Here is a 115,343-nt window from a genome sequence, read left to right as displayed (position 1 = left end):
GAGATCATCATTGCCCGCACCAACCGCTCGATGTGGAGCGTCGCGTCCAACTGCGCCCTGGCAATCCTGTCCAGCGGGCTGTCCACCTTGGAAGCGATCTATGCCGGGCTTCCCGTCATCTCCATGCACCGGCTGAACGATCCCTCCCGCGAGGTGGTGACCGACTATGATCATCTGTGCCTGGACGGTGGCCGGTTCGACAATGACAGCCATCTTGGCTTGAAGAAGATCGTTGAAGACCTGTTCGACGATCGCCAGCAATTGCTGCGCATGCGGACCCGGCAACAAGGGCTGTTTGACGGGCGTGGGGCTGAACGGGTCCTCGACGTTATCCTGGAGCATGCCCATGCGGCCGTGACGGAGAGCGCATGGACCGCGTAGGAGCCATCATCCTGGCACGGATGGACTCCCGGCGGCTGCCGGGCAAGGCACTCGCCCGCATCGGGAATCGATCCTTGCTATGGCATGTGGCTTGCCGGCTGCCCCGCCCGCTGTTCGATGCGCCGCCGGTCCTCGCTACGACGAACCGGGCCGTAGACGATCCGTTGGCGGCGGAGGCGGCAGCATTGGGCTTGACGGTGTTTCGTGGCGCGGCGGAGGATGTCGCCGGCCGCCTCCTGGCCGCGGCCGATGCCCAGAGGCTGGACGGGATCCTCCGGGTCAACGGCGATTCCCCGTTTCTGGACGCCGGCCTGATCCACCGGGCGATGGGGATCTTTCGCCAGGGCCGCGCCGCCTGCGTCACCAACCTGCGGCCGCGCCGCCATCCCTACGGCGTAAGCGTCGAGTTGTTTCGGCCAGCAGCCCTTCGCGTCTGCCTGGCGCGCAGCCTGAATCCGACCGACCGCGAACATGTCACGACCTGTCTCTACGCGCATCTGGACGCGACCGACCTGCATGCTCTGGACGGCGCGGACCAGAACCTCGGGCGCGACGACTGGCGGGTACGCCTGACGGTGGACGAACCGGCGGACCTGGATGCCCTGCGCTGCTTCGCCCTCAGTTGCTCCGTTCCATGGGATCGGGTCACTTATAGGCAGGCGGTCGCGAGCGGTCTGTTCCGCCTGCTTCCCGACGATTGGCCAGTCAGCGGTTTGCCCGGAGCGGCGCCGTCGCCCGCGCTGCCTCAGACACTTCGAACGCCCGCACAGCCCGACGGCAAGGTTCAATGATCACCCTATTCAACATCCGCCCCCGCGCCCTGAACGTTGGCAACGACATCATTGCCCTTGGCCTGCGCGCCTTCGTGAAAGAGGCGTTCGGCGACATGGTGAACCTGATCTCGCTGCCGGCGACCGCCAAGTACGAGGCGCACGCCAAGGCCGGGCTCGACGCGGCGACCATCTACGAGATCAACCAGTACGGGCACGGCGTCATCGTGGGCGGCGGAAACCTCTACGAGAATGGCGAGCTGCAGTTCGATCAGAACGCACTGGCGGCCCTAGACGCGCCGCTGATGCTGTTCAGCCTGTCCATGGGGCGCATCTATGGACGCCTCGACCGGCTGGTGCGCCGGACCAACGCCATGCCGGACGACCGGGTCCGCGCGCTCAACGAAAAGGCTCTGGTCAGTTTCGCCCGGTGCGGCGCCACCCACGATTACCTGAAGGGGCTGGGCATCACCAAGGCGGCGCTGGGGGGCTGCCCGACCCTGTTCCTGGACGAGCTGGCCGATCGCCTGCCGGATATCCCCGAACCCAGCCGCGGCCAGGTTCTGCTGTCCATCCGCAATCCCGCGCTGATGAGCATCCCCTTGGACGCCCGCTCCCGCGTACGGGAAGACATCTGCGCGATCGTCGATCTGCTCGTGGCGCGGGGCTGGGGTCAACCCCGGCTGCTCTGCCATGACTACCGGGACATCGAGTTCGCTGCGTCGTTCAACGGCCTTGAGTTCATCTATGCAGACGACGCCGCCACTTTCCTGACCTTGCTTCGGTCGGCCCGACTTAACGTCACCTACCGGCTGCATTCCGCGCTGCCCTGCTTTGCCTTCGGCACACCGTGCGTGAAGATCTCCTACGATGAGCGCGCGCTCAGCTTGATGGAGACGGCGGGCTACGGCGACTGGAACATCGACATGGTGAAGACACCCCATGTTGCCTCCGCCGTCGCCGACCGACTGGACCGTTTGAGTGCGTTGCCTGCCATTCGCGCGGCGGCGCAGCCCCGGTGGGCCGCCTTGCGCGGTTCGATGCGCGCCGGCTTCGCCGATTTTGCCGCAGCCGTGCATACCTACCGGGACCATGGAGAAGGAAGCGTTCCGTTCCATGCCCCTCGGTCCTGAGCACATGGCGGCGCAGGATGCCAGCCCACGGCCCGAAGGCCGGAGACTGGCGTTTCGGGGAACTCTCCCAGGACAGGAACGAATCCGCTCCGCTATAGTGAGGCTACGGTGACTGGCAATTCCAAGGATACGGGCATGACCTCTGCCGTTCACATTGTTGCCGAGGCGGGCACCACCCACGAAGGCGACGTTGACACGGCCTTGCGGTTGATCGCGGCAGCGCAGGGCGCCGGCGCGGATTCGGTGAAATTCCAGTTCATCGATCCTGCCGGCCTCTATCTAACCCGGCTGCGCCAAGACGGCGCCCTGGTGGACAACCCGGTGGTGGCGGCTCGGGAGGCACAGCGCCTTTCCAGGGACGAATGGCACAGGGTCGCCGCGTACGCAGCCGAGCAAGGCATTCCGTTCTCCGCCTCCGTGTTCGACGTGGCGTATCTGCGCTTCCTGGAGACGCTGAACCCGCCCTACATCAAGATCGCGTCCACCGACACCAACAATCATGCACTGATCGAAGCCGCGTGTGCCGGTGGCCGGACAATCCTGCTGTCCACAGGGATGTCTGCGCTGGGAGAGATCGAGGCGGCGGTCGAGGTCGTCACTCGGGCCAGGGGAGAGGTGGTGCTGATGCACTGCGTGTCGGCGTACCCCTGCCCGGCGGAGATCGCCAACGTCGGTTTCGTCGGCGTGCTGAAAGCGGCGTTCGGCGTGCCGGTCGGTTTCTCCGATCACACGGAAAGTTCGGTGGCCGCGGTCGCTGCGGTGGCGTTGGGAGCAACCTGGATCGAAAAGCACATGACCCTGGACCGTGCGGCCAAGGGGTTCGATCACGCCTACGCCATGGAACCGGCGATGTTGGCGGCCTACATCGGCGACATCCGCGCGGCCGAGGCGGCGCTCGCCCCCCGGCACCCAAAGGTGGGGCCGCAGGAGAACGCAGTAAGGACGCGGGCGCGCCGGTCCTTGTGGGCTGCTCGCGACCTGCCTGTCGGTCATGTCCTGAGCGCGGAGGACATCCTGGTGGTCCGGCCGGCCGGTCCCCTGGCCCCATCGGACCTTCCGCATGTCTTGGGGCGGCGGCTGGCGCGGCCTGTGATGGAGTCGACCGCCGTCCGGTTCGAGGATTTGGAATGAACCCCTACGGTCCCCTTCTTCCGGGTGGCGGGCACGGGGCACGCTTCGACCCGGCTCCCTTCGCCACCCCTGGGGCATTATCCGAAGGGCTGGCGCCCTGCGGGTCTCAGCCAGCCGGCCCCGCGGTTTTGGCGATGGTCGAGCGTGTGGCCGAAAGCTACCGCGCCATGAAGCGCGACCAAGCCGGTCTTCCATCAGCTTGGCTGCCGGCCGGCGAGTGGGCGATCGCGCTCAGAAGTCGGACAGACCTGTACGACGCCTTGTCCGAGGGCCGGATCGAGCCTGCCGCCGACATCCTCAGCGGGTTCTGGCGCAATGAACTGGCGCCCATAGTCAAGGAATACGCCACCCACGCGGCCCTGGCCGCCGGCGACGACGAGGCCGCGCGCCGCTTCCTGCACAACGTGGTCCGCAATTGGCTGATCTGGCGCGCCCTGACCAATGCCCCGACAGCCGCCCTGGCCACCCCGCCGGTGGGCAATCCCTGGGGCTGCATGATCGAGGGCACGGTGGTGGCGCCTAAGGCCTCGCGCTACCATTTAATGGCCCGCGAACTTGCTGGAATGGTCGGGTCACTCTCCACCCCGGTCGTCGCCGAAATCGGCGGCGGCTATGGTGGGCTGGCGGAGTTCTTCCTGCGCGATCAGCCCCATGGTGTGTGGCTGGACTACGACCTGCCGGAAACGGCGGTCATCGCGGCGTTCTTCCATCTGGGCAGCCGCGGCGGCGACCGGGTGGACCTGTACGGCGAGGGACCGGCGCCCACCCGGCGCGACATGTTGCGCCCCGGTCACACATACATCATGCCAAACTACGCCATACGCGACCTGGCGCCATTATCGGTCGATGCGGCGGTCAATATGTTCAGCCTGTCGGAGGTGGGGCGGGAGCCGCTGGCCGCCTATCTCGAGCGCATCGAAACCATCACCGCCGGCTGGTTCGTCCATCACAACATGGATAGGCCGGGCGTCGTTCAGCATGGCCATGAACGCATTCCGGCATCCACCTTTCGTCTGGATCCGCGTGCGCTGCCCCTGGTGGCCACCGGCTTTGATCCGTTCCACGGCCCGGACGGCGACTATCGCTGGTTCATCCATCGCCGGTCCGAACGCCCATGAACATGCGCGAAGCCGATATCCGCCCGCAGCAGTTCGACGATCTGCGTATGGAGGCGCGCGCGCGGGATGTGGAGTGGCTGCGGTCGCGCCACGCTACGTTCGCTGCCGCCAACTGCCCGGCCTGCCAAGGCCGGGCCGACCGCGCCGCCTACGAGAAACTGGGATTCCGCTGGGACCGTTGCGGCGTCTGCGCGACCGCGTTCATGAATCCGCGGCCCTCGCCCGAAACTCTCGCCGAATTCTACGCGCGGTCCGAATTGTACCGGGTCTGGAACGACGTCATTTTTCCAGCCACCCGGGATGTGCGGCGAACGCGCATCTTCCGGCCACGGATGGACCGGCTGCTGGACCTGTGCGCCCGTCATGGCCTCGCCGGCGGTTGCTTGGTGGAGGTCGGCGCCGCCCACGGAATCCTCTGCGAGGAAGCGGGCCGTACCGGGCGTTTTTCCCGGGTGATCGCGATCGAGCCATCCGCGGTCCAAGCACAGACCTGTCGCGACCTCGGGATCGAGACACTCGAAGCGCCGGTAGAGTCGGTATGCGGCCTCGACGGCGTGGCGGACGTCGTAGCCGCCTTCGAGGTTGTGGAGCATCTGTCGGATCCTGCCGCCGCGGTCCGAGCCATGACCCGGCTTTTAAAGCCGGGCGGGCTGCTCATGCTGAGTACGCCAAACGTCGATGGTTTCGAGATTGCCACCTTGGAATCTGCGTCGGACTCCGTCTATCCCGAGCATGTGACCCTGTTCAGCCCCACTGGCATGCGGCGGATGGTGGAAGACGCGGGGCTGGCCCTGGTGGAATTGTCGACCCCCGGCCAGTTGGACGCCGACATCGTGCGGGGAAAGGCAATGTCCGGAGTCCTCGACCTGTCCACCCAGCCCTTCCTGCACCGGGTGCTGGTCGAACGGTGGGAGGAGCTTGGCGGCCCCTTCCAATCCTTCCTGGCCGCGTCCGGCCAATCATCGCACATGTGGTGCGCGGCGCGGCGCGTGGTGTGAGGAGCAGTACGGCATGCGCGTCGCGGTGATCGATTACGGCATCGGAAATGTCCAGTCGGTGCTGAACGCTTGCCGGCGACTGACGGCGACGGCCGAGCGGGTGACCGACGGGGTGGCCCTCATGGCATTTGCCCCCGACCGCATCATCTTGCCCGGTGTCGGTGCCATCGGAACGGCTTTGCAACGCCTGCGTGAGGCCGGTCTCGACACTGCTCTGGCCGACCGGGTGCTGGGAGGCGGCACCCCGTTCCTGGGCATCTGCGTAGGCATGCAGATGCTGGCGGACGCCTGCGAGGAGTTCGGCAGCCACCAGGGCTTGGGCTGGATCCCAGGCCGGGTTGTGCGGTTGGGTGCCGGCAACCCGACCCTTCGGGTTCCGCATGTGGGCTGGAACACGGTGCGAGCCTCTCACTCGGACGACCCGCTGTTCGGCCCGTTGGACGGGCGGGACTTCTACTTCGTCCATTCCTACGCCATGGACTGCCCCGCCGATTTCGTTGCCGCTACCACGAAGTATGGCGGGCCGTTCGTGTCGGCCGTGCGGCGCGGCGCCATCCTGGGCGTCCAATTCCATCCGGAGAAAAGCACGGCCGCAGGAGCCGATCTGCTGGCCCGCTTCCTGGAGGACGGGTGATGCACAAGCGGCGGCTGATCGCGGTGCTGTACCTGAAGGACGGCTGGATGGTACGCAGCGAGGACTTCGCGATCCACAATTTCATCGGCGACCCCGTGGCCCACGTGGAGCGGATGGCGCAGTGGGACGTTGACGAGTTGGTCGTTCTGGACATTGGGGAGGAGGCATCGCGCTTTGACCACCACCGCCTGGACTACCGTTACGCGCCGGTGACCACGGTGCTAGACTTTATCAACCGCGTCGGGGGACAGTGCTGCATGCCGCTGACCTTCGGCGGCCGAATCCGCACGCTGCAAGATGTCGCGCTGCGCATCCAGAACGGGGCGGACAAGGTGACCCTGAACACCGCCCTCGATCAATCGCCCGACCTGGTGACGGATGCGGCCCGCGCCTTCGGATCGCAGGCGGTGGTGGCGAGCATCGACTACCGGATACTGGAGCGCAAGGCGCGGGTCTTCACCGGGGGAGGCGTCCAATACACCGGTCATGATGCGGTCGCCTGGGCTCGACGGGCCCAGGATCTGGGCGCGGGCGAGATCCTGCTAAACGCTATGGACCGGGACGGCATGGCCGGCGGCTTCGACCTCGACACCATCGCCGCCGTCGCGGACGCCGTTTCCATTCCTGTTATCGCCTGCGGCGGTGCTGGGCGCAACGACCATTTCCTGGCCGTGCTCAGCCAAACCCCGGCCATGGCCGTGGCGGCCGGCAACATCTTCCACTTCAAGGAAAACGCTTATCCCGCGGCCAAGGCTTTCCTGCGCAGCCAACTGGAGGATATCCGATGACCCAAGAGGGCATTCCCTGTCCGACGGAACCGCCGGCGCTTCGATGGTGCACGCACTGCGTCTATCCCGCAAGCTCCGCTCTTCCTATGGCATTCGACCGGAACGGCGTCTGCTCGGGATGCCGGGTGCACCGACTGCGCAGCCAACTGGATTGGGACGCTCGGCTGCAGGAACTTCTGGACTTGGTGGAACCCTATCGCCGACCGTCCGGCTACGAATGTGTGATCGGCGTGTCGGGTGGCAAGGATAGCTATTTCCAGACCCATTTCGTCACCGAGAAGCTGGGCTTGCGACCACTTCTGGTGACCTACAACGGCAACAACTATCTGGAAACCGGCTGGCGCAACCTGATGCGCATGAAAGAGGTCTTCAAGACCGACCATCTTGTCGTAAGCCCCTCCGTAGACATGCTGATCCGCATGAACAGGTTGGGCTTCCGCAAGACGGGGGACATGAACTGGCACGCTCATGCGGGCATCCAGACTCTTCCCATGAAGATCGCCACCCGGATGGGCATCAAGCTAGTGTTTTATGGCGAGCACGGCTGGACACTCGTCGGCGGTATGTTGTCGGTGAACGACTATCCCGAGTTCACGGCCCGTTGGCGTAAAGACATGGCATTGCGCGGGTTCGACTGGCACGACTTCGTGAACGACGAAGAGGACCCCGTTGAGGAGGGGGAGCTTGAGTGCTTCAAGTACCCGTCCGACGAGGAGATCGTGGCCAATGGCACGCGCGGTATCTACATCGGCAACTATGACCGCTGGGATGCCAACGCTCACTCCAAGCTGGTGACCGAGCGCTATGGCTGGCAACCCTCCCCTGTCGCGTTCGACCGCACCTACCGCACCATGTCCAACCTGGATGACCGATACGAGAACGGTGCACATGACTTCATGAAATACATCAAGTTCGGTTATGGCCGCGGCACAGACCACGCCTGCAAGGACATCCGCGACGGCTACATGAGCCGTGAGCAGGGAATCGCCATGGTTCGCAAGTACGATCAGGTCCGCCCCTCGGATCTCGATTTCTGGCTGGACTATGTGGGGCGGACGGAGGAATGGTTCGATGGGATCGCTGATCGCTTTCGCAGCCCGCGGGTATGGGGCCGGAAGGCTGACGGTCAATGGATCAAGCGCAACATCTGGGAGTCGGCGGTGTGCCCGGTGCCTGAATGAGATCCGAGGGGCCGTTTGCCGCCGGAGTGTTTAAGGCTTTATTGGCAGGTGTCGCATAGTCTTGTGCGCACGGCAGCGCGCGACAACCATCCTCATGATGCGGCTGCGTAATCGCAGGCGGTGAAATGGCACGTGTTCTGGTCACAGGAGGGGCAGGCTACATCGGTTCCCATGCGTGCAAGCAGCTGGCGCGCCGCGGGCACGAACCCGTTGTTTTCGACAATCTCAGCCGTGGCCGGCGCGAGTTGGTAAGATGGGGACCGCTGGAGATCGGAGATGTCTCGGACGCCACTGCGCTAGACCGGGTGTTCCAGCGGTATCGGCCGGACTGCGTGATGCACTTCGCGGCTCTCGCATATGTCGGCGAGTCGATGAGCAATCCTGGCCCCTATTACCACGTCAACGTTACAGGCAGCCTCACGCTGCTCGACGCAATGCGCCGGCACGGCGTGAACATGCTGGTGTTCTCCAGCACCTGCGCGACGTATGGCATTCCGGATGTCGTGCCGCTGACCGAAAGCCATCCTCAACGCCCCATCACCCCCTACGGCGCCAGCAAATTGATGGTCGAGCACGTTCTGACCGACTATAGCCGAGCCTACGGCATCGCCTCGGTCGCGTTGCGCTACTTCAACGCCGCGGGGGCCGATCCCGATGGAGAGATTGGAGAGTTGCACGATCCCGAAACACACGCCATTCCGCTTCTGCTCATGGCGGTGGATGGCCGGATTCCATGTTTCGATGTCTACGGCACGGATTTTCCAACGCCGGACGGCAGTGCGGTCCGGGACTACATCCATGTTTGCGATCTTGCCGACGCCCATGTCCGTGCGCTCGACTATCTCCGCGACGGTGGCCGGAGCGTCGCGCTCAACCTCGGGACGGAACGCGGAACGTCCGTCCTGCAGTTGCTGGAGGTCGTGGAGCAGGTGACCGGCCGCGCTGTTCCCCACCGGCTGCTGCCGCGACGGCCCGGCGATCCGGCGATCCTCGTGGCCGACGCGGCCATGGCGCGGAAGACGCTGGGTTGGGCACCGACGGTCACCGACATCGCCGATACAGTCACGACCGCCTATGCTTGGATGCGCCAACGGTCCCCAGCCATGACCGAAGGGGCGGTCAAGACCACCCCTTGCGCCCTTCATGCAGGCGGCGTGTCCCGATAACGGCCGATCTCCTGATAGAGAGCGCCGTCGCCACGCGGCGCAAGTCCCAGATAGTCCAACTCCCAGGCGTGGCTGTTCTTGGACAGACGCACCGCAGTTCCGTGCACAGAATCCAGGAAGGGGACCAGCCGGTCCAGGCAGGCTGCACGCCATGCCTGCAGGTCCCGTGGCGCGCACAGATAAGCCTTGCCACCGCCGCACAGGAACAACCTTATGTCGTGCGGCTGGTCGCGCAAGTGGTCGAATACCGCATGGGTTACGCAGACGGTATCTGGATTGAAGAAATCGTCCACGCTGATGACGCCGCCATCGGTCATCAGCGGAATGCATAGATCAAGGTCGCTGCGCACGGCGTCATAAGAATGCTCGCCGTCGATGTGCAGGAAGCGGCAGCTGCTCCTGTATGCGTCCGCCAGCCCCTGCCGGCGAACGTGACGGGAACAGGCAGCCAGGAGTTCGATACGGGCTGTCCCGCTGCAGCCGGCGGCGGCGATATTGGCCAGCACCCCATCCCGGTCCAGGTCCCGGTCGATGCCACAAAAACGTTCGCCCGCCCGCAGATTCAGGCAGATGGCAGCGGCGCCTGTGCCGCGGAACACCCCGATCTCCAGTCCGTTGCCGGCAATGCCCTGCTCCGCCTGGGTGCGGAAAATGAAATCCCAGACGCCATAGGAGGTGATTGACATGCCCCCATGGGCCGGAGTCAGCGACAGGATGACATCGCGCCGGTCCACCATGTTCCCGCCGGGCCGCCGTTCGGGTTGAGGTCGGCTCGGCTTTACCGTGGCCGACGCATGGAGTTCGGCGTACAGGGTGGCGTAGCGTTCGGCTTGGCGCTCCAGGGTGCACTCGCGCTTTACGAAGTCCCGGGCGGCATGCCCCCGGAGTTCCAGTTGTCGGCGATCGGACACCGTGTCCGCCAGGGCGCGGGCCAGATCTCCCGCCTTGTCTCCGGTCGCGAGAAACCCGCGCTCGGTCCCGCCCACCAGATCGATGAGACCGCCAATCGGAAACCCTAGCACCGGGGTGCCGCAGGCCAGGGCCTCCAACGCGGTGTTGGGGTAGTTGTCCTGTCGGCTGGGCACCACCAGCAGATCCGCCATGCTGTAGTACATCGCCATCTCGTCGTCGTTCGTCACGGCGCCTGCTTCGACCACCCGCACCCCAGCCGAATGGGAGACCCTTCCCTGGCCGACCAAAACCAGGACACAGCCGTCGGGACATGCAACCGCACGAAGCGCCTCTTGCAGCATATCCAACCCCTTGCGGGAATCGGTCAGGTCATGGGCGACGAACAGGAGCACGAGGGCGTCGCGCCCAATCCCCAGCCGGTCGCGCAGGGCACCGGCATTGCGCGGACGGAACCGATCGGTGTCGAGGCCATAGGGGATGACATGCACCGGGCGGTCCTGGAACAGGGCGCTGCGCCGCACCTGATCGGCGAGCCAGCGGCTGGGGGTCACCACATGCAGTGGCCCCGGGAAGAACCCCAAGGCCGCGCGCTTGCGGGCCAGCACATGGGCCGACAGATCGTCGCGATCTCCGGACTCCAAAACGGGGCAGCATCCGCAGCGATTTGTAAACCCCACGCAGTCCCCGGTGTAGTGGCAACCTCCGGTTAGGACATGCTGGTCGTGCAGCGTCCAGACCAGAGGCACGTCCGCCGGACGGGCTGCCAGGAAATGGCTCCAATCCACAAGACCGCGGGTCCAGTGAAGGTTGATGACATCGGCGGGCATCAATCGCCGTTCCAACAACTCGGCACGGGCCGCACGTTCGGAATGGAACGCTGGAAAAGGCCGTGTGAGAGCTGGGTATGCGGCCTCCTCAGCGCGTATCGCCGCTTCACGCTCCTGCCAGTCTGCGATCTCCGCCGGTGTCTCCGGACGGACGACGACGACATCGGGGTGTGGATCGTCTTGTCGCGACACATACAACTTTCGATCGATCCCGATGCGCCCCAACCCTTGAAATAGCCGGTACGCCGCGCGGGCTGCTCCGCCATTGGTATCGAAGGTGTTCAGCAACGCTACTCGCATACCGGACCACGCCATTCCATTCCTTGAAGCCAAAGAATAGCTGACCTGCTCGATGTCCCGCCATGGCTATCCTTCGGCGAACCGGAGTTGGGACAGTCGCCCGGAGAAGCTCGGCGCGCGTCCACGGGCGATCGACGGTCCAGACCCCAGGAAATCAGGCTGGTCCCCGGCGCCGGCTCAAGCCATGATCTGGCTTGCGATCCCGCCGGAAGCCTGTTGCGCGATGACTGACCAGAACGATCAACCCGGCGCCACATCCGATCCGAGAACCGGCCGCACCGTCGTCGATACCGAGCGGCGATCCGTGACCGGATCCCGCCTCGCCCTGCTCCAGCCCGGGAACACTCCGGCCCCTCCGGAACTGGCGCAGTTGAACCGGTTCAATCGGGTCAGCCAGGACGAGGTGGAGCGCATCCGGCTTTGAGAGCGGCGTCGCTTCCGGTTGTTGTGGATCGGCGCACAAGCTCGGTCAGCCTCTGACGCTGCCGACATCGCAATTACGCGATCACCGGCCCCCCATAACGGGCAACAGCCTGATCGGCGGACACAAGCGTCATCCCCTCGATCTGCGCCTGCGCCACCAAGACGCGATCAAACGGATCGTCATGATGGCGCGGTAAGCCGCCCGCGGTGACGCCATGGGCAGCTGTGAGATCGAGCATCTCGATACCCATCTCCGTCAGCAGGGCGTCCAGCCGCTCGAGAGGAAACGGAAGCCGACCCAGGGCACGCTTGATCGAAATCTCCCAAACGCTGATGGCGCTGAGGAAAACCTCGTTGTCGGGGTTGACCACCGCGGCAGCGGCAGCGGTAGACAGGCGTTCGGGCTGGCTGGTCATCCAGACGAAGATGTGGGTGTCGATCAGCAGTCTCACGGCTCTTCACCTCTGAAGGCCCGCGCCATGCTTTCGGGCAGCGGGGCGTCGAAATCGTCGCCCAGCACCACCTCGCCCTTCAGCAGGCCGAGCGGCCGGGGCGTCGTCCGACGACGCAGCGGAACCAGACGGGCCATCGGCCGGCCAGCCTTCGCGATGACGATCTCTTCGCCGGCGGCGGCGCGATCCACCAACTGCGAAAGGTTGGTCTTGGCGTCATAGAGATTGACAGAGTCCATGACACATCTCCTTGGTTAAGATTGACCAACTGTAAAGCGTGTTGCAGAGATTGGTCAATCTTGACCAACTTCAGAGCGGGTGTGGAGTCGGAGTTCACGACCCAGCGCTGCGGCCGCCACGATCAGGTCAGCTTGGACGAGGTCGAGCGTATCCGGCAGATCCGGGGATGCTGGCCGGACTGGTCCAAGACTGACACAGCGACCCCTCCAAGCGGTGCGGTCGGCATGGTTCGCCGCAGGCTACTTTGAGTGGGCACTGCCTTGTACCCAACCTTAAGTTGGATAATAATCCAACTTAGCGCAGATTTTCTGGGATAAGTTGTCTCATGATCCCACTCAGCCTCATGACTCCTGGGGATGTGGCGCGGAGCGTGGCCGCGCGGGCTCGTGCTCGCCGGGTCGCCCTTGGGCTCACTCAGCAGGAGGTCGCCGACCGCAGCGGGGTCAACATCTGGACGCTGCGGCGGTTCGAGGCCAGCGGCAAGCTGGCGTTCGATGCGCTGATCCGCGTCGCCGTCGTGCTCGACGCAATCGAGGCGTTCGGCATGCTGTTCCCGGAACCGGAGTTCCGCAGCCTCGATGAGGTGATCGACCACCCGAAGCGCCAGCGGGGCAAGCGCCGGACGGTGGCCAAATGAAGCATGACAGCGTTCTGGCGGTGTCGCTGCGCTGGGGCGAGGGGAACGAGGAACCTGTCGGCCGCCTCGCCAGTCGTGACGGGAAAACCTATGTCCAGTTCGACGATGCTTTCCTCGCCTCCGGCCGGGTGCTGTCCTGGTTTCTGCGAACCCCGCGCCCAGGCGTTCTGCAAGGGCCGGACGCGCCGTTCTCCGGCCTCCACGGCGTGTTCGACGACAGCCTGCCCGATGGGTGGGGGCGGCTGTTGATCCATCGCCGGGCGGCCGCCAGCGAGATCAATCCCCTGTCGCTGACTCCGCTCGACATGCTAGCCTACATGGGGGAATGGGCGATGGGGGCCCTGGTCTATCGGCCGGAGACCGAGGAATCCGTGGATACCGGCGCTATCGATCTCGACCGGATCGCTGCGCAGAGCCGCCAAGTGCTCACAGGGGCGCCCGAGGCGCTCTTCCCCACCTTGCTGCGGGTGGGCGGCTCCCCCGGCGGCGCCCGGCCGAAGGCGGTGGTTTGCCGCGACGATCAGAGCGGCGCCCTGATCCATGGCGCCCTGGTGGCACCGGAGGGCTGGTCGCATTGGCTGGTGAAGTTCCGCCGCAAGGACGATCCGGCGGACATCGGTCCGATCGAGCAGGCCTATGCCGGGATGGCGCGCGCCGCCGGTTTGGCCCTTCAATGGAAGCGGGCTGGAGCGGAACATCACCCATCGGCCGGACGCCTGGCTGCGGCGGTTGTAAAACTCCGCTCTCCGGACTGGGGTTGACGATCGGCTGGCTGAAGCAGTGTCCAAAGCGCGGCCGAGCCCCGATTCCCGGCCTTTTGCCCTCTTTGTCCTACCCCACGATCTTCCACGATCCGTCGGGCTGGCGGCAGGCGGTGCCGAAGGCCTGTTCGGTGCGGCCGCCGACGACGATGGTCTGCTGGAACTCGCGGCAGTAGGAGCCGGAGCCGTCATAGCCGTCGCGCACCGGGACGATGACGCCCTGGTTGCCGGACTGCGGGTTGTTCCAGCTGATCCGCTGGCCGATGGGGGCGCTGTAGGCTTGGGTCGCGGCGCGGTCGGCATAGGCTTGGTCGGCACGGTCAAGCGAGGCGCCGAGTTCCCGCCCGGCGAAGGCGCCCAGCAGCGTGCCGATGCCAACCGCCACCAGCTTGCCCGAGCCGCCGCCGAAGCGCGAGCCGATCAGGCCGCCGGCAACGGCGCCGCCGACGGTGCCGAACCCTTCCTTGCTGCCCATCGAACCGGTCTGGCAGCCGGCCAACGTGGTGGACAGCGCAAGCAGCGCAACGGCTGCGATCCGGGGGAAACGGGTGTGGGCACGCATCGGAGGCTCTCTTCTTTTCCGAGGGTTGTCCTCCGTTTATAGCGCAAGCGGCGCCGTTTGTGCAGCCGCCCTCGCCCGGTAATAGGCGAGGCTCACCGGAATCGGCGATCTGACCTCTGGCCCCCGCAGATGGCCTTCCCTGCCGTTCCATTCCTTGAAGAAGGATGCCGTCCTCTCGTGTCCATTGCTTTTTTCCCTCGTTGGTTACGGCACCGGTCTCGGCGCTGTCGGTTCCACTTCCGACGATCCCTCCCTGCGGGTGCCGGGCTTGCAGCGCCGGTCGCTGGGAATTTGAGGGGAAGGGACCGGGGATGGAAAGCTCGCCCCCACCATCAGTCCGCAAGAGCCTGACCGGATGCCGCATCCTTTTCGGAAAAGCCGCCTACGGCCAGACCGAGGAACACGAGGACGGCCTTGCCCATCCACGCCAGATGGGCAAGTTCGAGCACGCCGACACGCTGCCCGATCTTGGTGCGCGGGACCGTCATGAACTTGTCCGCCATGATGCGGGAGGGCTGGGTCAGGCCGTTGCTGGCGGTCGGCTGCACCAGCCGGCGGAACAGCGGCACGTCGGTCGGATCGGTCGTGAAGGGGCAGACGGTGACCGAGGCGGTGCCGGAAAAGCGGTCGTCCTGCAGGATGACGACCGGCCGCGGCTTTCCCGCATAGTCGGCCCCGTCGGCCACCGTCCAGATCTCGCCCCGCTTCATTCCTCGTCATCCAGCGATCCCCAGCCCGCGGCATCGACGAAGCCCTGGTCGTCGGCCTCCTGCGGGCTGCGGGCGACGGCCAGGGACTGGCGCCGGGCTTCGGCGACGAAGGCCGGGCTGCGGACGTCGGGGACCCAAATCTGCACCGGACGCAGCCCCTGTGCCCGAAGCCGCGCGCGGTGCGCCTTCACCTTTTCGCGCGAGGTCTGGCGGATTGCGGGCATGGCGGCCTCCTGTCGTCAGTTACATGTAACCTGGCTCCTTTCGCCCACACCGTCAACGGCGATGCTGGCTCGGCGCCACCTCCGCTCCACAGCTCCACGCCACTTCTGACCGAGAACGGAACCTTGGCGGTGCGCAAGCTCCTGGCTTCAGCCATGGGGACAGCGCCGCCTTCGCCGAAGGCGAAATGTGTTCACCAATCGTTCCAAGCGGAGTACGCTGCACTCATGCGCGCCGCCACCCCCTCCTTCATCGCCGAGTTCCCGCTGCGCACCAACGCGGCGGATGAGCGCGTTCTGGAGGTGCGCTTGGAGGCGGCGCGGCATATCTACAACGCCTGCCTGGATGAGACGCTGAAGCGCCTTGCCCTTATGCGCCAGTCCAAGGACTGGCAGGCCGCCCGCGCCATGCTCAAAGGAAAGCAGCGCACGGCGTTGTTCAAGGCGACCGTGCTGCGTTTCGGCTTCTTCCCCGCATCGATCCAGAAGCACGCCGAGGCTTGCCGGGACGCTTGCTGGATCGGCCAGCACCTCGGCAGCCACGACACGCAGACCACGTCCTTGCGCGCCTTCAAGGCGGTGCAGATGCACGCCTTTGGCAAGCGGGGGCGCCCCCGCTTCAAGGGCAAGAACCGCCTGCACTCGGTCGAGGGCAAGGGCGACGCGGTGATCCGCCTGCGCTGGCAGGACGAAATACCCGTCGTGCTGTGGGACGGCCTCGTCCTGCCGCTCCTGCGCGATCCGCGCGACCGCGACGGTTGGCAGGAGCAGGCGTTGTCGTGCCGGACCAAGTACGTCCGCGTCCTGCGACGGAGCGTGCGCGGCAAGACGCGCTGGTACGCCCAACTGGTGCAGGAGGGATTGGTGCCGCGCAAGGAGCGCCTTCCGGTCGGCGCAGGCATCATCGGCCTGGACCTCGGGCCAAGCACCCTCGCCGCCGTGTCGGACACGGATGCCACGCTGGAGCCGTTCTGCCCAGGCGTGGCCGACATGGACCGGGCGATCCGCCGTCTCCAGCGCGCCATGGACCGGTCCCGCCGCGCCACCAACCCCGACGCCTTCAATGCGGACGGCACGTACCGCCGGGGTGCGCGCATCGCAGTGCGCTCGCGCCGCTACCGCGTCCTGGCGGCCAAGAAGGCTGAGGTGGAACGGTGTCTGGCAGCGGAGCGCAAGCGTGCCCACGGCGAACTCGCCAACCGGGTGCTGGCGCAGGGGAACACCATCAAGACGGAGAAGGTGAGTTACCGGAGTTTCCAGAGGAATTTCGGCCGGAGCGTGAAGCGTCGCGCGCCGTCCCTGTTCGTCTCGACGCTGAAGCGCAAGGCTGCGAGTGCCGGTGCTTTGGTGGTCGAGTTTGCAACGCGGACGACGAGACTGTCGCAGGTCAGCCACGACACGGGCGAGTGCGTGAAGAAGCCGCTGTCGCAGCGGTGGCATGTGTTCGCCGATGGCAGCCGGGTGCAGCGCGATCTGTATTCGGCGTGGCTGGCGCGCTTTGTCGAACGGGACAGGCTCGACGCATCCCAATGCGCGTTGCATTGGGCGGCTGCGGAACCGCTGCTGAAACGGGCGGCGTCGGGCTTCAACCAATCTGCGAGCGGGGCGGGCTTCGCCCGTCCCCACGTCCGCCCTGGCAACAGGGGTGGCGTCGGAGCGGATCGTCCGTTGCAGGGGGATGGCCGCCGGACCGAGGCTGCGGATGCTGTAGCGCAAGCGAGAGCCGCAGAGAGGTCCGGCGTAGGCACCTCCAGAACCCCCTGGCTTTAGCCATGGGGAGGTTCAGCCTGCTGCCGGTGACCACCACCGTGTCGGTGCCGGTGGTCTGGCGGGCGTCGGGCTTCGCCACCGTCTACGCCCCCTTCCCCGCGCGGCTGGAGGAGACGCTGGTCGCCCGCGGCCAGAGCGTGGTGGAGGGCGAGCCGCTGTTCCGCCTGACCGCCCCCGACCTGGAGGGCAAGCTGCGCCAGACGGAGCTGCGCATCGACTGGATGCAGGAACAGATCGCCCGCCTGACCACCAGCCGCGAGCAACTCGACCGCGTGCGGGCGATGGAGGAGGATCTGGCCGCCGCCCTGGCCGAGCGGCAGGGGCTTCTCGACAGCCGCGAGCGGCTGGTGGTGCGCTCCCCCCTGTCCGGCACCGTGCGCGACATGGAGGATGCCCTGACCCCCGGCCGCTGGATCGGGCCGAAACTGCCGCTGGCGATGGTGGTGGCGCCGGGCAGCGGCGAACTGGTCGGCTATGTCGGCGAGGGCGATTTCGACCGGCTGAGCCCGGGTGCCGGGGCGGAGTTCCATCCGGACGACCCTCTCGCTCCCCGGCGGGCGGCCAGGGTGCGCGCGGTCGACCCTGTCGCCGTGTCGGTGCTCGACGTGCCGGCGCTCGCCTCGGTCAATGGCGGCCCGGTGGCGGTGGAGGGACAGGCGGGCCCCCAGCCGGGCCAGCCGCATGGCGGTGCCGGCCGCAGCGCGCTCGCCCCGGTGGAGGCGGTCTACCGCATCACCCTGGACGTCGAGCCGGCAAACATCGGGCCGAACGCCGCTGGTGCCGTACAGGAGAATCCGGAGCGCGTGACCCGCGGCATCGTCCGCGTGGCGGGCGAGGCACGCAGCATCGCCGAGCGTTTCTGGCGCATCGCCGCGTCGGTGCTGATCCGCGAGACGGGGTTCTGAAATCCTCTCGTCTCAAGTCCTCCGGATGGCTGCGGCGTTGATCTATGAAGTCCATCCTCATAGATTGCCCGGGGCTCTCAGCGACGGATCAGCAAAGACATGGCTCTTCAGAAATTTGACATCGTTGCTGCAAATGGAATGAAGTTCTTTTTGCAGCTCGACCCGCAGGATATGGCGCAGCGTGATGTCATTGCCCATTTTCTTAGCGGACAAATGTACGAGCATGAAACGTCTTTGCTGTTCCTGAAAGCTTTGCGCCCTGGCGATACGGCCGTCGATGTCGGTGGAAATGCGGGCTATTTCACGATGCTTGCCGCGACCCTGGTGGGGGCGCAAGGGCGCGTGGTGACTGCCGAAGCCAACCCCGGCCTTGCCAAGCTGATCCGCGACAGCGCCGCGCTGAACGATATTTCGCATCTTTCCGTGGAAAATGTGGCGATCAGCGACCGCAATGGACAGATCGTCTTCGGATCGAACGGATCCAATGACAGCAATGGCGGCGTCGTTCCCGAGAAGACCCCGGGAGAAGCGCTGGAAAGCAACGACACCATCACGCAGTTCGTCGCGCGCGCCGAAACGCTCGACAGCCTGGCAAGCCGCAGCGGCCTTGAGGGCATCCGCCTGCTGAAGATCGACACCGAAGGACATGAACTGAACGTCCTGAAGGGTGCCGAAGGCCTTCTTCGCGGGAAGAGGATCGACTTCATCGCCGCGGAACTGAACCTCCCCGGACTGGCAAGGAACCGCACGACCCAGCACGAACTGCGCCGGTTCATGCTGGATCACGGCTATCACATGTTCCTGCTCGACCATAACGGAGCCCTGCCCCGCCTCGTGCCGATCGGAACCGAGGTCAGGCAGACCTACACCTGCAACGTCCTGTTCTCCCGCATCGAGATGCTGGCAGAGGTTTGGGACAGCGTCGCGAACGAACCCGCCGCCGTCCATATCGCTCAACGCCAGAGCAAGCCATGACGTCTGGATCACGGTTGGCGGGCGACCCCGCCCCCTAACCCACCCCCACCGCCAGCAGCCCGTCATTCGCCATGGCGAAGCCGGCCGGTTGCGGGCGGACGTAGCCGATCGGGTTGGGCCGCGGCTCGTTGCGGCCATGCTGGATGAAATGGAGCAGCGCCTGCTGCTGGTCGCTGCCGAAGGCGGCGCTCAGGTCCGGGTTGGCCATCAGATAGGCGAGCGCGTTGAACCGGGTCGGGCGCCCGTCCGCCTGTCCGGTGGATTGGTAATGGGCGGTGGCGGCCGCAGTGTCGGTGCCGAAGGTTGCTGCCAGATCCGGGTTGGCGGCCAGATAGCTCAGCGCGTCGAAGCCGGCGGCGTCGCGCCGCGGCGTGTTGCCGTAGAGCACGACATAGAGCTTCACCTGCTGCTCGCTGCCCGAGAAGACGCTCAGCAGGTCCGGGTTGGCCAATAGATGGTCGTGAGCGTTGAAACTGGTGGCCCGGTTCTCCAGCCGTCCGTAGCGGATGTAATGCTCCTGCGCCCGCACGGGGTCGTTGCCGATGGAGGCGGCAAGGTCGCGGTTCGCCGCCAGATAGGAGAGAGCATCGAAGCTGGTGGCCCGGTTCTCCCGCCGGCCGCTGGACAGGTAGTGGCCGGCCGCCCGGGCGGTGTCGGTGCCGAAGGCGGCGGCAAGGTCGGGATTGGCGGCCAGATAGGCCAGCGGGTCGAAGGTGATGCCGCGCCCCTCGATCCGGCCGGAGGTGACGTAATGGCGGGCCGCCGCCGCCGGGTCCAGCCCGAAGGCCGCCGCCAGATCCGGGTTTGACACCAGATAGCCATAGCCGTCGAAGCGGGTGCTGCGCCCCTCCCGCTGGCCGCTGGACAGGTAATGGCGGGTGGCGGCCGTGGTGTCGGTGCCGAAGACGGCGGCCAGATCGGGGTTGGCGGCCAGATAGGCCAGCGGTTCGAAGTTTCCGGCCGACCGGCCTTCCCGCCGGCCCAGCGCCAGATAATGCCGGCTCGCCGCCGCAGGATCGGTGCCGAAGGCCGCCGCCAGATCCGGGTTGGCGGCGAGGTAAGAAAGAGGGTCGAAGGACCGGGTCGCCCGCCCCTCCGTCAGGCCGAAGCGCAGGTAATGCTCGTGCGCCGCCGTCGCGTCGGTGCCGAAGGCGGCAGCCAGGTCGGGGTTGGAGGCGAGATAGGCCAGCGGGTCGAAGCCGGCCATCGTCTCGGCCAGCGGGCTCACCCGCAAGGTCACGGTCTGCCCGCTGACCGCACCCTGGCTGTCGGTGACGGTGTAGGCGAAGAAGCCCGGCGATGCCGCGGTGCCGATCGGCGCCTGATAGGTCAGGCCGGCCAGATCGGCGGTGCCGAGGGTCATCCCGGCGGTGACGGCGGTGCCGTTGGCCTGCCGGAGCGTGCCGGCGGCGGGCAGCCGGGCCAGCGTCACCGTCATGCCGTCGCCTTCGTCGGGATCGCTCGGCGGGTCGATGCCGAGCGCGATGACCGGCCCGCCTTCCAGGGCGCTCACGGTCTTGTCGGTTTGCACGGTCGGCGGCCGGTTGGCCGGGCGCGAGGCGATGGTGAAGCCGATCCAGCGGCTCCACGCCACGCCGTTGTAGACACGCACCGACAGCTCGTCGAGGCTGGTCAGGGGGGAGGCGACGAAGGTGACGCCGGCGAAGGCCGCCGCGGTCAGCGAAACCACGGCGCCGGCACCTTGAGCCGTCCCGCCGACCATGATGGCGCCGGCGCCGTTGGTGTTGTCGACCAGTTCATACTGGGTGACGAGGCCGCCGGCCGGATCGGCCGCCGTGATCAGGCTGGCGAGGGTGATCGAGGAGCCGATGGAAACCCGGCCGGCCCGGGCGGTGACCGCCGGGGGCATCAGGCTGATGCGGGTGTCGGCGAACAGGGCGTATTCGACGTCGGTCAGCGTGTCGGTGCCCTCGCCGCCGCCAGCGATGGTGGCGCCGTCCGAGGTGACGGTGACGGTGTAGGAGGAGCGGCTGCCGTTGTAGACCGCGGTGTCGGTGCCGCCGCCGCCCTGCAGCGTATCGTCGCCCGCCCCGCCGGTCAGCGTATCGTCGCCGGCTCCGCCGGTCAGCAGGTTGTTGGCGGTGTTGCCGATCAGGATGTCGCTGCCGCTGCCGCCGATGGCGGTCTCGATGGTGACGCCGGCGGCGATCGCCACATTGTCGACCGCCCGCCCGCCCGAGCCGTTGGGACCGATGGAGCTGAAGGCGCCGGGCGTCAGGTCGATGGTGACGGCCGACGCCTGCCCGCTGGCGTCGATCGTGTCGGTGCCGCCGGCATCCCAGATGGCTTGGGCGACCGCGATGGTGTTGCTGGCGAAGGCATAGCGGTCGTCGCCGATGCGGGTGTTGGTGTTGGCGCCGTACAGGTACTGGACCGCCGCGATGTCGTACAGCGCCGGTCCCGTCGCTAGCCCGTTCAGGCCCAGGCTGGGGTGCCGGTTGTAGGACATGATCGTGTAGCGGTAATTGTCCTCGGCCGTGGACAGGTAGGGCGGCTCGCCCCCGCCGCCGGTGGCGTTGTAGTTGCCGGGGTGCTTCAGCCCGATGGCGTGCCCGATCTCGTGCAGGATGGTCAGGTAGCCGTAGCTGCCCTGCGTCGGGCTGGCGTTGGCCGTGCTGCTGTTGGACAGATAGATGTCGCCGCCGCCGTTATAGAGCGACCCGGTCGGATAATAGGCGTAGGCGGCGCTGGAGCTTTGCCGGTTGGTGCCGATGCGGATCGACCCGCCCTGCCCGCCGTTGGCGCTGTCGGAGGTCTCGACGAAGAAGATGTTGGCGACGGCGTTCCAGGCGGCGAAAGCCTGGCGCACCGCGTCGCGCTGCGTGCCGGACAGCGGCGCGAAGCCGGTCCTGTCCGATGTGGAGGCGTAGGACGGCGCCAGCTCCATGAAGCTGTAGCTGACCGTCGCCCCGCTGCCGACGGCACCACTGCCCCAGCGCGGCGTCCCCGTCGCCAGCAGGGTCGAGACGGTGGCCGTGAGGGTGCCCTGCGGCAGCAGGCCGCCTTGCGGGTCCAGCCCTGCGGCAATGGGGGCGGCACTCCAGCCGGCGCCGTTGCACAGCAGGCAGAGACAGGCGGGCACTGGGTCAACCGGGGTGCCGGCCGGGGCGTCGGACAGGTCGGGAATGGTGGTCGTCATGGCCGGGAGCGGATCCGCGCCGCGAATCTGCGGCTTCGCCACTCTACAACCTTTCATTCCCCAATCGAAAGGGGAGGGGAACCCGGACCTTTTTTCTCACCGCCGGCTTTGGAGCCGGGCTTCGGAGGCGGCCGGGTCGGTCATTCCCGGCCCGTCATCCCTTCATCCTGAGATGGATTTTGGAGACCGGGAAATAGCGTCTGTGGACATAGATGGCCTGATCCGGCCTCAGGATGCCTTTCCACTCGCCGTAGATGTCAATGTCCTCGGGTTCGATGCCATAGCGCTTGACCAGGACGGAATAGATGCTCTGATCATGGCGATGGTTCTTGTGGTCGCCGAAAATCGCGCTCTTGATGCAGGCATAGAGGAACCCCTCGTCCACATAGCGCTGGAACCGTCCGTTGGGTTTGTAGCCCTGGATTCCCGCGCATATCTGGTTGGCGTTCTTTTCCTCTTCGGACGCCCCCATGATCCTGAAGCAGAGATCGTGCGTCCAGGTCTTGTTCTTGTGCGAATCGCCGACGACGAAGATGTGGTTCTTTTCGATCTTCTCGTAGATGTCCTTGATGTCCCTCACCAGCATCGCGCCGGAATCGAGATAGAAGATGTTGTCTCCGTAGGACGCCGCATCCTTGATGACGAAGGTCTTCCAGGCATACTGCTTGGGAGTGAGGAACTCGGGATAAATGTCGGACAGCCAGGCCGGGAATTCCACGACCTGCACCTTGTGGCACTTGTTCAGCAAGTCGACCTGGTCGCCCGAAAGACCGAGATTGTAGACGAGGATCCTGTCGATGGTGGAATCGCTCGTCGCATGGGCCGTGCTGATCAGAAGAAGACAGGATTCGTAATAGGCGGAGTTACAGCACGTAACAAGGACGTTCGACATCTTCGGCACTGCCCCGATCCAAGAATTCTGCCTGTAAAAAGCCGGGCGACACTATCAGAAGCCTTCCGGCGTCAGCAACCCCGCTCACCTCTTCTGCGCGGCCAGTTCCTCGAACACCGCCTCGATGCGGTCGACGGACCGGGCGACCGTGAAGTCGCGGGCGCGGTCGCGGCCGGACAGCGCCATGCGCAGCCAGGCGGCGCGGTCTGCAACCAGACTGCGCAGGCGGTCGGCGAGCGCCTGGTGGTCCTCCGCCGGGAACAGCAGGCCATCGACGCCGTCGCGCAGCACCTCGCCGCTGCCGCCGGTGCCGCTGCCGACCACGGTCAGGCCGGCGGCCATCGCCTCCACCTGCGAGATGCCGAAGGGCTCCTGGAAGACGCTGGGGAAGACCAGCACGTTGCAGCGGGCGAACAGGCCGGACAGGCCGCGGCGGTCGAGGAAGCCGGTGAAGCGAACCTTGCCGGCCATGCCCTGGCGCTCCACGAAGTCGCGGCAGCGGGCGGCGAGGTCGGCGTCCGGCGCCTCCCCGGCGAAGGTGCAGTCGAAATCGATGCCCTCGCGGTGCAGGATCCCCAGCGCGTTCACCAGCGTCTGCGGCCCCTTGTAGTTGACGAACAGGCTGGCGAAGGCGATGCGCAGCCGGTCGGTCGCGGGCATCACCGCACGGTGGAAGTAATCGACCCGCGCGCCTGGATGGATCACCGTGGCGGGCAGGCCATAGCCGCCGGCGGCCAGCCGTTCCGCCACCCAGCCGCTGGCCGGCCCGGCGCGGTAGAGGGGGGAGCGGGGTGCCGTCTCCGGCGCGTAGCTGGGATGCTGGTTGCCCAGGCAATGCAGCACCGGCACGCCCATCTGCCGGGTCAGCGGGTCGAGGAACTCGGTCGCCAGCATGTCGAGGTTGCCGACCAGACAGGCGTCGGCGCGGAAGTCGCGGGCGGTCTCCAGCACGCGGTGGATGTTGGCGCGGATCAGCGCGGCGCAGCGGGCCGGATCGTCGTGGATGAAGGCGCGCCCGTCCTTCCAGTAGCCGTAGAGGGTCAGCGAACGGTCGACATGCGCCTCAATGTCCTCGGTGCCGGCCATGCCCGGCCGGATCAGCTCCGGCACGTCGGCGGTCAGCACCTTCACCGCATGACCGCGGCGGATCAGTTCGGCCGAAAACTCCCACAGCTTGCGGCCATAGCCACCGAATTCCTGCGGCGGGAACAGGTTGGTGACCACCAGGATGCGGCGCGCCCTCCCGGTCGAGGGGGCGGCCGCCTGTCGGAACAGGCTGCGGTAGCGCTCCAGCCCCGGATGGCCGCCGGCCGCGGTGGCGAGCGCGCCGGCGTCCAAATCCGGAGCGGGATCCGCCGTTCCGGCAAGACCGGCGGCGCGCCGGGCCTCGCCGAGATAGATGGATGCCTCCAGCGGACGTCCTGCCGCCGCGCACAGACGGGCCAGCCCGGCGAGCGCGTCCGGCTGCTGGCGGTCCAGCCCGACGGCGCGCAGCAGGAATTGCTCCGCCAGAGCGTTCTCGCCGCAGCGGGCGGCCAGCCGGGCGACGCCGACCGTCTGGTCGGCAGTCCGCAGCATCGGCTCCAGCGCTGCGAGACGGGCCTGCCGCAGCTCCGGCGCCAGTTCGGACGCCAGTTCCGGATTGGACAGCGAGCGCACCGCATAACGCACGGCGTCGGCGCACTGGAACAGGATGCCGCCGGGTTCGCCAGAACCGGCATTGGTGGACGCGAAGCCCCAGCCGGCCAGATGGGCGGCCGCCGCGGCATGGTCGCGCGCCGAGGTGGTGGGACAGAGGACGAAGGCGCCGGGCAGCCGGGCCATCCGGCGGTCGGTCCCAGCCTTGTCAGGCCAAGGCAGCAGAGCCACCGCGTCATCCCGCACCTGATCGGGGGATGGCGGCAGCGGCAGCGGAACAGGATTGGCCGCGTCGTTTGGCGCAGCGCCCGATGCAACAAAGACCACCCGCGGCAGGTCGCGGGCCATCAGGCGCAGGTCGGTGGCGAAGCCGTCTTCCCCAGCCGCATGAACGGTCAGCTGCGACGCGGTCAGCTGAAGCCGCTGCAACGCCTCATAGGCGGCAAGGCGGCGGCGGAAACCGGTGCCCTGCGCGGGCAGGGCTGACAGCCCCCGCCGTTCCCCCCGCACCTCCAGCGCCGGATCGACGCGGTCGTCGAACACCGCGGCGAAGAACTGGGAACGCTTGACCTGCGGGCTGTGGAATTCCAGCAGATGCGCCTGGCCAGCCCGGCGGATTGCCATCGCCTGATCCGGGTGGTCCAGGTAATGGCGCGCCAGCTCCACCAGCTCGTCCGGCGAGCGGTAGGTCGCGAGATGGCGCCCGGGGATGAAGCAGCGCTCCAGCCCGGCCTCTTCCGACAGCGCGTCGGTCAGCAGGAAGCCGCCGGCACCCAGCGCCTCGAAGACGCGCAGGTTGAGGTCGCCGTTCAGCGAGACGTTCAGCGTCACCTGCGAGGCGGCGTAGAGGTCGGCCGCCGCTTCCGGCGGTGCCCGCATCGCAGTCAGCGGCAGCCCGGCCGCCACCAGCCGGTCCAGCAGATGGCGCCGCCAGGGGTGGAAGGCGCCGATCTGGCCGACGAAGGTGAGAGGACGGTCGGGAGCCGCGGGAATGTCTCGCCGGCGCAGCGCATAGTCCACCGCCGGGATCCAATAGACGCGGTCGAATCCCGCCTCAAGGAAGGCATGGGCGTGCTGGCGGGTGTGGTCGAGCACCACCGCGTCGAAGCTCTCCATCGCGCCATAGGCCAGCAGCGTGCGCAGCGGGCCGGCGAAATGGTGGGTGTCGCCGACTAGCAGTACTTTGGTGCCCGGCAGCCGGTCCAGCCCGCGGGCAAGGTTGCGCCGGGTGGCGTCGGCCTTGACGACGATCAGCTCCGGACGCTGGTGCGCCGGCAGGCGGGCGACGATGGACGGCAGATCGAACTCGCCGGCCGGGGTGTTGAGCGAAGCGAAGCCATCGTCCGTCTCCACCGTCGGACAATCGGGGCCGCAGAACACCTCCCGCTCCGAGAACAGCGGCCGGCGGTAATAGTCGGGCGTGGCCAGGCAGCAAAACAGCGTGCGGGGAGCGTCGGCTGCCAACAGCGCGGGGAAGGACAGGGCTTGCGGGGGCGGCGGCATGCGAAAGGCTCGGATACGAATTGGAGCGCGGCGGACACGATACCCGTCGCGCCATGGCCCGGGATCAGGAGGCCGACGGCTCCACCCAGCCGGGGACGGCATGCGCGCTGACCAGCGGGCGGCGGAAACTGCCGGCGGCGATTTCCGCACGGATTTGGTCCGGGGTCATCGACACGACCCGCTGGTATTCAGCGGTGTTGTGGGTGTACCAGGGATTCTCCGTGACCGAGTTGGTCGACCGCGCATGGCTGAGATGGAGGAGTGGTCCCAGCGTGCGCTCCACCCGCTCACCGAGCAATTCCAGGCGGCGGTAAAGCTCGAAATCTTCCCAGCCCCAGGACACGAATTTCTCGTTGAAGCCGCCGAGTCGGTCGAACACCCAACGGCCGAAGAAGACCGATCCACTGTAGGAGTTCTTGTAGAGCATCTCGTTGCGCGGATCGAACAGGTCGATTTGGTTCACCGCCAGCGTCCGCTCCACCCCGGGGACGAAGTCGGGACTGACATCGAAGAACAGGCCGTTGAACGGACAGGCAAGAGCCACTCCGTCGAGGACAGCTTGCCGGGCCAGCACATACTGGGTCGGCTCCACCAGCACGTCGGTGTCCTGCCCGACGACGATCGGCGTGGTCGCGGCGGCCGCCATGATGTTCAGCTGCTTGCCCCGGTGGGTGTAATGGCTGTCGTTGCTGGTCAGGTGGATATAGCCGTAGTCGGCGGAGGACAGCCCCAGCTCGGCCATGATGCCGGGCACGTCCTGGCGCTCGGGATTGTCCTCGCAGATCAGGATGTTGGTGTCGAGATATCGGCGCAGATAGGTGACGAGGATGCGCAGGTTGCGCCTGCGGTCCGGGGATTCGATCCGGCAGGGCACCATGAAGGTGACATCGCGCAGATCCAGTCTTTCGCCGCGACGCAGCGGTTCGCGCAGGGCCTGATGGCGGGCGGCGAGCGACACCGCGCGGTCGAGCTGTGCCGCCAATCCCTCGTCCTTCGGCGCCAGCGACACCGCAGCTTCGTAATAATCGACCGCAGCGCCCCAGCGGCCGGTCCACTGCATCAATTCGCCCAGCCGGGCGTGGGGCTGCGAACGGTCGGGCCATTTGGCCAGCACCTTACGGTAGGTGGCCGCCGCCGCAGCCAGCTTGCCCTGCATCTGCTGGGCGTAGCCCAGGTTGGACATCGCCTCCGGTTGGTCGGGGACCGCCGCCAGGATGCTCTCGTAGACGGCCTCGGCCTCGGCCAGTCGCCCGGCATGATGGTGCTCGACGGCGATGCGGAAGGCTTCTTCGAGGGTCGGCATGGAAGCTCCGTTGGGGGTGGGCCGGCTTGGGCGAGCAGGCTGGGCGAACCGGCTCGATGGAGACGGCCGCTTACTTACCGCACCCGCAATCGCGATGCACGGCAGAAGACAGGTCGGCGGAGCGGCCCGCAGCCTGTCCTCACAAACCATATGCCCGCAGGATCTCGTCCCGCTTCGCGCTGTAGGGGCTGTTGCCGTGCTTTCCGGCGAGCGCGCCGGTCAGGACGAGCGGAAGCGCGTCGCCGACGCGCGGTGGCAGGACGCTGTCCGGCCAGGCGGCGTGGGTCATCTCGCTTCCCAGCAGTTGGGCCGCGCGTTCGACGCAGGTATAGAGGGCGACCTGGTCGATCATCCAGATGTAGCAGCGGTCGAAGTTGGCCCTCAGAAAATCCGCCATCATCAGCAGTGCTAGATAGCCGCTGCGGCTGTGGCGGAAATAGACGAAGGAGGCGTTGTAGCGGCTGCACAGCGGCTCGCCGCGATAGTCGGTGTGGGCGACGTCGGCGGCTCCGGCGAGCCTGACGATGTCCTCCGGCTTCTCGCGGAACAGCACGTCGGCATCGCACACGATCACGTCGGCCTTGTGCAGCAGCATCACCTCGGCCGCGATGAGGAAACGGGAGGAGGCGTAATAGGGCTTGTCGATGGCCTCTCCCCGCACTGCCCAGCTCTCGTGCGAGAAGGTGACCGGCATGGCGCCGACGATGCCCCGCAGCCGCTCGATCAGTTGGGCGACCTCCGCGTCGCCGTTGATGATGTGGTAGTGGACGGCGACCGCGGACCCGAGCGCATGGAGGTTCAGGATCTGCGCGGCGGCGTAGCGCTTGAAATAGGCGCCGTCCACCGACACCAGCACCACATGCCGGCCGGTCGGTGCGAAGGGCGGCGCGGCATCCGCCTTGGCCAGGGTCTGGGCGGCCCGGCGCAAGGACAAGGATGACAGGTCGATGACACAAAGCCCGTCGCCGGCATATTTCCCTTGCCGGAACAGGGCCTCGCCGAGCCAGAGATGGAAGATGGCGTTTTTGCAGCCAGCCGCGGCGCGGCCATGGGCCTCCGCCAGATCGGGACGGCCGGCCTCGTTGAACAGAAAGGACAGGTTGGCGTGGATCTGTGGCCGCAGGTGGGGCCGCAGGGAGGACGGCGCCGGACGCTCCAGCGCCCGGCCGAGGATGGCGATGCCCTGCCGGGGGATCGCTGGGTCACGTTCGAGGATCCCCATGCCGGCATAGGCCAACCGGTGCGCCAGGGCGAGATACAGGGCCTCGTCATCGGGCCGGCAGTCGATCAGCGCGTCGGCCAGCAGCCCTTTCTCCGACCTGTCGCCGATCCGGGAAATCAGCAGCGCCATGACGTCGTAGAGACGCTGATGGTCGCCGGCGGCCTCAATAATGCAAAGCTCGCGGTCGAGGGCGGCATGGTCGATTGCGCAGGCGGCGGCGATGCCGCCGATCACCTGCCGGAATTTCTGCTGATCCATGCGCAAGCCACCTGCGTGAGAGTGCAATTCAAGAATTTGGTCCAAGGGAGGCTCTTTGCCCTGCTCCCCCGGATGATGCAAGCTCGCTGCCCGTCACAGGGCGTCCAAATCGCGCAGCAGGCCGATCAGCAGGCGGGCGGCGGAACGCCAGCCGAAATGCTCCAGCAGATGGCTACGGGCCGAGCGCCGGGTGCCGTCGGGATCGTCGATGACCGCGCGCAGCAGCCGGGCGGCCTCCTCCTCGCCGGGGGTCCACCAGTCCCGGCCGCGATAGCCGTCCAGGCCGGGGGTGACACGGCTGGGAATCATGTGGGCCACGCCGGCATTCAGATACGCGCGGTAGGCGCTGTGGTCGGGAGCCAGCAGGGTCAGCCCCATGGCGCCGGCCTGCGCCATCGGCAGGTCCCACCCCTCGCCGTGCGACATGCTCCAGTAATGGGTGGCGGCGGCATGGAGCGACATCATGTCGGTGTCCGACAGCTTGCCCTCGATCAGGAAGAGCGGTGCCGCCCGGGCCAGCGTCCGGCCGGTTTCCGCCGTCAGCCGGACCAGCAGGTCGCGGAGGCTACCGGACGCCCCGTCCCCCTTGCCGGCCTTCAGCAGCAGGGCGGCGTCGTCCTCCGCCCGCGTCGTGCGCAACCATACCCGCAGCAGCCCCTCCAGGTTCTTGCGGCTGTTGAGGTCGGAGACGTTGAGGATGCGCACCCGGTAATCGGCCAGCCGGCGCCCCGTTCCGTCCAGGATGGCTGCGGGCGCTACCCGGCCGGGCTCCAGCGGTTCCACCCCCTCCGGGCAAATGTGGACGCGGTCGGGGGGATGGCCGGCACGCAACCACGCCTGACGGGAGGACTCGGTGGCGACGACGACATAGTCGTGGCGCCGACTGTGCGCCGCCCACAGGGGCGGGATGTCGAGCGCCTCGAACACGGTGTAATTGATCGTCTTCAGGCCTGGAACCGCCTCGACCAGCAGGGGCGTGGTGAAGTTCAGCACCGCTCTGGCACGCACCGGCCGGTCGAGCGTGCGCAGGAGCGGGTCTATCTGCTCGTCGGGCAGGTTGTCGACGTCGTCATGGTTCAGATCGACCAGCCGGACCTGCACCCCGGCATCGACCAGATGGCGGACGAACTGGCGGACCTTGTGGGCATAGCCGCTGTTGTCGCGGAACGCGCCGCGGACGACCAGCCCCGGTGGCAGTGACGGGTCGGCGGCATCACGGGCGAGTTCGCGGGCAGTGGCGACGCGCTCCAGCGAACGGCGCAGCCGCGACGCGTACTCGCCGCCGCCATCCAGGACTGCGGCGCGGCGCAGAAGCCGTCCGGCATCAAACAGCCGGCCGCGGGCGAGCGCCTCACTTCCCAGGCGGATCAGCGTCACACCGCAGTTCGGATCCACCTCCAGCTTGCGGCGGAAATGTGCGACCGCCTCGTCCAGCCGCCCCAAATCCTGCAGGGTGCGCCCCTGGTTGAAGAGGGCGGGCGCAAGCGTGGGCGCCAGCAGAAGCGACCGCGCCATCAGCGCCGCCCCTTCCTCCTCATGGCCGGCACGGCGCATCTGCAGCCCCAGCAGATGGAGGGCATGCGGCTGGGCCGGGTCCACCGCCAGGAGGTCGCGGTAGAGCACCGCCGCGCGCTCCGGCTGGCCGCCGTTGTGAAGGGCGACGGCCTCGGTCAGGATGTCGTGGATGGTGGGCATGGTGCGTCTGGAAAAGCCGGCATCGAGGTGCCAGCGTCAATCGGGGCCGTCACTCGGGAGGAGGCTCCGGCGTCCTGCCGGGATCGCGCGCCGGGCTGCGCATGGGGTTCTTGGGATCGAACAGGCCAAGGCGCTGCAAGGTTTGGGCGAAGCCTTCGGTCAGCATGGTGATGCGGTCGCTGATCTCCGCGATCTCGCGGGCGGAGATGACGGGGGCGTCGGCCGAGATGCGGCCGTGGGCGCGGTAGTTCAGGCGGATGGCGACGTCATCGGTCTCGCCCTGGATCCAGGAACCGTGCAGGATCTTGTTGCGCTCCCGCCCCAGTTCCAGCGCCTCGTCGCAACGGGCGACCAGGGCCTTGGCCTCGTCGGGAGGAAGCCGCAGGCCGGCGATGGCCTTCAGCGCGTCGAAGCGGGCCTTGACCTGCATGTTAGAGGCGATGGGCAGGAATTCGGTATGATCGGTGCCGAGAAGGCGCGAGATGCACAGCGACACCATGTCTTCCAGCTGCGCCCAGGACACGGCGATCATGCCGATCGCGCAGTACATCTTCACGCTGAGGGGGCCCAGCCGGACCGTTCGCGTCGTCATGGACCAACCTTCTGCCGGTCCCCGCCGTCCGGGGATCAAGCGAAAATAAGCCTTCCGTCCGGTGCGGGAAAGCGGTCATTGCGCGGCACGGAGTTGACAGAGCCGGGTGATCCGTAGGATGCACTTTGCGCCTCCGATCGGAGCCGTCCACCGGTATTCTCCCTGCCTCCGGCTGCTCCCGTCTCCGCTACAAGCACAAGGTATCACGCCCATGGCCTCCCAGGCTTCCGCCCCGTCGCTGCACGGCTGCCTCACCTCCGCCATCGATGTTCTGAGGCGTACCATGGACAGCCTGGATCCGGCGCGGGTCGAGGCGGCAGTGGATGTGGTCGCGACGGCGCTGGGCGCCAACAAGGCGCTGCTGGTGTGCGGCAACGGCGGCTCGGCATCGGACGCGCAGCACATCACCGGCGAACTGGTGGGCCGCTTCCTGAAGGAACGCCGCGGGCTGAAGGCCATCTGCCTCAGCTCCAACGCCGCCGTGCTGACCGCCTGGAGCAACGACTACTCCTACGACAGCGTCTTCGCCCGCCAGACCGAGGCCTATGGCGAACCGGGTGGCGTCCTGCTGGGCATCTCCACCAGCGGCAACTCACGCAACGTGATCGCCGCCTTCGAAGTGGCCAAGACGCTGGGCATGACCACCATCGCCATGACCGGCGAGGGCGGCGGCAAGTTGGCAGGCCTCAGCGACATCCTGCTGGACGTGCCGTCGCGCTCCACCCCGCTGATCCAGCAGGTCCACATCTGCCTCTACCATTACCTGTGCGAACAGGTCGAAGCCCGCCTCGCCTGAACCCGCCGATGACCTCACCCCCCCAGGATGCCCCAGACGGGCTGAAACGCCGTGCGCTGGAGGCCTTCAGCGCCGGGCGGCTGGAGGAGGCCGCGGCGCTCTGCCGCGCCTTGCTGGCACTGGATGGCACGGCGGCCGACGTATGGAACAATCTCGGCGTCATCCTGTCCGATCTGAAGCGCCCGGACGAGGCGACGGCGGCGCTGCGGACCTCCTCGGCGGTACGGCCAGAGTACGACAAGCCCTGGGTCGGGCTGGGCAGCAGCGCCTACGGCGCCAACCGGCTGGACGAGGCGGTGCGGTTCTGGAGCCGGGCGACCTTCGCCAATCCACGGCAGGATGCCAGCCTCTGGTTCAACCTGGGCGTTGCCCACCAGATGCGCGGCGAGGCCGAGGCCGCCGCCCCGTGCTTCGACCAGGCCGAACGGCTGGCGCCCGCCGATCCGCTGATCGCCAGCCAGCGGCTGCTGTGCCTCAACTACCTGGACCTGTCCGGCGAGCGCCTGCTGGCCGAACACCGGCGCTTCGACGAACGGTTCGGCAGGCCGTCGCCGCCGGCCCCGCACGCCAACCGCCCCGATCCGGAGAAGCGGCTGCGCATCGGCTATCTGTCGGTGGAATTCCGTGAGCATCTCGGCGCCTATTTCCTGACGCCCCTGTTCGAGCGAGCCGACCGCAGCCGCTTCGAGATCGTCTGCTACTCGATCCTGCCGGACAGGCATGCCGACGCCTACACGGCCCGCTTCAAGGCGCAGGCCGATGGCTGGCGCACCGTGGGTCCTCTGGACCACGAAGCGCTGGCGGCGCAGATCCGCGCCGACGGCATCGACATCCTGGTCGACCTCGCCGGCCATTCCGGGCTGAACCGGCTGCCGATGCTGGCGCGGCGCCCGGCGCCGGTGCAGGTGACGTGGCTGGGCTATCCCAACGGCACCGGGATGCAATCGGTCGACTATCGCATCGTCGACCCCATCAGCGACCCGGTCGGACCAACCGACGCCCATGCGGTGGAAACGCTGGTCCGGCTGCCCGCCCCCTTCCTGTGCTTCCGCCCGCCGGCAGCGGCCCCGCCCGTGGTGCCGCTGCCGGCGGGCGCCACGGGGGCTGTCACCTTCGGGTCCTTCAACAAGCTGTCCAAGATCACCGACGGCACCGTAGCGCTGTGGGCCGAGGTGCTGCGGCGGGTGCCGGACGCCCGCCTTCTGCTGAAGGACCGGCCGCTGTCCGACTCCGGCACCGCCGCCATGATAAGGGCGCGCTTCGCCGCCGCCGGCATTGACCCGGCGCGGCTCGACCTCGTCGGCTTCATCAAGGACGCCGCCGGGCATCTGGCCGCCTACAACCGCATCGACATCGCGCTGGACCCGCATCCCTACAACGGCACCATCACCACCTGCGACACGCTGTGGATGGGGGCGCCGCTGGTGACGCTGGCGGGTGACCGCCATGCCGCCCGCGTCGGCGCCAGCCTGATGGCCGCCGTCGGCCTGCCCGAACTGATCGCCGCCAGCCCCGACCGCTATGCCGCCATCGCCGCCGATCTGGCCGGCGACCTGAGCCGGCTGATGCGGCTGCGCATGGGCATGCGCGACCGGCTGCGGGCGTCGGCCCTGTGCGACGAAGGGCGCTTCATGCGCAACCTGGAGACCGCCTACCGGATGATGTGGCGGCGCTGGTGCGATCAGCGGCGGCCAGAGGGCTAAAGGGAAAGCGGCTGATCCGCCTCCGTGGCGGAACCTGCGGCGAAATCGGGAGCCTCGGCGAAATGGCGGGCTGGCTCCATGCTTTCATGCAGCAGCCCCAGGACGATGACCCTGGCCGGTCCGTCCGACGGACGTTCGACGACATGGTACAGGAAATGGGAGGCGGCACCCCGTCGGCCCGCTGCCGTTTCGAGATGAAAGGCCCGAAGCCCCGAGACGACGGTCTCCCGGTCACGCGAGCCACCGCGGCCGAGATCCTCAGCGAACATCGTCACCGTCTTCCCGATCAGACGCTTATAGGTTTCGCGCTGGTGCGTCCCGAACCGCTCCAGCGTTTCCTTCAGCACCATCCTGAAGTCCCGCTTCGCCGCGTCGGTTACCCGATAGGCTGCCACCACCCTTAGTGGTGCGTCCGGCAAGTTGATTGGAACTCCAGTGCTTAGGAGCGGTTGGTAAGGCCCCCCGACCCGGAGCCGGGGCATGGCCATCCGCGTGTAGGACTTGAGCGACGAGGAGCTGGAGAAGTTGAGGACGATGGCACGCTCGAGCAGGTTGGGCGCCGGCCTCGTCCAGCGGGCGCAGATCGTCCTGCATTCGGTCGAGGGCCTGACCGCGTCGGCCATCTAGGAGCGCATGAGCCTGTGCGGCGAGACTGTCCGCCACTGGCTCAAGCGCTTCAAGGCCCGCGGTTTCGACGGTCTGGAGGAAGAGGTGCGGTCGGGGCGCCCGCCCACCTACACCGCAGCCGAGCGCAGCGCCGTGATCGACACCGCCCTGAGCCCGCCCGCGGAGCTGGGCCTGCCCTTCACGCTCGTATCTTGCCAAGCTCAAGACGTTCCATAGCGGCAGTCCTTTCCAGAGGGGCCTATCCAGGGGGGCCTTAGCCCGGAGCAAAGAACCGCCGCACCTCGGCGTCGAGGCGTTCGTGTTCCTCGATGCCCGCCTGACGGCGAGCCTCATTGGTCAGGACCGGAGGAGGACCGCCGCAGGCACTCTTGGCTAGCTTTGTCGCGGACACCGCCCGCATTCGTCCCCACCGCTGCACCGCAGGACCATTCTCCAACGACGCAATCGCCTTCATCGGGTGCCGAAGGAACTCTTCGAAGGTCAGGCCCACCTCGTGGAAGCGGCACGCGACGAACAGATCGCCATAAAGCTCCAACTCTGCGTCCTGCATGCCTGCCTCCTGAGGTGTGCGTTGCCTGTCCAGGGGGGCGCGGCCGTCCGCTCACCCTCTGTCTTCAGCCTAGGGATTTTCCCGGAAACGCAAGTCCTTGCCTCGCTTAGAACTTTGTGATGTCGGCCTCCAGCGCAGCCTGACGCTGTCGAGCCCCCTCCTCAACCTGGCGGTAGGCCGCTCCAAGTACAGCCATTTTCGCGATCACACTGCTTCGCGATCGCAGAGGGCCAAACCTCTCTTCCAGACCACTGATGAGCACCCTCTCCCAACCTTGCGCATCAGGGAAGGCGGTCATCGGGTATTGGGCCGTGTCGCCTCGCGGCACGTTCTCGTCCATCCGGCGGCGGCTCCCTTTCGCTCCGATGAACCTCACTTTCGCCCACCGGATTGAGATCGCCACATTGCGTCGCTCAACCCGCGCCAGATAGCGGTTGTGTTCGGACGACGGCCTTTCTTTGCGGACACGCTCACATTCTCCGTAGAAGCCCGATGAGAGTCCCCGGGCCTCAGTTTCGAGCACATCGCCCTCGGACAACAATAGAGCTCTCAACAGGTCCGTAAAACTCGCTCCGGTACGCTCCCGCAGAGCTTTGATCTCATCTTCAAGGGTCATTTTTCCTCGGGGGGGTCTGCGCAAATACCTAACCATCGGCGCAGACCCACCCCCCTGCGCAGATGGGCGCAGGGCTATGTCAAAGAGACGGGGGCCAAGGGGTCTGCACAGATCATGATCTGCGCAGACCGGGGGGGCTGCGCAGATAAAGCCACGCTATCACTACCCCGGAGTATATTCAAGGGTAGTCTGCTCAGATCATGATCTGCGCAGACCGGGGGGGCTGCGCAGATAGAAACCACCAATAAATCCGAAACATGGTTGTTCTTCCTGTCATCTGCACGAGAACGACCATAGTCTGCTCAGATCATGATCTGCGCAGACCGGGGGGGCTGCGCAGATCGGACCCTCAAGGTGTAAGGCACGTTATGAGGCGCTGCCTCAGCTAGCGCCTCCTTTGGCCCCGGCTAAATACCAAAATGGGCCTACCTGCAGCCCGACCAGATGCCCATGGATGTGCTCCGCCGCCTCCGATACCGCTCGAGCACCGCTAGAGCACCACCAGAGGCACTTTGCGCCGCGCACCTGAGAAAGACGTCGATTTCCGTCGTCTTTCGGCGGCGCGCCGGGCCTTTTGAAGTTGCTAGCATGGCTCATAGGTTCCTGCAGTGAACCGCCAGAGCAACTTCCAGGATTGTGCCGCCATGTTCGCCATCGGGCTCGACATTGGGTATTCGAACCTCAAACTCGCCTTCGGAAAGGTGTCGGACAATGGACTGGCCAAGCCTGCCGTCACACGGGTGTTGCCCGCCGGTGCTGGCCGCCTATCAGACCTCCATGCCTTACCCGTCGAGGATCGTTCAGGCGACCCTCCCTCTGATCCTCAAAACCGACCATGACCGCCCGCCGAAGCATCTCCAGCTTCTCCTGCTCCGCCGCCTTTTCGCGGTGCAGCAGGCGCAACGCATCCATGACCGAGAACGGAACCTTGGCGGTGCGCAAGCTCCTGGCTTCAGCCATGGGGACAGCGCCGCCTTCGCCGAAGGCGAAATGTGTTCACCAATCGTTCCAGGCAGAGTACGCTGCACTCATGCGCGCCGCCACCCCTCCTTCATCGCCGAACCTCCTTCATCGCCGAGTTCCCGCTGCGCACTAACGCGGCGGATGAGCGCGTGCTGGAGGTGCGCTTGGAGGCGGCGCGGCATATCTACAACGCCTGCCTGGATGAGACGCTGAAGCGCCTTGCCCTGATGCGCCAGTCCAAGGACTGGCAGGCCACCTGTCGCCTGCCCAAGAGCAAGGAGCGCACCGCGCTGTTCAAGGCGACGATGCTGCGCTTCGGGTTCTCGTCGGCGTCGATCCAGAAACACGCCGAGGCGTGCCGGGACGCCTGCTGGATCGGTCAGCACCTCGGCAGCCATGACACGCAGACCACGTCCTTGCGCGCCTTCAAGGCGGTGCAGATGCACGCCTTTGGCAAGCGGGGGCGCCCCCGCTTCAAGGGCAAGAACCGGCTCTCCTCGGTCGAGGGCAAAGGCGACGCGGTGATCCGCCTGCATTGGCAGGACGAAATACCCGTCGTGCTGTGGGACGGCCTCGTCCTGCCGCTCCTGCGCGATCCGCGCGACCGCGACGGTTGGCAGGAGCAGGCGCTGTCGTGCCGGACAAAGTACGTCCGCGTCCTGCGACGTAGCGTGCGCGGCAAGACGCGCTGGTACGCCCAACTGGTGCAGGAGGGGGTAGCGCCGCGCAAGGAGCGCCTTCCGGTCGGCGCAGGCATCGTCGGCCTGGACCTCGGGCCAAGCACCCTCGCCGCCGTGTCGGACACGGATGCCACACTGGAGCCGTTCTGCCCAGGCGTGGCCGACATGGACCGGGTGATCCGCCGTCTCCAGCGCGCCATGGACCGGTCCCGCCGCGCCACCAACCCCGACGCCTTCAATGCGGACGGCACGTACCGCCGGGGTGCGCGCATCGCAGTGCGCTCGCGCCGCTACCGCGTTCTGGCGGCCAAGAAGGCTGAGGTGGAACGGTGTCTGGCAGCGGAGCGCAAGCGTGCCCACGGCGAACTCGCCAACCGGGTGCTGGCGCAGGGCGACACCATAAAGACGGAGAAGGTGAGTTACCGGAGTTTCCAGAGGAATTTCGGCCGGAGCGTGAAGCGTCGCGCGCCGTCCCTGTTCGTCTCGATGCTGAAGCGCAAGGCTGCGAGTGCCGGTGCTTCGGTGGTTGAGTTTGCAACGCGGACGACGCGGCTGTCGCAGGTTAGCCACGACACGGGCGAGTACGTGAAGAAGCCGCTGTCGCAGCGGTGGCATGTGTTCGCCGATGGCAGCCGGGTGCAGCGCGATCTGTACTCGGCGTGGCTGGCGCGCTTTGTCGAATGGGACAGGCTCGACACATCCCAATGCGCGGTGCATTGGGCGGCTGCGGAACCGCTGCTGAAACGGGCGGCGTCGGGCTTCAACCAATCTGCGAGCGGGGCGGGCTTTGCCCGTCCCCACGTCCGCCCTGGCAACAGGGGTGGCGTCGGAGCGGATCGTCCGTTGCAGGGGGATGGCCGCCGGACCGAGGCTGCGGATGCTGTAGCGCAAGCGAGAGCCGCAGAGAGATCCGGCGTAGGCACCTCCAGAACCCCCTGGCTTTAGCCATGGGGAGGTTCAGGACCTCACTTTGCGATGCATATCCGCCGCTGGCAACCTGACGCTCGACGAAGCTGGCAAGGGTCTCCGGAAGGCTGGCATTCATGGTGGGCATGAGACACCTCCTGCTTTTCATCATGAGGCTGGAGCGCTTGGCAAAGATTGCCAATGCAGGGCACTTTCTGCCAAGAGTCGCGTTCCCTCCTCCTTTGCCCCTCGCTTGACAAGCCTGCCCTCCGGCTTCTACCGATAGCGCCTCCTTCCCCGCCACCACACCGGACCGCCGCGATGAGCGAAGCGCCGCCCTCTTCCCCTGCCCCCGACACCGCGTCTGCGGTGCACAGCGGGTCGGCTGACCGCTTCGGCTACGAGTGGGGGCGATATGCCGAACTGAAGGGCATCTACGAGGAGCAGTTCCGCCGCTGGACGCCCTTCATGGCGCCGGAGGACTGGCGCGGCCTGACCTTTGTCGACGTCGGTTGCGGCATGGGGCGCAACAGCCACTGGCCAATGAGCTATGGCGCGGCCGGCGGGCTGGCCATCGACATCGACGAGCGCAGCCTTGCGTCCGCCCGTGCGACGCTGGCGCCGCATCCGGCAATGGAGGTGCGCCGACAGAGCGCCTATGAGTTGGACGAGGTGGAGCGCTTCGACCTCGCCTTCTCCATCGGCGTCATCCACCATCTGGCCCACCCGGAGACGGCGCTCGCCAACATGGTGCGCGCGGTGAAGCCGGGCGGGCGGGTGATGATCTGGGTCTATGGCCGCGAGAACAACGGCTGGATCGTCCGCTTTGCCGACCCGCTGCGCAAGGCGCTGTTCAGCCGCCTGCCGATCGGGCTGGTGCATGCGCTGTCCCTGCCGCCGACCGCCGTGCTGTGGCTGGCCTTGCGGCTGGGGTTGGACCGGCTAGAATATTTCCGCCTGATCCGCCGCTTCGACTTCGCCCACTTGCGCTCCATCGTCTTCGACCAGATGCTGCCGAAGATCGCCAACTACTGGCGCCGCGACGAGGTGGAGGCGCTGATGACGGGCGCCGGGCTGGAGGACGTGCGCCTTGCCTGGGTTAACGAGATCTCCTGGGCGGCCATCGGCCGGAAGCCGCAGGGGTAAGATCAAAGAAGTGAAAGAGGCAGCCCTTTATTGCTGACGACCGGGGTCTTGGGTTAAGAAACCCCGTTTCCGCGCCGCCGGTCATTTTGCGCGGCCAAGCGTTGGGGGTTGCCATTTCCGAGTTCTCGCCGGCCTTCATCCAGGCCTACAACACCGGTGCAGCGCTGTTCAAGGCCGGCCGCTTCGACGAGGCGGCCATCGTCTACCGCCGCCTGATCGACGAAAACCTGGACATCGCGACGCCGCATGCCGCCACCCTGCATGGTGCCTTGGGCCTTTGCCTGCGCAGCGCCGGCCGGCCGGACGAGGCGATGGAGCCGCTCCGCCAGGCGCTGCGGCTGAAGCCCGATCATCTGGATGCGCTGAACGCGCTGGGCGGAATCCTGCTCGACCGCCGCCACATCGAGCATGCGCTGATCGCCTTCCGCGAACTGGTGAAGTTGAAGCCCGACTATCCGGGCGCGCTGCTGACGCTGGGCAACCTTTTCATGTTCAGCGGCGACGGCGAGCGGGCGCGCGCCGTCTACCGGCTGGCATTGGTCGTCGAACCGAACGTGGCCGTCAACTACAACAACCTGGGCGCCGTCAGCCTCAGCCTCTGCCATCTGTCGGAGGCGGCGCTGAACTACCGCCGGGCGCTCGCCATCGATATCGGCAAGCCGGAATACCGCAAGAATCTCGGCACCTGCCTGCTGATGGCCGGCGACTACGCCAACGGCACCGTAGCCTATGAGGGCCGGCTGGAGCAGGGGGTCTGGCGCAAGCGCAACATGCCGGGCGTCCTGTGGCAGGGCCAGCCTCTGGCGGGCAAGACCCTGATGGTGCATTTCGAACAGGGGCTGGGCGATTCCTTCCAATACATCCGCTATGCCGGCGTGCTGAAGCGCATGGGCGCGCGGGTGCTCTACGAATGCCAGCCGGCGCTAAAGCGCGTGCTGTCGACCGCCCCCGACCTGGACGGGCTGTTCGCTTTGGGCGAGCCGCTGCCGCCCTACGACTACCACATCTCGCTAATGAGCCTAATGCACCGGCTGGGCACCACACTGGACAGCGTCCCCGGCGGCGTGCCCTATATCCGGGCCGAGCCGCAGTTGCAGGCCGGCTGGGCGGAGCGGCTGGACCGGTTCGAGGGCGGCAATCGCCCGGCCTTGCGCATCGGCATCAACTGGCACGGCAACGAGACCGGCAAGTCGATCCCGCTGGAGTGCTTCGAGGCGATGGGGAAACTGCCCGGCGTCCGGCTCTACAGCCTGCAGAAGGTATCGGGCCTGGACCAGTTGGAGCGGCTGCGCGACCGGGTGGCGGTGACGGAGCTGGGGGCGGATTTCGACGCCGGACCAGACGCCTTCCTCGACACCGCCGCGGTGATGGCCAACATGGACCTGATCGTCACCTGCGACACCTCGGTCTGCCATCTGGCCGGCGCCATGGGGCGGCCGACCTGGGTGGTGCTGAAATGGTTCGCCGACTGGCGCTGGATGCGCAACCGGCTCGACAGCCCCTGGTACCCGACCATGCGCCTGTTCCGCCAAGCCCGTCCCGACGATTGGGCCGAGGTGATGGCCAGGGTGACGGCGGAGGTGGCGGCTAGGAGCGGGGCCGGGGCGAACCTCCGGGACGTCGCCCTTGCTGGGGAGGCCCGGTAATGACGCTGAACGAAGCGCTGCGGCTGGCGCTGGACCATTTCCGGGCCGGCCGCGCAGCCGAGGCGGAGCAGGTGTGCCGGGCGATCCTGAACGCCGTTCCCGGCCAGGGCGAGGTTACCCAGCTGCTGGGCACGGTGGTAATGATGCAGAACCGCCCGCAGGAGGCGGAAACCATCCTGCGCCAGGCGATCGCAGCCAAGCCCGAGTTGTCCGACAGCCACGGCAATCTCGGCACGGTGCTGCAGTCGCTGGGCCGCATGGGCGAGGCACTGGCCGCGCACGACCGCTGCGTCCAGCTGACGCCCGGCACGCCGGAGGGCTACCTCAACCGCGGCTCGACCCGGCTGGCGCTGGGCGACCGGAACGGGGCGGCGACCGATTTCGCCCGCGCGCTGCGGCTGCGGCCGATCGACGCACTCGCCGCCGCCAATCTCGGCGTGGCCCTGCGCGAGGGGCAGCGGATGGCCGAGGCGCTCCGCGCCCTGACCCGGGCGCTGGTCGTCGAGCCCGGCAACGGCGAGGCGATGCTGGGCCACGCCCACGCCCTGCGCGAGCTGGGCCGCCTGGACGAGGCTGAGACCGCCTATGCCCGGGCGGTGACGCTGACGCCGGCCAAGACCGAAGCGCTGTGCTACCACCTCTATCTGAAGCAGACGCTGTGCGCCTGGGACGATTACGACCGGCTGTGCGCGCGGGTGACGGAGATCATCGACCGTGACGGTGGCGTCGTCATCCCGCTGGCCACCCTGTCGATCGACACCACCCCGGCCCAGCAGGACCGCTCCGCCCGGCTGTTCTACGACCGGCTGGTCAAGCGTCCCTCCCCTCCGCCGATGCCGGCGCGGCCCGCCCCCCAATCCGACGACCGCTCCGGGGGCCGGCTGCGCATCGCCTATGTCTCGGCCGATCTCCACGAGCACGCCACCGCCTATCTGGCGGCCGAGCTGTTCGAACTGCACGACCGCGAGCGCTTCGAGGTGCTGGCCTACTCCTACGGCCCCGACGACGGCAGCGCCATGCGCCAGCGGCTGGTGAAGGCTTTCGACCGCTTCCGCGACATCCGCAGCGTGCCGCTGGACGCCGTCGCCCGCTGCATGGCCGACGACGGCGTCGACATCATGATCGACCTGAAGGGCTACACGAAGCAGACCCGGCTCGACCTGCTGTCGCGCCGGCTGGCGCCGGTCGAGGTCAGTTACCTCGGATATCCCGGCACCATCGGCTGCCCGCACATGGACTATGTGATCGGTGACCGCTTCGTCACCCCGCCGGAGCACCAGCTCTTCTATGCTGAGCGGCTGGCGATCCTGCCTGACGCCTATCAGATCAACGATCGCCGCCGCCCACTGCCGGAGCAGGTACCGTCGCGGGCCGACTGCGACCTGCCGGAGGACGGCGTCGTCTTCGCCGCCTTCAACACCGCCTACAAGATCAGCCCGACCATGTTCGCCCTGTGGATGCGCATCCTGAAGCGCGTGCCGGGATCGGTCTTGTGGCTGTTCGAGGCCAACCCGCGGGCCGCCGCCAACCTGAAGGCCCAGTCCCAGGCCCAGGGCGTCGCCCCCGCCCGGCTAGTCTTCGCCCCGCCCCGCCCGCTGGCCGACCACATCGCCCGCTACCGGGTCGCCGACCTGGCGCTCGACACCCTCCCCTACACCGGCCACACCACCACCAGCGACGCGCTGTGGGCGGGCTGCCCAGTGGTGACCTGCTTGGGCGGCACCTTCGCGTCTAGGGTGGCGGCGAGCCTGCTGAACGCCGCCGGCCTGCCCGACACCATCACACGGTCGCTGGCGGAGTACGAGGAGCTGGCGGTGGCGCTCGCCGGCGACCCCACCCGGCGCGCGGGTTTCCGCAAGCGTCTGGAAAACGGGCGGATGACGGCGCCGCTGTTCGACAGCCACCGCTTCACCCGCAACCTGGAACGGGCCTATCAGGTCATGTGGTCGCTGCACAAGGCCGGCAAGCCACCGCAGGGCTTCATCCTGCCGGCGGGCTGAAGGAGCACTGGGAACAGAGGCGCTCCTTCCCTCAAGCCTCCCCCGTGGCAATGCATATTCAAGTATGCATTGCGACCCTCCTGCAAATTTCACAGATGTAACATAAGACAAAAGCATTAACTCGATCATCGGCGTCCTTGCTACCATACCTCGCAAGAATATTTCTTTGTTGGTGTGGCTGATCAAATGCCTAGCGATACTTCGAAACCTAACCTTTTTTTTGCCATCCCCCTATCCGCGGTTCTTCACACGGCAGGCCATTCTTTGCCTGATCCACTCCTGCGCCACCCCTGCTGCGGCATGGCCACCGTGCCGGGAGGGGAGCGATGAACGCGATCAGTCCGGTCAAGCCGGCGGCTGAGGCAGGCGCCACCTACCAGGGCCGGTTGGAGTTCGTGACGACCAGCAAGATCTACGGCTGGCTGCACAACCAGAGCAACCCTGCCGCGGAATGTCTGGTCGACCTCTATGTCGACGGCCGCTTTCTCGGCACCCATGCCTGCAACGAGCATCACAAGGCGCTGAGCGGACTGCCGGGACGCAACGGCTTCGTTGCCTTCAACATCCCATTGCCCACCGGCTTTCTCTCGATTGATGACTGCTGCGTCGATGTCAAAATCCACGGCACCAGGATGTCGATCCCCGGCGCCCCCGTTGTCACCAGCCTCCACCGGGCGGTGATCGACACCGCCCTTTCCGGCATGACACCGGAGCGCCAGGACTTGTGCGTGGGGGCGCTTTCGGAGACGGCAAATCAGACCAAGCGCGGCTGGGAACGAATGGCGGATGCACGGCTTCTCCGCCCTGCTGATGGCTTTGAGGGGGCCGAGTTGACCGTCGGCAGCTTCCTAGCCCACCAGCTCCACCGGCTGGGGGAAGCACACACTTTCCATCTGCGTAGCGCTGGCGATCTGGTGCGCTTTCTGGTGCGCTGTGCCGACCGCTTCAATCTTGCCGACCATGCCTGGTGTCCGCTGCCGGTTGATGTGATCGCCTACCTCACCTCAGGCGAGGAGGACGCCACCGGCCGTTTCCGCTCGCGCCTTTTGTCGGCCTATCAGGCCCAGACAGGCGAGACGGTTGACAGTGGGGTGGATGCGCTGTGCCAGCTGACCCACTGGATGTTCGGCAAGGCCCGCCTGCCCAAGGAAGCTCTGGCAGCCCGGCATGTGGAGGAGCTGAATGCACAAGCTGGGATCGACCCCCATGGGCTGATCTCGCGCTTTTATGCCGGCATGCACGCCCGTGACCCCGATCTGGCTGCAACCTTCGACCTGCGTGACGAGCGGGCGCTGTTGCCTGCGCTGCTTGCGGTCTCGCTGTGGCTGGTGCGCTGGAACCTCGACGATCTGTTCCTGGTCCCGCAGGTGCGCGCGCTCTTGGACTCCCCGGTCCGGCACGAGGGGCAGGTCATGACCGGGCTTGGCTATTTCTACAGCCGCCTGGGCGTCCCGAGCGCCCAGACTTTGAGTCTCTCAGCTCTGTGCCAGCGCCAGCATGCGCCAGTGGTCCGCCACCTGCCGCGCACCGCCCAAGCCAAGGGCGTCAACCTGTTCGGCTATTTCGATGGCGGCACCGGCATCAGCCGCAACGCCCTGTTCTCCCGCGACATCCTCAAGGATGCCGGCTTTGGCGTGACGATGCCGATGATGACGCTGCCCGGCCACCATGCCGGCGAGGAGCTCTACCCGGTCAACCTGATCCATTTCGGCCTGCTGGGCACCCCAGGCGACATGCTCAACCATGGGCTAGAGCGCTTCGCCGGGGCCTACAACATCGGCTTTTTTCTGTGGGAAACCAGTGCTTTGCCCCGCTCGGCCCATTTGGCGCTGGAGATGATGGACGAGCTGTGGACGATGTCGAGCTTCTGCGTCGACACTCTGGCCCAGCATTTCACCGGTCCCATTCATGTCGTGCCCAACTGCGTCGACGAGCGCGTGTTGAACGCCACCGCCGGCGCGCAGCCGAAGGCTGAGCCTTTCACCTTCTATTTCTGCTTCGATGCCCGCAGCTGGTACACGCGCAAGAATCCGCTGGCGGTGGCTCGCGCCTTCCAAAGGGCCTTCCCCCGTGAGAGCGGGGTGCGGCTCGTCCTGCGCATTCGCTATCGGCAGACCAGCCGGAGCGTCGCCGATCTTGCCCATAAGCTGGAGCTCGATCATCTGGTCGAGGGCGACCCCCGCATCATCGTGCGCGACCGCGAGCTGTCATACGCCGACTCGCTCGCCGAGATGCGCTCTTGCGACGCCTATGTCTCGCTCCACCGGGCGGAGGGCTTTGGCTACACCATGGTGGAGGCGATGATGATGGGCAAACCGGTCATCGCTTCTGCCTATTCGGCCAACCTCGACTACATGACGGACGAGACCGCCTTTCTGGTTGGTGGCCAGGAGCGCTATTTGGAGAGCGACGAGTATCTCGCCGTCACCCCCGGGGCCCGCTGGTTCGAGCCAGATGTCGGCTTGGCCGCCGAGGCAATGCGGCGGGTGAGGGAGGACCGGGAGGAAGCAAGGCGGCGAGCTGCCACCGGGGCTGCTTTCGTCCGCAGCCGCTTTGCCCGCCCGGTGCTGCAGGAGCTCTATGCCGCTCGGCTTCAGGCCGTGTTGGAAAGCGCCGTCTCAGCCATGGCTGAGGTGTGATCCTGTTAAAAACGCTGCGACCGCATGCCACGCGGCAGCACACCCACTCCCGCTATATTGTTCAATTCGAGATAAAAGCTGGAAAGATTCCTTCAACCTCTCTCCACGTTTCGCCCCTTATTCATGACGGTTCTCTCATCATCCTCCTGGCCTGTAGAGGATACGATCTTCACCTAAGATTGATAATTATATATTCAATGCGCGGGTGTTGTGACATTGCTTACACAACCACACAAAAAAGTTGATTTTGTTTTTATGAATTGGGTATATAGCGTTTAGGGATTGCCCTGGCATTTTAGTTAAAGCCTTCGCCTAGAGCGAAGGACTCGCAACAGGATCGGCAAAGCGGCTCTTGACCCTCAAACAGAGGTGTGGGAGGCCGGAAGCCGCAGCCTCCGGTATGGCCTCCGCTGGGATCGCGCCTGACCGTTGGGGTGGGGAACACGAGGATGGATGGCGGTCTGACCCTGGTTGAAAACACAGCGGTACCGGCGCAAGGCCGCGACGCTGTGGCGCCCACCAGCCTTGAGGATGCGTTCAACGGCTATCGCCTCTTCCTTGGCCGTCATCCGGCCAGTGTCGAGGAGATCACGGCTGCCACCGGCTGCACGCTTGGCGAATTCCTTGGCCACTACCTGATGCGCGGCGAGTTCCTTAACGGCGTTGTCGCCAGCCTCACCGGCACGGCCGTGCTGCCGCACATCGCCTTGGCTCCGGCTCCGGACGAGGACTTGAGGCGCTGGGCGCTGAAGTGCCTGCCCCTGTCGGCGGCTGCGCGCGAGCGGCTTGCCACCAGCCGCTCCTGGCGCTTCTGGCTGCTGACCATCCTGCGCGACGAGACTTTACGCGCCGGCTTGCCAGCCGCGGTGGCCGACTGGCTGACGAACTCCGGCCTGCAGGCCCGGCTGGCCACGCTTGATCTCGCTCCCACCCGCCGCCTGATCGGCGAGGCCTCGCACAATGGGGCCGGCACCATTATGGGCTGGTGCGCCAACGCCAGCGATGCGTCCGAACGCGTGGTGCTGGAGTTGCATCTGGGCGAGCGCTTCATCGGCGCGGTGCGCTGCGAGCGCTTCGTCCCCGGCTTGGGCGAGCGCATCGGCAGCAGCGGCGACCACGGCTTTGCCTTCGACATCCCCGCCGCCCATGCTGATCTGGTCGCCCGCGGCGCGATGCTGCGGTTGCGTGATGCCCACTCCAAGGCGCCCTTCGGCGCGGACCTCTACCTTAAGACCAACCTGCCGGCCGCTCTCAATGATCTCGGCCGGATGCTCGGCGCCATCCGGTCGATGAAGGAGACGCTCGCCAGCATTGAGCAGCAGCTTCCGCAAACGCTCCGGCAGCTCAATCCGCCGCTGTCGGCCTATGGCGCCTTAAAGGCGCAGGGGCTGCTCGCCTGCCATCGTCCGCTGGACGGAGAAGCCGCCGCGGCGGTGGCCGGCCTCACCGTCAATGTGATCCTGCTGGAAACCGCACTCGAGCCCGCTTCCCTGCGCCGCCTGCTCGCCTCCTTGGACAGCCAGACGCAGGAGCGCTGGACGCTGACCGTGCTGGCTGACGGCGAGACGCTTGGCGACGAGACCCGGGCGCTGATCCACACGCTGACGGCTGCGGGCCGAGCGGTGATGGCCAAACCGACAGCCCTGCCGCGCTTGCTGGCTAGCCACGCCATCGTCACCGCCGCCACGGCTCATCTGGTGGTCGGCCGCTGCGGCAGCTTGCGCCCCGACGCGTTGGCGGCCTTCCTGACGGCCCTGGGGCCGGGATCGGCCACTCCGACCTTTGTCGCCTACAGCGACCATGACGTTTTGGTCGGCGCTCACAGCGGCAAGCCGGCGCAACTGGTTCCGATCTTCAAACCGGATTTCGACTCGGTGATGCTGCTGGCATACGACTATGCCGGCCCGATGGTTCTGGTGACGTCGGAGGCCCTGCTGAAGGCATGCGCTCTTGCCAATGGAGCGCCGCCGTCAAGCCTGCATGATTTGATGCTGCGCGTGGGCGACTGTGTGCCGGCGAGCGCCATCCGCCACATCCCGTCAGTGCTCTACAGCCTGGAGCAACCCACCGACCTACGCAGCCCCGACGGCCTGCCGCGGCTGCTGGTGGGTGAGCCTAAGGCGGTGACGAGCTGGGCCGAGCGCTGGGGGATAGCGGCCGAGGTACGGCAGGCGCTGGTGGTCAGCGAAGACGAGGAGGGCAGCCAGACGCTGGTTGAGCCTTGTGAGATCGAGATCCGCCCAGCCAGCTTTCCGGCTGTCAGCATCATCGTGCCGACCCGCAATTCGCCGGTTCTGCTGCGCAATTGCCTGGACTCGCTGTTGCGCACCCGTTCGTCCTATCCAGGGCCGCTGCAGATCCTGGTGATCGATCATCAGAACGAGGATCCCGACAGCGTCGCCCTGATCGCCGCCATGCAGGCCCAGCGCGGCGTCGATGTCCTGCCATACAAAGGCGCTTTCAACTGGGCGATGATGAACAACCTCGCCGCCGAACAGGCCAGCGGCGAGGTGCTGGTCTTCCTCAACGACGACACCCTGGCCGCCGACCCTGGCTGGCTCAGCCGCGCCGTGGCAACGCTTGGTCTGCCGGATGTCGGTGTGGTGGGGGCCCGCCTGCTTTATGGGGACGGCAGCATCCAGCATGCTGGTGTGGTGACCAGTCAGGAGCAGGGGGCGGTGCATGAAGGGATCGGGATGCCCGGCCATGAGGGCGGCTATCTCGGCCGCAACCTTGTGCCGCATTCCGCTGCCGCCGTTACTGGTGCGTGCCTGATCACGTTCCGGGCCGTGTTCGAATCCGTTGGCGGCTTCGATGCCAGTTGGCCCGTCAACTGGAACGACATCATCTACTGCCTAGCAGCGCGCAAGGTCGGCTGGCGGGTGGTCTATGATCCGAGGGTTTGCCTCTATCACCATGAATCGAAGACGCGCGGCTACCTGCTTGGTCAAACAGGCCAGGATGTCTACCAAACGGAACTGCGCCGGCTACAGGTCGACTGGAAGGAGCATCTGGACGACCCTTTCTACAACCCTGCTTTCCATCGCAAAGATTTGCCCTTTGTGAGGATAGCGCTGTGAGACAGGGTCTAGCGGGAAGGATGCATGTGTTCGAGACCTCTGAGCAATTAGGGGGCTCTGCTGCGGGCCAGCTTTGCGTCGGTCTCTTAAACAGCGGGACGGGCGCGCAGGGAGTGGTGAGTCGGTCATGATTTCCTTGGGCTTCGGCCAAAACCGACAGCAGCGCCGGAGGGGCGTCCCACCGCACTCCTCTGCGCGTTTGCGCATGAGCGCGCCGTAGCCGCGGCCGCGCCACTGGACACCCGCCTGATGGACAATTCCGTGACCCACACGCCCTCGACCGAGACGTCGGAGACCGCTGCCGAGCGCACGAGCGCCTCGGCGCGCCCGCGGCTGGACGGGGTCAAGCGGACCATCTGGCTGACCCGGCCCGACCTGCGCGATCTCTGCGAGGGCGATCAGGAGCGCTTCGAGTGGTGGCTGCTGCTGAACGGCGCGCGCGAGTACCGCGCGCTGGCGGAGACCGAGCTCACCGTCTCGCAGGACCTCCTGAGCGAGCCGGCGGCCGAGGCGCTGCCTGAGGTGCGCCCAACGCTGACCCGCTTCATGCGGCTGGTCTGGACCATGCGGCCCGACCTGCAGGGCGCCTTCGACCTGCGGACGGTGGAGGGCCAGCAGGGCTTCGTCTGGTGGTACTTCATCGAGGGCTCCGCCGAGCTGCGCCTTGGCCGCTTCGTCACCGAGGAGCAGAAGCACGTTCTGAATGAGCCGGACGAGCGCGCGCCCGCGATCGGCACCCTTGCGATCACCCGCCTGATGGTGCAGCTGTGGCTGAAGCGCCCGGACGTTCAGGAGCGCTTCCCGCTCGATGCCCACACCGGGCGCCTTGGCTATCTGGTGTGGTACTTCACGCACGGCCTCGCCGAGATGCAGCTGGCCGACCTCGTCGACGACCGCCAAGCACACGCCCTTCTCATTCCCGTCCCGGGCGCTCCGCAGCTGCCACCGGTCCTGGCGATGATCTGGTCGACCGACGCCGCCATCCAGGCACGGTTCGCCGACCCGCTCAGCCCCGCCTTCGCCCAATGGGGGCACGCTGAAGGCACGGAGCAGTACCCGATCCTCAAGCAGCTGGCCGGCATGGTCACGCCGCAGAGTGTCAAGGCGCCCGCGGTCCACGTGAGCCACGGCGCCCTGCCATTTGGCGTCAACCTGATCGGCTACGCCCGCGGTCAGTTCGGCATCGGCGAGGACGTCCGCATGGCGGCACTCGCCATGCAGGCAGCCGGCATCCCCTTCAGCCTCTACAACGTCGAGCCCGGGCGCGAGGTGTGCCAGGGCGACGACAGCGTCGAGGCGCTGATCAGCGACCGGCTGCCCTACGCCGTCAATCTGCTGTGCACCACCGGCATCGAGACGGCGCGCCTCGCCGCGGTGGAGGGATCAGCGCTGTTCGATGGGCGCCGCACCATCGGCTACTGGCCCTGGGAGCTGCCGGAGTGGCCCGAAGAGTGGCACCACGCCTACGAGCTCGTCGACGAGGTCTGGGCGTCGAGCCGCTACACCTACGAGGCCTTCGCCAAGAGCAGCCCGAAGCCGGTGCGGCACCTCCCCATGACCGTCACGGTGGACGCGACCGCGGGACTGAAGCGGCGCGACTTCGGCCTGCCCGAGAACCGCTTCCTCTTCGTCTTCTCCTTCGACGTGCTGTCCAGCTTGGCCCGCAAGAACCCGCAGGCCTGCGTGCGCGCCTTCAAGCAGGCCTTTCCGCTTGGGCATGAGCCGGTCGGGCTGGTGGTCAAGGCGATGCGCGCGGCGCCGGACAACCCGGTGTGGCAAGCGCTCCTGGAGGAGGCCCGGGCCGACCGGCGCATCATCATCGTCGCCGAGACGCTGAGCCGGGGCGCGGTGCTCGACCTCTACCGGGCGTGCGATGCGTTTGTGTCGCTGCACCGGGCCGAGGGCTTCGGGCGTGGGATCGCCGAGGCGATGATGCTGGGCAAGCCGGTGGTCGTCACCGGCTTCTCAGGCAACCTGGACTTCACGACCCCGGGCAGCGCGGCGCTGGTCGACCACCGGCTGCGCCCGGTGTCGCCGGAGGAATACCCGTTTGCCGAGGGGCAGCTGTGGGCGGAACCGGACGTTGGGCACGCCGCCTGGTGGATGAAGCGGCTGGCCGAGGACCGCTGGCTGCGCCAGCGGCTGGCAGGACAGGGGCAGAGACTGACGGCGGCGACCTACGCGCCGGCAGCGGTTGGTGCTGGATACGCCGCCCTGCTAGGCCAGTCGGCACGGGAGGGGGCGGTCGGATGACTGGGGAGACTAGGGGGGAGCGTCATGGGGAATACCATGCCATCGGGCGTGATCACGCCGGTCATCCTATCGGGCGGCTCGGGGAGCCACTTGTGGCCGCTGTCGCGGGCGCTCTACCCGAAGCAGTTCCTGGCGCTGGCGAGTGAGTTGACGATGCTCCAGGAGACCGCGCTGCGGGTCGCCGGTGATGGGTTCGCCGCCCCTCTGGTGATCTGCAACGAGGAGCACCGCTTCCTCGTCGCCGAACAGCTTCGTGCCAAGGCGTGCCGCCCTTCCGAGATCATCCTCGAGCCGGTCGGGCGCAACACCGCGCCGGCCGTGTGCATCGCCGCCCTCAAGCTGCTCGCCACGGGCGAGGACGGCCTCATGCTGGTGATGCCGTCCGACCACGTCATCGCCGCTCCCGATCGTTTCCTGCAGGCGGTCGCGAAGGCAACCGGTGCTGCGGCTGCCGGCGCGCTAGTCACCTTCGGCATCACCCCGGCGCGGGCTGAGACCGGCTATGGCTACATCAAGGCAGGGCCGCGCCTCGACGCCCATGAGGGTGTCCACGCCGTCGAGCGCTTCGTCGAAAAGCCCGACCAGACGACGGCGGAGGCCTACCTGGCGGACGGCTCCTACCTGTGGAACAGCGGCATCTTCCTCTTCTCCGCCGGCGCCTATGTGGCCGAGCTGGAGCGCAGCAACCCGGCCATGGTCGAAGCCTGCCGCAAGGCTCTGTCGGACGCCGAGCGGGATCTGACCTTCTGCCGGCTTGGCATGGATGCCTTTGCCGCCTCGCCGCCCGACTCCATTGACTACGCCGTCATGGAGAAGACCAGCAGGGCGGCCGTGGTGCTGGTTGAGATGGGGTGGAACAACGTCGGCGCCTGGTCGGCTTTGTGGGACATCGGCGAGAAGGACGCCAGCGGTAACGTGGTGCAGGGCGACGCCGTCCTGTACGAGGCGCGCAACGTCTACGTCCGCTCCGACGAGCATCTGGTCGCCGTGGTTGGGTTGGAGGACGTGGTGGTGGTCGCCACCGACGATGCCGTCCTGGTCACCGACCATGCCCACGCACAGAACGTGAAGCACATCGTCGACCGCCTCAAGGCGGAGCGGCGCGACGAGCACGCCCTGCACACGACCGTGCACCGGCCCTGGGGCTCGTACCGCAGCGTCGACCGCGGCAGCCGCTTCCAGGTCAAGCGGATCACCGTCAAGCCGGGCGAGCGTCTGTCCTTGCAGATGCACCACCACCGGGCCGAGCACTGGATCGTGGTCGAGGGAACGGCGCTGGTCACGTACGGCGAGGAGCAACTTTTCGTCTACGAGAACCAGTCCGTCCACATCCCGATGGGCACGGTGCACCGGCTGGAGAACCCAGGGAAGGTGCCGCTGCACCTGATTGAGGTGCAGTCCGGCAGCTACCTCGGCGAGGACGACATCGTGCGGTTAGAAGATCGATACGGTCGCATACCTGTCGCCCCAGTCGTAGAGAAGTAACGTTCTTTCCCATATTCGAACTTGACGCAAGTGAGCAGGAAAATGCAGCAAATACTTGAGGGATTGGAGGCAATCCCATTTACGGTTCCTCACATTAAGGGCACAAAAATCTATGCAAACTTTGATGGACTTAATCTAAATGATAACGCATCAGTGATCTGCGGCTGGGCATTTGATGCGGGGAATCCGGATACTGCGCCTGACATAATAGTCTTTAGTGAAGAAAGAGTAATCGGCCGTGGGAAAGCGGATATGGCACGACCTGACGTTAGCGAGGCTGGTGTGCCGAGGGCCGACGTTGGCTTTCAGGTTCGTCTGAAGCCAAAAGGCGATGAGAAAGAGCTGAAGGTTGTAATTCAGTCAGGTGAGCAGCAGTACTTACTAATTGAACTAATTCTGAAGAATTGTCTTCCACCGGGCAGAATAACTCGCGAAGACGTTATCGCAGTATTCTCTCTGCTCTTCCACAGGTACCCGGAGAGTGAAGATGCAATCAATCATCAGCTTTCCGTTCACAAATCAAAAGACAGCTTGTTTGCTGCGCTTTTTCGTTCCCCAGAGTTCCATGAGAAGAACATGGATTTGGTATCTTTGATCCACGCTAATTTTGCGGGAAATTGACATGAAAACTTCAATCGTTATCAATACATACAATCGGGCTCCTCAGCTCCGCGACTGCCTACGTGCACTTAGAAACCTTCACGGCCAGTTTGAGGTGGTCGTCGTAAATGGCCCCTCGACGGATGGCACTAAGGCGGTTTGCGAAGAATACAGGGAGAGTATTACGTATGTAGAATGCACGGAAAGGAATCTCTCGATTTCGCGGAATATCGGAATCGCAAACGCGGTAGGCGAGATCATCGCCTTCATCGATGACGACGCTGTGGTTCACCCGCGTTGGCTTGAGAAAATTCTTGAAAAGTACAACTGCCGCAGCGTCATAGGTGTGGGTGGCTTCACGATAGACCATACCGGAAAGCGCTATCAGGCGACCGCCACGCTCTGTGACAGGCTGGGCAACGCCTACACAGTGCCAAGCGGAATCTCGCAGGAAGCCTTCTGCTTTCCAGGTTCTCCCATGTTCCCGTCCCTGCTGGGCACAAACTCGTCGTTCCGTGCCGCGGCTCTGAAAGAGATCGGTGGCTTCGACGAAACGTTTGCCTACTTTCTCGACGAGACGGACGTCTGCCTGAGGCTCGTCGACCGGGGCGGGCAAATTGTTTATGCTCCCGAGGCGCTCATCTACCACCGTTACGCGCCAAGCCATCTCCGCAATCTGAACAAAGTGCCCACAACGTTGCATGTGCCGTCGCGCAGCAAAGTTTACTTTATGTATCGCCACGGCACTTCGACATTGGATGAAATCACAATTACGGATGAAGTGGTTAAGTATCGCGATGGCCTTCGTCGCGATAACAGGTGGCTTCGTGACCACAACTATTTGAGCCCGACCGCTGAAGCCCTCCTCAATCAGGATGTCGAATTTGGCATTGAGGAAGGCCGCACACTTGCTCGACTTCCTGCCCCCACTAAACTGGCGGACCGAGTCGCGGGGGTTACCAAGAGATCTTTCAAGGGCTTCAATAATCATGGTACGAAAAGACTACGAATAGCGTTGATCTCGCAAGGATTTCCTCCGAGCGACACTGCTGGCATTGCGCGCTGGACTGACCATGTCGCTAATGGCTTGGCAGCAAAGGGCCACCAAGTTCATGTCATTACACGTGCCGAGACTGAGCCCACCGTTGATTACAATAATGGAGTTTGGGTCCATAAAGTACGTCCCATTGACGGAGGAGAACTCCGTTCAGTCACCGCTCTAATTGACCTTCCTGATCACCTCGCCCGCTGGTCAGCTGGCGTGTTCGCAGAGTTGCGCAATATTGGATTCTCGAACCTTGACCTCGTCTCAGCACCGATCTGGGATGTTGAAGGTCTAATTCCACTACTACTCTCTCCTATCCCTGTAGTGACATCCCTACACACCACCTATAAGCTCGCTTGCCCACACAAGCCAGATTGGAAGCGACCTCTGTACAACTTCAACCATGTTCAGAGAGTTATTAAAGCTGAGCATTTCCTATTCGAGCAAGCACAATACTTCCTCGGCAACACGAACGCAGTTGTGAACGAAATTTATCAGGCCTATGGCGTAGATATTTCGTCACGAACAATTGTTGTTCCCCATGGGGTCACCTCTCCAGCTAGGTGTTGCAAAGCGAAAAAAGATGATGCTGTTACAGTGCTTTTTGTTGGGCGGCAGGAAACCCGTAAAGGATTTGATACAGCTTTGAAAGCGGCCCTTGAGGTCTGCACGCAAGCGCCTGATATCGTATTTCGCTTCATTGGTTCTCCTACGGACGACCAAAACTGCAAGCGAGCAATCAGCGACTTCATGGAGAGCGCACCGCCCGCCTTTGCGAAGCGGATATCGCTTGAAGGGTATTTGCCGGACGACGAGCTCAATGATGCGTACGCTGACTGCGACATTTTCCTGGCGCCCTCGCGCTTCGAGTCTTTCGGCCTTGTAGCGATCGAGGCAATGCGGTACGGCAAGCCTGTCGTCGCCGGAAATGTCGGCGGACTAGCAGAAGTTATTGACCAAATGAAGACTGGACTACTCGTTAACCCAGATGATTCTGGTGAGATTGCCCAAGCTATCCTCAGGCTCGCTGGTGATCGTAGCCTTCGCCTACAGCTTGGCGATGAAGCTCGGCGCACCTTCTTGTCTAAATATACGCTAGAGCAAATGGTTGATAGCATTGAGGGTGCCTACTTGTCCTTTCAGAAAGCCGCTGCTTCCGCAAACAAGGTGTTGGAGAAAGTCGTATGATGAAGCTAAATCGGAGCGCCTTAGCTCAGGCACTTGATACCTTCACAGACGCGCAACTCTCTGACAGCGATGCGGAAGAACTTCTAGTGCGCTTGGATGGTTCTAAAGATCTTCTGTGTCATATTCTGCTTGAAACTGATTTCTTCAGTAATTACCCAGATATAAAAAATGTTATCCTAGGACTTTCTGGTCCCGTGTATCGGTCTCTTTTAAGCTCTCCTAATAAGGCGGCGCTCAACGCGAGGATGATACGAGAGCTGCGCCAAGAATTGTATGAAAAGCAAAAACAATGGGCGGCAAAGGTAATCCAACTAAAAGATATTGAAAATGAAATAATAGGCGTTAAGGGAAAAATAAGCGCTCTAGACAGTAAGCCTTATAGCCTACCTGATTGAGAGTGAATCCTATGCTGCCGCCAAGCGGTATATGATACCACCACAAATCAACGGGATCTCTAAGACAGATCCCGTTTACTGTTGGTAATCTATGATATCTATCACTTGTGGAAGGCAAGAGCGCCAGATGCCTAAGATATTGAATCTGTATAGGAAATTTACTAATAACATTGGAGACCTGATGTCTCCTCCAATGCGATATTTTGAATATTATAATGCTGAGATAGTTCTTCTCGATGTTCTAGGATGGAACAAATGGGAGCAACCAGATGAGCAGGAACGCGCGAAATGGCATGAGACTTTTCGAGATTCCGATCTCATTATAATAGGTGGCGGCGGCCTTTTGGAGATTGATTTCTTCGAGAGAAGTCTGCAATACATCTTCTCTCTTCGCCAGTCACACCAGAAAATAATTTTGTGGGGGGCTGGCCACAATCAGTGGGATGTAAATGACTGGCGCGCTATAAAAAAACGCATCGACTGGAAAAAGTACCCTTTTGATGAGATCGGCGTCCGCGACGCAGGGGAGGTCATGCCTTGGGTTCCGTGTGCAAGCTGCATGGCAGATGAGTTGGACGATCATGGCTCAGTGGAACATGAGTTTGCACTCTATCTGACGGCAGACGGCATATCAGCTAATCCTGTTTGGACTGAAGCTATTCGCAATGAGTTTCCCATGATGAGCAATAGCTCGGAATTCCATATAGTTATCTCATTCTTGAGGTCTGGCGAGACGATTCTCACGGATAGCTACCATGGTGCTTACTGGGCAACGCTGCTTGGGAAAAAAGTGGTGGCGTTCCCGTCATCATCCAAATACTACTCACTAAAGCATCCGGTGCCACTTTGCGATCCTGAGGATTGGAGAAGATTCAGCAAGCTTGCACGAATTTACGATGGTGCACTCGAAGAATGCAGAAGCGCTAACCTCTTGTATTATCGCCAAATTGAGAGTCTTTTGCTGGATTGATGAGCCTTGTTGCGTAAAAAAGATAGAATTACTGAGGGATGCAATGGAAAATATACAAGCCGATGACTTCGGAGCTTACGATGTGTATGTTAAACGTGGGCGCACCGCTAGCAGTGAGTACACTCCGCGGCTAGTTGTGTCTTTTTCTGGTATTGGCAGAGACGGTCCAGAACCGGGAACTCGTCTAATTGGCTGGGAGTTCGAAGGAACGTTCTCAGGTGACACAGACACTCACGTAATTTTTGTTCGAGATAACTCTTGCAGGTGGTACAGTGACAGCAAAGAATTTTCACGGATTTTCGATTTCGTCTCGATGTATATTGCCGAGAACCGTATTGGCCATGTTGCTAGCGTAGGGCTTAGTATGGGGGGGTACGGCGCACTCTTTTTGTCGTCAATGATGGACCTTGACGTTGTTGTTGCCTTTTCCCCTCAGACCATAGTTGGAGTTGAGCCAACAAACTCAATAGACCGCCGATATGATGACGTTTTCTCAAAAGATCAGCCGCCACCAGTTGCAGACCTCGCATCGTTAAAGTCAAGAGCGAAGAATGTATACGTTTTTGCCGGAGAAAACGACTGGCTTGATGTCTGGCATGTTTTTAGAATTGTGAACACAATGCCTATGACGCTTCGGCTCGTGCCGGAAGCGGATCACAATACAGCGAGCTATTTCAAGGGGCGCTATGATTTGCGCGCGCTCATTAGGGAGCTCGTTTTTGAAGAAGTTAGTGAAATAAGTAAAGAAGCTCTTTCTGGCCTTGACTGCATAGAGAACTCGACTGGGTACTTTTACATGGAAAGCAACATTCATGCCCTAGAAGGGGACATTAGCAGAGCTATTGAGTATGCTGAATTATCTATAAGGGGGCGCCCGCATAGCTCGCATTTTCATTACCATCTCTCGAAACTGCATAATAGGGCAAACAACCTGCCTAAGGCGATTGAATATTGTTATTTAGCTGTGAAGTTAGCCTCACCGGACAACATGGGGCTAAGGCACGCCCTAGTTCAATTGCTAATGAAAGCAAGGCGCTTCAACGAAGCCGAAGATGTTTTTTGCGATTGCCTGGCTAAAAACATCAACAATGGATGGACTTACCATTACCTTGGACTCTTTGAAGCAGAGCGCGGACGAATTGAAATGGCCGTTATTGCCCATGCTAGAGCAGTTTGCCTTTTGAAAAACGAGCCTGTCTTTATGAAGTCGCTGGAATCGATGCTTGCGAAAATCAGCCTGCCTTTGCTCAGTAATCACGTAGCTGTTTAGGGGAGTGACTGAGGGCGTGTTGCCGCCCGGCCCTTTTGGCCAAGCGTAAGGGGTGTTCTATAATCCGGTGCAACGCTGCGGTGCTTATCAGCACCTGTTCCCAGCCCATTCGGGTGCCGAGCGCTTGCGCGTTCGGCCAAGGCTGGGGCTTGTCACAGTTAATGATCGCGGCCCAACGCATCCGCTTTACGATGACCCGACGAAGGTGGACCGCTCGGCCGCCTACGCGGCGCGCTATCTGGCGAAGAACGTCGTCGCCGCCAGCCTGGCCGAGAAGTGCACGATCCAGCTCTCCTACGGTATTTGCTTCCGTAATGGGCCGTTGGCAGTCAAGCCCCCGTGGATCACGTCGCCGGTTTCATGCTTCCTTCCATGGTTAGCCTGCGGCCGCCACACCATACGATCAGAAAGGAACCCGAGAGCCTATAGGCCGGCTTCATCTACAGTTCCATCGGCCGGCCGACCAGAGAGCGCCGGATCGGTGTTAAGAACAGCCCACTGACGAGCGCAGGATGCTGCTCAGCGTATTGTGACAGGAAGCCTGGGTCGGATGGTGTTGACCGTCAGCGCCTCCGGCCAGCCAAAGTACCACTCGAACAGCGCCAACGCACCTCCGCCGACGAGCACCACAGCCCAGATGATGACCTCGGCGCGGTTGATGCGGCGCCGGGACAGCTGTCACATGTAGATCAGGAGGCGTGACCAAGGATCCATGCGAATACCACTGAGAGGCTGTTAAGAAGAAGACTGAGCAGATTCATCGCAATTCCCAAGGCGGGCGCGCAAGTCTCTTCACGAGAATGTGGCTCATCGCCATGTAAATGAATGTCTCCTCCGACTCCGGAAGACGTTCGTAATCTTTTGATAAACGGCGATATCTGCCAAGCCACGCAAATGTTCTTTCCGCGACCCAGCGGCGCGGCAGAACATGAAATCCCTTGGGAATTTCTGGAGGTTGCTGGCCAGGGGCGAGCCAAAAGCCCTGAATACCGGTCCACCAGTGCTTGACGACTTCGATGGTCCAGCCGAGCCGATCTTTGGCCCAGGTTTTCAGCCCTTGATAATGCGTGTCCGCCCACACGAGCTGGATCGTGGGAAACCACAGGTGCAAGCCTGTCAGCAGGAGCATGCCCCCGGCCTTGTCATGAAGATCGGCCGGATGCACCCGCACCTTCAGAAGATCACCTTCCGTATCGACTAAGGTCTGCCGCTTCCGCCCGCTGACCTTCTTGCCGCCATCATAGCCACGTGGCCCCCCGGCCTCGGTTGTCTTCACAGATTGACTGTCGATGGCTGCCGCCGTTGGTTGGGCTTTGCGGCCACGCCGGGTTCGATACTGCTCGCGCAGCACCGCATTGACCTGTTCCCACTTCCCGCTTTTGCGCCAGCGACGGAAGTGGTCGTACACGTCCGCCCAGGGTGGTAGATCATGAGGCATCATGCGCCAGGAGATGCCTCCACGCAGGACATACAGGCATCCGTCAATGATGCGCCTCAGATCATGTTTCCGCTGCGCTCCACGATGCTCACTTTTCGTGAAGAGTTTTGAGACGACAGCCCACTCTTCGTCGGTCAGACCTGATGGATATCGGTTCGGTGACATGCGATTGTCTCCTATGGCGGCGACATAGCATGCATTATCAACAGGGCACCTGGGCTCAGCATCCCAATCCAACTTCAACACTGCATTTGCTCTATTTTCTTCTCAACAGCCACTGATACCGAGTCTCTTATGGAATGACCTTTTGGAGCCAAGGCGGGAAGCAGAGGGATTTGATGCGGCCGGTTTCTGCGACGAGGGCGTTCCAGGCGTCGCAGCAAGCGTCGATGATGGCGCCCTGATCGGGAAAGACCCGCAGCGACATCAGCTTCTCACGCAAGAAGAGCCAGACCCGCTCGATAGTTTTGCCATGGGACCTCTCTCTGTTGGGTTCCTGCTGAAGGGCTCAGCCGGTAACGGAGGCGTCCTGAGTTGGGAGATCCCGCAAGCGGACAAGCCAAATCCGTTGGCCGCCGACCTGTGCCAGATGGCCCTTGATGCGTCCGCGTCGGAGCCAGCCGTAGACCGTTTGGCGATGCACTCCCAGGTGTTCGGCAACCTCTTGAAGGGTCAACTCGTCCTCCGCGCCTCGCGGCACGTCCTGTGACCAGATTGGTCGTAGGGCTGCGATCCCGTGCCGCTGAAGCAGACGGCGGACCATGGGCGCGTTGAACATCGCCCGTTTCGCTGGCCGCCAGCCCTCCGTGTTCAGAACCTCGGCGATCACCTCCGCCGTTCGCCCTTCACCGCGCAGTTCGCTCAAGCGGGCGATCAGCCGCTCATAATTCTTCAACTGCTTGAAACGGCGGATTGGGCGCGTGACCTCATGGTGAGTCTGGACGCCGCCGGCCCAGTGGCATTCGACCCGGACCCATTCGGTGTCCTCCTCGACGCGGATGACCACCCGGTCCAGCATGGCCCGTGCGATCGCCTGCCGATCCGCTGCTGTGGTCGTGGCCTCTCTCCACAGCGCCGGGACGTCCGCGGCCAACTGATGCACCGCCTGCTTTTCGGCTTCGCTCAGGCGCAAAGGTTCCCGCGCCAAGGCTCGGTCATGCTCGGCTTGCGCGGCATCTCTGGCGGCGATGGCCGCCTCCCAGTCCCGTTCCAGGGTGCGGGCAACCAGACGGTTTTCCGGGTCCACGGCCTCGTAGCGCCGTCGCGCCGATGTCATCTCATAATCGGCGCGCTCGAGCCGAAGCCGCCATTGCCGGTGCCGTTGCTCGCGTTCGAGTTCGAGGTCCTCGGCGGCCTGGAGGCTCAATTCGATCGCCGAGGGGGCAAGCGCCTCGAGCATCAGAGCGGCGACCAGCGCGTCCACCGGTCGGGCGCTGACCGATTGGCAGCGCGGTCCACCGAACGTCGTCTGGAGTTGGCAGCACAGATAGCGCGCCTCGGTTCCCCCGTCGCGGTAGCTCATGGACATGCGCCGCCCGCATCGGCCGCACCGCACCAGCCCCGCGAGGAGAGCCGGTCCACCGCGGGGAACGCCATTCTGTCGGGAGCGGTTCGCAGCCATCTGCTCCTGATTCCGCTCGAAGGTGTTCCAGTCAATATAGGCCGGCCAGCAGTCCCGGCGCAGTACCGTCCACGCGGCGGGATCGTGCACGAGGCGCCGGCCGCTGTGGGGTTTGCCCGGTTGCCGCAGTCGGGCATCTTGTCGCCGCCGGCCATACACGTAGGCGCCGGCATAGGCGGGATGATGGAGCATGTCGCCGATGGTGGCCCGGTTGGGACGGCTCCAGCGCACCTCACCCTTGCGCGGTCCCGTTCGGATGCGGTCGGGGAGCCTGAGATCATGCTCGACCAGATAGCGCAGCACCCCGTTCACCGAGCGCCGACGCTCGAACACAGCGAAAACCAGCCGGACGGCGGCCTGGACCTGCTCATCCGGATCGAGGGCAACCTCGCCGGACGGTCGGATGACGAAACCACGCGGCAAGCCCACGACCAAGGCGCCACGCGCGGCTTTGGCACGCCGACCCTCGAGCATGCGGGCCTTCAGGATGTGCAACTCCGCCTCGCTCATCGTGCCCTTCAGCCCCAGCAGCAGACGATCGTTGTAAATGGACGGGTCGTAGATCCCATCGGCGTCGCCGATCAGGGTGTCGAAGAGCGCGCACATTTCCAGCAGTTGGTGCCAGTCGCGGCACGAGCGCGCCAGTCGGGACACCTCAATGCCGAGCACGAGGCCGACATGGTTGAGGCCAACTTCGGCAACAAGGCGCTGGAAGCCGGGTCTGTCCAAGGTGGAGACGGCGGAGCGCCCGAGATCATCGTCGATGACCATCACCTGCTCGCGGCGCCATCCGAGCCGGCAAGCCCGCTCCGCGAGCGCATATTGCAGGCGGGTCGATTCCTGGTTCCGCTCGACCTGCCGCATGGTTGACTGGCGGACATAGACCACCGCCTGCCGATCACGATGGCGGGATCGGACCTTGTCGGGGAACGGCGGCTCGGTTAGAGGCGAATCTTGGTTCATCACTGGCCTCCTGGGCCGCAACCAGGCGGCTTCGGATCAGGCTGGCCACCAGCACGATCAGTCGCCGCCGCCGGTCGGGCGGCAGTTCCAGCCACTGGATCGCTTCCTGCCTTGAACTGCTCATGATGTCGCGCCATCCAGACGGCCAGAGCATGAAGAGCCTCATGCCCCAGCCGTGGTGTCAACAGAACCGTCGTTTCAGAGGTTCCCTGCCGGTGTGTTTTCGACCGGGTTGCATTCGGGCGAATAGGGCGGCAACGGTACGAGGGTGAGGTTGGTGGGCACGATCAAGCTCTTGCTGGCGTGCCAACCGGCGCCATCGAGGACCATGACGGCATGGTCGTCCGGGGCCAGGGTGGCGGCGAAGTCGGCGAGGAAGCGGCTCATGGCGATGGTGGACACCGTCGGCAGAACGAGGGCGAAGCCGTCCCCCGTCCTGGGTTCAACGGCGGCATAGAGGTAAGTCCAGTCGAACCTCTGGTCGCACAGGCGGGGGGGGGAGTGTCAGGAATTCCGTGCTTGGCGGGGCAAGTTGAGTATCAGGCGTTCATCGCTATGGCCCGACAATCACAGTGAGAATGGCGACAATCAGGATGAGAATGGAATGCCGCCGTCGTGTCGGAGGACGGGCGTAGCCCGGCCGGAGGCACGACGGCGGCATCGGCGTCTTTCTGTTTGGGAAAGGCGCTGCTGGCGGAAGCAGTGAACGCAGCCAGGATCGAGGGTCTTCACGCCAATGAGGAACCCCGACCTTGCCGGGCCGACACATCACCGACCAGCAAATGAGGCTCTACATGAAATACCGGTCCTCCAACACCCCCGCGATTGCGGCAGCAAAAGCCGGGTTCAGCCCGGCGACCGCCTATCGCATAGACCAGGATCCCAGCCCGCCATCGACCAAGAAGACACCACGGGGGCGGCGGCGTCCCGATCCGTTGGCTGACTTCTGGGATAGCGAGGTGGTGCCGATGCTCAAAGCAGCACCGGGGCTACGAGCGATCGCCGTGTTCGCCGAAATCCGTCGACGGCATCCGGACCTGAGCGAGAGCGTTCGCCGTACGCTGGAGCGCCGCATCCGTGCCTGGCGAGCGGTGAATGGCCCAGATCAGGACGTCATCTTCCGCCAAGATCACGAACCCGGCCGGATGGGCCTATCGGATTTCACTGACATGGCGACCCTGGCAGTTACCATCGCCCAGCAGCCGCTCGATCACCGCCTTTACCATTTCCGCCTCGCCTATTCCGGCTGGGAGCACGCCCACGTCGTGCTGGGCGGGGAAAGCTTTGTCGCCCTGGCCGAGGGACTGCAGAACGCTCTTTGGTCGCTCGGCGGCGTGCCGGCTGATCATCGCAGCGATAGCCTGTCGGCCGCATTCCGCAACCTGGATCGCGAGGCTGCCGAGGATGCCACTCGCCGCTATGAAGAGATCTGCGCCCACTACGGCATGAGCGCCAGCCGGAATAACCGCGGTGTCGCTCACGAGAACGGCAGCATCGAAGGCCCCCATGGCCACCTCAAGCGCGCGGTGGAGGATGCGCTGCTGTTGCGCGGCACCCGCGACTTCGCCGACTTGGCGGCCTACCGCCGCTTCATCGACGAGGTGGTTGGCCAGCAGAACGCCCGCCGGATGAAGGAAGTCGCGCTGGAGCGGGACGCCCTCAAACCCTTGCCCCCCGACCGAAGCCGCGACTTCGAACGAACCATCGTCTGTGTCACTTCCAGCGGCGGCTTCACCCTGCGCAAGGTGTTCTACACTGTGCCCTCGCGCCTGATCGGGCATCGCCTGCGGGTTCATCTGTTCGACGATCGGCTGGACTGCTTCTTGGGAGGGACGCACGTGCTGAGCCTGCCGCGTGGACGCTCGCGCGGGAACGGCAAGCATGGCCATGTCGTGGATTACCGCCACGTCATCCACGCCCTGCGGCGCAAACCGATGGCGCTGCTCAATCTCGTCTACCGTGACAAGCTGTTCCCTCGCCAAGCCTACGCCCGGGCCTTCGAGGCCTTGCTGGCTGCCGGCGACGAGCGGCGGGCTTGCGCCACCACGGTGGAGTTGCTGTCGCTGGCCCACGAACGGGGCTGCGAAGCCGCTTTGGCCCAACTCCTGGAGATCGAATTGGCGGCCGGCCGGTTGCCCGACTTGCAGGATTTGCGCGAGCGTTTCCAGGCTCCCACCGCCGCCCTCACCACCGTCACCGTCGATCTTGTGCCGCTCAGCGTCTATGACGAGCTGGGCACCGTTCGCCCGGGAGAACCAGCATGACTGCGGCCGATCCTATCGACGCCGCTCGCCTGTCGCTGGCGCTCGGCGATCTGCGCCTGCCGGCCATCAAGCTGATCTGGCCCGACTTTGCCGCACGAGCCGACAAGGAGGGCTGGCCTGCTGCCCGCTTCCTGGCCGCCCTAACCGAACATGAGATCGCTGAGCGCGCCCGTCGGCGTGTCGAGCGTCACCTCGACGAAGCCCGCCTGCCGCCCGGCAAGACCCTGGAGAGCTTCGAGTTCGACGCGGTGCCCATGGTGAGCAAGGCCCAGGTGATGGCCCTGGTTGCCGGCGACAGCTGGTTGGAAAAAGGCGCCAATTTGATCCTGTTCGGGCCACCCGGCGGGGGCAAGTCGCATCTGGCCGCCGCTATCGGCTACGCCCTGGTGGAAAATGGCTGGCGCGTGCTGTTCGCCCGGACTACCGATCTGGTGCAGAAGCTGCAGATCGCCCGACGTGACCTAAGCTTGGAGTCGGCCATCGCCAAGCTGGACAAATACCACCTGCTGATCCTCGATGACTTCGCCTACGTCGCCAAGGATCAAGCGGAGACCAGCGTCATCTTTGAGCTGATTGGCTCCCGGTACGAGCGGCGCTCCTTGTTGATCACGGCAAACCAGCCCTTCGGCGACTGGGGCAAGATCTTTCCCAGCCAAGCCATGACGCTGGCTGCCATCGACCGGCTGGTTCATCACGCCACCATCTTCGAGATGAACGTCGAAAGCTACCGGCGACGAGCAGCACTGGAGAGAAAACGCGGCCCCGGACGTCCCCTCGCGAGCGACAATCAACTCCAACCTGATTGACGCTCCGCGACAGAACCCTTGAAACCCGCCTACTGCAGCGTCAATCATGCTCTTGCCGCGACCCCAGACCGTCTCATCCTGATTGTCGCGCTCTCCATCCTGATTGTCGCGCCATACATCGCCTTTGCGAAGCGCTCTCCGAAGATGACGGCCATCTGTGCCTTTGCCGCCGTCCACTCCCGCGGCGGCATCTTCCAGTCTTTCTCGGCGCGGTTCAAGACGAGAAAGAGGAGCTTCAGCGCGGCCTCGTCATTGGGGAAATGCCCCCGGGCCCGCACCGCCCGGCGCAGCTTCGAGTTGAGCGCTTCAATAGAATTCGTCGTGTAAAGGATGCGTCGGACCTCGCGGGGGAAGGCAAAGAAGGGGATGACCTCCTGCCAAGCCCGCCGCCATGCCTTGCCGATGGCCGCATACTTTTCACCCCAGGGGCCGTCCTCGAAGGCGCTCAAGGCTACCTCGGCGGCCTTGTCGTCGACAGCGTCGTAGACCGTCTTCAGCGCGGCGGCGATGGCCTTGCGGTCCTTCCAGGACGCGAACTCCATACTGTGACGAAGCAGGTGAACGATGCAGGTCTGGACAATTGTCTCGGGATAGGCGGCGGCGATCGCCTCGGGAAAGCCCTTCAGCCCATCGACCACCGCAAGCAGGATGTCCTCCACGCCGCGGTTCTTCAGTTCGTTCAGCACGCGCAGCCAGAACTTGGCGCCTTCGTTCTGTTCAATCCACAGCCCCAGCACCTCCTTGGCGCCGTCGGCGCGCACGCCAATAGCAACATGGATGGCCTTGTTGCGCACCAAGCCTTCGTCGCGGATCTTGACCCGGATGGCATCAAGGAACACCAGGGGATAGATCGCCTCCAGAGGCCGGTTCTGCCACGTCGTCACCTCCTCGATCACCGCATCCGTCACCGTGGAGATCAGGTCGGCCGAGACCTCGATGCCATAGAGCTCCCGCAGGTGCCCAGTGATCTCCCGCGTCGACATGCCCCGCGCGTACATCGACACGATCTTCTCGTCGAAGCCGGGGAAGCGGCGCTGGTACTTGCCGATCAGCGCCGGATCGAACGTCCCCGTCCGGTCGCGGGGGATGGATAGGCCCATCGAGCCACCCTCGGTCAGCACTGTCTTGTGGCCGTAGCCGTTGCGGCGGTTGCCGCTCTCGTCACCGGCCAGGTGATGATCCAGCTCCGCCTTCAGGGCTCGCTCCGTCAGCGCCTTTTTCAGCTGGTCGAGCAAGCCGTTCTGATCGAAGGCCGTCTTGGCGTCAGCTCCAGCAAGCAGTTGGTCGAGGATCGCGTCCGGGATAACAGGCTCTTTGCGTCGGGCCATGGCGGGTCTCCTTCAGTTCTAGGATAACCCTGCCAAGCACGGAATTCCTGACACTCCCGCCGGGCGCTGGCCCTTCAGCCACCAGCGATGGCACAGCCGCCCCTTCTGCCCGAAGCGCGCCTCATCCTGGAAAAACACGCGCAGGCGCTTGTCCGGGTGCGCTTCGGCGGCCTCCGTCAGGGCGCGGCGAAGCCCCCTTTTTTGAAACGCTCCTGCGCTTTGCTCTCGGCTTTCGGGTGAACCGGCCGGGCCTTCTGGCGCGACAAGCCCAGCCGTCGCAACGTTCGGCCGACACTGTGCGGATGAAAAGTTTTGCCGAACTTGGCGGCGATCCACACCGCCAGCGCCTCGCAGGTCCAGGTACAGACCCCATCCACAGCGGGGTTCGGACCCTTGAACACCACGGCGCTCAGGGCTGCTTGCTCCGCGTCGGTCAGCCACTCCGCCCGGTGCCCCTTCGGCCGGTCGAACAGGCCCGCGACCCCTTCCGTGTTGTAGCGCCGCACCGCGTCCCGCAGCGCCTGGCGCTCCATGCCCGCCAAGCGCGCCGCTTCCGCACGGTTCAGCCCATCAAGAGCGTTGGCAATGGCATACGCCCGCGCCGCCGCTCGCCCGTTGCCGCACCGCCGCGCCCAATGCCGCAGGTCCCCCGCCGTCATTCCTTCCGCAATCTTGAGGCTCGTCGACATGATCACCCCCACTGCCGGTGGAGCTTCAGTGAAACATGCTCGCCCTGGTTTGGGAATCCCGTACAGCCCGAGAGTCAGTTCAGGCGTGAGCCGGTATGAGAGAGGCTGAAGCGGCGGCTTACGCCGTCGGACGTCGTTTCTCGGCCCGCCCGTGCAGGCAGTAGTGCTGCCAGCCAGATGCGAACGCCATTGACTGCACCGCTTCGGCGACGTCTGGATAGGCCTCAAGGTACCAAGCCTCATCGAACTGCTCCGGTGTGTCCGCCACCGGAATCACCGTCGGAAGCTCCTCCACGGCCACCTGCATGCTCTGCACGTACTTGCAAGGCGCCTTGGCGCAGACGGGATGGACACGATCCTCCTTGAGGAACCGGCGCAGCTCCACGGCGATGGCGCCGTTCCAGATCTCCTCGGCCGAGGCCTCGTGCAGGTTGCCGAGGAACCCGGAGGCGAAGCAGCAGGGCTTCACGGCGCCGTCGGCCGTGACCATCATCCACGTCCAGGGATAGTGGCAGTCCTTGACGGTCTCAGTCATGGCTCGAGCCTTCCTCGTCGAAGAAGACGCCCTTGTTGTGGTCGAGATGCACCGGCAAGCCGAGACGCCGGCCCACCTCCACCGTCTCCCGAAGACACCGGTTTGACAGCGCCGGGTGGCCCCATAGGCCCTCGGCCGCGTAGTCGAAGACCCAATCGCCCTTTTCTGTGCGATAGCGGGCCATCTCATCCTCCGGCCAGCGGTTCAGATGCCAGAGGCAGACGGCGTCGGCGCTGAGGTCCGCCGCGAGTTGGACAAACGCCGGCGCCTCCTCGATGTTCGCCCGCATGAGGGTCATGTTCAGGTACACGAACGGGCGCGACTTGCCAGCGTCGGCGCGAGCCGCGATCAGGCGCTTGACGTTGCGGGTTAGCTCCTCGAACGCGTGCCCGCGGATCTTGCCGTAGGTCTTCGCCGTCGCGGCGTCGACCGAGACGTTGATCAGGGCGATGTTGGAGGCGACGAGGCGCGAGAGCCGACGCTCGTCCAGCAGCGTCAGGTTCGTGTTGATCGAAGCGTCGCAGCCCTCGGGCAGCCGCTCCAACACGGACCAGAATGCGGGGCTGGCCAGCGGCTCCCCGATGCCATGGAGCTGGACGCTCTTCGCCCGGCCGAGAAAACCGCCGACCTTCTCGGCAAGTGCCTCCTCCAGGTGCTTGGGCCGCTCGACGGCGTCGATGCTGTGCGGGCACATGACGCAACGCAGGTTGCAGATCGATGAGGTCTCCAGCGTCACCATGACCGGCGTGCTCGTGACCACGCTGGTCCCGGACTTGAACTCCGTCAGAGCGAGTGCCTCGTTGTCCTTCGGGTTCACGACGGTGCTCTCCCCGGCATAACGCCGCTCACGTACAAACCCGCCCTTGATTGCTCGCCGATGGTTGAAAGCGCACCCGTCTCTCCGTCGTGATCGCCTGGCGGCGTCCTCGCGGGTAGCGACATACCACGGCACTTGAGGCAAAGCCAGGAAGCTGCCGCCTGCGTTCCTCGGCTGTTGTGCGACCCAAAAGGACACGGGGAGAGTGCCCGGCAGCCGAGGCCTCCGGGTGCACTTGGTGTCCAGTCCGCAATTCGTCCTGTCACAACCGGGGGCGCCTTATGAGCTGAGGTCCGGAAGCACCTTGTTGGCGGCCTCCAGCAGGCGCTGGGGTGCCAAGTGGGCGTAGCGCATGGTCATCGACATCTAGCTGTGGCCGAGCAGCTGGCTGATCTCGTAGAGGGTCCGCCCCTTGGACACGAGGGTGCTGGCGAAGGTGTGGCGGAGATCGTGCAGGCGCAGGTCCGTCGGCAGCCCGGCCTGCTCCTTGACGCTCCGCCACGCGTTGCGCAGGCAGCCGATGTGCTTTTGCGGGTTCTTGCCCGGGAACACCCACGGGCAGCCGTCCGGGCGCGGCTGGCGGGCGAGGATGCGCAGGGCGGCGTCGGGCATCGGGATGTGCCGGCGCCGGCCGTTCTTGGAGACCGGCACCACCCAGAGCCGCCGCTCGACATCGACGTGCTCCCATCTCGCCTTCATCGCCTCGGTGCGACGGGTGCCAGTCGCGGCGAGCAGGACGATGGCGCTGGCGGCGATCTGGTTTCCATGCCGACCAAACCGTCCATACTGTGACTTGAAAGCGTTGCACAGATCACCGTCATTCCGCTTTCCGATTGAGGTGCGGTCGGCCTACATTGGCGCGAGTGAAGGGGGGATTGGACCGCCCAATTGGGGGTGTCGCATCCGATCTGTGATTGGTTCAGGGGAACGGCGTTGAAGAAAGTCGATGTTGCGATCTGCGCGTATGGAAAGCCATACCATACCGCTGTTTCGCTTTTGTCCCTGCTGGACCACAGCGGTGCACACATCGACAAGATCTATTTTCAGGAAGAAAAAAGCCAACCATTCGACTCTGATTTTTCATTCATCAGATCGTACGTCACTGATGCGGACATAATCCACTATGTCCCGTCAATGCATCATGGTTGGCATCCAAACGATGTCAACAGGCTGTCAGAAGAGGATTACCGGACCTCCATTCGGTATCAATATGCCTGGGAAAACACCGACAAAAATTACCTGTTCATCATGCACAACGATTGTCGGTTCTCCTATGACATCATCGGAGACATGCTCTCGAAGCTCGATAGCTCCGAGTACACCGGCGTCGGACCGATCGGCCAATGCTGGAACTGCCCGGCGCATCATGGCGGTGCTTGTGATGGGTCCCGCTATGAGAGTTACACGCCGACCTATGAAGAAGTTTGCGATCTGATTGCAAAGCACCCGTCGCCACGGACCTCACCCGACACGGTGGATCGCCAGCAGCCGATGCCACTGCCCGAATGCCGGCTGAACGAGTTTTATTGCTTGATCAACATCAGCAAAATCCGGGATGTGGTTTCGCCCAAGGGGGAGGTTCATCCCATCGGCATGATGGGCATCGACACCGGAGTGGACTGGTTCCGTCAGCTTGTCCTGCATGGGTACCGCTTTTTGAACTGGTACGATCACACAATCCACGGCTGGACAAACGCCAGCAACGGCGGCCATCAGTCGAACACTGATGCAGAACTTTATAAAAAAATGGAAGAAACAGCAAAGTCGTACTTTTTAGAAAATTGGGGACAAAGAGAATGCGGGGGCACTCCGGCGATGTCTTCCCACCAACCCGCTCCTCCGCTCCCCTACAGCGCGCCCCTTCCCCCCTAATGGTCGCCACTCCGGCCTGGAGCCCGTCTCCTCAGCAAACCATGCTGTCCCAGCTCCCCACAGCCGCTCGTTAAGACTGGGCGGCTCCTGAGCCACCAGAGGCCATTACGGTTGCGCTGGTCAATCGCAGATCACCACAACCGTCACGCAGCAGGTTGAAGGAGTCAAGGACCTCGCCCTCCCCGCCCCATCGGTTCCGCATTGCTCATGCCTGCTCCACTACAGGGGCTGGGAGACAGGCGGCCAATTGAAGTCGACATGGGTCTGCAGGCCGCGCGTCAAATTGGGGCTGTAGAAGGGGTCGAGGAATGTTTCCGTCCCCCATTTCACGCGAAGATGGGCGACCTCGCGCTGCTCATGCGCCTGCGCGTCCGGCGAGTGGCTGGTCTGCCGGGTCGCCGATTCATGATGGTACAACAGCGCATGCGGCGTCCACAGGATGCGCCGGCCAAGCGCCCGCAGCTTCAGGCAAAGATCGACATCATTGAAGGCAATGGAAAAGCGTTTGGCATCCATGCCGCCAACCGCCAGATAATCATCCCGCCGGCACACTAGGCAGGCGGCGGTGACCGCCGAGACGTTCTGCACCAACATCGCCGCGTGGAAATAGCCGTCCTCATCACCCGAGAAGGCTCGCTGGGCGGCATCGGCCGCCCCATGCTGGCCGACGAGAACCCCACCATGCTGGATCGTGCCGTCCGGATAGAGCAGCTTGGCGCCGACCGCCCCGACCTCCGGGCGAACGGCATGCCCCATCATCTCCTCCAGCCACGCTGGCGCAATTACCTCGACGTCGTTGTTGAGCAGCGCCACATAGGGGCTGGAGATGTCCTCGATCACCCCGTTGTGCATTGCCGCATAATTGAACGGCTGCGGCCAGCGCCGGACCCAGACACCCGGTCGTCGGGCCAAGTCCTCCAGATAGGCCAGCGTCGCCGGCTCCCGGCTGTCATTGTCGATGACGACGATGTCGTAACGTGGGTAGGTCGTCTTGGACAGCACGCTTTCCAGGCAGGCCTCGAGCAGCTCGACCCGGTCGCGCGTCGGGATGATGAGGGTCACCGGGGGTGGGGCAGCCGGCAGCCGCCACCGCACACGCACACGCACATCCCCATCCCCGTGAGCATCGGCTGGGGCGCCGATCCGGTCGAGATGAGCCTGGACCCGGCTTGCTCGCTCCGGCACCGCCCTTGGCAGACGCGCCACAGACGTGGCCCCGCGGTGATACAGCACGAAGGGCAAGTGCCTGACCCGCTCCGGCGCAGCCGAGAGCACCGCGGTATCCACCACGGCTTGCGCCCAGGCCCAGGCATCGACCGGTGTTTCCCCCTCAGCCACCAGGGCAATCGCCTGATCCAGATGGTTGCGGGCAATCGCGCAGGCAAAGCCAACATACGGGAACGCCTGGTAGCGGTCGGGATCCCAAGAGGGCTTGAAATGCGGCTGAGTCCGGCCGCCATCGGCACCTTGGCAGTCCTCGTCGCTGTAGACCAGGCCGACGCCGTCTTCGGCCAAGGCGGCCTGGACCAAGGGCAGGAAGGCCGGGTGCAACCGGGCACCAAGCTCCACGAAGACCACCGCATCGGCCGCCCTGCCGGCCACCATCGCCGCGAAGTCAGCTACGCCAACCTCCGGGCCTGGCAGCGGGATCACCGCAACGATCGGCGGTTGTGCCTGTCCACTGGCCGCGGTCAGCGCCGCCGCGATCGCTTCTTCATGTTGCTCCAGCCACGCCTGGTAGGCGGCAGGATCGTTCAGCCGGTTCAGCGGCTCAGCCGCCAGCGCCGCCAGCCCCTCATCCAGCGCCACGCCGCGCTCGGCCACCAGCCGGTCGAGCCGGCGGCGCCGCGTGGTCAGCAGCTCCGCCGGAAGCCGGACCTCCACCGGGCTGCCGGCGAGATGGCGGTCGGTGTTGGCAAAGCGGATGGCAACCCGATGCGGCTGGCTGTCGAACAGAGCTGCCGGCAGGGGAAACGAAAAGCCATGGCGGCCGCTGCTCCCGACGAACTGGGCCAACTCCGGCCGAGACCGGTTGCACCGCACCGTGCCCGCATGCTTGCCATCGACCTCGATCTCGAGCAGGGATGGCCGTTCGCGCGCCTGCTCATCGAACGCCCAGCCGCGCAAGGTTGCGTGCTCGACGCTCTCGAGTTGGCCGTGCAGGTGTGGCGGGAAGAAAATCTCCTCCCCGTCCCGCGCCAGGGCCGACCCGTCCTTTCTGACCAGGATGCGGATCAGGTGCGGACGGCCGTCCAGCAGTTCGCCCGGCAGCTTGACCGCAAAGCCGTGCCGGCCAGAGCCCCCTCCCGCAGCCGCCAGCTCAGGGCGGAGCAGATCGGCCTGGAACTCGCCCAGCACGCCCCGCTCAGAGGTGAGGGCGAGACGCACCGGCTCGTCCGGCGCTTCCCCATCGACGGCCCAGCCCCTGGCGACCCAGCCGATCCCGGGAAGCCGCTCAACCGCCTCGAATTTGCCCTGGATTGCCAAGACGGCCTCGGTTCCGGATCAGCCCGTCGCCATCAGCTTCGGGTTCTTCTTCCACTCTTCCATGATGAGTTGGGCCTTATGGCGGTCCTCGCTGGTCAACCGGGCTCCCAGCGCATGGGCCTTGGCCTCCAGCTCGTCGCGCTCCGCCCCGGGCTGGGTGCCGGCGGCGGCCATGATGGTCCAGACATAGGCCTGGACCGGGTTGTAGGCCTTGCCGCCCTGGTCGGCGTAAAGCGCACCCAGGTTGCTCATGGCGCCGGTGTGGCCTTGGGCTGCCGCCTTGCGCAGCCAGTCCACTCCTTCGACCAGTTCGGGCCGCCCGCCCCAGCCATGGATCAGCATCAGGCCCAGATTGACCTGGGCGCCGACATTGCCCTGCGTCGCCGCCTTGCGGTACCAGACGGCCGCCTCGGCGTAATCGGGGGTGCCGGCCAGCCCGTTGGAATGGATCAGGCCCAGATTGAACTGGGCGTTGACGTTGCCCTTCTCGGCCGACAGGCGGCACCACTTCAGGGTTTCGCGGTAGTCCTTGGGCACGCCGTGACCACGGGCATAGAGCAGGCCCAGATTGACCTGCGCCACCGGATGGCCTTGCTCCGCCGCCTGACGGTAGAACTCCGCCGCCCGGGCCGGGTCGGCCTCCACCCCGGTGCCGTGCTCGTAGATGATGGCGAGCGCCAGCTGGGAGTTGGCATAGCCCTGCTCAGCGGCACGGCCATACCAGGAAACCGCCTGGGCGATGTCGTGCTCCACCCCCTGGCCGTTGGCGTAGAGGGAAGCGAGCGCATGCTGGGCCACCGCATAGCCGTTTTCGGCCGAACGCCGGTACCAGTCGGCGGCGGCGGCATGGTCCTGCGGCACACCCTGGCCAAAGGCATGAAGCAGGCCCATGTGGTGCTGCGCCTCGGCATGTCCCGCTTCAGCGGCCAGCCGGTACCAGTGCAGGGCCTGGGCGATGTCCGGCGCGATGCCCAGCCCGTTGGGGTAGAGCAGGGCAAGGTTCGCCTCAGCCGTCGGCGGGCTGGCCTTGGAGACGGTCTTATACCAGCGCACCGGCAGGGCATTGTCCTGCGCCGCGCCCTCGCCGTTGGCGTAGCACAGGGCGAGCGAGAACTGCGCTTCCCTATGGCCCTGCTCGGCCGCCTTGCGGAACCAGTGGGCGGCATCGCCGAAATCACGCACCACCCCCTGGCCGCGGGCATAGAGCTGGCCCAGACGGAACTGCGCTTCGGCATCGCCGCGCTCGGCCAGCGGCAGCCAATTGGCAACCGCGGCGGCATAGTCCTCCGCCTCGAAGGCGGCCAGGCCACGCTGGAAGTCCGGCTTTTTGAACGGGGTGGATGTGGTGCGTTTCCGCTTGCCGAACACGATCAGGGCTCCCGCAGGCTTTCGTCGAACCCGCGCAGAATGGGGCGCAGGAAATAGGTGATGATCCGGCGTTCGCCGACCTTGATGTCAGCGGTCAGCGGCATGCCGGGGATTAGGCGGAAGTTGGAGGGCACGTCGTCCAACATCTTGGTCAGCAGCTTGATCCGCGCCCGGTAGAAGAGGACGCCGTTCGCGCTGTCCTTGTTGGAGAAGGAATCCTCGCTGATCGTCGCCACCTCGCCTTCTAGCGAGCCGTGCTGCATGTAGGGATAGGCGTCGAGCTTGACGCGCACCTTGTCGCCGATCTGGACGAAAGCGAGGTCGCGGGCGTCGATGTTGGCCTCGACCTCCAAGGGGGCCCCGACCGGCACCAGGGTGAAGAGCGGCTCGGCCTCCTTGGCGATGGAGCCGGGGGTGGCCTTGGGCGAGACCTCCAGCACGATGGCATCGACCGGCGCATCGAGCTGGACCAGCGATTGGCGCTTGCGCGCCTTGGTCAGCTGCTCGCGCAATGCCTCGCGCTCGTTGCTCTGGGTGGTCAGCTCCTCAATGATCTTGCCGTTCCACTGCTGGATGAAGACGTCGCGCTCGGCCAATTGAGCCTGCAGATCGTGGCGGTTGCCCTGCAGCTCGTTCTGGTTCAAGACCAGGTTGCGTTCGATGTCGATACGGTCGCTGGTCGCCTGCAGGAGGTTCAGCTTGCTGCCGACTTGCGTCGCCATCAGCGAGGAGCGCATGCTCTCGATCTCGCGCACCACCTTCAGCCGCTCGTTCAGATGGACGCGGTCCATCTCGTACTTGGAGACGTTGGACCGCAGCCGCGCCAGCTTCTCCTCGTAATTCTGCATCTGCGACTGGTACTGGGCCTGGCGCTCACGCCACAGCGCCTGCTGCAGCGTGCCGTAGCCATAGCGGTCCGCGGTCGGCACGAAGGGCTTGCCGTCATGCTCGGCCTCCAGCCGGGCGATCTGCGCGTCGGCGGCGGCAAGGCGGGATTCCAGCTGCAGGACGTCGGCCTGGGTGAAGGTCGGGTCCAGCGTCGCCAGCACCTGCCCCTGATGCACGACATCGCCGGCACGGACGAGAACCTGCTTGATCGCCGCCATCTCCAGCGGCTGGACCATCACGTTGGGTTCGGTTGAGATGACCTTGCCCTGGGAGGCGACGATCTTGTCCAGATAGGACAGCGACGCCCAGGTGATCGCCCCGATGACGAACAGGGCCAGCAGGTGCAGCGTGATGCGCGCCAGGAAGGGATCGGGGGCGTTCTGGATCGCTTCCGTGTCCTTCTGGAAGGCGCCGATCGCCGCCTTCCCGCGGGCCTTGGCTCGCTTGTCGAGCGACGGCCCCGGCTTTTGCGGCGCCACGTCGTTGGCGGGAACGCGCGTCGTCTGGATGGTCGCAAGCTTCTGTGCGGTCACGGGCGCGCGCTCCTAGATGTGCCGGTTCTGCTGGTGCCAGAGATGCTGGTAGATGTCGCAGCGTTCCAGCAGTTCGTCGTGGCGGCCGCTGTCCACCACCTTGCCGCGGTCCATCACCAGGATGGTGTCAGACGGCACCAGCGACGACAGGCGGTGCGAGATGATGATCACGGTACGGCCGCGCGCGATGTTCATCAGGTTGGCCTGGACGATGGCCTCGCTCTCGGCGTCGAGCGCCGAGGTGGCCTCGTCCATGATCAGGATCTTCGGGTTGGTCAGGAGCGCGCGGGCGATTGCCAGACGCTGGCGCTGACCGCCGGACAGGTTGGACGAGCCTTCCTCCAGCATGGTGTCGAGGCCCTTGGGCAGCCGCTCCACGAACTCGTCGGCGCCGGCCAGATGGATGACCTTCAGGATCTCCTCGGTCGTCGCCCCCGGCTTGGCGGCCGACACGTTCTCGCGGATGGTGCCGGTGAACAGGAAATTGTCCTGCAGCACCACGCCGATCGAGGCGCGGAGATGGTCGAGGTCGTATTCGCGCAAGTCGCGGCCGTCGATGCGGATCAGGCCTTCCTGCGCCCGGTGCAGCCCCTGCAGCAGCCGGGTCACGGTGGTCTTGCCCGAGCCGGAGCGGCCCATGACGCCCAGGATGGTGCCCTCGGCGGCCGTGAAGGTCACGCCGTCGAGCGCCGGCGGCGAGGAGGGGGCGTAGCGGAAGCGCACCTCCTGGAACTCCACCGTGCCGCGCAGCGGCGTGCGCAGACCGCGGCCGGTGCGCCCTTCTTCCGGCGCATGGTTCATGATCGTGCCCAGCATCTGCATCGAGATCGACACTTCCTGGAACTGCTGCACCAGCTGGGCCATCTGCAAGAGCGGCTGGGTGACGCGGCCGGCCAGGATGTAGAAGGCGATCAAGGCACCCATCATCATGTCGCCGTTCAGCGCCAGATAGGTGCCCAAACCCAGCAGGCAGGCCATCATCAGCTGGTTCAGCGGCATGGCCACCGTCTGGCCGATGATCATGATGCGGCCGACGTCGAAGCGCTGTTCGGCGGCGCGGGCGACGCGGTGGTCCCACTCCTGCTTCTGGCGGGCATCCAGCGCCAGCGACTTCACCGTGCGCATGCCGTGGATGTTCTCGATCAGGAAGGACTGCTGGCGCACCTCGGCTTGGTAGAGATCCTTCATCCGACCTTTGATCAGCGGAATCATGATGCCAATGTTGATCGCCATCAGGATGGAGAAGGCCAGGACCAGGAAGGTCAGCGGCACGCTGTACATGAACATGATCGGCAGGAAGATGACCAGCGAGACCGTGTCGATCAGCGTCATGAAGAGCTGGCCGGTGAGGAAGTTGCGGATCCGCTCGGCCTGCTGGACGTTCTTGACGATCTCGCCCGACGACACTCGCTCGAAATAATGCATCGGCAGGCCGACGAGCTTGTTGAAGACCTGGACGTTCATCTTCGCGTCGATCTTCTTCGTCGCATACAGCATCAGGTACTGACGCAGGTACGAGAAGGCGGTCTCGAACAGAATGACGCCGACCATGCCGACCATCAGCACGCTGAGCGTGCCCATGCTGCGGTGGACCAGCACGCGGTCGACCACCAGCTGGAAGAAGATCGGCACGGCAAGCGCGAACAGGCTCATCAGGATCGCCGCGATGCCGATGTCGCGGAAGATGCGCTTGTGGCGCAGGATCTCCACCAGGAACCACTTCAGGCCGAAGGGCTGCTCGGCATCGGTCAGGCCGTAGTCGCGCTTCAGCAGCACCACCTCGCCGGCCCAGGCCTGGCTGAGGCGGATGCGGTCGACCGGCAGGATGAGCTCTTGGCCTGCCAGCGGGTCCTGCAGGATGGCGACGTCGGTGTCGCCCTGCTTGCCGAAGCCGACGACCACCATCGAGTTGCCGTTGCGCAGGCGCAGGATGGCGGGAAAGGCGTCCTGCAGCTTGCCCAAATCCTCCCACTCCAGCGTCGTCGCCTCGGCCTTCAGGCCGATCGACTTGGCAACGCGCAGCAGACGGGCGGTATCCAGTTCCTCGTTCCCGATGACGTTGCTGTGCTGAAGCCGCTCGGCCGAGACGTCGAGACCGCGCTGACGCGCGACCACGGCCAGGGAATGCAGCCCGGTGTGGGCGCAGGGGACTTCCGCAGCAAGGGTCATGGGAACCGCCGTGAAAAATGTGAAATGCGTCGCGAAAGCAAGGTCTTCATACCGTTCGGTCACCCGGTCTCGATCGACCATGCGCTCCTTGGGCCGGGGGGCGCGACGAAGCGCGGTTCGCGTCCGCTACTTGCGGACGATGCATATCCACGCGATTCCGTTGAGATAGCAGAAGTGGCCCAACAGCGGCAAGCCATCTGTCCCAGGGTCCATCCGCCATCCATCATATGTCTCCACCCGCTGTGTCCGTTGTGGCACATTGGCCGGAGACGAGATGCCGCTTGCGGATCCTGCATGGTCGTTGCTATCGACCGGCAGGACGGCTCTTCTGCCGACGAAGACCTGAAAGCCAAGCGGGCAGCCCGATGAAAAAGCCTTCACGCAAGCAGGCCAAGGCCAAACACCCGGCCATTCCGGCCCCTACCCTGCGGAGCGCGGCCCCCGCTACCGCTGCTGCGGACGCCGGCTTCGTCCGCGCGCTGACCCTGCACCGGGAGGGCCGGACGGCCGAGGCAGAGGACGGATACCGCGCCGTGCTGGCCGCCGATCCGGGCCACGCCAACGCCAACAACAACCTCGCCATCATCCTGCGCGCCCGCGGCGACTGGGAGGAGGCGCTCAACTGCTACCGCCGGGCACTCGCCCGTAACGCCGGCGATCCCTTCGTCCACAGCAACCATGGCTGCCTGCTGCTGGACATGGGCCGGCCCGCGGAGGCGGAGGAGGCGCTGCGCACCGCCGTTCGGCTGAAGCCCGACTATGCCGAAGCCCATTTCAACCTAGCCAACATCCTGCGGAACCGAGGCGACCGCGATGCTGCCCGCGCCGCCTACGGCGAAGCGCTGCGCCTGAAGCCGGACATGGCGGCGGCCCTGTGCAACCTGGGCGACCTGCACAAGGGAGCGGTGGAACTCGCACGCGCGGTGGAATGCTTCGTCGCCGCGTTGAAGGCGGACCCGAAATCGGCCGAAGCCTGGAACAACTTGGGCGAGACGCTGAAGGAGATGGGCCGCATCGAGGAGGCGATCACCATCTTCCAGAAGGGGCTGGAGGCCCACCCCACCCACGCCCTGATGCATTCCAACCTGCTGCTGGCCCTGCACTACACTCCGGCCGTCCCGCCCGAGACCATCTTCAAGGCCCATGCGGCGTGGGCGCAGCGCCATGCCGACCCGCTGCTGCCCGCCGGCAAGCGCCACGCCAACCCGCGCGATCCCGAACGCCGCCTGCGCGTCGGCTATGTCTCGCCCGATTTCTGCGCTCATTCCGTCGCCTTCTTCGCCGAGCCGCTGATCCGCGAGCATGACCGCGAGCGGTTCGAGGTGTTCTGCTATCACGCCGCCGCAAGATCGGACGTCGTCACCGACCGGCTGAAGGGGATGGCCCACGGCTGGAGGTCTCTGGTCGGGGTGGACGACGCGCGCGCCGCGGTGCTGATCGAACAGGACGGTATCGACATCCTGGTCGACCTGACCGGCCACACCGCCAACAACCGCCTGACCCTGTTCGCCCGCAAGCCGGCGCCGGTGCAGGCGACGTGGCTGGGATATCCCGACACCACCGGCATGCGCGCCATCGACTGGCGCTTCAGCGACGCCGTCGCCGAGCCCCCGGGCGAGGCCGACCGGCTGAGCACGGAGCGCATCGTCCGGCTGCCCAACGGCTTCCACAGCTACCGCCCGCCGGTGGACGTCGCCCCGCCGGCCGAACCGCCGTTCCGCGCCAACGGCCATGTCACCTTCGGTTCCTTCAACAACACCTCCAAGGTGACGGGGGAGGTGGTGCGCGTCTGGTCGGAGATCCTGAAGCGGGTGCCGAACTCCCGCCTGATCGTCAAGAGCGCCCAGATGGGCGACGAGGAGACGCGCCGGCGCTATCTGAACACCTTCGTCCAGTTCGGGGTCGACGCCGGCCGGATCGAGCTGCTGGCCCGCATCGATGCCGCCGACGGGCACCTGCGCGCCTACGACCGCATCGACATCGGGCTCGACCCCTTCCCCTACAATGGCACCACCACCACCTGCGAGGCGCTGTGGATGGGCGTGCCGGTGGTGACGGTGGCAGGCGCCAACCATGTTGCCCGCGTCGGCGCCAGCCTGCTGACCCATTGCGGACTGACCGACCTAATCGCCATCGACGAGGCGGGCTACATCGCCACCGCGGTGGATCTCGCCGGCGACGCGGACCGGCTGGCGGAGTTGCGCCGGACCATGCGCGACCGACTAAACGCCGCTCCGCTGACCGACTACAAGGGCTTCGCCCGCGAGGTCGAGGCAGCCTACCGCACCATGTGGCAGGACTGGGTGGCCCGCAGCCTGCCGACCTGACTGGCAGAAGCGCTGCCGGCCCCCGGGGGGGGCATTGCCGGCACCGCTCACAATCGTTATGAAGGGTATCCCGACGAACACCCGCTTTTTACGGGAGATCCCCTTCATATCGGTCGTCGACATCGTCCTTCCTGCTGAACCATAACGGATCGCTGCCCAAGCTGATCCCGGCCGGCACCGCGATCCGCGCCGGCCACTTCCCCAACCTGCTGTTCAGCACGCCGGACGACGTGGCCGCCGGCTGGCCGGAGGAGCAGGAGCAGGTGCAGGTCCTGCTCCCCTGACCTCGGTCACAGTCCCCGCAGGCCCCCGCGGTCGACGTTCTCCAGGAACCAGCGGTAGGTGGCGGCGAAGCCGTCGCGCAGGGCCGTGGGGGCGGTCCAGCCCATCTCCGTCATTCGGCTGACGTCCATCAGCTTGCGCGGGCTACCGTCCGGCTTGGAGGTGTCGTGACGGAACTCGCCCTCATAGCCAACGACGTCGCGGATCAGTTCGGCCAATTTGCGGATCGACACCTCGCTGCCGGTGCCGACATTGACGTGCGGCTCGTCCGAATAGTGCCGGGCGAGGAAGACCAGGCCGTCGGCCAGATCGTCGGCGAACAGGAACTCGCGCTTGGGCGCGCCCGTCCCCCAAAGCTCGACGAAAGGCTGCCCCTCCACCTTGGCGCGGTGTATCTTGGCCAGCAGGGCGGCCGCCACATGGCCCCCCTGCAGGTCGAAATTGTCGTTCAGGCCGTAGAGGTTGGTCGGCATCGCCGAGATGAAGTCGCAGCCATACTGGCGCCGATAGGCCTGGCACATCTTGATGCCGGCAATCTTGGCGATGGCATACCACTCGTTGGTCGGCTCCAGCGGGCCGGTCAGCAGGGAGTCCTCGCGCATCGGCTGCTCGGCCAGCCGGGGATAGATGCAGGACGAGCCCAGGAAGACCAGCTTCTTCACGCCGACCCGGTAGGCGCCGTGGATGATGTTGGTCTCGATCGCCAGGTTGTCATAGAGGAACTCGGCCGGCCGGGTGGAGTTGGCGAGGATGCCGCCGACGGTGGCGGCGGCGACGAAGACCAGATCCGGCTTCGCTTCCGCCATCCAGTCCTCGACCTCCGACTGGCGGCGCAAATCGACGTGGTCGCGGCCGACGGTGAGCAGGACGCACGGCTCGCGTTCCAGCCGACGGACGATGGCCGCGCCCGCCATGCCGCGATGCCCGGCCACCCAGACCCGTTTGCCCTCCAGGGAGAAAAGCGATTCCGTCCGCACCGTGCGCCCCATGCCGCTATGAAAAGCCGTGTGGTGTCGTAGCATCGGGCTGCCGGGGAATCCAGCCCGCTCCGCCCGACTTGACAAGCGCCGGTCCGGCGCGGGATCGTCCGGCCGCTTGGGCGGCCTGATTTGCGCCCAGAACCGGGGTTTCCATCATGATATCGAACTTGGCCTTCACCTGGCAGCTCACGGAGGTCCACGGCTGGGGGCTGGTGGGTGTTCACACCGCCCTCTACCTCGCCGATCAGGGCCGGCCGCCGCTGCTGCTGGAAAAGCCGCTGATGGGCACCCTGCGTCCGGAGAACCGCGCCAAGCTGCAGCCCCTGGAAGGCCCCTACCAGCAGGTCGCCGCCATGGCCGACAATGCCAAGGGCCACATGCTGCTGCTGAAGGAGTTCGACGTCCTACACGCGCTGGGCAACGGCTTCACCGCCGGCGGTCCGTCGGCGCGGTTCCGCGGCCGGCGCAACATCGGCGTCATCGCCTATGAGGAAACCCGCTTCACGCCCGAGGTAATGGCCCGCGCCCGCCAGTACGACCGCATCGTCGTGCATTCCACCTACAACAGGCAGCTTCTGGAGATCTGGGGCTTCGACAATGTCGGCCTCGCGTTCCAGGGCATCGACCCGACCGAGATGGTGGAAGCCGCCCCGAGCGGCCAATTCGGCGACCGCTTCGTGATCTTCTCCGGCGGCAAGCTGGAGTTCCGCAAGGGGCAGGACATCGTGCTGGCCGCCTTCCGTGCCTTCCGTCAGCGCCATCCCGACGCGCTGCTGGTCACCGCTTGGCAGAATGCCTGGCCGGAGGTCGGTATGACCATGGCGGAATCGCCGCTGGCGCCGAAGCCGCCGCGCATCCTGCCCAACAACATGGTCGACGTGAAGACCTGGGCGATGGAGAATGGCGCCGACGAGGAGGGCTTCGTCGATCTGGGCTTCCTCGGCCGCCACCAGATCGCCGGCGTGCTGGCCGACTGCCACGCCGCCGTCTTCCCCAACCGTTGCGAAGGGGCGACCAACCTCGTCGCCATGGAGGCGATGGCCTGCGGCGTCCCGGTGGTGCTGTCCAACAACACCGGCCACCGCGACCTGCTGAAGAGCCCGACCCAGGGCGACGATTTGTGCCTGACTCTTGACCGTCAGGTTCCGGTCTCCGACCGCGACGGCAGCCGCTTCGGCTGGGGCGAATCCTCGGTCGACGAGCTGGTGGAGGCGCTGGAACGGCTCTACGCCGATCGTGCCGCGGCCAAGGCGCGTGCGGCCCGTGCCAAGGCTTTCATCCGTACCGAGCGCAGCTGGCGCGCCTTCGCTAAGGCGTTCGTCGACGCCACGCAGTAAGGGCGGAGCTTTCGCCGGGGTTTTGAAGGAGGGAGTCCGGGTATGCCCGCCACCCTGGTCCTGCTGTGCCAGCGGGAGGATGCGCGCCATCTCGCCGCCATCCTCGCCGGCGCCAACCGTGACCTGACCGTTGTGACAGCGGCCGACCGGTCCCAGCTGGAAGGCGCGATGGCGGGTTGCGGGCAGGTCGACCGCCTCGTCGCCTTCCGGACCAACTGCGTGGTGCCGACGGAGATGCTGCGCCGGGTGTCAGGTCCTTCCTACAACTTCCACCCCGCCCCGCCCGCCTATCCCGGCCGGTACCCCTTCACCTTCGCGCTCTATGACGGAGCGACGCAGTATGGGGTCACCGCCCACGAGATGGTGGAGCGGGTGGATGCCGGCCCGATCGTCGGCGCGCTCGCCTTCGCCCTGCCTGCCGATCCCGACCCGGTCTGGCTGATCGACCAGACCCACACGGCGCTGATCCAGCTGTTCGTGATGCTGGCGCCGCAATTGGCGGCGACCGACCGGCCGCTGCCCCGCACGGAGCTTGCCTGGGACCAGAGCCGCCGCTGCACGGCGAAGGCGCTGGATGCGCTCCGCATTCTGCCGCCGGACATTGATGCGCAGGAGATGGAACGCCGCCTCCGGGCCTTGCGCAGCGTCGGACATGAAGGGCTCCGCCCCTGCCTGACCCTGCACGGCCGCCGTTTCGTGCTGGAGGAGGATTAGCGCTTCACGCTCCCCACCCCATCCAGGACATCGAGCAGGCGGCGGGCGGCGGCGTCCCAGGTGAAGCCGTCCATCAGATGGCGGGCGGCGTCGCGGCGCTCGCCCTCGGGATCGCGGATGACGCGGGCCAGGATGTCCGCCGCGGCGTCCTCGTCCGGGTGCCACCAGTCCAGCCCGTGGAAGGGCGGGTAATAGTCGCTGCTGTAGGGCATCAGCGCCGGGCCGGTGGTGCAGGGGATCAGGTGGGCGACGCGGTCGTCGAGATAGGCGGTGTAGGCGCTGTGCCGGGGCGCGATCAGCCCGGCGCCCAGGCAGCCCGCCCGGGTGATCGGCAGGTCCCAGCCCTCGCCATGCGACAGGCTGAGATAGTGGGTCGCCACGGCGTAGAGGCCGGCGATTCCCGCCTCGTCGTAGCGGTCGGTCAGCAGGGCGACCGGCGCGGCCTCCTCCAGCCGCCGGCCGGTGGCGCGCATGCTCCCTTCGACCAGCCGGCGCATCTCGCCGACGAGGGATGCCCCGCCCTTGCCCACCTTCAGGATCAGGATCGCGTCGTCGCCGGCACGGGTGGCGCGCAGCCAGACCCGCAACAGCCCGCCCAGGTTCTTGCGCGCAACGAAGTCGGAGATGTTGAGGACCCGCACCCGATAGTCCATCACCCCCCGCCCGCGCGGGCCGGCGATGGGCAGCGGCTGTGCCGCCGCATCGGCGGGATTGGGGGCGATGCCGGGCGGACAGACGCGGATGCGGTCTTCCGGATGGCCGGCGGCGATCCAGGCCAGACGCGAGGACTCGGTCGGCACGACGACCAGATCATGGCCGCGGCTGCAGGCGGCCCAGGGGGCGGGGATGCACGGCCCCTCGAACATGGTGTAGTTGACCGTCGGCAGGCCTGGAACCGGTTCGACCAGCGGCGGGGTCAGCACGGTGAGCGCCAGCCGTGCCCGCACCGGGTCGCCGAGCCGCCGGGCTGCCGCCTGCAGGACCGGATCGGCAAAGGCGGGGCGCCAGCTTTCCTCCCCCTTCAGCCCGGCCAGCCGCAGCGTCGTTCCACGCTCCATCAGGCTGCGCACGAAATGCTGGGCGAAGTCGCCATAGCCCGACAGCACGGAAAAGGGGGCCCGCACCAGCAGCCCCTCGGGTGCATGCGGCCGGCAGGCCTCCTCGGCAAGCCGCCGGTAGAGCCGGGCACGGGCCAGCGTGGCCGCGGCCTCCCCCCCTGCCGGGCTCTCGCCGACCAGGCTCTGGCCGGCCGGGCTCTGGCCCATTGTCGACAGGACCCCCTCCGCCAGATCCGGCCGGCCGAGAGACAGCCAGGCGGCGGCCATATGGCCGCGGGCATCGGCATGGCCGGGATGCTGCACCAGCGCTTCGTCCAGCACCTCGACGGCATCGGTGTGGGCGCCGTTCGACAGCAGCGCCACCGCAAGCAGGACCTTCCGGTCGGGATCCCAGGGACGAAGCCGGGCGGCGATGCGCAGGTGGCGCACGGCTCCGTCATAGTCACCGAGACCGTGCAGCAGGCTGCCCAGCCGGCTCTGCACTTCCGCGTCGTCGGGCGTCAGCGTGCAGACGGCACGGAACTGGGCGGCGGCCTCCCGCCGGGCGCCGCGTTCCAGCATCACCACGGCCAGATTAATGCGGGCCGACGCGAACAGCGGTTCGCGCGCCAGCAACTGGCGCAGCCGCTGCTCCGCCTCGTCCAGCCGGCCGGTCTGGAACAGGATGACGCCTGCCAGATTCAAGGCGGCGCTGTCGGCAGGATCGGCGCGCATCGCCTGCTCCGCCAGGGTCAGCGCCTCCTCGTGGTGTCCGGCCTTGTAAAGGTCGATGGCGCGGGCGGTGTCTCGTTCCATGGCGTGGCCTTGACCGGAAAAGGTGGGGGAGAGGCGCTCAGGCAAAGAAAATGGGCAGAGAAAAAATAGGTGGAGAAAACGGCAGCTTGCCCGACCTTCGGCACTTTCGGCGGGATAGCACAGGCCAATTTGGCCGGTCAATCAGCCCCGGGCGGGCCCTCAACGGCCCTTCTGAAAGGAGATTTCGGGATGAAGGGTCACTTGGCGCCAGGTGCCGCCCGAGGCGCCGGCACAGATCTCGGCCAGGCGGTTGAACATGTTGTGGCCGTTCAGGACGGCGGCGCGCTGCCGCGCCAGCAGGGCCGAGACGTCGGTGTCCCTATGCATTTCCATGAAATCCATGATGCGCCGGTATGACGCCTCCGGATCGCGGATATCGATCCCGCAGAAGGTCGAAGGGTCGAACGCTTCCCTGATCTTCGTGCATCCATGATAGATGGGAATCGACCAGCCGAGATAGGCGTCGGAAAGCTTCTCCGTCCAATAATGGCTGCTCTGGTAATTCTCCATGCACAGATGGAACTTGTACGGAGCGATCGCCGCCCATTTGGTGGCGACCTCGCAATATCCCCGGCCGTACAGATGAAGCTTGTCTCCCATCAGGGCTTTCAACCGCCGCAGGAACTCCCCGCGGACGACATGCCCCTCGGTGAGCACCTTGTCCGACACGATGGCGGAGACGGCGAAGGCCTTGTCCAGCCCGGTCACGCCGGACAGCAGGTCGTAGTCGATGGGTCCCGATCCTGGCCACGCCTCCGCATTGGACAGCCCGATATGCCAGGGCAGCGGAACCTGGGAGAGCAGGACGCGGGGATGGACCAAATCCTCGTGGGACGTGACGACCAGATCGAACTGGTCCAGGTACCCGCGGCTGTAGCGGGAGAGGGACGGCGGCTCTCCGGTCGCCAGGACGAGGTTCCCCTGCCGGCAGGTCACCGTCCTGGGCACATCCAGATCCTCGCAGACCACCACCCAGTCCGACTGCCCGCCTTCCCGGTTGGCGACGAACTGGTGGTTCCCCCAGCGCCCGGTGCCGCCGGGGGTCTGCCGCAGCCAGGGCTGGTTCCACCATTTGTACAGCAGGTTGACGGTGACCGGAGCGGACGGCGTCCCCTTCGGCTCCGCCCGGACCCGCAGGGGCGCGTTCACGATGCGCTGCCGGCTGTCGATATCGGCCAGCTCGGCCAGGGCTTCCTCGTCGCCGGACAGAAGACGGGAAAGTTCGCCGTAGAAATCCTTCGCCTCGTCCAGCCGGTTGAGGCGCTTGGACAGCGCCCCGGCGAAACGCAGCAGCACGGGCTGGCCGGGAAGCAGGGCCATTGCCCGGCGCGCAAGGCGAAGCGCCTGCCCATCCCGCCTGACGCCTTCCAGCCCCTGGGCGAGGACGAACCACTGGTTGGCATCGGCCGGATCGACGGACAGGCGGTGGACGCACTGCCTCAGCAGGGTCTCGAACTGGCCCGGGGCGGTGAACTGAAGGCGCTGACGCATCGATCGGCCTGACTTTTGCGGAAGTTGTCGCCCCGCCTTGTCGTGGCGGAGGGCGCGTGCGGGAGGGGGGCAATCTCTGACAGTCCGTCCGCCTTTTCAACATGAAGCGCCCGTCATCCGCCCCTTCATCCGGCAAATGCAGACGCTATGAAACCGGCACGCAGGCGGCCTATAACTCCCGGACCGCCGCCAGCATCACCGGCGTCCGGCGGACCTTCAGCCTGATGCCCTTCCGAAAAGGCCTTTCGACCCATGAAGCTCCTTATCATCGACTCCCATGTGACGAAGGCGAGCGATGCCTACAGCGAAACGGAAGGAATGGGCGGGATCGCCTCGTCGCTGATCTACCTGTCCGACTGCCTCGCCGCCGAGGGGCACGACGTCATGCTCGCCATCGCCGGCGAGCCGGATAAGCGCCGCAGCGGGGTCAGGATCGTCGACTGCACCAAGGTCACCGCCGGTGACCTGACCGGGACCGATGCGGTCATCGTCAGCAACAACGCCGACAACGTGACGGCGGTGAAGCGGTTTCTTCCCTCCGTGCCCGTCTTCCTATGGGTCCACATCCAGCACGACGTGTGGTTCCACGACCTGAAATGCCTGGCCCATTACCTGGACACCGAACATGCGCGCGCCGCCGACGGCATCGTGTTCGTCAGCGAATGGCAGAAGCGGGTTTTCCTGAAGACGTTCAAGGACACCGTCCCAGCGGACCGATGCCATGTGATCCGCAACGCCTGCAACCCCTTCGTCCTGCGGCAGCGCGACGACGAGGCGGCGCTGTTCGACCGCAAAAGGGCGGCACTGGAAGTGGCCTATGTCTCAGCGCCGACGCGCGGGCTGGAAACCCTGCTGAAGCTTTGGCCGGCGGTGCGGGCCGAATGCCCGGCCGCGACGCTGGCCGTCTATTCCGGGCAGTCGATCTACGGCGTCAAGCAGGCGGACGACCACATCCACCACCAACTCAGCGGCACGGCCATGGCGGGCCTCGACTATCGCGGCCCGCTGTCCCATGCCCGCCTGACCGAGCGGCTGCTGGACACCGCAATCGTCGCCTACCCCACCGCATTCGAGGAGACCTCCGGCATCGCGCCGATCGAGGCGCTCGCCGCCGGCTGCAGCCTCGTATGCACCGACCGCGGCGCGCTTCCGGAAAGCGCGGCCGGCTTCGCCACCATGGTTCCCTACGGCGAGGGTGGCGGCGACTTCGAAGCGGCCTTCACCGCCGCCCTGATCGCCAGGATCAGGCAGTGGCGCGACGGTGACGGCGCGGATCTCCGCGCCTCGCTCCGGCACCAGCGGCAGGCGATCACCGCCAATTACCGCTGGGAGAACCGGGCGCTGGAATGGAAGTCGCTGATCGCCCTGTACCGGACGGGGCGCTGACGCATCCCGCGTTCGAGCATTCGCGGCATCCCGGCGATGCTGCCGGTGGACGATGCGCGTCCCGGCCGACCGGGACGCACACCCGTCATCGGCTCCTCCGGAACGCAGAACCCAAATCAATCCCGGAAGATATCGGGCTCACGACTTACGGCAAGACGAAGCGCTTCCACATCGCCGCCGAATATCTGGCGAGCGAGTCTGAGGATCGTGTCTTTAGGCCAGGACCACCAGCGTATCGACAGAAGGAAATCAACATCGGCGTCCGGCAAGCGTTTACGGACGACCCTTGCCGGGTTCCCGACCACCACGCCATAGGGCGGGACGTCCCGGGACACAACGGCGCGCGCACCGATGACGGCTCCATCCCCCACTGCAACGCCGGAGAGTATGGATGCCCCTTCGCCGATCCATACGTCATTGCCGATGATGATGGGACCTTTGCCGGACGTGCTGTTCGGCCCGGCAAGCTCAGGCATCCACTCCGCCAGCATTTCTGCCGGATAGGTTGACACGCCATCCATGGCATGCATGCCGCCAAAATAAATATGTACGCCATCTGCGACTGAGCAGAATCTTCCGATTTCAACCCTTCCAGACTCGCCGTACGTAACAAGCTCAAGAGGCGAGGAAAAATATGTGAATGATCCGATAGAAACCACACACGGCCTTCCGTTTACATCAAATTTATATTGGCAATCTCTATCAAGGTCTTTGTGATTTCATTCCATATACATGGAATTACTGGCTTATTGTTTTAGAAATACAAAATCCAAGATTGGTTATGAGCTGAACGGCACGATGGGTGACGCTTGCATGATGCTCAGCGCTTCCGCGCCGCGAAGATGATCGGCGTTTCCCAGTGCAGGCGCCGGGCGAGCCAGATCGCCGGTTCCAGCAGGCCGGAGCGGTGGACGAAGGTGACGATGCGCTTGGCGACCGACAGCGCCGCCCAGTCGCCGAAGCCCAGCGTGCGCAGTCGCTGCTCGAAGACCCCCCAACCCCAGTCCAGCACCTCAAGCCCGCCGGGATGGCGGCCGAGCCAGCGGTCGAACCAGGGGCGGTCGATCAGGTTGAGGGTGTCGACGTAAGCCGGGTCGCGGCCGAACAGCCGGACATAGAGCTTCGCCAGCCCGGCCGGCATCCGCGGCAGCCACAGGATGCCGTAATGCCCCTCCCACCAGGAGCCGTAGTTGGGCACGACGATCAGCAGCAGACCACCCGGCTTCAGCACGCGCAGCGCCTCGTCCAGCACCGCCGCCGGGTCGCCGACATGCTCCAGCACGTTGGAGGAATAGACGATGTCGAAGCTGGCGTCCGGGAAGGGGATCGCCTCGCCGGTGGCGTCGCGCACCGCATCGGCCGGCAGGCCGTAATGGTCGATCAGCCGGCGGCAGACGTCGAGCGTGGAGCTGTATTCGCCCATGCTGGGCTCGATGCCGTGGATGTCCAGCCCATGCGCCGTGCGCCCGCGCACCACGGTCATGCCGCAGCCGGAGCCGACCTCCAGGATGCGCGCCTTGCCGGCATCGACGCCGGCGGCCGCGGCGGTGCGCCGCAGTTCCGCCACCTGCTCGTCGGCGCGCGCCTCCGATAGCATGTCGCGCACGACGTCAGCAACCGGCACGCGGGTGACGCCGCCGATGAAGCCGCTGTCGATGTAGCCGCGGGACAGCAGCCGGCCCAACTCCTCCCAATCGGGAGGGGCCGTCCGATCCTGCTGTCCCGCCGCCGCCTCAGGCATTCTTCGTCGCCCGGATCACGAAGATTGTGGCGCTCTTCATCCGGCCCAGCCGGTCCTGGATGCATTCGGCCTTGAACCCGTTGCGCTCGAAGAGTGCCACGATCTCCTCGATCGAATAGAAGGTCTTGTAGGGTGGATAGTACCAGTCCTCGACCTGGGCCTGGATCGACACGTTGTCGGCGCGGCGGTTGATCTCCTGCCCCTTCAGCGCACAGGCGACCTTGGTCAGCCCGGTGAAGAAGCCGCCGACCAGCTTGCGCCGGGCCGGCGTGTCCATGTAGGCGCGGCAGAAATGGCGCACGCCCTCATGCACCGGCGACAGCCAGGTCTTCAGGTAGAGGCCGAGATAGACGGTGCCGCCCGGCTTGGTGACGGCCATCAGGTTGCGCATCACCTTCATCGGGTCGGGCGCCATCATCGCCACGCCCCAGCACCAGACCAGATCGAACGGCCCCAGGTTCGGGTCCAATTCCTGAAGGTCCTGGTGGTGGAACTCGATGTTGTCGCGGCCGAAGCGCTCGGCCTGCTGGCGGGCGGTGGCGAGGCTGTCCGACGACACGTCGACCGACACCACCTGTTCGGCCATTTCCGACAGGATGACGGAGCAGATCCCGTGGCCGCAGCCGGCATCGAGCGCCCGGCCGATCTGCCGCTCGGTCAGAGTCTCCAGCATGTACTTCTTGGTCTCGTCGTAGATCGGCACGAAACGGGGCCAGAAGTCGTCGTAGAATTCCTTGGTCGCGAGATCCATGGGGCTGCCCTCCCGCCCGCTGAGGGCGTCCTTCGGTCGTGATAGTAGGGTGGTCTCTTAAGGGGTCTTGGACGAGGCCGTCCAGGGGGAATAGGGCCTGATCCGCTGCGCCGCCGCATCCGGCTCGACGAACAGGCGGGCGTTGCGGTTTAGGAGAGAGGCCAGTTGGCTGTAGCCGCTCTGGGCGCTGACGCCCAGCACGTCGGCATTCATCAGCACGTGGAAGTCCTGCAGGAACTCCAGCCCCGCCCACGGCTCCACCGCCCCATCCTTCGCCAGATCACTCAGCGAGGCCGGCGCGAACTCCGCGAAGTCGCCGATGGTCGCCGGATCGTCGGTGGCGATGTAGAGCACCGGCCGGTCCAGCGTCGGCCACAGCGCCTTCAGCCAGTCCACGTACCAGGAGGTCTCAGTGATGGTGTAGCGGAACCAGACGAAGTCGCCGCGGCGGATGTGCAGCGCCACCACCGTGTTGCCGCGGGCTTTCAGTGCCTGCATCACCGGATCGACGTGGCCCAGCCATTCCGGTCTCGGCCGCAACCAGGACTGCACCCGCTCGCGCCATTCCTCGCGATGGTCGAACAGGAACAGCGGCGAGAGGATGTCGGCGTCCGGGCGCGGATCGTCACGCCGCCCGGTCACCAGATCGTTCAGGATGCGCCGGGCAAAATGCATCGGCTTCAGCGCGCCGCTGGGACGGGGGTCGTCGAGTTCGAAGTAATAGCCGCCGACCCAGTCCGGCGTCTCCAGCCGGTAGCCGAATTTCTCGGCGTAGAGCCGCACCAGCACATATTCCAGCACATTGTGGGCGAAGCGCCCGTGGGTCGCCAGCGTGGACGAACAGATGCGCGGCGTAGAGGGGTCGGGGTTGGCCGGCCGTTCCAGTCGCTTGCCCTGCCGGGCCAGGGCTTGGCTCAGCCCGGCGATCGACTTGATGGTGAAGAAGCGGCTGCCATGGCCGTGCACGCCGGCCAGCACCTCCACCGCGCGGTCGACCTCGCCGGCGGCCAGCCAGTTCTCGGCAACGGCGGTCAGGCAGTCGACGCGGAAGGCGTTGGGATCGGCGATATGCGGATAGCGGTAGTCGGCGAAGAAGCGCCGGGCTTCCTCGTGCCGCCCCTGGCGCGCCAGCAGAGCCGACAGCATGTCGATGGCGCCGGGAATGTCGGCCCCGGCCGTGGTCAGCGCCAGCCGCAGCACCTGCTCCGCCTCGGCCTCGCGGCCAAGGCTGGTCAGCACATCGGCCAGCCGGGTCAGCGCCAGGGTGACACCCGCGCGCGCAGCTCCGGCATAGCTTTCGATCGCCGCCTCGGCCAGCCCGGCGGCATGCTGGGCGTTGGCTTGGTTATAGAGCGCCCCCCCCTCCCCCGGCTGAATCAGCAGGGCGCGGCGGAAACAGGTCAGCGCCTTGTCGATCCGGCCGAGCTCGACCAGCAGGTTGCCCAGGTTCATATGGGCGCCGGCAAAGTCCGGCTGCAGGGCGAGCGCATTTCGCTGGCTTGCCTGCGCCTCCTCCAGCGCGCCGTCCTGGCGCAACGCTATGCCGAGATCGTGATGGATGTCGGCACGGCCGGGGTTCAGCCGCAGCACGCGTCGAAAAGCCACGGCGGCGGTCTCCCAGTCGCGCGGACCGCCGCGCCCGCCCAGCAGGGAGGCAAGCGCCAGATGCGCGCCTTCCAGCGCCGGGGCAAGCTGGATCGCCCGGCGGTGGGCGGCGGCGGCGGCATCGACCTGCCCTAGTTCGGACAGGGTGCTGCCGAGGTTGCAGGAGGCGTCCGCCATGTCCGGCGCGATGCCGAGAGCCGCGCGGATCAACTCCAGCGCCTTGTCTTGCCGGCCATGGCGCCGTTCGATCAGCCCCAGCAGATGCAGGGCGTGGGCATTGCGCGAATCGACCTCCAGGATGCGCAGGTATACCGCGCGCGCCTCGTCTAGGCGGCCGGCGCGCTGAAATCCAACGGCGATCTGCAATGCTTCGGCAACGGTAGCCATGACGATCCGTGCTGTGCGGCCCCCGGCCCCGGCCCCGCGGTCGCGCCCGACCGGGGCCGCCGGGGATGGCCGGCCCGTTCGGCGCGCACCCTATCGTTCTGCGATAGGCGCTTCAACTCCGTTCGTGCCGCACTCCGGCTTCTCCATTGGCCTGCCGGAGACCCGATAGCACGGCGCCATGGCCCGTGCCTTCTCTGGGACCGTGGCGCAACGCCCCTTGCCTTGCCCGGATCCTTTGAGGATAGTGCCCGATCATCAACGCCGTACACATCAAGGGTCGGTCCTTTGAGCAAAGTTGCCCTCATCACCGGCGCCACCGGCCAGGATGGCGCGTATCTTGCCGAGCTTCTGCTGGGGAAGGGCTATGTCGTCCACGGCGTCAAGCGCCGCTCCTCGTCCTTCAACACGGGCCGGGTGGAGCATCTCTACCGCGACCCGCATGAGGAGGACGTGCGCTTCTTCATGCATTACGGCGACCTGACCGACAGCACCAACCTGATCCGTCTGGTCCAGCAGATCCAGCCGACCGAGATCTACAATCTGGCAGCGCAAAGCCACGTGCATGTGAGCTTCGAGACGCCGGAATACACCGCTAACGCCGACGGCATCGGCACGCTGCGCCTGCTGGAGGCGATCCGCATTCTGGGCCTGGAGAAGACCGCGCGCTTCTATCAGGCCTCCACCTCGGAGCTGTACGGCAAGGTGCAGGAGACGCCGCAGCGCGAGACCACGCCCTTCTACCCGCGCAGCCCCTATGCCGCGGCCAAGCTGTACGCCTACTGGATCACGGTGAACTACCGCGAGGCCTACGGCATGCACGCCAGCAACGGCATCCTGTTCAACCATGAGGGCCCGACGCGCGGCGAGACCTTCGTCACCCGCAAGATCACACGCGCGGTCGCCGCCATCGAACAGGGCCGGCAGGACTGCCTGTATCTCGGCAACCTGGACGCCAAGCGCGACTGGGGTCATGCGCGCGACTATGTCGAGGGGATGTGGCGCATCCTGCAGCAGGATGAGGCCGACGATTACGTGCTGGCCACCGGCGAGACCCACAGCGTGCGCGAGTTCGTCGAGCTGGCCTTCGGCCACATCGGCCGCGGCATCGAGTGGCGCGGCGAGGGCGTGGACGAGGAGGGCATCTGCCAGAAGACCGGCAAGGTGGTGGTCCGCATCGACCCACGCTACTTCCGCCCCACAGAAGTCGACCTGCTGCTGGGCGATCCCAGCAAGGCGCGCGAGAAGCTGGGCTGGACCCACACCACCGCCTTCCGCGATCTGGTCCGCGAGATGGTCGAGGCCGACATGCGGCTGACCGCCGATGGGGACGACCACCGCTGACGCCATCCCCGCCCGCCACCCGAGACCGCCCCGTGACCGCTCAAGGCGCCGTCCCATGACCATTGGAGGAATGACCCGAAGCGAACCGAAGACCGCACTGATCTTCGGCGTCTCGGGCCAGGATGGCGCCTATCTTGCCCAGCTGCTGCTGGGCAAGGGCTATACGGTCCACGGCACCTCGCGCGACCGGGAGATGTCGGGCTTCGCCAACCTGCGGCTGCTCGACATCTTCGGCCGCGTCGCCCTGCATTCGGCCGTGCTGACCGACTTCCGCAGCGTGGTCGAGGTGATCGCCCGCGTCCGCCCGGCCGAGATCTACAACCTCGCCAGCCAGGCCTCGGTCGGGCTGTCCTTCGACCAGCCAGTCGAGACGCTGAATAGCACCATCACCAGCACCATCAACATCCTGGAGGCGATCCGCTTCCTCGGCCTGGACACCCGCTTCTACAGCGCCTGTTCCAGCGAATGCTTCGGCAACACCGAGGCGCCGGCGGACGAGGCCACCCCTTTTCATCCCCGCAGCCCCTACGGCGTCGGCAAGGCCGCCGCCTATTGGGCAGTCGCCAACTACCGCGATGCCTATGGCCTGTTCGCCTGCTCCGGCATTCTGTTCAACCATGAATCGCCGCTGCGGCCGACCCGCTATGTCACGCAGAAGATCATCCGCGGCGCTGCCGACATCGCCGAGGGCAAGGCCGATACCCTGGAGCTGGGGACGCTGTCGATCGCCCGCGACTGGGGCTGGGCGCCTGAATATGTCGACGCCATGGCCCGCATGCTGGCCCTGGACGAACCCCAGGATTTCGTGATTGCCACCGGCGAGGCGAGCCGGCTGGAGGACTTCGTCGCCCAGGCCTTCTCCTGTTTCGGGTTGGACTGGCGCCGTCATGTCGTCAGCAACGCGGACCTGTTGCGCCCGTCGGACATCGCCTTCAGCGTCGGCAACTCCGCCAAGGCGGAACAGCTGCTGGGATGGCGGGCCGAACGCCGGATGGCTGAGGTGGTCAGCGGCCTGGCCGACGCCGAAATGGCACGCCGGTCGACAGCCTGAGAATCCGGCGGCCGATCTCCACAGCCTTTTCAGAGAAAGCCCATCCCATGTCGGCCAGGAGCAAGCTCGTCATCAACATCGAGGTGGATGACCGCACCGTCCTGTTCCCGGACGGCAAGTTCCTGTCCCACATCGCCCTGCATGAAAGCAAAACGCCAGAAGACGACGACGCCGTGCGGCTGGAGGGCGTCTTCCTGTTCAATGAAAGCCGGCTGGGGCCGGAGATAGCCTGCTTGGACGTCAATGACGCCCGCGAGCTGGCCCGGTCGATCCTGGACGCCGTGTTCCAGGGCCGCACCCAGCATGTCCTGTCGGAGGCTGCCAAGGTCGCGGTGGTTTTCAACCCGAACGGCTTCGTTCTGCGCTTCGGCGAAGGGGCGGCTCTGCGTGAGCTGTTCATCGGCTCTCCCGCCATCGTCCGGCTGGCCCAGGGCGTCCTGAGGATGGCCGACCGGCTGTCGGCACTGCCCGCGCACTGATCCCCCCCGCCCGGCCGAACGGCTGGTCGCGCTCCGGTCAGGCCGTCTCCTGAAGGAAGCGTTCGATCGCCCGGATCGACGCCTCGTCGTCAAACAGGACGCCGCATCGCTCGAGGATGCGCTGCCGGACCTGGGCGCGTAGCAGCGGGTCGGTGCCAAGCCGGACCGCCCGGTTGACATAATCGGCCAGATCGTTCGCAATGCAGTCGTCAAGCCCCATCAGCTTGTAAAAGCCCAAGGTGTGGCGTCCGCGCATGAAGGCACCGGGCCAGGTCACCACCGGCGTGCCGAAGGCTAGGGCATCCAGACTTGTCTTGCCGCCGCTATAATGGAACGGGTCGAGCATGACATCGGCGTCAGCGGTCAATGCGATGAAATCCTCAGCTCCCAACCCCGGCAGCAGGTGAATGCGGTAGGTCACATCGGGTCCCTTGGCGGCCAGCCGCGGGATCAAAGCGGCGCCTTGGCCACGCGGATCGACGAAGACGAGGATGCCGTCGCGGTCCCGCCGCAGAATCGCGATCAGGGCCTCGTCAAAGTCGGGATGAATCTTGAACAGGCTCTGCGGGCAAAGGTAGAGCCGCCTTTCGGCGGGCAGGCCGAAATCGATGCGGGTCTTGCGCGGCTCAGCCAGTCGCGGGCGCCGGTAGCAGATGGTCGGGCCTGGCAATCGGATCAGGCGTTCGCTGTAATGAGTCTCGCCATCCTCCGGCTCCATCGCATCGCAGCTCAAGAAGCAGTCCAAGGTGGGAATGCCGGTGGTATCCGGGTGCCCCCAGGTCAGGTATTGCCGCGGCGCTAGCCGGGCGAATGCGAGGAAGTAGGTGAAGGGCGACATGCCGATATCGGTGTAGTAAAGGACATCCAGCCGCAACTCGGCAATGATCCGCCGTGCTGTATCGAGATCGCATGGAATGTCGACGGCCCGGTCCACCACCATGCGCAGATGGCGCCGCAGGTCGTCGTCCGGCCCAGGTGTGAAGAACAGCACCACCTCGAAGCGCTCACGCGACAGCCGCTCAATCAACCCTTCGTTCAGCATGCCAATGGTGTGGCTGCAAAAATAGTCGGAGATGAAGCCGACGCGCAGCCGCCGTTCGGCCCTGTCTTCCGCCCTACCGGTTCCCCCGGACTCCCGGCAATGCTCGGCGGTGTAGAGCAAGGAGGGGCAAGCCTCCTGATACAAGGCGGCCAACTCACTGTTCAAGGCCCGATTGTCGAGCCCATGATAGGACAGAAAAAAGGAGGTGACACCGACTTCCCGCAACGGGTCGGCGATGCGCAGGCCGTGCTCGCGCGCCTGCAGCAGCACCGCGGCGCAATGGGTGCGGCTTTCCTCGATCTCAGCCGCTGAGTGGGGAATGACCGACAAGCTCAACGCTTCGCGCACCAGAAGCCCATCTCCGCCACCCAGCCACCAAGCTTGGCGGTAAGCCCGCCGCGCCTCGTCCAACTGGCCGGCACGCTGGGCAACGATGGCAACCTTGCGGTAGGCCTCCGCCATACCGGGTTCCAGCGCCAGCCGATGCCTGAAGGGAATGAGCGCCTGCGGGTTATGGCCCTGGTCGCTCAGACAGCTTCCCAACCCATCGAGCAGCCGAGCATCGGCCGGCCGCAGCCGCAAGGCACGATAGAAGGCCGCCGCCGCATCGGCCCTGGGACCAAGGGAATGGAGCAGGATGGCCCGGTTCACTGCATAGACCGACTGGCCCGGATCAAGAAGCATGGCCGTGCCAATGTGGGCCAGCCCCTCCTCGCCCCGGCCAGACGCGCACAAGGCGGTGCCCAGCATGTGCCGGGTGACGGCATGATCGGGCGCCAGCCGCAGAACCGCCCGCGCGAGCGCTGCTGCCTCGGCGAAGTGCCCGGCGGCATGAAGCTGCTGGGCATGGGTGAAAACATCTTGGATCGAAGCCATCAGGAGCCAGAGCAGTGAAGGCGGAACGGACCGCCATCACCTGTGCGGTCCCATAACGGACCCTAGCCAGCTTCTTCCAGGCTTTCCACTCCGTCCTCCGCGAGCTCGGAACACGGCTTACCATAGAAGGTCCGCACAAAAAGAAAGGGGCGCCCTTGCGGGCGCCCCTTCCCTTTACCGCGGTACTTGGGCTTAAGCCCCCAGTCATCAACCGAGGTTGATGTCGGAGAGCGAGAGCACCGTGCCGTTGTACACGCCGAGCAGGCGAACCTCGGTGGCGGCCACCTGGCCGTCGCCGTTGGTGTCGACCACCTGGTACAGGCCGGAGTTCGTGCCGTTGTTGGCCAGAACCAGCGTGCTTGCACCAGCCGACGAGTTCGTCAGCGTACCCAGGGCCGTGCGGAAGTTGGCCAGCGAAGCATCCGTCAGGCTGCCGCTGACGACCGAGGTCAGGCTCACCAGCTCATTGGAGCTGACGTTCACGCCGTTGGTCGCCGCAGAGGCCGTCGACAGCGAGGCATCGCCGTTGCGGTCCGCAGTGGTCCGGGCCGTACCGGTCAGCTGCACCTTGTCGGTGCCCGACTGGAAGTTCGACACAGAGACGAATCCGGTGTTCGAACCCAGCGACGCAATGTCGAGGGACGAGTACACGACCGTGTCAGTGCCGCTGCCCGAAGCCAGGGTCAGGCTGTCGCCCGAACCACCCTGGAAGCGGATGCCCGAGCCGCTGGTGACCGTGATCGAGTCGGTGCCGGCACCGCCGATCAGCGTCTCGATACCGGAGACCGACATCGTCACACCGGTGTCACCCAGCGTGATCACGTCGTTGCCGGTACCACCGGTCAGGGTCTCGATGCCACGCAGCAGAACCGTGTTGCCGCCATCGCCGAGGCTGACGATATCGGAACCGGCGCCGCCGACCAGGATCTCGATCCCGCTCTCGGCCCGCATGGTGACGCCCGTGTCGCCCAGGATCACCAGGTCGCTGCCCGCACCACCGATCATGGTGTCGATGCCGCGAGTGATAACGGTGTTACCCGAGGAGCCCAGGGTCACGACGTCCGAACCGGTGCCGCCGACCAGGAACTCGACGCCCGAAGCCGTCATCGTCACGCCGGCCGAACCGGTGAAGACGATGTCGGTGTTCGCGCCACCCACCAGGGTCTCGATGCCCGCTACGGTGACCGTGTTCGGCGTGTCGCCCAGGGTGATGACGTCGGTGCCCACGCCGCCGACCAGGGTCTCGACCGCACGGGTCAGCAGGGTGCTGCCCGAAGTGCCGAGGCTGATGATGTCGCTGCCGGCGCCGCCGACCAGGATCTCGATGCCCGAACCCAGCGCCATGGTGACGCCGGTGTCGCCCAGGAACACCAGGTCGCTGCCCGCGCCGCCCGACAGGGTGTCGATGCCGCGGGTGATGACGGTGTTGCCCGAGGAGCCCAGGGTCACGACATCCGAACCGGTGCCGCCGACCAGGAACTCGACGCCCGAAGCCGTCATCGTCACGCCGGCCGTACCGGTGAAGACGACGTCGGTGTTCGCACCGCCGACCAGGGTCTCGATGCCCGCCACGGTGATCGTGTTCGGCGTGTCACCCAGGGTGATCACGTCGGTGCCCACGCCACCGGTCAGGGTTTCGATGCCGCGGGTCAGCAAGGTCGTGCCCGAGGTGCCGATGGTCACCACGTCGGTGGCGGTGCCGCCAACGAGGATCTCCAGGTTCGCACCCAGGGTCAGCGTGTTGCCGGTGTCGCCCAGGAACACCAGGTCGGAACCCGCACCGCCGATCAGCGTCTCGATGCCGCGGATGGTGGTGGTGTTGCCAGCCGTACCCAGGGTCAGGACGTCGGTGCCGGCAGCGCCGACCACGAAATCCGCACCCGAGACGGTGAGGGTCGAACCAGCCGTGCCGGTGAGGATCACCTCAAGGCCCGTGCCGCCGATCAGGGTCTCAATGCCAACCGCCAGCAGCGTGCCGCCGGCCGTGCCGATGGTGACCACGTCGGTGCCCACGCCACCGGTCAGCGTCTCGACGCCGCTCACCAGCAGGGTGTTGCCCGCCGTGCCCAGCGTGACGATGTCGGAGGCGATGCCGCCGATCAGCGTCTCGATGCCGCCGACGATCAGCGAGTTGGCCGTGTTGCCCAGCGTGACGACGTCGGTGCCCGCGCCGCCGGTCAGCGTCTCGATGCCGCGCAGCAGCACCGTGTTGCCGGCCGTGCCGAAGGTGACGACATCCACGCCCGTGCCGCCGACCAGGATCTCGAGACCCGACGCCAGCAGCGTCGAACCGCCCGAACCCAGGAACACGAGGTCGGAACCCGTGCCGCCCGTGATGGTCTCCAGCGCGTTGGCAACCAGGGTGTTGCCCACGGTGCCCAGCGTGACGACGTCGGTGCCCACGCCACCGGTCAGGGTCTCCAGACCCGAAACCAGCAGGGTGTTGCCCGCCGTGCCCAGCGAGATCAGGTCGAGGCCTGCGCCGCCGGCCAGAGTCTCGATGCCCGAAGCCAGCATGGTGGTGCCGGTGTCGCCGATGGTGACGACGTCGGTGCCGACGGAGCCCGTCAGGGTCTCCAGGCCACGCACGATCAGGGTGTTGCCGGCAGTGCCCAGCGCGACGACGTCGGTGCTGGTGCCGCCGACCAGGATCTCGATGCCCGAGGCCAGGACGGTGCTACCGGCCGAGCCCAGGAAGATCACGTCGGTGCCCGAACCGCCGGTGATCGTCTCCAGCAGGTTGGCGAGCAGCGTGCTGCCGGCCGTGCCGATGGTGATCAGATCGGTGGTGGTGGAACCGGTGATGGTTTCCAGAGCCGAGACCAGCAGGGTGTTGCCGCCCGTGCCCAGCGTGATCGCATCGATGCCCGTGCCGCCGCTCAGCGTCTCGATCAGCGTCACCGCGAGGGTGTTGCCGGCCGAGCCGAGGGTGACGACGTCGGAGAGCGTGCTACCGGTCAGGGTCTCCAGACCCGAAACCAGCAGGGTGCCGCCCGTGGTACCGATGATGATGGCATCGGTGGCGGCGCCGCCGATGATCGTCTCGAACAGCGAAACCGTCGCGGTGTTGTTCGTGTCGCCCAGCGTCAGGACGTCGGTGCCGACGTTACCGGTCAGCGTCTCGATGCCGCGGAGCAGCACCGTGTTGCCGGCGGTGCCCAGCGTGACGACGTCGGTGCCCACGCCGCCGATCAGGATGTCGATGCCCGACACCGAGACCGTCGACCCGGCCGTGCCGAGGAAGACCAGTTCCGAACCCGTGCCGCCGGTGATCGTCTCCAGCGCGTTGGCAAGCAGCGTGCCGCCGGCCGAACCGATGGTGACGACGTCGGTGCCCAAGCCGCCGGTCAGGGTCTCCAGACCCGAAACCAGCAGGGTGCTGCCAGCCGTGCCCAGCGTGATGGCGTCGGTCGCCGCGCCGCCGACCAGCGTCTCGATGCCCGAGACCACCGTGGTGGTGCCGGTATCGCCGATGGTGATGACGTCGGTGCCGAAGGAACCCGTCAGGCTCTCGATGCCACGGACGATGACCGTGTTGCCAGCCGTGCCCAGCGTGACCGTATCGCTGCCCGTACCGCCGATCAGGAACTCCAGACCGGAAGCGAGGACCGTGTTACCGGCCGAGCCGAGGAAGACGAGGTCCGTACCCGAGGCGCCGGTGATCGTCTCGATGCCCGAGGCCAGCAGGGTGCCGCCCACGGTGCCGAGCGTGACGACATCGGTGCCGACACCGCCCGTCAGGGTCTCCAGCAGCGACACCAGGATGGTGCTGCCGGCGGTGCCCAGCGTGACGACGTCGTTGCCGACCTGACCGGTCAGGGTCTCCAGGCCGGACACCAGGATGGTGTTGCCGAGGACCGAACCGATGGTGATGACGTCGGTGCCAACCGAACCCGTCAGCGTCTCGACAGCCGAGACGAACAGGGTGTTGCCCGACGTGCCGATGGTGATGGCATCGGTGGCGGCGCCGCCGACGATCGTCTCGAACAGCGAAACCGTCGCGGTGTTGCCCGTGTCGCCCAGCGTCAGGATGTCGGTGCCGACGTTACCGGTCAGCGTCTCGATGCCGCGGAGCAGCACCGTGTTGCCGGCGGTGCCCAGCGTGACGACGTCGGTGCCCACGCCGCCGATCAGGATGTCGATGCCCGACACCGAGACCGTCGACCCGGCCGTGCCGAGGAAGACCAGTTCCGAACCCGTGCCGCCGGTGATCGTCTCCAGCGCGTTGGCAAGCAGCGTGCCGCCGGCCGAACCGATGGTGACGACGTCGGTGCCCAAGCCGCCGGTCAGGGTCTCCAGACCCGAAACCAGCAGGGTGCTGCCAGCCGTGCCCAGCGTGATGGCGTCGGTCGCCGCGCCGCCGACCAGCGTCTCGATGCCCGAGACCACCGTGGTGGTGCCGGTATCGCCGATGGTGATGACGTCGGTGCCGAAGGAACCCGTCAGGCTCTCGATGCCACGGACGATGACCGTGTTGCCAGCCGTGCCCAGCGTGACCGTATCGCTGCCCGTACCGCCGATCAGGAACTCCAGACCGGAAGCGAGGACCGTGTTACCGGCCGAGCCGAGGAAGACGAGGTCGGAGCCGGCGCCGCCGCTGATGGTCTCCAGCAGGTTGGCGACCAGGGTGTTGCCCGCGGTGCCCAGGGTGACGACGTCGGTGCCCACGCCACCGGTCAGGGTCTCCAGACCCGAAACCAGCAGGGTGCTACCCGCCGTGCCCAGCGTGACGACGTCGATCGCCGTACCACCGGTCAGCGTCTCCAGCAGGCTGGCGAGGATGGTGTTGCCGGCCGAGCCCAGGGTGACGACGTCGGTGCCCACGCCACCGGTCAGGGTCTCCAGACCCGAAACCAGCAGGGTGCTGCCCGCCGTGCCCAGCGTGACGACGTCGGAAACTGTGCCGCCGATCAGGGTCTCAAGACCGCTGACGGTCAGCGTGTTCGCCGTGTCGCCCAGCGTGACGACGTCGGTGCCGACACCGCCGGTCAGAACCTCGATGCCGCGCAGCAGAACCGTGCTGCCGGCCGTGCCCAGCGTGACCACGTCGGAAGCCGTGCCGCCGACCAGGATCTCGACGCCCGAAACCAAGACGGCGTTGCCCGTGGTGCCGAGGTAGACGAGATCGGAACCGGCGCCGCCGGTGATCGTCTCCAGCAGGCTGGCGAGGATGGTGTTGCCGGCCGAGCCCAGGGTGACGACGTCGGTGCCCACGCCACCGGTCAGGGTCTCGACCGTATTGACCAGCAGGGTGCTGCCGGCCGTGCCCAGCGTGACGATGTCGGTGGTCGTGCCGCCGATCAGGGTCTCGATGCCGCCGACGGTCAGCGTGTTGGCGGTGTTGCCCAGCGTGATGACGTCGGTACCGACGCCGCCGGTCAGAACCTCGATGCCGCGCAGCAGAACCGTGCTGCCGGCCGTGCCCAGCGTGACGGTGTCGCTGGCGGTGTCACCGACCAGAACCTCGACGCCCGAAACCAGGACGGCGTTGCCCGAGGTGCCGAGATAGACGAGGTCGGAGCCGGCGCCGCCGGTGATCGTCTCCAGCAGGTTGGTGAGGACGGTGTTGCCGACCGAACCCAGGGTGACGACGTCGGTGCCGACACCGCCGGTCAGGGTCTCGACCAGGGTGACCAGCAGGGTGTTGCCGGCCGTGCCCAGCGTGACCACATCGGTGGACGCGCCGCCCGTCAGGGTCTCGATGCCGCCGACGGTCAGCGTGTTGGTGGTGTCGCCGAGGGTGACGACGTCGGTGCCGACGCCGCCGGTCAGGATCTCGAGACCGCGGACGGTCAGCGTGTTGCCGGCCGTGCCCAGCGTCACGACGTCGGAAGCCGTGCCGCCGACCAGGATCTCGAGGCCAGAGGCCAGAACCGTGCTACCGGCCGAGCCCAGCGTGATCACGTCAGAGCCGGCGCCGCCGCTGATGGTCTCCAGCAGGCTGGCGAGGATGGTGTTGCCGGCCGAGCCCAGGGTGACGACGTCGGTGCCCACGCCACCGGTCAGGGTCTCCAGACCCGAAACCAGCAGGGTGCTGCCCGCCGTGCCCAGCGTAACGACGTCGCTCCCCGCACCGCCGGTGATCGTCTCAAGCAGGTTCACCAGCATGGTGGAGCCGGACGCGGCGATCGTGACCACGTCGGTGGTGTTGCTGCCCACCAGGGTTTCCAGCAGCGAAACCTGGAGGGTAGAACCGGCAGTCAGGGTGATGAAATCGGTGCCGGTGCTGCCGATCAGGGTCTCAAGCGTCGAAATCGACACCGTGTTACCGGCCGTTCCGAGCGTGATGACATCGGTACCAACGTTACCGATAATTGTAGAATACTGCCCCAATGTTAGGGTTGAACCCGTAGTTACGCCTACGGTGTAGGGTCCAGCCATTAGTAATCCCCTTCAGGTTTGGTTCGCCGGCAGATGAACCATTCTAAGGTGTGCGTCACACTGGATGCAGGCAGACAGACTCAGTCCTAGCGCGAACTAACACACCGTGCCCTTGTTATCCGAAGGACTGCGCCTATGGCAATCCGTTTCTACCGAAGTGGGTAGACCGGACTGGCCGGTACTGCGGCGCTCTCTGGAAGGGACGTCCCGAATGGCTGGGTGCGCTTCTCCCAAGTCTTTGCAATGGCTTGAGAAACGTCGGGTATGACGAAATCGCAACAGGGCCCGTGAAGTTGGTGGTACCCACTGTTCTATCGGTTTCCGGACAGAAGCTTGGCCACAGGAAGGAGGGGAGGCGAACTCGAATCGAGCACAAGACGACAAAGACTTGCGTGACTTGCACAACTTGGCCACCCATCCCCGGCCAAGCCCTGGCTTCGATGGTGATGGCTGCGTTGTTACAAGTTGATAACACGGGCTGTATTTCGTTTACCGCCGCAGCGAGGATGCGCTTGGAGAATTCGGGAACACCCGTTATTCCCTTGCGGCGACAGGCGCTGCCGGACAGCCACCACACGAAGACACCCAAGGGCCAGGGACGACCGATCGAGCATGGCGACCATTCAGGACGCGCTCGCCGCAGCAGTGCGGCATCATCAGAGCGGCCATCTGGCCGCGGCAGCGCGGATCTACCGTCGTATTCTGGAGATCACGCCCGCCCAGTCCGACGCCCTGCATCTGCTGGGGCTGGTCGCCCGACGCGCCGGGCAGGGGGGAGCGGCGCTCCGCCTGATTGCCCGCGCCCTGCGGATCGATCCGGCCATGGCGGAAACGCGGCTTAACATGGGCAACCTGCTGCGTGACCAGGGGCAGGCGGCCGGAGCGGCGTCGGTCTATCGCGACGCCATCGCCCTGCGCCCGGACTTCGCCGCCGCCTATGAGAATTTGGGCGGGCTGCAACGCGGGCTGGTCCGCTTGGCCGATGCTCGGGATTCCTATCGCCGGGCGGTCCTCCTCGCCCCCGCCGGGGCGGAGGGCCATGCCGGGCTGGCCAACGTCCTGCAGGAACGCGACGCCCTGCCGGATGCCGTCGCCACCTATGCCCGCGCCATCGCTCTCGACCCCACCCATATGGCCGTCTGCAACAACCTCGGCATCGCCCTGCGCGGGCTGGACAAGACGGAAGCCGGGGCGGAGAAGGCGGCGGCCTGGCATCGCCGCGCCGTGGCGCTCGACCCATATTTCGCCGCCGGCCACAGCAGCCTCGGCCTAGCCCTTCAGGAACAGGGCCGGCTAGAGGACGCGGCGAACGCCCATGCCCGCGCCGTCGCCATCGATCCGGGTTTCGCCGGCGGCTATGCCAACCATGGCAACGCCCGGCTGAACCAGAACCGGCCGATTGAGGCCATCGCCGGCTTTCGCCGCGCCGTCGCCATCGACCCGGCCGGGCCGGATGCCCGCCGCAACCTCGGCATGGCACTCCTGGTCGCCGGTCGCTTCGAGGAGGGCTGGCGGGAATATGAATGGCGGCTGCGTTGCAAGGATGCCCCCACCCACGCCGCCATGCCCAAGCCGCGCTGGAACGGCGAACCGCTGGATGGCCGCCGCATCCTGCTGCACGGCGAACAAGGTCTGGGCGATGCCCTGCAGTTCTGCCGCTATGTCCCCTTGGTGGCGGCACGCGGCGGCCGGGTGATCCTGGGCCTGCCGGCACCGCTGGAGCGGGTGATGGCCGGGCTGCCCAACGTGGAGCGCTTCGTCAGCGGCCAGCTCCCCACCGACGCCTTCGACCTGCATCTACCGATGCTGAGCCTGGGCGAGGTGTTCGGGACCCAGATGGACACCATCCCGCACCGCATTCCCTACCTGACGGCGGAGCCCGATCTCGTTTCGCGCTGGGGCGAGCGGCTGCGGGGACTGAGGGGCCTGAAGGTCGGCATCGTCTGGGCGGGATCGCCCACCCACGGCAACGACAGGAACCGCTCCATCGGCCTCGCTCCCTTCGCCCGGCTGGCCTCGATCCCCGGCGTCAGCCTGGTCTCCATCCAGAAGGGACCGACCGAGGGGCAGGCGGCAAACCCGCCCGGCGGCTTCCCCCTGCTGAACCTGTCGCCCGACATCAAGGACTTCGCCGACACCGCCGCCATCATGGCCGGCCTCGATCTGGTGGTCTGCGTCGATACCTCCGTCGCCCATCTCGCCGGCGCGCTCGGCGTTCCGGTCTGGGTGCTCATCCCTTTCGCCCCCGACTGGCGCTGGATGCTCGACCGCGAGGACAGCCCCTGGTATCCCACCATGCGCCTGTTCCGGCAGGACCGCCCAGGCTCCTGGGACGACGCCATCGACCGCATGGAACGCGCCTTGCGCGGACGCGCCGCTTCTTCCCCCCACCCCCGAACCGGACCTTCCGACATGCCGATCCTGGCGCCCGTCTCCTGGGGCGAATTGCTGGACAAGATCACCATCCTCGACATCAAGGCCGAACGCATCCCCGACGCCGACAAGCTGGCCAATGTCCGGCGCGAGCGCGAGGCGCTGGTCGCCGTGGCGGCGCAGGCCGACACCGCGCGTGCGGAGGTGGCGACGCTGATCGACGATCTGCGCGCGGTCAACACCACCCTGTGGGAGGTCGAGGACGAGATCCGCGACTGCGAGCGTGCCAAGGATTTCGGCCCGCGTTTCGTGGAACTGGCCCGGCAGGTCTATCACACCAACGACCGCCGCGCGGCGCTGAAGCGCGATCTGAACCGCCTGCTCGGCTCCGAGCTGGTCGAGGAAAAATCCTACCAGCTCTATTGAGGCCGGGCAGCTCTCATCCCCTGCAACTGAAGGGTCCTGCTCCATGACCGCCGAAACCGCAACCGGGACCGCTGGCCTTCCGACCGACCGAAGCGCCCCGGAGCATCGTGCCCTGGAACAGCTTCTGTCACAGGTTCTGGATCTGTGCCGGTCCGGCCGGCCGGAAGAGGCGGAGGGGCCCTACCGCGAGCTTTGCGGCAACCCGCCGGGCGATGCGGCCGGGCTGCTGTCGCTGGCCGAAGCCGCCCGGATCCTGGGCCGGCCGGCCGACACCGTGGCCTGGGCGCAGGCCGTGGTGCGGGCGCAGCCGGACAGCGCTGACGGCTGGAGCGTGCTGGCGATCGCGCTCGTCGCCGCCGGCCGTGCCGACGAGGGGTTCGCGGCGGCTGCCGAGGCGCTGCGCCGGGCAGGGACCGGAGCGGCCGATGTCCAGGCGTCGATCCAGGCTCACCGCGCCCAGGCGCTCGCCCGGCTGCGCCGCGGCCAGCTGGCCGAGGCGGCGGCAACCTGCGACGAGGCGTTGCGCCTTGCCGACGGTGCGCCCCAGCCTGCCCAGACGCTGCGTCAGGCACAGGCCGAGACGCTGGGCACCTTGGCGCTGGTCCGCATGCTGGAGGGTCGGGCCGAGGAGGCCGAGGCACTGTTCCGCCGGGCGCTCTCCCACCGTCCGATCCTGCCGGAGATCCTGGGCAACCACGCCTCGCTGCTGGCCCGGCTGGGCCGCGACGAGGAGGCGCTGGAGCAGGCCGAACAGGCGGTGGCGCTGCGTCCGCGGCTGACAGGAACCCTGCACCTGATCGGCACCCTGCACCACCGCGCCGGCCAGCCGGAATCGGCCATCGCCGCCTTCCACCGGGTGCTGGCGGCCGATCCCGGCCATCTCGACGCCCGGCTGCGCCTGGCCGACAGCCTGCGCATCGCCGGCCATTGGGAGGAAGCGGCAACCGTCTGCCGCGACGGGCTGGCGCGCATCGCGAACCCAGACGATCCCGCCCGGACGCCGCTGTTGGCTAATCTGGGCGCTGCCCTGCAGACCGGCGGCGACGCCGCGGGCGCGCTGAAGGCCTACCGCGAAGCCCTGCGCCTCGCCCCCGACCTGCCGGAGGTCCACAACAACCTCGCCCGCCTGCACCAGGAAACCGGCAACCCTGACGCCGCCATCGAGGAGCTGCGCCGCGCCACCGCCAGCCGGCCGGCCAACCAGCCGCTTCCACTGCCGCTGCGCCGCGCCCTGCTGTCGCTGCTGGTCGCCGCCGGCCGCACCGCCGAGGCGGAGGCCGAGGCCTTCGGCATCGCCCGCACGGCACCGGAGGATGCGGAGCTGTGCTTCGGCATCGCAGCCCTGTTCCTGCAGGGCGGCTGGCGCGACCAAGCCCTGCCCTATGTGCGCAAGGCGATCCGCCTCGCCCCCGACGTGCCGCGCAACTGGATCGCCTTCACCGAGGCGCTGCGCGATGCCGCACCGCCGGAGCCCGAAGAGGGAGTGGACGAGGGACTGCGCGCCGATCTGCTGGCCGCACTCGCCCGGCCGGAGGTGGAGAGCGCCGGACTGTCCCGCGCCATCGCCGGCGTCCTGATGGCCTCACCGATCCTCAAGACCCTCGCCGCCCTGCCGGAGGATGCCGGCCCGTCCCTGGACGGCGCCAGCTTGGCGCTGCTGGCCGACGGTTCGCTCGCCGGGCTGGCCGAGGATGCGCTGCTGCTGGCCCATCTACGCGCCGCCCCGGTCTGCGATTCCGCACTGGAGCGTGCGTTGACCCGGCTGCGCCGGGTGCTGCTGCTGGCGCTGACCAACTCCGGGCTGCCCGACCGGCCGGCTTGGCGGGCCCTGTGCGCCGCCATCGCCGAGCAGTGTTTCCTCAACGAATACGTCTTCGCCGAGACCGACGGCGAGTTCCAGGTACTGGCGGTTCTGGTCCGTGCGGCGGAAGCGGCGCTGGACCGCGACGACCCGCCGCCGACGGTCCTGGTCGCCCTGCTCGGCGCCTACCGGCCGCTCTACCGCTGGGAACGGGCCGCCGCGCTGCAGGCCCTGTCCTGGCCCGACGAGATCGCCCAGCTGCTGAACCGGCAGGTCGCCGAACCGCGGGCGGAGGCGGCGATCCAGGCGGAACTGCCGGCGCTGACGCCGATCGGCAATCCGGTGTCGGTCGGCGTGCGCGCCCAGTACGAGGAAAACCCCTATCCGCGCTGGATGAACACCGGCCTGCTGCCGGATCCGGTGCCGCTGCCCCGCTTCCTGCACGCCCTGTTTCCGCATGCTGCCCTGCCCGCCTCACCGGCCTGGGACGCGCCGGGCTGGGAGGCGCCGGAGGTGCTGGTCGCCGGCTGCGGCACCGGGCGCGAGGCGGTTTGGGCCGCCTCCACCTTGAAGAACGCGCGGGTGCTGGCGGTCGACCTCAGCCGCCGCAGTCTCGCCTATGCCACCCGGCAAAGCCGGCGGCTGGGCCTAAGCACCATCGAGTTCGCCCAGGCCGACCTGCTGGAACTGGGGACGCTGGGCCGCCGCTTCGACGTGATCCACAGCGTCGGCGTCCTGCACCATATGGAGGACCCGATGGCGGGCCTGCGCGTTCTGCGCGGGCTGCTGCGCCCGTATGGCGTGATGGAGGTGGGGTTCTACAGCGCCACCGCCCGTCGACCGGTTCTGGCCGCCCGCCACTTCATCGCCGAGCGCGGCCACCCGCCTACGCTGGACGGCATCCGCCACGTCCGCCGCGACATCCTGGGCTTGCCGGACGATCATCCCGCACGCGCCGTCGTCCATTCCTCGGACTTCTACGGCACCAGCGCCTGCCGCGACCTGCTGATGCATGTCCACGAGCTGCACGTCACCCTGCCCTGGCTAGCCGACGCGCTTGCCGCGCTGAAGCTGGAGTTCCTTGGCTTCCGGCTGGCCGATCCGGCGGTGGCCGCGCTTTACCGCAAGCGCTTCCCCGAAGACCCGGCGATGACCTCGCTCGCCCGCTGGGACCGGCTGGAGGCGGAACACCCAATGATCTTCGGCGGGCTGTACCAAGCCTGGGTGCGCGGATGACCATCTTTCGGCTTTGAAGCTCAGCCGCCATGAGACCGATCACGTCCAGAGTCGGACCTGTCTTATACCGTTTTCCAAAGGAGGTGCGGCATGGATGAAGAAATCGGTCTTCTCCGGTACAATTCGATCCCGCTCTTGTGCGATCACATCCTGGATTGCGCAAAGGAATATTATGAGCCGTTCGGAGTCCTGCCCCTCCACTCGAACCCACCTTTCCGTCCTCACGAGGTGAAGGCAGGCGATACCGTCTTCGTGAAGACGGATCTCCTACCGTTCTTCGAGAGCAACGTCCTGCACCTGATCAATAATCCCTTCGTTCTGGTCACTGGCGTGAGCGACATCACGCCAGACGCCCACCGCCATCTGCTCAACGACCCCAGGATACGGGAATGGTGGGGCTGCAATCTGCCGAAATGGTCATCGTCCGTTCATCAGCTTCCGATCGGATTCACCGAGAAGCAGCGGCCCTATGGCCGGCAATCCCTTATCCTCGACCATGCGGGCGGATTGCCCTGGAATGATCGCCCCATTGAGATCCTATGCACCTTCCTGTCCAAGACATCGGTGGATAGAAGCGAACTCCCCAGCGATGGCGTGTTCATCTGCGAGAACCGGATGGATTATCGTTACTATCTGGCTCTCATGGGAATGTCCAAGTTCGTTCTCTGTCCCCAGGGCAACGGGGTGGACACGATCCGTGTGTGGGAGAGTCTGGCAACGGGCGCCGTTCCGATCGTCACATCGGGCATCCTGGATCCGCTCTACCACGATTGCGGGTGCGCCGTGATTCCCGACTGGTCCCAGATACGGACCGCCGCGGAAATCCGGGATGGAGAAGACAGGCGCCAAAGAACGATGGAAGGATTCGCCAAGCGCGACGGCATCCTGTTCCTATCCCATTGGCGCGACAGAATGAAACGTCTCAAGACGCTCTGATTCCGATCCGCTCCGCTTTCGAACAAAGCATAATAAGCCTTGCACACCCATGGAGATGTTGATGCTTCACTTTTTCTGGTCACCATACATCTTCAGGGAAGACTCTTATAGAAAATACGAAGCGAACAATGCCGAAATCTGCAAATATGCACGCCGAGTTCTCGGGAAATACACAGACGTCCATCTGGATAATTTCACAGCGTCCCGGGTGACCCGCAACCCGTCCGATATCCTGCTCGGACACACCACCTTCGATCCGGTCGGGGGGTTGAGCGACGATTGGGTCCGTGACAACGCCTTGGCGTCCGGCGAGCCCTGCCACCCCAACACCTACCTCATGGTCCCGATCCTGCCCGTGCAGATCGCCGAGCACAAGAAATGGTCCCCTTTCGTCGACAGCCAGTTCGACGCTGCCCGGCTGATCTTCGGCATCTGCGGCGATTACTGGTACGAGCAGATCCAAGCACTGCCGGCCGACACGCCGATCGGCCGGATCAAGCACAAGCTGGTTCGCATCGACATGGGATGCGAAGCCCGCCTGTTTGGAACGCCGCGCCGCTACAGCCCGGAAAGCATGAACGGCCTGCTGCATCTGAGCGACCTCCAGCCGCACAAGGGGTTCGACATGCTGCTCGACAGCATCGACCCCGCCCGGATGCGGCTGCATCTGGGCAGCGGCAGCCTGCGCAACCACGCCAACCAGCGGGTCCGCATCCGCGACAAGGAGGTCATCTCGCTGGGTTGGATGGACAACAGCAATCCGCAGGTGGACCGCTTCGTCAAGGAGCAATGCGCCTTCTACATCCACACCAGCTCCCTGGATGCACAGGCCACTGCGATCCTGGAGAATTGCGCGCGCGGACTGGTGCCCATCGTCACTCCGGAAAGCGGCTTCCGCTCCCCCCATGCGATCTATCTCACCCAGGATCCTGCTAGAAACCGTGAGATCATCCTTGCGGCGATGGCCATGAGCCCGGCGGAATACGAGGCACGCAGCACCGGCGTGGTCGAACAGATCCGGACAAATCACGCTTGGGAAACCGTCTTCGGCACGGTATGGGAGACCATCCAGGCCGACATACGGCACCGGCATACGGCGTGAGCAGCCCCACGATGACCACAGTCCCCACCAGTGCCTGCCGGCTGTGCGGCGGCAGCGCGATCCGCGTCTTCGAGACGGCGCTTCTCGGCCGGCATCAGGTCGGCTATTGGGAATGCACCCAATGCGGTTCCCTGCAGACCGATCCTCCCCATTGGCTGGACGACGCCTATACGCCAGACTGCATGATGCAGGACGTCGGCATCGTGCAGCGCAGCATCCTGCTGTCGCTCACGGTCCCGCCCCTGCTGGAGCAGCTCGGCGTCGGGGCGGGAACGCCGTGCCTGGATTGGGGCGGAGGCAACGGCCTGTTCACCCGCATGATGCGGGATCGGGGCTTCGCCTTCTTCCTGCACGACAAATACGTCGACAATCATTATGCGCTGGGGTTCGAACGCAAGGATACGGCAACCTCCGTGTTTCCGGTCACTACGGCGTTCGAGGTTCTGGAACACCTGCCGAATCCGACCCAGGACCTCGACGGCATCTTCGCCGCGGACTCCGACATCGTCATCACCACGACACAGCTTTACCGCGGGGAGGGGCCGGACTGGTTCTACCTGTCCCCCGACAACGGCCAGCACGTCTTCTTCTATTCGCTGCGCGCCCTCGACATGGTGGCGCAACGCCATGGCATGCGGCTGCACAGCAACGGCCAGACCCATGTCTTCTACCGGGAGCACCCCAAGCACCTGCGCTATTCGCCGGACCAGATCCATGCGATGGGCAAGGCGCTCTCCGATCCGGCGGGGCTGCTGGACAGCGGCCTTCGCGGATTGCAGCGTCATGTCCGGCAGGCTCCCTATCAGCATGTCGCCACCGACGCGCAGGCCGTGCTGGAACGTTTGCGCTCCACCCGTCCCACAGCCGCGCCGACCCAGGATCGCCTGCGCTTCCAAATCCGCCGCTCCCCGGCCAAGCCGCGGGTGATGATCGATTCCGTCTTCTTCCAGCTTCAGCGCACCGGCATCGCCCGTGTCTGGCACAGCTTGCTGAAGGAGTGGAGCGGCACCGACTTCGCCAAGCGGCTTCTGGTCCTAGACCGCAACGGCTGGGCACCGCGGGTGCCGGGCATCGACTACCGGATGATCGAGCCGCACGACTATACCGATCCGCAGCGCCAGCGGCGGCTGATCGAACAGTGCGGCCAGGAGGAGAAAGCCGGGGTCTTCATCTCGACCTACTACACCACTCCCCTCACCATCCCGTCGGTGATGATGGTGTATGACATGATCCCTGAAATGCTGAACATGAACCTGGCACAGCCGATGTGGGTCGAGAAGCGAGCCGCCATCGCCTATGCCCGGCGCTATATCTGCATTTCCGAAAGCACCCGCGCCGATCTGGAGCGCCTGCACCCGGAAACGGCGGGGCGGACCAGCCTCGCCTATCCGGGGGTCGATTCCTCTTTCCGCGTTCTGCCGGAATCCGACCGCCAGGCATTGCGAGCCGAGGTGCGCTGTCCCGATGGCTTCTTCCTGTTGGTGGGCGGCCTGCACGAGCACAAGAACGGCGTAGCCCTGGTCCGTGCACTGGCACAAATGCCGCCGGAAGAACGCCTGCCCGTCCTGTGCTCCAGCCGCCATGCGTCGCCGGACCAGCTGAACGGCCTGCCGGAGGGCGTCGAGGTCCGGCTGGTGCGGGCGGAGGACGACGCGCTGGTCCGCCTGTACAATGCAGCGACCGCCCTGGTCTTCCCGTCCTTCTACGAAGGCTTCGGGCTGCCGCTGATCGAAGCGATGGCCTGCGGGTGCCCGGTCGTCGCCTCCGACCTGCCGGTGCTGCGCGAAGTGGGCGCCGAAGCGGCGCTCTACATCGACCCGCGGTCCCCGGACAGCATCGTCCCCGCCCTGCGCGCCGTCCGCCACCCCGAGACCCGGAACGCCCTGATCCAGGCCGGCTTCGGCCGGAGCAAGCGCTTCACTTGGCAGGGAATGGCCGCCGCCGTTCGCGAGGTTCTGGAACAGGAGGCCGACCGGGCGGGGGCTTGAACCGCCTCACTGCCACCAGTCGTGATCGTCGGTAATCTCGGGATTGGGGATGTGGATGTCGCTGCCCGGCGGCAGGGCGATGAGGTTGACGGCGCCGACCCCATCGAACACGTCGGTGGAATTGCCGGCGAAGTTGCCGGGATGGAACAGGCGAGCCGTATGCCACCAGACCCGGTAGCCCATCGACCGGATCAGCCCGATCAGGGCGGGCGAGCGGTCGCGCCGGTCGTTCTCCACATACAGCACTGGCCGGTGGCGCGCGATCAGCCCGCCTGCCCCGCGTAGCACCGCCTCCTCCATGCCCTCCACGTCGGCCTTGAGCAGTCGGCAGGACGGCAGGTCCAGGCCGTCCAGCGTCACCAGCGGAACTAGCTCGCCATGGTCCCAGCCGCCGAGGCCGAGGGCGCCGAAATTGTTGGAGCGGCTCGGGTCGAGCGTCGGCACCCGAATGGATCCCGTTTCGTCCCCCACCGCCATGCGCCGCGCCCGCACATTGTCCGCCCCGTTCAGCACCATGTTGGCGCAGAGAAGATTGAACAGCAGTTCCTGCGGTTCGAAAGCGATGACGAAGCCGGACGGCCCGACCATGCGGGCGAGCGGCAGGGTCTGGGCGCCGATGTTGGCCCCAACCTCGACCACGACGTCACCCGGACGCACGACCGAGCGGAACACCGCCACCTCATGCTCGGCATATTCGCCGTAGAGATCGAGGGAACGGCCGACATAGCGGTCGTTGCGATTGTAGACCATCAAGCCGTGACGACACGGCCGCATGCGGTTGAAGCCGCCTTCCAGATCCACCGGTCCGTCGATCATCCGCCTGCTCCCATCCGGCCCGACCGGAATGGCCGCACCCCATGGCCTCTGCTGTAACCAAAGCAGGAATCGGAAGCCACGACTTTCCGCCCGCGCACCCTGCCGCCGCATCTCCGGCATTCCGGGTTCGGCATTTCACCATGGCACAGGGACGGGGGAGGCGCTACACCTAGGGCCCGTCGCCACCTTCGGCAGTCCCTCCGGGAGAGCAGCCCCATGTGCGGTTTCGCCGGCTTCGCCGGACCCGGCGGCGAGCGCGACCTCGCCGTCATGACCAGCATTATCCGCCACCGCGGCCCCGACGACGACGGCGTCTATGCCGACCAGAGCAGGACCGACAACAGCGGCGCGCTGCCGGTCCATCTGGGCTTCCGCCGCCTCGCCATCATCGACATCGAGGGCGGCCACCAGCCGATGGCGACGGCCGAGGGCGACCTCGTCATCGTCTACAACGGCGAGATCTACAACGCGCCCGAGCTGCGCCGCGCGCTGGAGCAGGCCGGCCACCGGTTCGTCACCGACCATTCCGACACCGAGGTGCTGCTGCACGGCTACCGGGAATGGGGTCTGGACATGCTGGAGCGGCTGAACGGCATGTTCGCCTTCTGCCTCTACGACCGCCGCCGCGGCCGGCTGGTCTTCGGGCGCGACCGTTTCGGCAAGAAGCCGCTGTTCTATGCCGAGACGCCGGACGGGCTGGTCTTCGCGTCGGAGGTCACCGCCGTCCTGTCGAATCCGTCGGTGCCGGACACGCTGGACCGCACCGCGCTGGTCAAGTATTTCGCCTACGGCTTCATCCCGGCGCCGCTGACCGCCCACGCCGCGGTGCGCAAGCTGCCGGGCGGCTGCAGCATGGTCTACGACCTGACCAGCCGGCGGCTGTCGGTCAGCCGCTACTGGGAATACCGCATGGTGGTGGACGACCAGCCGCCGGGCGGTCCCGACCAGTGGGCCGAGGAACTGCGCGAGCTGCTGGACCGTGCGGTGGAACGCCGGATGCTGAGCGACGTGCCGGTCGGCTTCTTCCTGTCCGGCGGCATCGACAGC

General features: G+C 65.8%; 87 protein-coding genes and 2 pseudogenes (2 of these 89 running past the window's edge). 49 read left to right on the top strand and 40 right to left on the bottom strand.

Annotated elements, in window-relative coordinates:
- From ACWPKK_RS30420 to galE, 10 genes are all read left to right on the top strand, one after another.
- Positions 1 to 381, top strand: the 3' end of a protein-coding gene (locus ACWPKK_RS30420; protein ID WP_452012110.1) for a hypothetical protein. It extends 645 nt beyond the left edge of the window; 381 of the gene's 1,026 nt are visible here — the last part of the coding sequence; its start codon lies off the left edge, out of view; its stop codon occupies positions 379 to 381.
- The gene (locus ACWPKK_RS30415; protein WP_452012107.1) at positions 369 to 1,172 is read left to right on the top strand and encodes a cytidylyltransferase domain-containing protein; all 804 of its coding nucleotides are present in this window, start codon (positions 369 to 371) and stop codon (positions 1,170 to 1,172) included. Before ACWPKK_RS30420 ends, ACWPKK_RS30415 begins: the two co-directional genes overlap by 13 nt.
- The gene (locus ACWPKK_RS30410) at positions 1,169 to 2,284 is read left to right on the top strand and encodes a polysaccharide pyruvyl transferase family protein (RefSeq protein ID WP_452012105.1); all 1,116 of its coding nucleotides are present in this window, start codon (positions 1,169 to 1,171) and stop codon (positions 2,282 to 2,284) included. The genes ACWPKK_RS30415 and ACWPKK_RS30410 overlap by 4 nt, the downstream gene beginning before the upstream one ends.
- A gap of 135 nt (positions 2,285 to 2,419) precedes the next feature.
- Positions 2,420 to 3,415 carry an N-acetylneuraminate synthase family protein gene (locus tag ACWPKK_RS30405; protein WP_452012103.1) on the top strand — a complete coding sequence of 332 codons (996 nt, stop codon included), beginning with the start codon at positions 2,420 to 2,422 and terminating at the stop codon, positions 3,413 to 3,415.
- 134 nt (positions 3,416 to 3,549) lie between these two features.
- A complete protein-coding gene (locus tag ACWPKK_RS30400) occupies positions 3,550 to 4,533 on the top strand; it encodes a putative sugar O-methyltransferase (RefSeq protein ID WP_452012101.1) in 984 nt (327 codons plus the stop codon).
- On the top strand, positions 4,530 to 5,531 hold the full coding sequence (locus tag ACWPKK_RS30395; protein ID WP_452012098.1) for a class I SAM-dependent methyltransferase: 1,002 nt from the start codon (positions 4,530 to 4,532) through the stop codon (positions 5,529 to 5,531). Before ACWPKK_RS30400 ends, ACWPKK_RS30395 begins: the two co-directional genes overlap by 4 nt.
- 13 nt (positions 5,532 to 5,544) lie before the next feature.
- Positions 5,545 to 6,165, top strand: a complete 621-nt coding sequence (gene hisH, locus ACWPKK_RS30390; protein ID WP_452012095.1) for an imidazole glycerol phosphate synthase subunit HisH — start codon at positions 5,545 to 5,547, stop codon at positions 6,163 to 6,165.
- Positions 6,165 to 6,953: an imidazole glycerol phosphate synthase subunit HisF gene (hisF, locus tag ACWPKK_RS30385; protein ID WP_452012092.1), complete on the top strand. Its 789-nt coding sequence runs from the start codon at positions 6,165 to 6,167 to the stop codon at positions 6,951 to 6,953. The genes hisH and hisF overlap by 1 nt, the downstream gene beginning before the upstream one ends.
- Complete coding sequence (locus ACWPKK_RS30380) at positions 6,950 to 8,134, top strand: N-acetyl sugar amidotransferase (RefSeq protein WP_452012090.1); 1,185 nt, start codon at positions 6,950 to 6,952, stop codon at positions 8,132 to 8,134. Before hisF ends, ACWPKK_RS30380 begins: the two co-directional genes overlap by 4 nt.
- Positions 8,135 to 8,259: 125 nt before the next feature.
- Positions 8,260 to 9,300 (top strand): UDP-glucose 4-epimerase GalE, encoded by a 1,041-nt coding sequence (galE, locus tag ACWPKK_RS30375; RefSeq protein ID WP_452012088.1) that lies wholly within the window; start codon positions 8,260 to 8,262, stop codon positions 9,298 to 9,300.
- Here the strand turns inward: galE and ACWPKK_RS30370 are convergent.
- On the bottom strand, positions 9,276 to 11,327 hold the full coding sequence (locus ACWPKK_RS30370) for a glycosyltransferase (RefSeq protein WP_452012086.1): 2,052 nt from the start codon (positions 11,325 to 11,327) through the stop codon (positions 9,276 to 9,278). The two genes, galE and ACWPKK_RS30370, sit on opposite strands and share 25 nt — an antisense overlap.
- 235 nt (positions 11,328 to 11,562) lie before the next feature.
- Here ACWPKK_RS30370 and ACWPKK_RS30365 point away from each other — a divergent pair, with 235 nt between their 5' ends.
- Positions 11,563 to 11,763, top strand: a complete 201-nt coding sequence (locus ACWPKK_RS30365) for a hypothetical protein (protein ID WP_452012083.1) — start codon at positions 11,563 to 11,565, stop codon at positions 11,761 to 11,763.
- A 73-nt stretch (positions 11,764 to 11,836) separates the two neighbouring features.
- Here the strand turns inward: ACWPKK_RS30365 and ACWPKK_RS30360 are convergent, their stop codons facing one another.
- Positions 11,837 to 12,214: a type II toxin-antitoxin system VapC family toxin gene (locus tag ACWPKK_RS30360; RefSeq protein ID WP_452012080.1), complete on the bottom strand. Its 378-nt coding sequence runs from the start codon at positions 12,212 to 12,214 to the stop codon at positions 11,837 to 11,839.
- The gene (locus ACWPKK_RS30355) at positions 12,211 to 12,453 is read right to left on the bottom strand and encodes a type II toxin-antitoxin system Phd/YefM family antitoxin (protein ID WP_252141540.1); all 243 of its coding nucleotides are present in this window, start codon (positions 12,451 to 12,453) and stop codon (positions 12,211 to 12,213) included. The genes ACWPKK_RS30360 and ACWPKK_RS30355 overlap by 4 nt, the downstream gene beginning before the upstream one ends.
- 326 nt (positions 12,454 to 12,779) lie before the next feature.
- Between ACWPKK_RS30355 and ACWPKK_RS30350 the strand changes: the two genes are divergently transcribed.
- Both ACWPKK_RS30350 and ACWPKK_RS30345 read left to right on the top strand, forming a co-directional pair.
- Complete coding sequence (locus ACWPKK_RS30350) at positions 12,780 to 13,091, top strand: helix-turn-helix domain-containing protein (protein ID WP_452012076.1); 312 nt, start codon at positions 12,780 to 12,782, stop codon at positions 13,089 to 13,091.
- Positions 13,088 to 13,852 (top strand): type II toxin-antitoxin system HipA family toxin, encoded by a 765-nt coding sequence (locus ACWPKK_RS30345; RefSeq protein ID WP_452012074.1) that lies wholly within the window; start codon positions 13,088 to 13,090, stop codon positions 13,850 to 13,852. The genes ACWPKK_RS30350 and ACWPKK_RS30345 overlap by 4 nt, the downstream gene beginning before the upstream one ends.
- A 70-nt stretch (positions 13,853 to 13,922) precedes the next feature.
- Here ACWPKK_RS30345 and ACWPKK_RS30340 read toward each other — a convergent pair whose 3' ends face one another.
- The 3 genes from ACWPKK_RS30340 to ACWPKK_RS30330 all read right to left on the bottom strand — a co-directional run bounded on the left by ACWPKK_RS30340 (position 13,923) and on the right by ACWPKK_RS30330 (position 15,348).
- Entirely contained in the window at positions 13,923 to 14,414 is a 492-nt protein-coding gene (locus tag ACWPKK_RS30340) for an RT0821/Lpp0805 family surface protein (protein ID WP_452012072.1), read from the bottom strand.
- A 332-nt stretch (positions 14,415 to 14,746) separates the two neighbouring features.
- Positions 14,747 to 15,124 carry a type II toxin-antitoxin system PemK/MazF family toxin gene (locus tag ACWPKK_RS30335; RefSeq protein WP_452012070.1) on the bottom strand — a complete coding sequence of 126 codons (378 nt, stop codon included), beginning with the start codon at positions 15,122 to 15,124 and terminating at the stop codon, positions 14,747 to 14,749.
- Positions 15,121 to 15,348: an antitoxin MazE family protein gene (locus tag ACWPKK_RS30330; RefSeq protein ID WP_452012068.1), complete on the bottom strand. Its 228-nt coding sequence runs from the start codon at positions 15,346 to 15,348 to the stop codon at positions 15,121 to 15,123. Before ACWPKK_RS30330 ends, ACWPKK_RS30335 begins: the two co-directional genes overlap by 4 nt.
- Before the next feature lie 225 nt (positions 15,349 to 15,573).
- Here ACWPKK_RS30330 and ACWPKK_RS30325 point away from each other — a divergent pair, with 225 nt between their 5' ends.
- The 3 genes from ACWPKK_RS30325 to ACWPKK_RS30315 all read left to right on the top strand — a co-directional run bounded on the left by ACWPKK_RS30325 (position 15,574) and on the right by ACWPKK_RS30315 (position 18,995).
- Entirely contained in the window at positions 15,574 to 17,115 is a 1,542-nt protein-coding gene (locus ACWPKK_RS30325; protein WP_452012066.1) for a hypothetical protein, read from the top strand.
- 2 nt (positions 17,116 to 17,117) lie between these two features.
- A complete protein-coding gene (locus ACWPKK_RS30320) occupies positions 17,118 to 18,020 on the top strand; it encodes a hypothetical protein (RefSeq protein ID WP_452012064.1) in 903 nt (300 codons plus the stop codon).
- 99 nt (positions 18,021 to 18,119) lie between these two features.
- The gene (locus tag ACWPKK_RS30315) at positions 18,120 to 18,995 is read left to right on the top strand and encodes an FkbM family methyltransferase (RefSeq protein WP_452012061.1); all 876 of its coding nucleotides are present in this window, start codon (positions 18,120 to 18,122) and stop codon (positions 18,993 to 18,995) included.
- Positions 18,996 to 19,029: 34 nt separating this feature from the next.
- Here ACWPKK_RS30315 and ACWPKK_RS30310 read toward each other — a convergent pair whose 3' ends face one another.
- The 7 genes from ACWPKK_RS30310 to ACWPKK_RS30280 form a co-directional block, all read right to left on the bottom strand.
- Positions 19,030 to 22,155 carry a M10 family metallopeptidase C-terminal domain-containing protein gene (locus ACWPKK_RS30310; RefSeq protein WP_452012058.1) on the bottom strand — a complete coding sequence of 1,042 codons (3,126 nt, stop codon included), beginning with the start codon at positions 22,153 to 22,155 and terminating at the stop codon, positions 19,030 to 19,032.
- A 154-nt stretch (positions 22,156 to 22,309) separates the two neighbouring features.
- Positions 22,310 to 23,047, bottom strand: a complete 738-nt coding sequence (locus tag ACWPKK_RS30305) for a hypothetical protein (protein WP_452012056.1) — start codon at positions 23,045 to 23,047, stop codon at positions 22,310 to 22,312.
- An 84-nt stretch (positions 23,048 to 23,131) separates the two neighbouring features.
- A complete protein-coding gene (locus tag ACWPKK_RS30300; protein WP_452012053.1) occupies positions 23,132 to 26,188 on the bottom strand; it encodes a glycosyltransferase family protein in 3,057 nt (1,018 codons plus the stop codon).
- Between the two features lie 64 nt (positions 26,189 to 26,252).
- Complete coding sequence (locus ACWPKK_RS30295; protein WP_452012051.1) at positions 26,253 to 27,491, bottom strand: tetratricopeptide repeat protein; 1,239 nt, start codon at positions 27,489 to 27,491, stop codon at positions 26,253 to 26,255.
- Between the two features lie 139 nt (positions 27,492 to 27,630).
- Positions 27,631 to 28,971, bottom strand: coding sequence for a hypothetical protein (locus tag ACWPKK_RS30290; RefSeq protein WP_452012048.1), 1,341 nt, complete (start codon positions 28,969 to 28,971; stop codon positions 27,631 to 27,633).
- 93 nt (positions 28,972 to 29,064) lie between these two features.
- Positions 29,065 to 30,666 carry a tetratricopeptide repeat protein gene (locus ACWPKK_RS30285; protein WP_452012045.1) on the bottom strand — a complete coding sequence of 534 codons (1,602 nt, stop codon included), beginning with the start codon at positions 30,664 to 30,666 and terminating at the stop codon, positions 29,065 to 29,067.
- A gap of 49 nt (positions 30,667 to 30,715) precedes the next feature.
- Positions 30,716 to 31,258: a hypothetical protein gene (locus ACWPKK_RS30280; RefSeq protein ID WP_452012042.1), complete on the bottom strand. Its 543-nt coding sequence runs from the start codon at positions 31,256 to 31,258 to the stop codon at positions 30,716 to 30,718.
- Between the two features lie 211 nt (positions 31,259 to 31,469).
- Here ACWPKK_RS30280 and ACWPKK_RS30275 point away from each other — a divergent pair, with 211 nt between their 5' ends.
- Together ACWPKK_RS30275 and ACWPKK_RS30270 are read left to right on the top strand one after the other, a co-directional pair.
- On the top strand, positions 31,470 to 32,054 hold the full coding sequence (locus ACWPKK_RS30275) for a D-sedoheptulose-7-phosphate isomerase (protein WP_452012040.1): 585 nt from the start codon (positions 31,470 to 31,472) through the stop codon (positions 32,052 to 32,054).
- A gap of 8 nt (positions 32,055 to 32,062) precedes the next feature.
- Complete coding sequence (locus tag ACWPKK_RS30270; RefSeq protein ID WP_452012037.1) at positions 32,063 to 33,757, top strand: O-linked N-acetylglucosamine transferase, SPINDLY family protein; 1,695 nt, start codon at positions 32,063 to 32,065, stop codon at positions 33,755 to 33,757.
- On the opposite strand, the gene ACWPKK_RS30265 is transcribed toward ACWPKK_RS30270, so the two are convergent.
- Positions 33,754 to 34,239: a type II toxin-antitoxin system RelE/ParE family toxin gene (locus tag ACWPKK_RS30265; protein WP_452012150.1), complete on the bottom strand. Its 486-nt coding sequence runs from the start codon at positions 34,237 to 34,239 to the stop codon at positions 33,754 to 33,756. The genes ACWPKK_RS30270 and ACWPKK_RS30265 overlap by 4 nt on opposite strands.
- A 151-nt stretch (positions 34,240 to 34,390) precedes the next feature.
- On the opposite strand from ACWPKK_RS30265, the gene ACWPKK_RS30260 reads away from it, so the two are divergent.
- A complete protein-coding gene (locus ACWPKK_RS30260; protein WP_452012035.1) occupies positions 34,391 to 34,600 on the top strand; it encodes a helix-turn-helix domain-containing protein in 210 nt (69 codons plus the stop codon).
- A 37-nt stretch (positions 34,601 to 34,637) separates the two neighbouring features.
- Here ACWPKK_RS30260 and ACWPKK_RS30255 read toward each other — a convergent pair whose 3' ends face one another.
- The 3 genes from ACWPKK_RS30255 to ACWPKK_RS30245 form a co-directional block, all read right to left on the bottom strand.
- The gene (locus tag ACWPKK_RS30255; RefSeq protein ID WP_452012033.1) at positions 34,638 to 34,934 is read right to left on the bottom strand and encodes a hypothetical protein; all 297 of its coding nucleotides are present in this window, start codon (positions 34,932 to 34,934) and stop codon (positions 34,638 to 34,640) included.
- Between the two features lie 106 nt (positions 34,935 to 35,040).
- On the bottom strand, positions 35,041 to 35,550 hold the full coding sequence (gene mobI / locus ACWPKK_RS30250) for a conjugative transfer protein MobI(A/C) (protein ID WP_452012030.1): 510 nt from the start codon (positions 35,548 to 35,550) through the stop codon (positions 35,041 to 35,043).
- 732 nt (positions 35,551 to 36,282) lie between these two features.
- Positions 36,283 to 36,510, bottom strand: coding sequence for a hypothetical protein (locus tag ACWPKK_RS30245; RefSeq protein WP_452012027.1), 228 nt, complete (start codon positions 36,508 to 36,510; stop codon positions 36,283 to 36,285).
- Positions 36,511 to 36,542: 32 nt separating this feature from the next.
- Between ACWPKK_RS30245 and ACWPKK_RS30240 the strand changes: the two genes are divergently transcribed.
- From ACWPKK_RS30240 to ACWPKK_RS30175, 14 genes and pseudogenes are all read left to right on the top strand, one after another.
- Positions 36,543 to 38,138 carry a hypothetical protein gene (locus tag ACWPKK_RS30240; protein ID WP_452012023.1) on the top strand — a complete coding sequence of 532 codons (1,596 nt, stop codon included), beginning with the start codon at positions 36,543 to 36,545 and terminating at the stop codon, positions 38,136 to 38,138.
- A 282-nt stretch (positions 38,139 to 38,420) separates the two neighbouring features.
- Positions 38,421 to 39,245, top strand: a complete 825-nt coding sequence (locus ACWPKK_RS30235) for a class I SAM-dependent methyltransferase (protein WP_452012021.1) — start codon at positions 38,421 to 38,423, stop codon at positions 39,243 to 39,245.
- 101 nt (positions 39,246 to 39,346) lie between these two features.
- Positions 39,347 to 40,891, top strand: coding sequence for a tetratricopeptide repeat protein (locus tag ACWPKK_RS30230; RefSeq protein ID WP_452012018.1), 1,545 nt, complete (start codon positions 39,347 to 39,349; stop codon positions 40,889 to 40,891).
- Positions 40,891 to 42,891 (top strand): O-linked N-acetylglucosamine transferase, SPINDLY family protein, encoded by a 2,001-nt coding sequence (locus ACWPKK_RS30225; RefSeq protein WP_452012015.1) that lies wholly within the window; start codon positions 40,891 to 40,893, stop codon positions 42,889 to 42,891. Before ACWPKK_RS30230 ends, ACWPKK_RS30225 begins: the two co-directional genes overlap by 1 nt.
- A 326-nt stretch (positions 42,892 to 43,217) precedes the next feature.
- Complete coding sequence (locus tag ACWPKK_RS30220) at positions 43,218 to 45,530, top strand: glycosyltransferase family 4 protein (RefSeq protein WP_452012013.1); 2,313 nt, start codon at positions 43,218 to 43,220, stop codon at positions 45,528 to 45,530.
- 449 nt (positions 45,531 to 45,979) lie between these two features.
- On the top strand, positions 45,980 to 48,610 hold the full coding sequence (locus tag ACWPKK_RS30215; RefSeq protein ID WP_452012011.1) for a glycosyltransferase: 2,631 nt from the start codon (positions 45,980 to 45,982) through the stop codon (positions 48,608 to 48,610).
- 249 nt (positions 48,611 to 48,859) lie between these two features.
- Entirely contained in the window at positions 48,860 to 50,863 is a 2,004-nt protein-coding gene (locus tag ACWPKK_RS30210) for a glycosyltransferase family 4 protein (RefSeq protein ID WP_452012008.1), read from the top strand.
- A gap of 24 nt (positions 50,864 to 50,887) precedes the next feature.
- Positions 50,888 to 52,348: a mannose-1-phosphate guanylyltransferase/mannose-6-phosphate isomerase gene (locus ACWPKK_RS30205; protein ID WP_452012005.1), complete on the top strand. Its 1,461-nt coding sequence runs from the start codon at positions 50,888 to 50,890 to the stop codon at positions 52,346 to 52,348.
- A 42-nt stretch (positions 52,349 to 52,390) separates the two neighbouring features.
- Entirely contained in the window at positions 52,391 to 52,969 is a 579-nt protein-coding gene (locus tag ACWPKK_RS30200) for a hypothetical protein (RefSeq protein WP_452012003.1), read from the top strand.
- A 1-nt stretch (position 52,970) separates the two neighbouring features.
- On the top strand, positions 52,971 to 55,181 hold the full coding sequence (locus ACWPKK_RS30195) for a glycosyltransferase (protein ID WP_452012001.1): 2,211 nt from the start codon (positions 52,971 to 52,973) through the stop codon (positions 55,179 to 55,181).
- Positions 55,178 to 55,576: a hypothetical protein gene (locus ACWPKK_RS30190; protein WP_452011999.1), complete on the top strand. Its 399-nt coding sequence runs from the start codon at positions 55,178 to 55,180 to the stop codon at positions 55,574 to 55,576. The genes ACWPKK_RS30195 and ACWPKK_RS30190 overlap by 4 nt, the downstream gene beginning before the upstream one ends.
- Before the next feature lie 127 nt (positions 55,577 to 55,703).
- Entirely contained in the window at positions 55,704 to 56,546 is an 843-nt protein-coding gene (locus ACWPKK_RS30185) for a hypothetical protein (protein WP_452011997.1), read from the top strand.
- Positions 56,473 to 57,816: a tetratricopeptide repeat protein gene (locus ACWPKK_RS30180; protein ID WP_452011995.1), complete on the top strand. Its 1,344-nt coding sequence runs from the start codon at positions 56,473 to 56,475 to the stop codon at positions 57,814 to 57,816. Before ACWPKK_RS30185 ends, ACWPKK_RS30180 begins: the two co-directional genes overlap by 74 nt.
- Before the next feature lie 193 nt (positions 57,817 to 58,009).
- A pseudogene (locus ACWPKK_RS30175) lies at positions 58,010 to 58,207 on the top strand (methionine adenosyltransferase domain-containing protein); the annotation flags it as partial.
- Between the two features lie 366 nt (positions 58,208 to 58,573).
- Here ACWPKK_RS30175 and ACWPKK_RS30170 read toward each other — a convergent pair.
- From ACWPKK_RS30170 to ACWPKK_RS30155, 4 genes are all read right to left on the bottom strand, one after another.
- A complete protein-coding gene (locus ACWPKK_RS30170; protein WP_452011993.1) occupies positions 58,574 to 59,419 on the bottom strand; it encodes an IS5 family transposase in 846 nt (281 codons plus the stop codon).
- 127 nt (positions 59,420 to 59,546) lie between these two features.
- Positions 59,547 to 59,696, bottom strand: coding sequence for a hypothetical protein (locus ACWPKK_RS30165; RefSeq protein ID WP_452011992.1), 150 nt, complete (start codon positions 59,694 to 59,696; stop codon positions 59,547 to 59,549).
- Between the two features lie 66 nt (positions 59,697 to 59,762).
- On the bottom strand, positions 59,763 to 61,838 hold the full coding sequence (locus ACWPKK_RS30160) for a recombinase family protein (RefSeq protein ID WP_452004842.1): 2,076 nt from the start codon (positions 61,836 to 61,838) through the stop codon (positions 59,763 to 59,765).
- A 198-nt stretch (positions 61,839 to 62,036) separates the two neighbouring features.
- A complete protein-coding gene (locus tag ACWPKK_RS30155) occupies positions 62,037 to 62,327 on the bottom strand; it encodes a transposase (protein ID WP_452012148.1) in 291 nt (96 codons plus the stop codon).
- Positions 62,328 to 62,590: 263 nt separating this feature from the next.
- On the opposite strand from ACWPKK_RS30155, the gene istA reads away from it, so the two are divergent.
- Both istA and istB read left to right on the top strand, forming a co-directional pair.
- Positions 62,591 to 64,102 (top strand): IS21 family transposase, encoded by a 1,512-nt coding sequence (istA, locus tag ACWPKK_RS30150; RefSeq protein ID WP_452011990.1) that lies wholly within the window; start codon positions 62,591 to 62,593, stop codon positions 64,100 to 64,102.
- Positions 64,099 to 64,908 (top strand): IS21-like element helper ATPase IstB, encoded by an 810-nt coding sequence (gene istB / locus ACWPKK_RS30145; RefSeq protein WP_452011987.1) that lies wholly within the window; start codon positions 64,099 to 64,101, stop codon positions 64,906 to 64,908. Before istA ends, istB begins: the two co-directional genes overlap by 4 nt.
- A gap of 116 nt (positions 64,909 to 65,024) precedes the next feature.
- Here istB and ACWPKK_RS30140 read toward each other — a convergent pair.
- The 5 genes and pseudogenes from ACWPKK_RS30140 to ACWPKK_RS30120 form a co-directional block, all read right to left on the bottom strand.
- Positions 65,025 to 66,236, bottom strand: a pseudogene (locus ACWPKK_RS30140) (IS256 family transposase); the annotation flags it as partial.
- Between the two features lie 176 nt (positions 66,237 to 66,412).
- The gene (locus ACWPKK_RS30135) at positions 66,413 to 66,925 is read right to left on the bottom strand and encodes a winged helix-turn-helix domain-containing protein (RefSeq protein WP_452011984.1); all 513 of its coding nucleotides are present in this window, start codon (positions 66,923 to 66,925) and stop codon (positions 66,413 to 66,415) included.
- Positions 66,926 to 67,043: 118 nt separating this feature from the next.
- Positions 67,044 to 67,460 carry an SPASM domain-containing protein gene (locus ACWPKK_RS30130; RefSeq protein WP_452011981.1) on the bottom strand — a complete coding sequence of 139 codons (417 nt, stop codon included), beginning with the start codon at positions 67,458 to 67,460 and terminating at the stop codon, positions 67,044 to 67,046.
- The gene (locus ACWPKK_RS30125) at positions 67,453 to 68,277 is read right to left on the bottom strand and encodes a radical SAM protein (RefSeq protein WP_452011978.1); all 825 of its coding nucleotides are present in this window, start codon (positions 68,275 to 68,277) and stop codon (positions 67,453 to 67,455) included. The genes ACWPKK_RS30130 and ACWPKK_RS30125 overlap by 8 nt, the downstream gene beginning before the upstream one ends.
- A gap of 366 nt (positions 68,278 to 68,643) precedes the next feature.
- Positions 68,644 to 69,012 carry a tyrosine-type recombinase/integrase gene (locus ACWPKK_RS30120; RefSeq protein WP_452012146.1) on the bottom strand — a complete coding sequence of 123 codons (369 nt, stop codon included), beginning with the start codon at positions 69,010 to 69,012 and terminating at the stop codon, positions 68,644 to 68,646.
- Positions 69,013 to 69,210: 198 nt separating this feature from the next.
- Here ACWPKK_RS30120 and ACWPKK_RS30115 point away from each other — a divergent pair, with 198 nt between their 5' ends.
- The gene (locus tag ACWPKK_RS30115; protein WP_452011976.1) at positions 69,211 to 70,149 is read left to right on the top strand and encodes a hypothetical protein; all 939 of its coding nucleotides are present in this window, start codon (positions 69,211 to 69,213) and stop codon (positions 70,147 to 70,149) included.
- Between the two features lie 219 nt (positions 70,150 to 70,368).
- Here ACWPKK_RS30115 and ACWPKK_RS30110 read toward each other — a convergent pair whose 3' ends face one another.
- From ACWPKK_RS30110 to ACWPKK_RS30095, 4 genes are read right to left on the bottom strand one after another with little or no spacing between them, the layout of a single operon-like run.
- Positions 70,369 to 72,636 carry a glycosyltransferase family 2 protein gene (locus tag ACWPKK_RS30110; protein WP_452011973.1) on the bottom strand — a complete coding sequence of 756 codons (2,268 nt, stop codon included), beginning with the start codon at positions 72,634 to 72,636 and terminating at the stop codon, positions 70,369 to 70,371.
- 18 nt (positions 72,637 to 72,654) lie between these two features.
- Entirely contained in the window at positions 72,655 to 74,004 is a 1,350-nt protein-coding gene (locus ACWPKK_RS30105) for a tetratricopeptide repeat protein (protein WP_452011969.1), read from the bottom strand.
- Positions 74,005 to 74,006: 2 nt separating this feature from the next.
- Positions 74,007 to 75,425 (bottom strand): HlyD family type I secretion periplasmic adaptor subunit, encoded by a 1,419-nt coding sequence (locus ACWPKK_RS30100; RefSeq protein ID WP_452011966.1) that lies wholly within the window; start codon positions 75,423 to 75,425, stop codon positions 74,007 to 74,009.
- Between the two features lie 12 nt (positions 75,426 to 75,437).
- Positions 75,438 to 77,594, bottom strand: a complete 2,157-nt coding sequence (locus ACWPKK_RS30095) for a peptidase domain-containing ABC transporter (protein ID WP_452011964.1) — start codon at positions 77,592 to 77,594, stop codon at positions 75,438 to 75,440.
- Between the two features lie 365 nt (positions 77,595 to 77,959).
- On the opposite strand from ACWPKK_RS30095, the gene ACWPKK_RS30090 reads away from it, so the two are divergent.
- On the top strand, positions 77,960 to 79,921 hold the full coding sequence (locus ACWPKK_RS30090) for an O-linked N-acetylglucosamine transferase, SPINDLY family protein (RefSeq protein ID WP_452011961.1): 1,962 nt from the start codon (positions 77,960 to 77,962) through the stop codon (positions 79,919 to 79,921).
- Positions 79,922 to 80,211: 290 nt separating this feature from the next.
- On the opposite strand, the gene fcl is transcribed toward ACWPKK_RS30090, so the two are convergent.
- Entirely contained in the window at positions 80,212 to 81,192 is a 981-nt protein-coding gene (fcl, locus tag ACWPKK_RS30085) for a GDP-L-fucose synthase (protein ID WP_452011958.1), read from the bottom strand.
- A gap of 146 nt (positions 81,193 to 81,338) precedes the next feature.
- Here fcl and ACWPKK_RS30080 point away from each other — a divergent pair, with 146 nt between their 5' ends.
- The gene (locus ACWPKK_RS30080) at positions 81,339 to 82,520 is read left to right on the top strand and encodes a glycosyltransferase family 4 protein (RefSeq protein ID WP_452011955.1); all 1,182 of its coding nucleotides are present in this window, start codon (positions 81,339 to 81,341) and stop codon (positions 82,518 to 82,520) included.
- A gap of 42 nt (positions 82,521 to 82,562) precedes the next feature.
- Complete coding sequence (locus tag ACWPKK_RS30075; RefSeq protein ID WP_452011952.1) at positions 82,563 to 83,234, top strand: formyltransferase family protein; 672 nt, start codon at positions 82,563 to 82,565, stop codon at positions 83,232 to 83,234.
- Here ACWPKK_RS30075 and ACWPKK_RS30070 read toward each other — a convergent pair.
- Together ACWPKK_RS30070 and ACWPKK_RS30065 are read right to left on the bottom strand one after the other, a co-directional pair.
- Positions 83,231 to 85,087, bottom strand: coding sequence for a tetratricopeptide repeat protein (locus ACWPKK_RS30070; protein WP_452011949.1), 1,857 nt, complete (start codon positions 85,085 to 85,087; stop codon positions 83,231 to 83,233). The genes ACWPKK_RS30075 and ACWPKK_RS30070 overlap by 4 nt on opposite strands.
- A 159-nt stretch (positions 85,088 to 85,246) precedes the next feature.
- A complete protein-coding gene (locus ACWPKK_RS30065) occupies positions 85,247 to 86,578 on the bottom strand; it encodes a glycosyltransferase family 10 domain-containing protein (protein ID WP_452011946.1) in 1,332 nt (443 codons plus the stop codon).
- Between the two features lie 252 nt (positions 86,579 to 86,830).
- Here ACWPKK_RS30065 and ACWPKK_RS30060 point away from each other — a divergent pair, with 252 nt between their 5' ends.
- Positions 86,831 to 87,964, top strand: coding sequence for a glycosyltransferase family 4 protein (locus tag ACWPKK_RS30060; RefSeq protein WP_452011943.1), 1,134 nt, complete (start codon positions 86,831 to 86,833; stop codon positions 87,962 to 87,964).
- A 116-nt stretch (positions 87,965 to 88,080) separates the two neighbouring features.
- On the opposite strand, the gene ACWPKK_RS30055 is transcribed toward ACWPKK_RS30060, so the two are convergent.
- The 4 genes from ACWPKK_RS30055 to ACWPKK_RS30040 all read right to left on the bottom strand — a co-directional run bounded on the left by ACWPKK_RS30055 (position 88,081) and on the right by ACWPKK_RS30040 (position 92,448).
- The gene (locus ACWPKK_RS30055) at positions 88,081 to 88,623 is read right to left on the bottom strand and encodes a CatB-related O-acetyltransferase (protein ID WP_452011940.1); all 543 of its coding nucleotides are present in this window, start codon (positions 88,621 to 88,623) and stop codon (positions 88,081 to 88,083) included.
- Positions 88,624 to 88,784: 161 nt separating this feature from the next.
- Positions 88,785 to 89,705 (bottom strand): class I SAM-dependent methyltransferase, encoded by a 921-nt coding sequence (locus ACWPKK_RS30050; protein ID WP_452011937.1) that lies wholly within the window; start codon positions 89,703 to 89,705, stop codon positions 88,785 to 88,787.
- Positions 89,698 to 90,456, bottom strand: coding sequence for a class I SAM-dependent methyltransferase (locus ACWPKK_RS30045; RefSeq protein ID WP_452011934.1), 759 nt, complete (start codon positions 90,454 to 90,456; stop codon positions 89,698 to 89,700). The genes ACWPKK_RS30050 and ACWPKK_RS30045 overlap by 8 nt, the downstream gene beginning before the upstream one ends.
- A 57-nt stretch (positions 90,457 to 90,513) precedes the next feature.
- Positions 90,514 to 92,448, bottom strand: coding sequence for a tetratricopeptide repeat protein (locus tag ACWPKK_RS30040; protein ID WP_452011931.1), 1,935 nt, complete (start codon positions 92,446 to 92,448; stop codon positions 90,514 to 90,516).
- A 285-nt stretch (positions 92,449 to 92,733) separates the two neighbouring features.
- On the opposite strand from ACWPKK_RS30040, the gene gmd reads away from it, so the two are divergent.
- The 3 genes from gmd to ACWPKK_RS30025 all read left to right on the top strand — a co-directional run bounded on the left by gmd (position 92,734) and on the right by ACWPKK_RS30025 (position 95,319).
- The gene (gene gmd, locus ACWPKK_RS30035) at positions 92,734 to 93,789 is read left to right on the top strand and encodes a GDP-mannose 4,6-dehydratase (protein ID WP_452011928.1); all 1,056 of its coding nucleotides are present in this window, start codon (positions 92,734 to 92,736) and stop codon (positions 93,787 to 93,789) included.
- Positions 93,790 to 93,859: 70 nt separating this feature from the next.
- Positions 93,860 to 94,840: a GDP-mannose 4,6-dehydratase gene (locus tag ACWPKK_RS30030; RefSeq protein ID WP_452011926.1), complete on the top strand. Its 981-nt coding sequence runs from the start codon at positions 93,860 to 93,862 to the stop codon at positions 94,838 to 94,840.
- A gap of 47 nt (positions 94,841 to 94,887) precedes the next feature.
- The gene (locus ACWPKK_RS30025) at positions 94,888 to 95,319 is read left to right on the top strand and encodes a hypothetical protein (protein WP_452011923.1); all 432 of its coding nucleotides are present in this window, start codon (positions 94,888 to 94,890) and stop codon (positions 95,317 to 95,319) included.
- Positions 95,320 to 95,356: 37 nt separating this feature from the next.
- On the opposite strand, the gene ACWPKK_RS30020 is transcribed toward ACWPKK_RS30025, so the two are convergent.
- Complete coding sequence (locus ACWPKK_RS30020) at positions 95,357 to 97,237, bottom strand: O-linked N-acetylglucosamine transferase, SPINDLY family protein (RefSeq protein ID WP_452011920.1); 1,881 nt, start codon at positions 97,235 to 97,237, stop codon at positions 95,357 to 95,359.
- A gap of 207 nt (positions 97,238 to 97,444) precedes the next feature.
- A complete protein-coding gene (locus ACWPKK_RS30015; protein ID WP_452011917.1) occupies positions 97,445 to 103,498 on the bottom strand; it encodes a beta strand repeat-containing protein in 6,054 nt (2,017 codons plus the stop codon).
- Positions 103,499 to 104,230: 732 nt separating this feature from the next.
- Here ACWPKK_RS30015 and ACWPKK_RS30010 point away from each other — a divergent pair.
- The 5 genes from ACWPKK_RS30010 (at position 104,231) to ACWPKK_RS29990 (ending at position 113,480) form a co-directional block, all read left to right on the top strand.
- Positions 104,231 to 106,417, top strand: coding sequence for a tetratricopeptide repeat protein (locus ACWPKK_RS30010; protein ID WP_452011914.1), 2,187 nt, complete (start codon positions 104,231 to 104,233; stop codon positions 106,415 to 106,417).
- 43 nt (positions 106,418 to 106,460) lie between these two features.
- Positions 106,461 to 109,454 carry a tetratricopeptide repeat protein gene (locus tag ACWPKK_RS30005; protein ID WP_452011911.1) on the top strand — a complete coding sequence of 998 codons (2,994 nt, stop codon included), beginning with the start codon at positions 106,461 to 106,463 and terminating at the stop codon, positions 109,452 to 109,454.
- Positions 109,455 to 109,544: 90 nt separating this feature from the next.
- Entirely contained in the window at positions 109,545 to 110,390 is an 846-nt protein-coding gene (locus tag ACWPKK_RS30000) for a hypothetical protein (protein ID WP_452011908.1), read from the top strand.
- Between the two features lie 49 nt (positions 110,391 to 110,439).
- The gene (locus ACWPKK_RS29995; RefSeq protein ID WP_452011905.1) at positions 110,440 to 111,492 is read left to right on the top strand and encodes a hypothetical protein; all 1,053 of its coding nucleotides are present in this window, start codon (positions 110,440 to 110,442) and stop codon (positions 111,490 to 111,492) included.
- 11 nt (positions 111,493 to 111,503) lie between these two features.
- Entirely contained in the window at positions 111,504 to 113,480 is a 1,977-nt protein-coding gene (locus ACWPKK_RS29990; RefSeq protein WP_452011902.1) for a glycosyltransferase, read from the top strand.
- A gap of 6 nt (positions 113,481 to 113,486) precedes the next feature.
- Here ACWPKK_RS29990 and ACWPKK_RS29985 read toward each other — a convergent pair whose 3' ends face one another.
- On the bottom strand, positions 113,487 to 114,296 hold the full coding sequence (locus ACWPKK_RS29985; RefSeq protein ID WP_452011899.1) for an FkbM family methyltransferase: 810 nt from the start codon (positions 114,294 to 114,296) through the stop codon (positions 113,487 to 113,489).
- A 216-nt stretch (positions 114,297 to 114,512) separates the two neighbouring features.
- Between ACWPKK_RS29985 and asnB the strand changes: the two genes are divergently transcribed.
- Positions 114,513 to 115,343, top strand: the beginning of a protein-coding gene (gene asnB / locus ACWPKK_RS29980; RefSeq protein WP_452011896.1) for an asparagine synthase (glutamine-hydrolyzing). 1,095 nt of this gene lie beyond the right edge of the window; 831 of the gene's 1,926 nt are visible here — the first part of the coding sequence; the start codon lies at positions 114,513 to 114,515; the stop codon falls past the right edge of the window.

Source organism: Azospirillum largimobile (assembly GCF_977007025.2).
The sequence above is the reverse complement of the archived record's forward strand: the minus strand, read 5'-3'. Positions and strand labels throughout refer to the sequence as shown.

Excerpts from the sequence above, each read along its gene's own strand:
- ACWPKK_RS30415 (WP_452012107.1), top strand. The coding sequence starts at position 369 with ATGGACCGCGTAGGAGCCATCATCCTGGCACGGATGGACTCCCGGCGG.
- ACWPKK_RS30410 (WP_452012105.1), top strand. The coding sequence starts at position 1,169 with ATGATCACCCTATTCAACATCCGCCCCCGCGCCCTGAACGTTGGCAAC.
- ACWPKK_RS30405 (WP_452012103.1), top strand. The coding sequence starts at position 2,420 with ATGACCTCTGCCGTTCACATTGTTGCCGAGGCGGGCACCACCCACGAA.
- ACWPKK_RS30400 (WP_452012101.1), top strand. The coding sequence starts at position 3,550 with ATGGTCGAGCGTGTGGCCGAAAGCTACCGCGCCATGAAGCGCGACCAA.
- ACWPKK_RS30395 (WP_452012098.1), top strand. The coding sequence starts at position 4,530 with ATGAACATGCGCGAAGCCGATATCCGCCCGCAGCAGTTCGACGATCTG.
- hisH (WP_452012095.1), top strand. The coding sequence starts at position 5,545 with ATGCGCGTCGCGGTGATCGATTACGGCATCGGAAATGTCCAGTCGGTG.
- hisF (WP_452012092.1), top strand. The coding sequence starts at position 6,165 with ATGCACAAGCGGCGGCTGATCGCGGTGCTGTACCTGAAGGACGGCTGG.
- ACWPKK_RS30380 (WP_452012090.1), top strand. The coding sequence starts at position 6,950 with ATGACCCAAGAGGGCATTCCCTGTCCGACGGAACCGCCGGCGCTTCGA.
- galE (WP_452012088.1), top strand. The coding sequence starts at position 8,260 with ATGGCACGTGTTCTGGTCACAGGAGGGGCAGGCTACATCGGTTCCCAT.
- ACWPKK_RS30365 (WP_452012083.1), top strand. The coding sequence starts at position 11,563 with ATGACTGACCAGAACGATCAACCCGGCGCCACATCCGATCCGAGAACC.
- ACWPKK_RS30355 (WP_252141540.1), bottom strand. The coding sequence starts at position 12,453 with ATGGACTCTGTCAATCTCTATGACGCCAAGACCAACCTTTCGCAGTTG.
- ACWPKK_RS30350 (WP_452012076.1), top strand. The coding sequence starts at position 12,780 with ATGATCCCACTCAGCCTCATGACTCCTGGGGATGTGGCGCGGAGCGTG.
- ACWPKK_RS30345 (WP_452012074.1), top strand. The coding sequence starts at position 13,088 with ATGAAGCATGACAGCGTTCTGGCGGTGTCGCTGCGCTGGGGCGAGGGG.
- ACWPKK_RS30340 (WP_452012072.1), bottom strand. The coding sequence starts at position 14,414 with ATGCGTGCCCACACCCGTTTCCCCCGGATCGCAGCCGTTGCGCTGCTT.
- ACWPKK_RS30335 (WP_452012070.1), bottom strand. The coding sequence starts at position 15,124 with ATGAAGCGGGGCGAGATCTGGACGGTGGCCGACGGGGCCGACTATGCG.
- ACWPKK_RS30330 (WP_452012068.1), bottom strand. The coding sequence starts at position 15,348 with ATGCCCGCAATCCGCCAGACCTCGCGCGAAAAGGTGAAGGCGCACCGC.
- ACWPKK_RS30325 (WP_452012066.1), top strand. The coding sequence starts at position 15,574 with ATGCGCGCCGCCACCCCCTCCTTCATCGCCGAGTTCCCGCTGCGCACC.
- ACWPKK_RS30320 (WP_452012064.1), top strand. The coding sequence starts at position 17,118 with ATGGGGAGGTTCAGCCTGCTGCCGGTGACCACCACCGTGTCGGTGCCG.
- ACWPKK_RS30315 (WP_452012061.1), top strand. The coding sequence starts at position 18,120 with ATGGCTCTTCAGAAATTTGACATCGTTGCTGCAAATGGAATGAAGTTC.
- ACWPKK_RS30310 (WP_452012058.1), bottom strand. The coding sequence starts at position 22,155 with ATGACGACCACCATTCCCGACCTGTCCGACGCCCCGGCCGGCACCCCG.
- ACWPKK_RS30305 (WP_452012056.1), bottom strand. The coding sequence starts at position 23,047 with ATGTCGAACGTCCTTGTTACGTGCTGTAACTCCGCCTATTACGAATCC.
- ACWPKK_RS30300 (WP_452012053.1), bottom strand. The coding sequence starts at position 26,188 with ATGCCGCCGCCCCCGCAAGCCCTGTCCTTCCCCGCGCTGTTGGCAGCC.
- ACWPKK_RS30295 (WP_452012051.1), bottom strand. The coding sequence starts at position 27,491 with ATGCCGACCCTCGAAGAAGCCTTCCGCATCGCCGTCGAGCACCATCAT.
- ACWPKK_RS30290 (WP_452012048.1), bottom strand. The coding sequence starts at position 28,971 with ATGGATCAGCAGAAATTCCGGCAGGTGATCGGCGGCATCGCCGCCGCC.
- ACWPKK_RS30285 (WP_452012045.1), bottom strand. The coding sequence starts at position 30,666 with ATGCCCACCATCCACGACATCCTGACCGAGGCCGTCGCCCTTCACAAC.
- ACWPKK_RS30280 (WP_452012042.1), bottom strand. The coding sequence starts at position 31,258 with ATGACGACGCGAACGGTCCGGCTGGGCCCCCTCAGCGTGAAGATGTAC.
- ACWPKK_RS30275 (WP_452012040.1), top strand. The coding sequence starts at position 31,470 with ATGGCCTCCCAGGCTTCCGCCCCGTCGCTGCACGGCTGCCTCACCTCC.
- ACWPKK_RS30270 (WP_452012037.1), top strand. The coding sequence starts at position 32,063 with ATGACCTCACCCCCCCAGGATGCCCCAGACGGGCTGAAACGCCGTGCG.
- ACWPKK_RS30265 (WP_452012150.1), bottom strand. The coding sequence starts at position 34,239 with ATGCCCCGGCTCCGGGTCGGGGGGCCTTACCAACCGCTCCTAAGCACT.
- ACWPKK_RS30260 (WP_452012035.1), top strand. The coding sequence starts at position 34,391 with ATGAGCCTGTGCGGCGAGACTGTCCGCCACTGGCTCAAGCGCTTCAAG.
- ACWPKK_RS30255 (WP_452012033.1), bottom strand. The coding sequence starts at position 34,934 with ATGCAGGACGCAGAGTTGGAGCTTTATGGCGATCTGTTCGTCGCGTGC.
- mobI (WP_452012030.1), bottom strand. The coding sequence starts at position 35,550 with ATGACCCTTGAAGATGAGATCAAAGCTCTGCGGGAGCGTACCGGAGCG.
- ACWPKK_RS30245 (WP_452012027.1), bottom strand. The coding sequence starts at position 36,510 with ATGGCTGAAGCCAGGAGCTTGCGCACCGCCAAGGTTCCGTTCTCGGTC.
- ACWPKK_RS30235 (WP_452012021.1), top strand. The coding sequence starts at position 38,421 with ATGAGCGAAGCGCCGCCCTCTTCCCCTGCCCCCGACACCGCGTCTGCG.
- ACWPKK_RS30225 (WP_452012015.1), top strand. The coding sequence starts at position 40,891 with ATGACGCTGAACGAAGCGCTGCGGCTGGCGCTGGACCATTTCCGGGCC.
- ACWPKK_RS30220 (WP_452012013.1), top strand. The coding sequence starts at position 43,218 with ATGAACGCGATCAGTCCGGTCAAGCCGGCGGCTGAGGCAGGCGCCACC.
- ACWPKK_RS30215 (WP_452012011.1), top strand. The coding sequence starts at position 45,980 with ATGGATGGCGGTCTGACCCTGGTTGAAAACACAGCGGTACCGGCGCAA.
- ACWPKK_RS30210 (WP_452012008.1), top strand. The coding sequence starts at position 48,860 with ATGGACAATTCCGTGACCCACACGCCCTCGACCGAGACGTCGGAGACC.
- ACWPKK_RS30205 (WP_452012005.1), top strand. The coding sequence starts at position 50,888 with ATGGGGAATACCATGCCATCGGGCGTGATCACGCCGGTCATCCTATCG.
- ACWPKK_RS30200 (WP_452012003.1), top strand. The coding sequence starts at position 52,391 with ATGCAGCAAATACTTGAGGGATTGGAGGCAATCCCATTTACGGTTCCT.
- ACWPKK_RS30195 (WP_452012001.1), top strand. The coding sequence starts at position 52,971 with ATGAAAACTTCAATCGTTATCAATACATACAATCGGGCTCCTCAGCTC.
- ACWPKK_RS30190 (WP_452011999.1), top strand. The coding sequence starts at position 55,178 with ATGATGAAGCTAAATCGGAGCGCCTTAGCTCAGGCACTTGATACCTTC.
- ACWPKK_RS30185 (WP_452011997.1), top strand. The coding sequence starts at position 55,704 with ATGCCTAAGATATTGAATCTGTATAGGAAATTTACTAATAACATTGGA.
- ACWPKK_RS30180 (WP_452011995.1), top strand. The coding sequence starts at position 56,473 with ATGGTGCACTCGAAGAATGCAGAAGCGCTAACCTCTTGTATTATCGCC.
- ACWPKK_RS30170 (WP_452011993.1), bottom strand. The coding sequence starts at position 59,419 with ATGTCACCGAACCGATATCCATCAGGTCTGACCGACGAAGAGTGGGCT.
- ACWPKK_RS30160 (WP_452004842.1), bottom strand. The coding sequence starts at position 61,838 with ATGAACCAAGATTCGCCTCTAACCGAGCCGCCGTTCCCCGACAAGGTC.
- istB (WP_452011987.1), top strand. The coding sequence starts at position 64,099 with ATGACTGCGGCCGATCCTATCGACGCCGCTCGCCTGTCGCTGGCGCTC.
- ACWPKK_RS30135 (WP_452011984.1), bottom strand. The coding sequence starts at position 66,925 with ATGTCGACGAGCCTCAAGATTGCGGAAGGAATGACGGCGGGGGACCTG.
- ACWPKK_RS30130 (WP_452011981.1), bottom strand. The coding sequence starts at position 67,460 with ATGACTGAGACCGTCAAGGACTGCCACTATCCCTGGACGTGGATGATG.
- ACWPKK_RS30095 (WP_452011964.1), bottom strand. The coding sequence starts at position 77,594 with ATGACCCTTGCTGCGGAAGTCCCCTGCGCCCACACCGGGCTGCATTCC.
- ACWPKK_RS30090 (WP_452011961.1), top strand. The coding sequence starts at position 77,960 with ATGAAAAAGCCTTCACGCAAGCAGGCCAAGGCCAAACACCCGGCCATT.
- fcl (WP_452011958.1), bottom strand. The coding sequence starts at position 81,192 with ATGGGGCGCACGGTGCGGACGGAATCGCTTTTCTCCCTGGAGGGCAAA.
- ACWPKK_RS30080 (WP_452011955.1), top strand. The coding sequence starts at position 81,339 with ATGATATCGAACTTGGCCTTCACCTGGCAGCTCACGGAGGTCCACGGC.
- ACWPKK_RS30075 (WP_452011952.1), top strand. The coding sequence starts at position 82,563 with ATGCCCGCCACCCTGGTCCTGCTGTGCCAGCGGGAGGATGCGCGCCAT.
- ACWPKK_RS30070 (WP_452011949.1), bottom strand. The coding sequence starts at position 85,087 with ATGGAACGAGACACCGCCCGCGCCATCGACCTTTACAAGGCCGGACAC.
- ACWPKK_RS30065 (WP_452011946.1), bottom strand. The coding sequence starts at position 86,578 with ATGCGTCAGCGCCTTCAGTTCACCGCCCCGGGCCAGTTCGAGACCCTG.
- ACWPKK_RS30060 (WP_452011943.1), top strand. The coding sequence starts at position 86,831 with ATGAAGCTCCTTATCATCGACTCCCATGTGACGAAGGCGAGCGATGCC.
- ACWPKK_RS30050 (WP_452011937.1), bottom strand. The coding sequence starts at position 89,705 with ATGCCTGAGGCGGCGGCGGGACAGCAGGATCGGACGGCCCCTCCCGAT.
- ACWPKK_RS30045 (WP_452011934.1), bottom strand. The coding sequence starts at position 90,456 with ATGGATCTCGCGACCAAGGAATTCTACGACGACTTCTGGCCCCGTTTC.
- ACWPKK_RS30040 (WP_452011931.1), bottom strand. The coding sequence starts at position 92,448 with ATGGCTACCGTTGCCGAAGCATTGCAGATCGCCGTTGGATTTCAGCGC.
- ACWPKK_RS30030 (WP_452011926.1), top strand. The coding sequence starts at position 93,860 with ATGACCCGAAGCGAACCGAAGACCGCACTGATCTTCGGCGTCTCGGGC.
- ACWPKK_RS30025 (WP_452011923.1), top strand. The coding sequence starts at position 94,888 with ATGTCGGCCAGGAGCAAGCTCGTCATCAACATCGAGGTGGATGACCGC.
- ACWPKK_RS30020 (WP_452011920.1), bottom strand. The coding sequence starts at position 97,237 with ATGGCTTCGATCCAAGATGTTTTCACCCATGCCCAGCAGCTTCATGCC.
- ACWPKK_RS30010 (WP_452011914.1), top strand. The coding sequence starts at position 104,231 with ATGGCGACCATTCAGGACGCGCTCGCCGCAGCAGTGCGGCATCATCAG.
- ACWPKK_RS30005 (WP_452011911.1), top strand. The coding sequence starts at position 106,461 with ATGACCGCCGAAACCGCAACCGGGACCGCTGGCCTTCCGACCGACCGA.
- ACWPKK_RS30000 (WP_452011908.1), top strand. The coding sequence starts at position 109,545 with ATGGATGAAGAAATCGGTCTTCTCCGGTACAATTCGATCCCGCTCTTG.
- ACWPKK_RS29995 (WP_452011905.1), top strand. The coding sequence starts at position 110,440 with ATGGAGATGTTGATGCTTCACTTTTTCTGGTCACCATACATCTTCAGG.
- ACWPKK_RS29990 (WP_452011902.1), top strand. The coding sequence starts at position 111,504 with ATGACCACAGTCCCCACCAGTGCCTGCCGGCTGTGCGGCGGCAGCGCG.
- ACWPKK_RS29985 (WP_452011899.1), bottom strand. The coding sequence starts at position 114,296 with ATGATCGACGGACCGGTGGATCTGGAAGGCGGCTTCAACCGCATGCGG.